The organism is Chromobacterium sp. HL1 (assembly GCF_057418835.1).
In genome coordinates, this window is sequence record NZ_CP162399.1 from 4,796,673 (window position 1) to 4,909,021 (window position 112,349).

Annotated in this window: 104 protein-coding genes and 1 riboswitch (2 of these 105 cut by a window edge); of the genes, 51 read left to right on the plus strand and 53 right to left on the minus strand. The window is 64.5% G+C overall.

The genetic code is table 11. The features are described 5' to 3' along the window. Both gap and tkt read right to left on the minus strand, forming a co-directional pair. On the minus strand, positions 1 to 808 hold the 5' portion of the coding sequence (gene gap / locus AB1Z25_RS22015; RefSeq protein ID WP_048408492.1) for a type I glyceraldehyde-3-phosphate dehydrogenase. It extends 203 nt beyond the left edge of the window; only the first 808 of its 1,011 coding nucleotides appear in the window; the start codon lies at positions 806 to 808; its stop codon lies off the left edge, out of view. A gap of 130 nt (positions 809 to 938) precedes the next feature. Next, positions 939 to 2,924, minus strand: a complete 1,986-nt coding sequence (tkt, locus tag AB1Z25_RS22020; protein WP_486636171.1) for a transketolase — start codon at positions 2,922 to 2,924, stop codon at positions 939 to 941. A 429-nt stretch (positions 2,925 to 3,353) separates the two neighbouring features. Here tkt and AB1Z25_RS22025 point away from each other — a divergent pair, with 429 nt between their 5' ends. Next, a complete protein-coding gene (locus tag AB1Z25_RS22025; RefSeq protein ID WP_107801297.1) occupies positions 3,354 to 4,109 on the plus strand; it encodes a BPSS1780 family membrane protein in 756 nt (251 codons plus the stop codon). Between the two features lie 61 nt (positions 4,110 to 4,170). On the opposite strand, the gene hutH is transcribed toward AB1Z25_RS22025, so the two are convergent. The 6 genes from hutH to hutC all read right to left on the minus strand — a co-directional run bounded on the left by hutH (position 4,171) and on the right by hutC (position 12,655). Beyond that, positions 4,171 to 5,700, minus strand: a complete 1,530-nt coding sequence (hutH, locus tag AB1Z25_RS22030; protein ID WP_107801298.1) for a histidine ammonia-lyase — start codon at positions 5,698 to 5,700, stop codon at positions 4,171 to 4,173. A 141-nt stretch (positions 5,701 to 5,841) separates the two neighbouring features. Beyond that, positions 5,842 to 7,227: an amino acid permease gene (locus AB1Z25_RS22035; RefSeq protein WP_107801299.1), complete on the minus strand. Its 1,386-nt coding sequence runs from the start codon at positions 7,225 to 7,227 to the stop codon at positions 5,842 to 5,844. A gap of 521 nt (positions 7,228 to 7,748) precedes the next feature. Continuing rightward, positions 7,749 to 9,422, minus strand: coding sequence for a urocanate hydratase (gene hutU, locus AB1Z25_RS22040; protein WP_107801300.1), 1,674 nt, complete (start codon positions 9,420 to 9,422; stop codon positions 7,749 to 7,751). A gap of 75 nt (positions 9,423 to 9,497) precedes the next feature. Beyond that, the gene (gene hutG, locus AB1Z25_RS22045; protein WP_227105852.1) at positions 9,498 to 10,421 is read right to left on the minus strand and encodes a formimidoylglutamase; all 924 of its coding nucleotides are present in this window, start codon (positions 10,419 to 10,421) and stop codon (positions 9,498 to 9,500) included. A gap of 15 nt (positions 10,422 to 10,436) precedes the next feature. Further along, complete coding sequence (gene hutI, locus AB1Z25_RS22050) at positions 10,437 to 11,684, minus strand: imidazolonepropionase (RefSeq protein WP_253314740.1); 1,248 nt, start codon at positions 11,682 to 11,684, stop codon at positions 10,437 to 10,439. A 254-nt stretch (positions 11,685 to 11,938) separates the two neighbouring features. After that, positions 11,939 to 12,655: a histidine utilization transcriptional repressor HutC gene (hutC, locus tag AB1Z25_RS22055; RefSeq protein WP_199225959.1), complete on the minus strand. Its 717-nt coding sequence runs from the start codon at positions 12,653 to 12,655 to the stop codon at positions 11,939 to 11,941. A 155-nt stretch (positions 12,656 to 12,810) separates the two neighbouring features. Here hutC and AB1Z25_RS22060 point away from each other — a divergent pair, with 155 nt between their 5' ends. The 3 genes from AB1Z25_RS22060 (at position 12,811) to AB1Z25_RS22070 (ending at position 14,760) form a co-directional block, all read left to right on the plus strand. Then, positions 12,811 to 13,227 (plus strand): Mpo1 family 2-hydroxy fatty acid dioxygenase, encoded by a 417-nt coding sequence (locus tag AB1Z25_RS22060; protein WP_107801302.1) that lies wholly within the window; start codon positions 12,811 to 12,813, stop codon positions 13,225 to 13,227. 35 nt (positions 13,228 to 13,262) lie between these two features. Next, entirely contained in the window at positions 13,263 to 14,132 is an 870-nt protein-coding gene (locus AB1Z25_RS22065) for a D-hexose-6-phosphate mutarotase (protein WP_486636172.1), read from the plus strand. 67 nt (positions 14,133 to 14,199) lie between these two features. Beyond that, complete coding sequence (locus AB1Z25_RS22070) at positions 14,200 to 14,760, plus strand: hypothetical protein (RefSeq protein WP_227105857.1); 561 nt, start codon at positions 14,200 to 14,202, stop codon at positions 14,758 to 14,760. Positions 14,761 to 14,972: 212 nt separating this feature from the next. Here the strand turns inward: AB1Z25_RS22070 and AB1Z25_RS22075 are convergent, their stop codons facing one another. From AB1Z25_RS22075 to rarD, 5 genes are all read right to left on the minus strand, one after another. Continuing rightward, positions 14,973 to 16,847 carry a M3 family metallopeptidase gene (locus tag AB1Z25_RS22075; RefSeq protein WP_486636173.1) on the minus strand — a complete coding sequence of 625 codons (1,875 nt, stop codon included), beginning with the start codon at positions 16,845 to 16,847 and terminating at the stop codon, positions 14,973 to 14,975. Between the two features lie 123 nt (positions 16,848 to 16,970). Next, positions 16,971 to 17,534: a GNAT family N-acetyltransferase gene (locus AB1Z25_RS22080; protein ID WP_158274391.1), complete on the minus strand. Its 564-nt coding sequence runs from the start codon at positions 17,532 to 17,534 to the stop codon at positions 16,971 to 16,973. Continuing rightward, the gene (locus tag AB1Z25_RS22085) at positions 17,528 to 17,719 is read right to left on the minus strand and encodes a hypothetical protein (protein WP_158274392.1); all 192 of its coding nucleotides are present in this window, start codon (positions 17,717 to 17,719) and stop codon (positions 17,528 to 17,530) included. The genes AB1Z25_RS22080 and AB1Z25_RS22085 overlap by 7 nt, the downstream gene beginning before the upstream one ends. 304 nt (positions 17,720 to 18,023) lie before the next feature. Then, entirely contained in the window at positions 18,024 to 18,299 is a 276-nt protein-coding gene (locus AB1Z25_RS22090) for a hypothetical protein (protein WP_081547485.1), read from the minus strand. A 301-nt stretch (positions 18,300 to 18,600) separates the two neighbouring features. Further along, the gene (gene rarD / locus AB1Z25_RS22095; protein WP_107801307.1) at positions 18,601 to 19,515 is read right to left on the minus strand and encodes an EamA family transporter RarD; all 915 of its coding nucleotides are present in this window, start codon (positions 19,513 to 19,515) and stop codon (positions 18,601 to 18,603) included. Between the two features lie 604 nt (positions 19,516 to 20,119). Between rarD and AB1Z25_RS22100 the strand changes: the two genes are divergently transcribed. The 3 genes from AB1Z25_RS22100 (at position 20,120) to AB1Z25_RS22110 (ending at position 25,110) form a co-directional block, all read left to right on the plus strand. Continuing rightward, positions 20,120 to 23,596, plus strand: a complete 3,477-nt coding sequence (locus AB1Z25_RS22100) for an indolepyruvate ferredoxin oxidoreductase family protein (RefSeq protein ID WP_107801308.1) — start codon at positions 20,120 to 20,122, stop codon at positions 23,594 to 23,596. Between the two features lie 354 nt (positions 23,597 to 23,950). Next, positions 23,951 to 24,502, plus strand: coding sequence for a hypothetical protein (locus tag AB1Z25_RS22105; RefSeq protein WP_486636174.1), 552 nt, complete (start codon positions 23,951 to 23,953; stop codon positions 24,500 to 24,502). 74 nt (positions 24,503 to 24,576) lie between these two features. After that, positions 24,577 to 25,110, plus strand: a complete 534-nt coding sequence (locus AB1Z25_RS22110; protein ID WP_486636175.1) for a DUF2059 domain-containing protein — start codon at positions 24,577 to 24,579, stop codon at positions 25,108 to 25,110. A gap of 64 nt (positions 25,111 to 25,174) precedes the next feature. Here AB1Z25_RS22110 and AB1Z25_RS22115 read toward each other — a convergent pair whose 3' ends face one another. The 5 genes from AB1Z25_RS22115 to AB1Z25_RS22135 form a co-directional block, all read right to left on the minus strand. Then, a complete protein-coding gene (locus AB1Z25_RS22115) occupies positions 25,175 to 25,978 on the minus strand; it encodes a mechanosensitive ion channel family protein (RefSeq protein WP_107801311.1) in 804 nt (267 codons plus the stop codon). A 157-nt stretch (positions 25,979 to 26,135) separates the two neighbouring features. Continuing rightward, positions 26,136 to 26,864: an NAD-dependent protein deacylase gene (locus AB1Z25_RS22120; RefSeq protein WP_486636176.1), complete on the minus strand. Its 729-nt coding sequence runs from the start codon at positions 26,862 to 26,864 to the stop codon at positions 26,136 to 26,138. A 98-nt stretch (positions 26,865 to 26,962) separates the two neighbouring features. Further along, positions 26,963 to 27,301, minus strand: a complete 339-nt coding sequence (locus AB1Z25_RS22125; RefSeq protein ID WP_107801313.1) for a nucleotide pyrophosphohydrolase — start codon at positions 27,299 to 27,301, stop codon at positions 26,963 to 26,965. 187 nt (positions 27,302 to 27,488) lie between these two features. Continuing rightward, positions 27,489 to 29,396 carry a bifunctional 2',3'-cyclic-nucleotide 2'-phosphodiesterase/3'-nucleotidase gene (locus AB1Z25_RS22130; RefSeq protein WP_486636177.1) on the minus strand — a complete coding sequence of 636 codons (1,908 nt, stop codon included), beginning with the start codon at positions 29,394 to 29,396 and terminating at the stop codon, positions 27,489 to 27,491. Positions 29,397 to 29,430: 34 nt separating this feature from the next. Further along, complete coding sequence (locus AB1Z25_RS22135) at positions 29,431 to 29,754, minus strand: winged helix-turn-helix transcriptional regulator (RefSeq protein ID WP_486636178.1); 324 nt, start codon at positions 29,752 to 29,754, stop codon at positions 29,431 to 29,433. Positions 29,755 to 29,857: 103 nt separating this feature from the next. Between AB1Z25_RS22135 and AB1Z25_RS22140 the strand changes: the two genes are divergently transcribed. Next, positions 29,858 to 30,397 carry an NAD(P)H-dependent oxidoreductase gene (locus tag AB1Z25_RS22140; RefSeq protein WP_486636179.1) on the plus strand — a complete coding sequence of 180 codons (540 nt, stop codon included), beginning with the start codon at positions 29,858 to 29,860 and terminating at the stop codon, positions 30,395 to 30,397. 83 nt (positions 30,398 to 30,480) lie between these two features. On the opposite strand, the gene gstA is transcribed toward AB1Z25_RS22140, so the two are convergent. From gstA to AB1Z25_RS22160, 4 genes are all read right to left on the minus strand, one after another. Next, positions 30,481 to 31,092, minus strand: coding sequence for a glutathione transferase GstA (gene gstA / locus AB1Z25_RS22145; protein ID WP_107801317.1), 612 nt, complete (start codon positions 31,090 to 31,092; stop codon positions 30,481 to 30,483). Positions 31,093 to 31,213: 121 nt separating this feature from the next. Then, positions 31,214 to 31,783: a DUF4337 domain-containing protein gene (locus AB1Z25_RS22150; protein ID WP_253314749.1), complete on the minus strand. Its 570-nt coding sequence runs from the start codon at positions 31,781 to 31,783 to the stop codon at positions 31,214 to 31,216. 82 nt (positions 31,784 to 31,865) lie between these two features. Further along, positions 31,866 to 32,150, minus strand: a complete 285-nt coding sequence (locus AB1Z25_RS22155) for a VF530 family protein (protein WP_107801319.1) — start codon at positions 32,148 to 32,150, stop codon at positions 31,866 to 31,868. Between the two features lie 64 nt (positions 32,151 to 32,214). Then, positions 32,215 to 34,485: a TerB family tellurite resistance protein gene (locus AB1Z25_RS22160; protein WP_227105877.1), complete on the minus strand. Its 2,271-nt coding sequence runs from the start codon at positions 34,483 to 34,485 to the stop codon at positions 32,215 to 32,217. A gap of 229 nt (positions 34,486 to 34,714) precedes the next feature. Between AB1Z25_RS22160 and AB1Z25_RS22165 the strand changes: the two genes are divergently transcribed. Further along, on the plus strand, positions 34,715 to 35,194 hold the full coding sequence (locus AB1Z25_RS22165) for a Spy/CpxP family protein refolding chaperone (protein WP_486636180.1): 480 nt from the start codon (positions 34,715 to 34,717) through the stop codon (positions 35,192 to 35,194). 325 nt (positions 35,195 to 35,519) lie between these two features. After that, complete coding sequence (locus AB1Z25_RS22170; protein ID WP_486636181.1) at positions 35,520 to 35,993, plus strand: Spy/CpxP family protein refolding chaperone; 474 nt, start codon at positions 35,520 to 35,522, stop codon at positions 35,991 to 35,993. A 73-nt stretch (positions 35,994 to 36,066) separates the two neighbouring features. Here the strand turns inward: AB1Z25_RS22170 and AB1Z25_RS22175 are convergent, their stop codons facing one another. From AB1Z25_RS22175 to AB1Z25_RS22185, 3 genes are all read right to left on the minus strand, one after another. Further along, on the minus strand, positions 36,067 to 36,534 hold the full coding sequence (locus tag AB1Z25_RS22175) for a DMT family transporter (RefSeq protein WP_107801322.1): 468 nt from the start codon (positions 36,532 to 36,534) through the stop codon (positions 36,067 to 36,069). Between the two features lie 44 nt (positions 36,535 to 36,578). Further along, positions 36,579 to 36,986: a YkgJ family cysteine cluster protein gene (locus AB1Z25_RS22180; protein ID WP_235085579.1), complete on the minus strand. Its 408-nt coding sequence runs from the start codon at positions 36,984 to 36,986 to the stop codon at positions 36,579 to 36,581. Between the two features lie 148 nt (positions 36,987 to 37,134). Beyond that, positions 37,135 to 39,114 (minus strand): peptidase U32 family protein, encoded by a 1,980-nt coding sequence (locus tag AB1Z25_RS22185; RefSeq protein ID WP_486636182.1) that lies wholly within the window; start codon positions 39,112 to 39,114, stop codon positions 37,135 to 37,137. A 225-nt stretch (positions 39,115 to 39,339) separates the two neighbouring features. Here AB1Z25_RS22185 and AB1Z25_RS22190 point away from each other — a divergent pair, with 225 nt between their 5' ends. The 7 genes from AB1Z25_RS22190 to AB1Z25_RS22220 all read left to right on the plus strand — a co-directional run bounded on the left by AB1Z25_RS22190 (position 39,340) and on the right by AB1Z25_RS22220 (position 48,930). Further along, positions 39,340 to 41,037 carry a methyl-accepting chemotaxis protein gene (locus AB1Z25_RS22190; RefSeq protein WP_486636183.1) on the plus strand — a complete coding sequence of 566 codons (1,698 nt, stop codon included), beginning with the start codon at positions 39,340 to 39,342 and terminating at the stop codon, positions 41,035 to 41,037. A gap of 447 nt (positions 41,038 to 41,484) precedes the next feature. Continuing rightward, entirely contained in the window at positions 41,485 to 42,867 is a 1,383-nt protein-coding gene (locus tag AB1Z25_RS22195; RefSeq protein ID WP_107801326.1) for an OprD family outer membrane porin, read from the plus strand. A 191-nt stretch (positions 42,868 to 43,058) separates the two neighbouring features. Next, a complete protein-coding gene (locus tag AB1Z25_RS22200; RefSeq protein WP_227105885.1) occupies positions 43,059 to 44,318 on the plus strand; it encodes an ABC transporter substrate-binding protein in 1,260 nt (419 codons plus the stop codon). Positions 44,319 to 44,567: 249 nt separating this feature from the next. Beyond that, on the plus strand, positions 44,568 to 45,431 hold the full coding sequence (locus AB1Z25_RS22205; RefSeq protein ID WP_107801328.1) for a carbohydrate ABC transporter permease: 864 nt from the start codon (positions 44,568 to 44,570) through the stop codon (positions 45,429 to 45,431). A 9-nt stretch (positions 45,432 to 45,440) separates the two neighbouring features. Then, positions 45,441 to 46,310 (plus strand): carbohydrate ABC transporter permease, encoded by an 870-nt coding sequence (locus AB1Z25_RS22210; protein WP_107801329.1) that lies wholly within the window; start codon positions 45,441 to 45,443, stop codon positions 46,308 to 46,310. Continuing rightward, positions 46,307 to 47,806 carry a beta-N-acetylhexosaminidase gene (nagZ, locus tag AB1Z25_RS22215; RefSeq protein WP_486636184.1) on the plus strand — a complete coding sequence of 500 codons (1,500 nt, stop codon included), beginning with the start codon at positions 46,307 to 46,309 and terminating at the stop codon, positions 47,804 to 47,806. Before AB1Z25_RS22210 ends, nagZ begins: the two co-directional genes overlap by 4 nt. Before the next feature lie 11 nt (positions 47,807 to 47,817). Further along, positions 47,818 to 48,930 (plus strand): ABC transporter ATP-binding protein, encoded by a 1,113-nt coding sequence (locus AB1Z25_RS22220; RefSeq protein WP_253314755.1) that lies wholly within the window; start codon positions 47,818 to 47,820, stop codon positions 48,928 to 48,930. 156 nt (positions 48,931 to 49,086) lie between these two features. Here AB1Z25_RS22220 and AB1Z25_RS22225 read toward each other — a convergent pair whose 3' ends face one another. Further along, the gene (locus AB1Z25_RS22225) at positions 49,087 to 49,764 is read right to left on the minus strand and encodes a B3/B4 domain-containing protein (protein ID WP_486636185.1); all 678 of its coding nucleotides are present in this window, start codon (positions 49,762 to 49,764) and stop codon (positions 49,087 to 49,089) included. A gap of 308 nt (positions 49,765 to 50,072) precedes the next feature. On the opposite strand from AB1Z25_RS22225, the gene AB1Z25_RS22230 reads away from it, so the two are divergent. From AB1Z25_RS22230 to AB1Z25_RS22250, 5 genes are read left to right on the plus strand one after another with little or no spacing between them, the layout of a single operon-like run. Next, complete coding sequence (locus tag AB1Z25_RS22230; protein ID WP_486636186.1) at positions 50,073 to 50,420, plus strand: hypothetical protein; 348 nt, start codon at positions 50,073 to 50,075, stop codon at positions 50,418 to 50,420. Next, positions 50,404 to 51,000: a PAAR domain-containing protein gene (locus tag AB1Z25_RS22235; protein ID WP_486636187.1), complete on the plus strand. Its 597-nt coding sequence runs from the start codon at positions 50,404 to 50,406 to the stop codon at positions 50,998 to 51,000. Before AB1Z25_RS22230 ends, AB1Z25_RS22235 begins: the two co-directional genes overlap by 17 nt. Continuing rightward, positions 50,987 to 51,559: a M15 family metallopeptidase domain-containing protein gene (locus AB1Z25_RS22240; protein WP_486636188.1), complete on the plus strand. Its 573-nt coding sequence runs from the start codon at positions 50,987 to 50,989 to the stop codon at positions 51,557 to 51,559. Before AB1Z25_RS22235 ends, AB1Z25_RS22240 begins: the two co-directional genes overlap by 14 nt. Position 51,560: 1 nt before the next feature. Further along, complete coding sequence (locus AB1Z25_RS22245; RefSeq protein ID WP_486636189.1) at positions 51,561 to 51,851, plus strand: hypothetical protein; 291 nt, start codon at positions 51,561 to 51,563, stop codon at positions 51,849 to 51,851. Between the two features lie 35 nt (positions 51,852 to 51,886). Continuing rightward, entirely contained in the window at positions 51,887 to 52,045 is a 159-nt protein-coding gene (locus AB1Z25_RS22250; protein WP_486636190.1) for a hypothetical protein, read from the plus strand. A gap of 170 nt (positions 52,046 to 52,215) precedes the next feature. On the opposite strand, the gene AB1Z25_RS22255 is transcribed toward AB1Z25_RS22250, so the two are convergent. From AB1Z25_RS22255 to glpK, 5 genes are all read right to left on the minus strand, one after another. Further along, the gene (locus AB1Z25_RS22255; protein WP_486636191.1) at positions 52,216 to 52,734 is read right to left on the minus strand and encodes a hypothetical protein; all 519 of its coding nucleotides are present in this window, start codon (positions 52,732 to 52,734) and stop codon (positions 52,216 to 52,218) included. 252 nt (positions 52,735 to 52,986) lie between these two features. Next, the gene (gene glpD / locus AB1Z25_RS22260) at positions 52,987 to 54,504 is read right to left on the minus strand and encodes a glycerol-3-phosphate dehydrogenase (RefSeq protein WP_235085554.1); all 1,518 of its coding nucleotides are present in this window, start codon (positions 54,502 to 54,504) and stop codon (positions 52,987 to 52,989) included. 389 nt (positions 54,505 to 54,893) lie between these two features. Next, positions 54,894 to 56,240 carry a glycerol-3-phosphate transporter gene (glpT, locus tag AB1Z25_RS22265; protein ID WP_227105909.1) on the minus strand — a complete coding sequence of 449 codons (1,347 nt, stop codon included), beginning with the start codon at positions 56,238 to 56,240 and terminating at the stop codon, positions 54,894 to 54,896. Positions 56,241 to 56,364: 124 nt separating this feature from the next. After that, positions 56,365 to 57,066: an MIP/aquaporin family protein gene (locus AB1Z25_RS22270; RefSeq protein WP_107801339.1), complete on the minus strand. Its 702-nt coding sequence runs from the start codon at positions 57,064 to 57,066 to the stop codon at positions 56,365 to 56,367. Positions 57,067 to 57,152: 86 nt separating this feature from the next. Beyond that, positions 57,153 to 58,658 carry a glycerol kinase GlpK gene (gene glpK / locus AB1Z25_RS22275; protein ID WP_107801340.1) on the minus strand — a complete coding sequence of 502 codons (1,506 nt, stop codon included), beginning with the start codon at positions 58,656 to 58,658 and terminating at the stop codon, positions 57,153 to 57,155. Between the two features lie 729 nt (positions 58,659 to 59,387). Here glpK and pyk point away from each other — a divergent pair. From pyk to AB1Z25_RS22290, 3 genes are all read left to right on the plus strand, one after another. Next, positions 59,388 to 60,794, plus strand: coding sequence for a pyruvate kinase (gene pyk, locus AB1Z25_RS22280; RefSeq protein ID WP_107801341.1), 1,407 nt, complete (start codon positions 59,388 to 59,390; stop codon positions 60,792 to 60,794). Between the two features lie 113 nt (positions 60,795 to 60,907). Further along, a complete protein-coding gene (locus tag AB1Z25_RS22285; protein ID WP_107801342.1) occupies positions 60,908 to 61,684 on the plus strand; it encodes a substrate-binding periplasmic protein in 777 nt (258 codons plus the stop codon). Positions 61,685 to 61,757: 73 nt separating this feature from the next. Continuing rightward, entirely contained in the window at positions 61,758 to 62,969 is a 1,212-nt protein-coding gene (locus AB1Z25_RS22290) for a winged helix-turn-helix domain-containing protein (protein WP_227105911.1), read from the plus strand. Positions 62,970 to 62,981: 12 nt separating this feature from the next. On the opposite strand, the gene AB1Z25_RS22295 is transcribed toward AB1Z25_RS22290, so the two are convergent. After that, positions 62,982 to 63,440 (minus strand): GNAT family N-acetyltransferase, encoded by a 459-nt coding sequence (locus tag AB1Z25_RS22295; protein WP_227105913.1) that lies wholly within the window; start codon positions 63,438 to 63,440, stop codon positions 62,982 to 62,984. 159 nt (positions 63,441 to 63,599) lie between these two features. On the opposite strand from AB1Z25_RS22295, the gene AB1Z25_RS22300 reads away from it, so the two are divergent. Continuing rightward, a complete protein-coding gene (locus AB1Z25_RS22300) occupies positions 63,600 to 63,929 on the plus strand; it encodes a hypothetical protein (RefSeq protein WP_227105915.1) in 330 nt (109 codons plus the stop codon). A 110-nt stretch (positions 63,930 to 64,039) separates the two neighbouring features. Next, positions 64,040 to 64,609 carry a PTS sugar transporter subunit IIA gene (locus AB1Z25_RS22305; RefSeq protein WP_107801347.1) on the plus strand — a complete coding sequence of 190 codons (570 nt, stop codon included), beginning with the start codon at positions 64,040 to 64,042 and terminating at the stop codon, positions 64,607 to 64,609. Here AB1Z25_RS22305 and AB1Z25_RS22310 read toward each other — a convergent pair whose 3' ends face one another. Next, positions 64,610 to 65,374, minus strand: coding sequence for an SDR family oxidoreductase (locus AB1Z25_RS22310; RefSeq protein WP_253314765.1), 765 nt, complete (start codon positions 65,372 to 65,374; stop codon positions 64,610 to 64,612). 172 nt (positions 65,375 to 65,546) lie between these two features. Here AB1Z25_RS22310 and AB1Z25_RS22315 point away from each other — a divergent pair, with 172 nt between their 5' ends. Continuing rightward, the gene (locus tag AB1Z25_RS22315; RefSeq protein ID WP_235085542.1) at positions 65,547 to 66,458 is read left to right on the plus strand and encodes a 5'-methylthioadenosine/S-adenosylhomocysteine nucleosidase; all 912 of its coding nucleotides are present in this window, start codon (positions 65,547 to 65,549) and stop codon (positions 66,456 to 66,458) included. On the opposite strand, the gene AB1Z25_RS22320 is transcribed toward AB1Z25_RS22315, so the two are convergent. Continuing rightward, positions 66,455 to 66,688 (minus strand): DUF2789 domain-containing protein, encoded by a 234-nt coding sequence (locus tag AB1Z25_RS22320; protein WP_107801350.1) that lies wholly within the window; start codon positions 66,686 to 66,688, stop codon positions 66,455 to 66,457. The two genes, AB1Z25_RS22315 and AB1Z25_RS22320, sit on opposite strands and share 4 nt — an antisense overlap. 115 nt (positions 66,689 to 66,803) lie before the next feature. After that, complete coding sequence (thiC, locus tag AB1Z25_RS22325; RefSeq protein WP_486637356.1) at positions 66,804 to 68,684, minus strand: phosphomethylpyrimidine synthase ThiC; 1,881 nt, start codon at positions 68,682 to 68,684, stop codon at positions 66,804 to 66,806. Between the two features lie 118 nt (positions 68,685 to 68,802). Continuing rightward, positions 68,803 to 68,953, minus strand: a riboswitch (TPP riboswitch). A 93-nt stretch (positions 68,954 to 69,046) separates the two neighbouring features. Here thiC and AB1Z25_RS22330 point away from each other — a divergent pair. From AB1Z25_RS22330 to AB1Z25_RS22345, 4 genes are all read left to right on the plus strand, one after another. Next, entirely contained in the window at positions 69,047 to 69,706 is a 660-nt protein-coding gene (locus AB1Z25_RS22330) for a protein-L-isoaspartate O-methyltransferase family protein (RefSeq protein WP_107801352.1), read from the plus strand. Continuing rightward, the gene (locus tag AB1Z25_RS22335) at positions 69,706 to 70,029 is read left to right on the plus strand and encodes a rhodanese-like domain-containing protein (RefSeq protein ID WP_486636192.1); all 324 of its coding nucleotides are present in this window, start codon (positions 69,706 to 69,708) and stop codon (positions 70,027 to 70,029) included. The genes AB1Z25_RS22330 and AB1Z25_RS22335 overlap by 1 nt, the downstream gene beginning before the upstream one ends. A gap of 116 nt (positions 70,030 to 70,145) precedes the next feature. After that, positions 70,146 to 70,868 carry a uracil-DNA glycosylase gene (locus AB1Z25_RS22340; RefSeq protein WP_227105924.1) on the plus strand — a complete coding sequence of 241 codons (723 nt, stop codon included), beginning with the start codon at positions 70,146 to 70,148 and terminating at the stop codon, positions 70,866 to 70,868. Positions 70,869 to 71,010: 142 nt separating this feature from the next. Then, positions 71,011 to 72,330, plus strand: coding sequence for a hemolysin family protein (locus AB1Z25_RS22345; protein WP_107801355.1), 1,320 nt, complete (start codon positions 71,011 to 71,013; stop codon positions 72,328 to 72,330). A gap of 144 nt (positions 72,331 to 72,474) precedes the next feature. Here AB1Z25_RS22345 and AB1Z25_RS22350 read toward each other — a convergent pair whose 3' ends face one another. The 4 genes from AB1Z25_RS22350 to AB1Z25_RS22365 all read right to left on the minus strand — a co-directional run bounded on the left by AB1Z25_RS22350 (position 72,475) and on the right by AB1Z25_RS22365 (position 75,267). Next, positions 72,475 to 72,981: a GNAT family N-acetyltransferase gene (locus AB1Z25_RS22350; protein ID WP_486636193.1), complete on the minus strand. Its 507-nt coding sequence runs from the start codon at positions 72,979 to 72,981 to the stop codon at positions 72,475 to 72,477. Next, the gene (locus tag AB1Z25_RS22355) at positions 72,978 to 73,970 is read right to left on the minus strand and encodes a S66 family peptidase (RefSeq protein ID WP_486636194.1); all 993 of its coding nucleotides are present in this window, start codon (positions 73,968 to 73,970) and stop codon (positions 72,978 to 72,980) included. The genes AB1Z25_RS22350 and AB1Z25_RS22355 overlap by 4 nt, the downstream gene beginning before the upstream one ends. A gap of 25 nt (positions 73,971 to 73,995) precedes the next feature. Then, positions 73,996 to 74,427, minus strand: a complete 432-nt coding sequence (locus AB1Z25_RS22360) for a GNAT family N-acetyltransferase (protein WP_253314769.1) — start codon at positions 74,425 to 74,427, stop codon at positions 73,996 to 73,998. Between the two features lie 84 nt (positions 74,428 to 74,511). After that, positions 74,512 to 75,267, minus strand: a complete 756-nt coding sequence (locus AB1Z25_RS22365) for a glycosyltransferase family 2 protein (RefSeq protein ID WP_486636195.1) — start codon at positions 75,265 to 75,267, stop codon at positions 74,512 to 74,514. 508 nt (positions 75,268 to 75,775) lie between these two features. On the opposite strand from AB1Z25_RS22365, the gene waaC reads away from it, so the two are divergent. From waaC to AB1Z25_RS22385, 4 genes are all read left to right on the plus strand, one after another. Further along, positions 75,776 to 76,738 (plus strand): lipopolysaccharide heptosyltransferase I, encoded by a 963-nt coding sequence (waaC, locus tag AB1Z25_RS22370; RefSeq protein ID WP_319792912.1) that lies wholly within the window; start codon positions 75,776 to 75,778, stop codon positions 76,736 to 76,738. After that, positions 76,735 to 78,009, plus strand: a complete 1,275-nt coding sequence (waaA, locus tag AB1Z25_RS22375) for a lipid IV(A) 3-deoxy-D-manno-octulosonic acid transferase (protein WP_486636196.1) — start codon at positions 76,735 to 76,737, stop codon at positions 78,007 to 78,009. Before waaC ends, waaA begins: the two co-directional genes overlap by 4 nt. Before the next feature lie 257 nt (positions 78,010 to 78,266). After that, positions 78,267 to 78,869, plus strand: a complete 603-nt coding sequence (locus tag AB1Z25_RS22380; RefSeq protein WP_107801360.1) for a CBS domain-containing protein — start codon at positions 78,267 to 78,269, stop codon at positions 78,867 to 78,869. Between the two features lie 89 nt (positions 78,870 to 78,958). Then, entirely contained in the window at positions 78,959 to 79,810 is an 852-nt protein-coding gene (locus tag AB1Z25_RS22385; protein WP_486636197.1) for a methylated-DNA--[protein]-cysteine S-methyltransferase, read from the plus strand. Positions 79,811 to 79,815: 5 nt separating this feature from the next. On the opposite strand, the gene AB1Z25_RS22390 is transcribed toward AB1Z25_RS22385, so the two are convergent. Further along, the gene (locus AB1Z25_RS22390) at positions 79,816 to 80,670 is read right to left on the minus strand and encodes a LysR family transcriptional regulator (protein ID WP_486636198.1); all 855 of its coding nucleotides are present in this window, start codon (positions 80,668 to 80,670) and stop codon (positions 79,816 to 79,818) included. An 82-nt stretch (positions 80,671 to 80,752) separates the two neighbouring features. Here AB1Z25_RS22390 and AB1Z25_RS22395 point away from each other — a divergent pair, with 82 nt between their 5' ends. Then, positions 80,753 to 81,187, plus strand: a complete 435-nt coding sequence (locus AB1Z25_RS22395) for an EamA family transporter (RefSeq protein ID WP_227105935.1) — start codon at positions 80,753 to 80,755, stop codon at positions 81,185 to 81,187. 38 nt (positions 81,188 to 81,225) lie between these two features. Here AB1Z25_RS22395 and AB1Z25_RS22400 read toward each other — a convergent pair whose 3' ends face one another. Then, positions 81,226 to 82,530 (minus strand): ATP-binding protein, encoded by a 1,305-nt coding sequence (locus tag AB1Z25_RS22400; protein WP_486636199.1) that lies wholly within the window; start codon positions 82,528 to 82,530, stop codon positions 81,226 to 81,228. 3 nt (positions 82,531 to 82,533) lie between these two features. Next, positions 82,534 to 83,259: an osmolarity response regulator transcription factor OmpR gene (ompR, locus tag AB1Z25_RS22405; RefSeq protein WP_043636475.1), complete on the minus strand. Its 726-nt coding sequence runs from the start codon at positions 83,257 to 83,259 to the stop codon at positions 82,534 to 82,536. A 298-nt stretch (positions 83,260 to 83,557) separates the two neighbouring features. Between ompR and AB1Z25_RS22410 the strand changes: the two genes are divergently transcribed. Together AB1Z25_RS22410 and AB1Z25_RS22415 are read left to right on the plus strand one after the other, a co-directional pair. Further along, positions 83,558 to 83,899 (plus strand): hypothetical protein, encoded by a 342-nt coding sequence (locus tag AB1Z25_RS22410; protein WP_227105936.1) that lies wholly within the window; start codon positions 83,558 to 83,560, stop codon positions 83,897 to 83,899. Positions 83,900 to 84,225: 326 nt separating this feature from the next. Further along, entirely contained in the window at positions 84,226 to 84,696 is a 471-nt protein-coding gene (locus tag AB1Z25_RS22415) for a hypothetical protein (RefSeq protein WP_146176767.1), read from the plus strand. 6 nt (positions 84,697 to 84,702) lie between these two features. On the opposite strand, the gene AB1Z25_RS22420 is transcribed toward AB1Z25_RS22415, so the two are convergent. Then, complete coding sequence (locus tag AB1Z25_RS22420; protein WP_146176768.1) at positions 84,703 to 85,617, minus strand: type 2 periplasmic-binding domain-containing protein; 915 nt, start codon at positions 85,615 to 85,617, stop codon at positions 84,703 to 84,705. A 237-nt stretch (positions 85,618 to 85,854) separates the two neighbouring features. Between AB1Z25_RS22420 and alr the strand changes: the two genes are divergently transcribed. Beyond that, positions 85,855 to 87,084 (plus strand): alanine racemase, encoded by a 1,230-nt coding sequence (gene alr, locus AB1Z25_RS22425; protein WP_107801368.1) that lies wholly within the window; start codon positions 85,855 to 85,857, stop codon positions 87,082 to 87,084. A gap of 152 nt (positions 87,085 to 87,236) precedes the next feature. After that, positions 87,237 to 87,530, plus strand: a complete 294-nt coding sequence (locus AB1Z25_RS22430) for a hypothetical protein (protein WP_107802085.1) — start codon at positions 87,237 to 87,239, stop codon at positions 87,528 to 87,530. Positions 87,531 to 87,597: 67 nt separating this feature from the next. On the opposite strand, the gene AB1Z25_RS22435 is transcribed toward AB1Z25_RS22430, so the two are convergent. The 5 genes from AB1Z25_RS22435 to parC form a co-directional block, all read right to left on the minus strand. Beyond that, complete coding sequence (locus AB1Z25_RS22435; protein WP_107801369.1) at positions 87,598 to 87,813, minus strand: HP1242/YdcH family protein; 216 nt, start codon at positions 87,811 to 87,813, stop codon at positions 87,598 to 87,600. Between the two features lie 231 nt (positions 87,814 to 88,044). Next, positions 88,045 to 88,842, minus strand: a complete 798-nt coding sequence (locus AB1Z25_RS22440) for a type 2 periplasmic-binding domain-containing protein (RefSeq protein ID WP_227105940.1) — start codon at positions 88,840 to 88,842, stop codon at positions 88,045 to 88,047. A gap of 262 nt (positions 88,843 to 89,104) precedes the next feature. Then, on the minus strand, positions 89,105 to 90,436 hold the full coding sequence (locus AB1Z25_RS22445) for a sigma-54-dependent transcriptional regulator (protein WP_227105942.1): 1,332 nt from the start codon (positions 90,434 to 90,436) through the stop codon (positions 89,105 to 89,107). After that, positions 90,429 to 91,982 carry a sensor histidine kinase gene (locus AB1Z25_RS22450; protein WP_486636200.1) on the minus strand — a complete coding sequence of 518 codons (1,554 nt, stop codon included), beginning with the start codon at positions 91,980 to 91,982 and terminating at the stop codon, positions 90,429 to 90,431. Before AB1Z25_RS22450 ends, AB1Z25_RS22445 begins: the two co-directional genes overlap by 8 nt. Further along, a complete protein-coding gene (parC, locus tag AB1Z25_RS22455; RefSeq protein WP_227108624.1) occupies positions 91,979 to 94,348 on the minus strand; it encodes a DNA topoisomerase IV subunit A in 2,370 nt (789 codons plus the stop codon). The genes AB1Z25_RS22450 and parC overlap by 4 nt, the downstream gene beginning before the upstream one ends. A gap of 167 nt (positions 94,349 to 94,515) precedes the next feature. Here parC and AB1Z25_RS22460 point away from each other — a divergent pair, with 167 nt between their 5' ends. Next, the gene (locus AB1Z25_RS22460; RefSeq protein WP_486636201.1) at positions 94,516 to 94,983 is read left to right on the plus strand and encodes a GNAT family N-acetyltransferase; all 468 of its coding nucleotides are present in this window, start codon (positions 94,516 to 94,518) and stop codon (positions 94,981 to 94,983) included. Between the two features lie 227 nt (positions 94,984 to 95,210). On the opposite strand, the gene AB1Z25_RS22465 is transcribed toward AB1Z25_RS22460, so the two are convergent. The 3 genes from AB1Z25_RS22465 to pdxH all read right to left on the minus strand — a co-directional run bounded on the left by AB1Z25_RS22465 (position 95,211) and on the right by pdxH (position 99,273). Further along, positions 95,211 to 96,464 (minus strand): M28 family metallopeptidase, encoded by a 1,254-nt coding sequence (locus AB1Z25_RS22465; protein WP_107801375.1) that lies wholly within the window; start codon positions 96,462 to 96,464, stop codon positions 95,211 to 95,213. A gap of 95 nt (positions 96,465 to 96,559) precedes the next feature. Beyond that, positions 96,560 to 98,050, minus strand: a complete 1,491-nt coding sequence (locus AB1Z25_RS22470; RefSeq protein ID WP_107801376.1) for a M4 family metallopeptidase — start codon at positions 98,048 to 98,050, stop codon at positions 96,560 to 96,562. A gap of 581 nt (positions 98,051 to 98,631) precedes the next feature. Continuing rightward, a complete protein-coding gene (gene pdxH / locus AB1Z25_RS22475) occupies positions 98,632 to 99,273 on the minus strand; it encodes a pyridoxamine 5'-phosphate oxidase (protein WP_107801377.1) in 642 nt (213 codons plus the stop codon). A 218-nt stretch (positions 99,274 to 99,491) separates the two neighbouring features. Here pdxH and hemA point away from each other — a divergent pair, with 218 nt between their 5' ends. Continuing rightward, positions 99,492 to 100,745 carry a glutamyl-tRNA reductase gene (gene hemA, locus AB1Z25_RS22480; RefSeq protein ID WP_107801378.1) on the plus strand — a complete coding sequence of 418 codons (1,254 nt, stop codon included), beginning with the start codon at positions 99,492 to 99,494 and terminating at the stop codon, positions 100,743 to 100,745. Next, positions 100,745 to 101,821 carry a peptide chain release factor 1 gene (gene prfA / locus AB1Z25_RS22485; protein WP_107801379.1) on the plus strand — a complete coding sequence of 359 codons (1,077 nt, stop codon included), beginning with the start codon at positions 100,745 to 100,747 and terminating at the stop codon, positions 101,819 to 101,821. The genes hemA and prfA overlap by 1 nt, the downstream gene beginning before the upstream one ends. A gap of 339 nt (positions 101,822 to 102,160) precedes the next feature. Here the strand turns inward: prfA and AB1Z25_RS22490 are convergent, their stop codons facing one another. Continuing rightward, the gene (locus AB1Z25_RS22490; RefSeq protein WP_253314777.1) at positions 102,161 to 102,340 is read right to left on the minus strand and encodes a hypothetical protein; all 180 of its coding nucleotides are present in this window, start codon (positions 102,338 to 102,340) and stop codon (positions 102,161 to 102,163) included. Between the two features lie 114 nt (positions 102,341 to 102,454). Here AB1Z25_RS22490 and gcvA point away from each other — a divergent pair, with 114 nt between their 5' ends. From gcvA to AB1Z25_RS22505, 3 genes are all read left to right on the plus strand, one after another. Then, entirely contained in the window at positions 102,455 to 103,375 is a 921-nt protein-coding gene (gcvA, locus tag AB1Z25_RS22495) for a transcriptional regulator GcvA (protein ID WP_019102440.1), read from the plus strand. A 284-nt stretch (positions 103,376 to 103,659) separates the two neighbouring features. Continuing rightward, a complete protein-coding gene (locus tag AB1Z25_RS22500) occupies positions 103,660 to 105,240 on the plus strand; it encodes an MDR family MFS transporter (protein ID WP_486636202.1) in 1,581 nt (526 codons plus the stop codon). Beyond that, positions 105,233 to 105,655, plus strand: a complete 423-nt coding sequence (locus tag AB1Z25_RS22505; protein WP_107801381.1) for a MarR family winged helix-turn-helix transcriptional regulator — start codon at positions 105,233 to 105,235, stop codon at positions 105,653 to 105,655. Before AB1Z25_RS22500 ends, AB1Z25_RS22505 begins: the two co-directional genes overlap by 8 nt. Positions 105,656 to 105,680: 25 nt before the next feature. Here AB1Z25_RS22505 and AB1Z25_RS22510 read toward each other — a convergent pair whose 3' ends face one another. Then, positions 105,681 to 106,448, minus strand: coding sequence for a substrate-binding periplasmic protein (locus AB1Z25_RS22510; RefSeq protein WP_486636203.1), 768 nt, complete (start codon positions 106,446 to 106,448; stop codon positions 105,681 to 105,683). 117 nt (positions 106,449 to 106,565) lie between these two features. Here AB1Z25_RS22510 and metH point away from each other — a divergent pair, with 117 nt between their 5' ends. From metH to AB1Z25_RS22530, 4 genes are all read left to right on the plus strand, one after another. Beyond that, complete coding sequence (gene metH, locus AB1Z25_RS22515) at positions 106,566 to 110,279, plus strand: methionine synthase (protein WP_486636204.1); 3,714 nt, start codon at positions 106,566 to 106,568, stop codon at positions 110,277 to 110,279. Then, positions 110,269 to 110,706, plus strand: coding sequence for a DUF2878 family protein (locus AB1Z25_RS22520; RefSeq protein WP_486636205.1), 438 nt, complete (start codon positions 110,269 to 110,271; stop codon positions 110,704 to 110,706). Before metH ends, AB1Z25_RS22520 begins: the two co-directional genes overlap by 11 nt. Before the next feature lie 449 nt (positions 110,707 to 111,155). Next, complete coding sequence (locus AB1Z25_RS22525; protein WP_486636206.1) at positions 111,156 to 111,905, plus strand: trypsin-like serine protease; 750 nt, start codon at positions 111,156 to 111,158, stop codon at positions 111,903 to 111,905. A gap of 434 nt (positions 111,906 to 112,339) precedes the next feature. Next, on the plus strand, positions 112,340 to 112,349 hold the start of the coding sequence (locus tag AB1Z25_RS22530) for an Lcl C-terminal domain-containing protein (RefSeq protein ID WP_486636207.1). 1,172 nt of this gene lie beyond the right edge of the window; the window shows 10 of its 1,182 coding nt (coding positions 1-10); its start codon is at positions 112,340 to 112,342; its stop codon lies beyond the right edge, outside the window.

The window sequence follows — 112,349 nt, forward strand, 5'->3', positions numbered from 1 at the left end:
CGTTGGACGCTTCCTTCAGGATGTCGTTGACCTCGTCCTTGGTGGTGTCGCGCGCGGCGCTGAACGTCAGGTCCACCAGCGACACGTTGATGGTGGGCACGCGCACCGAGAAACCGTCCAGCTTGCCCTTCAGCTCCGGCAGCACCAGGCCCACAGCCTTGGCCGCGCCGGTCTTGGTCGGAATCATATTGTCGGTGGCGGAGCGGGCGCGGCGCAGGTCCTTGTGCTTGACGTCGGTCAGCACCTGGTCGTTGGTGAAGGCGTGAATGGTGGTCATCAAGCCTTTCTTGATGCCGATGGCCTGGTGCAGCGCCTTGGCCACCGGGGCCAGGCAGTTGGTGGTGCAGCTGGCGTTGGACACCACGGTCATTTCCGGCTTCAGCACGTCGTGATTGACGCCGTAAACGATGGTGGCGTCGACATCGTCGCCGCCCGGCGCGGAAATCAGCACCTTCTTGGCGCCGGCGTCCAGGTGGGCCTGGCATTTTTCCTTGCTGGTGAAGGCGCCGGTGCATTCCAGCACCAGATCCACGTCCAGCGCTTTCCACGGCAGTTCCGCCGGGTTGCGGGTGCTGAAGAACGGGATTTTGTCGCCGTTCAGGATCAGGTGGGCGTCGTCCTGCTCGACCTCGCCGGGGAAACGGCCGTGCACGGTGTCGAACTTGGTCAGGTGGGCATTGATGTTGAGATCGCCGGTGGCGTTGACGGCCACTACTTTGAAATCGTCATGCAGCTGGTTTTCGTAGATGGCGCGCAGTACCTGGCGGCCGATGCGGCCGTAACCATTGATGGCGATGCGGATAGTCATGCTTCTAAATCTCCTGGGGACGATCCGGAGCGCCCGGTTTCCCGGCCGGCGCTCCGCGTGTTGTGTAGTGCGTCCACTACATGAAACGGCGAACAAAAGGCCATTGCTTTCGCAATGGCCTGTCTTTACATCACAGCAGCGCTTTGGTCTTGGCCACTACATTGTCGACGGTGAAGCCGAAGGCCTGGAACAGCTGCGGGGCCGGGGCGGATTCGCCGAAGTGGTCGATGCCGACCACATCGCCGTCCAGGCCCACGTATTTGCGCCAGAAGTCCGGGTGGCCGGCTTCGATCGCCAGCCGCGGCAGGCCCGCCGGCAGCACGCTGTCGCGCCAGGCCTTGTCCTGACGGTCGAACACATTGGTGCACGGCATGGACACCACGCGCACGGCGACGCCTTCCGCCGCCAGCGCCTCCTGCGCCTTCAGCGCCAGTTCCACTTCGGAACCGGTGGCGATCAGCACCGCGCGGGCGCCGGCGGCGTCGCGCAGCACATAGCCGCCCTTCTGGATGGCGGCCAGCTGCGCCGCGTCGCGGGCGACGAAGGGCAGGTTCTGGCGGCTCAGCACCATGCTGCTCGGCGTGGTCTTCTGCTCGACGGCGTGCGCCCAGGCCGCCGCGGTTTCGGCGGTGTCGCACGGACGCCAGGTGTGGTGGTTGGGGATGTAGCGCAGCGTGGCCACTTGCTCCACCGGCTGGTGGGTGGGGCCGTCTTCGCCCAGGCCGATGGAATCGTGGGTGAACACGAAGATCGGGTTGATCTTCATCAGCGAAGCCATGCGCAAGGCGTTGCGCGCGTATTCGCTGAACATCAGGAAGGTGCCGCCGTACGGACGCAGGCCGCCGTGCAGGGTCATGCCGTTCATGATGGCGGCCATGCCGAACTCGCGCACGCCGTAGCTGATGTAGTTGCCCTGGCCGTCGCGGTCAATCCACTTGGAGCCGGACCAGTTGGTCAGGTTGGAGCCGGTCAGGTCGGCGGAACCGCCGACGAATTCCGGCAGCGCCGGCGACAGCGCTTCCAGCGCGATCTGGCTGGCCTTGCGGGTGGCCACGGTCTGGGCGGCGTCGGCGATCTTGGCCAGCGCGGCGGCCTTGGTCTCTTCCCAGCCGGACGGCAGCTCGCCCTGCATGCGGCGGCTGAATTCGGCGGCCAGTTCCGGGAAGGCCGCGCGGTAGGCGTCGAAGCGCTTGTTCCATTCGATCTCGGCCAGCGCGCCCTTGTCGCGCGCGCTCCACTCGGCGTAGATCTCGGCCGGGATCTCGAACGGCGCGTGCGGCCAGTTCAGGCCTTCGCGCGCGGCGGCGATTTCGGCCGCGCCCAGCGGCGCGCCGTGGCAATCGTGGCTGCCTTGCTTGGTGGGCGCGCCAAAACCGATGGTGGTCTTGCAGCAGATCAGCGTCGGACGCGCGCTTTCCTTTTGCGCGGTGGCGATGGCGGTGGCCACTTCCACCGGATCGTGGCCGTTGACGTTCTTGATCACCTGCCAGCCGTAGGCTTCGAAGCGGGCCGGGGTGTCGTCGGTGAACCAGCCTTCCACATGACCGTCGATGGAGATGCCGTTGTCGTCCCAGAAGGCGATCAGCTTGTTGAGCCCCCAGGTGCCGGCCAGCGAGCACGCTTCGTGGCTGATGCCCTCCATCAGGCAACCGTCGCCCAGGAAGGCGTAAGTGTGATGGTCTACGATCTGATGGCCGTCGCGGTTGAACTGCGACGCCAGCATTTTCTCGGCCAGCGCCATGCCCACCGCGTTGGTGATGCCCTGGCCCAGCGGGCCGGTGGTGGTTTCAATGCCGGGAGCGTAGCCGTATTCGGGATGGCCGGGAGTCTTGGAGTGAAGCTGACGGAACTGCTTGAGGTCTTCGATGGAGAGGTCGTAACCGGTGAGGTGCAACAGGCTGTAGATCAACATGGAACCGTGACCGTTGGACAGCACGAAGCGGTCGCGGTCTGGCCAGTTGGGATTGGCCGGGTTGTGTTTCAGGTGATCGCGCCACAATACTTCCGCGATGTCTGCCATCCCCATCGGGGCGCCGGGGTGACCGGATTTGGCTTTTTCAACGGCATCCATGGACAGGAAACGGATGGCGTTGGCAAGCTCGGTACGGGTGACCATTTCGGGAAAACCTCAAGACTTGTGTGGAAACCGGGACGACGGCCGCGCCATCCGAACATGCCTCCGGCATGGACCAACCGTCGCAAAATCATGGAATTATCGCCGATTTTCACCATTGGCGGCAACCGCCCCGCCGCGCGGAATACCGCTGCGGCATGAAGGGGCATGAAAAATAGCCGGATGCGGCCGTTTTGCAAGATAATGCCCAGGCCGGCATAAAATGCATTTTGAATCAAAAGCCTGCGAGCGACTCCGCGCCGGGTTCCGCCGATGACGAATGGGCAGAATGCGCGACGGACGCGCCGGCAGGGAAACCCGCGACGCAAATCGCTGTCAGTCTGGCTCTGTCTTTAGCCGCGAAAAAAAACGAACCGGCCGACGCGGCCAAGCGCCGCCGGCTCGATCGCCACAACCTTTTTGGAGATTTCGATGCAATCATTCGATGCCCTACCCGCTCCGCGCAAAGTCGCTTTCGGACGCGGCTGGCGCTGGATCGTGGAGGCCTTTTACATCGTCCGCCAGCAGCCGCTGACCTGGGTCCTGCTGGCGCTGGCCTATCTGGTGATCAATTTCATCGTCAACATGATCCCCTTGCTGGGCGGCCCGCTGTCCTTCTTCCTGGCGCCGGTGTTCGCCGCCGGCTTCATCCTGGCGGCGAAGAAATGCGAGCAGGGCTCGGAGCTGGAACTGGGCGATCTGTTCGCCGGTTTCAAGACCGCGCTGCGGCCGCTGATCAATGTGGGCATGCTCTACCTGGCCATCCTGATCGTCATCGGCGTGGTGCTGGGCCTGTTGATGGGCGCGATGGGCGTGAGCGTGGCCAAGAGCGATCCCAACGCGATCCCGGTGATCGCCGGCCCCATCGCGCTGTTCGCCTTCATCGGCGGAGTGGCCATCTTCCTGGTCAGCCTGGCTTACTGGTTCGCGCCGGCGCTGGTGACGCTGAACCAGGCCGGCCCGTGGCAAGCGATCCGCACCAGCTTGCAAGCCGGCCTCGCCAACTGGGGCGCGGTGCTGGTCAGCGGCCTGATGCTGGCGGTACTGGCCTTCATCGCGATGATTCCGCTGGGTCTGGGCCTCTTGCTCTGGTTCCCGGTGCTGTACGTGACCGCCTACACCGGCTGGAAGGATATCTTCGGCCAATCCGCGGTGCCGGCGCGTCCGGACGAGCCGGTGGTGTTCTAAAGGCCGTTGAATAAGAAAAGCCCGCCGTCAGGCGGGCTTTTTTTTGCGGCTGCGGCGGCGCTTACAGCGAGGGCAGCAGGCCGGCTTCGACGAAGCGGTTGTAAGAGCCGCTGGCCACCAACGCGGCGGCTTTCTCGATGTCCGGCGCGAAGTAGCGGTCCTTGTCGTAGAAGCTCACCTGTTCGCGCAACTCGGCCTTGGCCGCTTCCAGCTTGGCCGAGGTTTTGTGCGGCGCGCGGAAGTCCACGCCCTGGCAGGCGGCCAGCAATTCCACCGCCAGGATGCCGGCGGTGTTGCCGGCCATGTCGCGCAGACGACGGCCGGCGAAAGTGGCCATGGACACGTGGTCTTCCTGGTTGGCCGAGGTGGGCAGGCTGTCCACCGAGGCCGGGTGCGCCAGCGATTTGTTTTCCGAAGCCAGGGCCGCGCCGGTGACCTGGGCGATCATGAAGCCGGAGTTGACCCCGCCGTTGTTGACCAGGAAGGGCGGCAGCTTGGACAGATTGCTGTCGATCAGCAGCGCCATCCGGCGCTCGGACAGCGAGCCGATTTCGGCCAGGGCCAAGGCCAGGTTGTCGGCGGCGAAGGCCACCGGCTCGGCGTGGAAATTGCCGCCGGACAGGATGTCGTTGTCGGCGGCGAACACCAGCGGGTTGTCGGACACCGAGTTGGCCTCCACCGTCAGCACCGCGGCGGCCTGGCGGATCTGGGTCAGGCAGGCGCCCATCACTTGCGGCTGACAGCGCAGCGAATACGGGTCTTGCACCTTGCCGCAGTTCTCGTGCGAGCCCTCGATCTCGCTATGCTCCAGCAGATCGCGGTAGATGCGGGCGGCGTCGATCTGGCCGGCGTGGCCGCGCACCGCGTGGATGCGCTCGTCGAACGGGGTGCGGCTGCCCAGCGCGGCTTCCACCGACAGCGCGCCGGCCACCGAAGCCGAGGCGTACAGGTCTTCCGCGGCGAACAGGCCTTCCAGCGCGAAGGCGGTGGACGCCTGAGTGCCGTTCAGCAAGGCCAGGCCTTCCTTGGGCGCCAGAGTGATGGGTTCCAGGCCGGCGGAGCGCATCGCCACCGCGCCCGGCACGCGGGTGCCGTTGACGAAGGCTTCGCCCTCGCCGATCAGCACCGCGCTCATATGCGACAGCGGCGCCAGATCGCCGGACGCGCCCACCGAGCCCTTCTGCGGGATCACCGGGTAGATGCGCTGGTTGAACAGGGTGATCAGCGCCTCGATCACCAGCCGGCGGATGCCGGAAAAACCGCGCGCCAGCGAGTTGATCTTCAAGGCCATCACCAGGCGCACCGTGGATTCGTCCATCGGCGCGCCGATGCCGGCGGCGTGCGACAGTACGATGGAGCGCTGCAACAGCTCCAGCTCTTCCGGCGCGATGCGGGTATTGGCCAACAGGCCGAAACCGGTGTTGATGCCGTAGGCGGTGCGGCCTTCGGACAGCACCCGCGCCACGGTGGCGGCGGAGGCGTCGATGCCGGCGTGGCTGGACGGGTCCAGATGCAGTTGCAGATCGGTTTCACGTGAAACGCGGCGCAGCTCGGCCAGGCTGAGCGTGCCGGGAACGATGTTCAATACCATCTTGAGATTCTCCTTCTAAAGCGTTTGCAGCGCCGCTTGCCGCGGTGAGCGCTGGTCTTGTGTTATCGCGCCCTGCCGACAAGCGGCTTGAATGTTCCGGCGAGCCCGCGCCCGCCGGACAGAAAACCTTGCGCCGCGCCTTTAGGCGGCGTCGCGCCGAGCCTCCGCCTCCGCGCCGGGCGCCAGCACCCGGCTCCACAGGAAGTGGCCGGCCACCACCAGCGCCACCCAAGCGGCGCCCACCAGCAGCGCGGAGCGGGTATCCTCGAAGTAACCGAGCACGCCGATCACGAACAGCATGAACCCTATCGCCGCCAGCGGCGCGTACGGCCAGAACGGCACCGGGAATTTCAGCTCCGCCGCCTGCTCCTTGCTCATCTGGCGACGCATCGCCACCTGAGACAGCAGAATCATCAGCCATACCCACACCGTGGCGAAGGTGGCGATGGAGGCGATCAGCAGGAACACGTCCTTGGGCATCAGGTAGTTGAGCACCACGCCGAGCAGCAAGGCGGCGGCCATCACCAGCACCGTCATCCACGGCACGCCGTTGGCCGACAGCTTGGCGAAGCTTTGCGGCGCCTGGCCCTGACGCGCCATGCCGTACAACATGCGGCCGGCGCCGAAGATGTCGCTGTTGATCGCCGAAATCGCCGCCGAGATCACCACCGCGTTCAGAATGTGGGCGGCGGCGGGAATGCCCAGGCTTTCGAAAATCTGCACGAAGGGGCTGCCCTGGCTGCCGATCTTCGGCCACGGGAAGATGGACATCAGCACGGTCAGCGTCAGCACGTAGAACAACAGGATGCGCACCGGCACCGCGTTGATCGCGCGCGGGATGGTGCGCTGCGGGTCCTGCGCCTCGCCGGCGGAAATGCCGATGATCTCGATGCCGCCGAAGGCGAACATCACCACCGCCAGCGAGGCGATCACCCCGCCCCAGCCATTGGGCATGAAGCCTCCGTGCGACCATAAATTATGCAGGCCGCTGGCCTCGGCGCTGCCGAAGCCGAACAGGATGATGGCCACGCCGCCTATGATCATCGCGATAATGGCCCCCACCTTGACGATGGACAGCCAGAACTCCATCTCGCCGAACACCTTGACGCTGCACAGGTTCAAGGCACCGATGAAAAAGATAATGCTCAGCACCCAGACCCAGCGGTCCACTTCCGGAAACCACAAACTCATATAGATGCCGAAGGCGGTCACGTCGGCCAGGCAGACGATGATCATCTCGAAAGCGTAGGTCCAGCCGGTGATCACCCCGGCCAAGGGGCCCAGGTAGCTGGTGGCGTAATGGCCGAAGGAACCGGCCACCGGATTGTGCACCGCCATTTCGCCCAGCGCGCGCATCACCATGTAAACGGCGGCGCCGCCGATCAAATAGGCCAGCAATACCGCCGGACCGGCCATCTGTATCGCCGCCGCCGAACCGTAGAACAAGCCGGTGCCGATGGCCGACCCCAGCGCCATGAAACGGATGTGACGGGCGGACAGGCCGCGCGTCAGTGTTTGTGTTTGCATCTCTCTCCTCCTGGGCATGGCTGCGCTTGCCGACCGAACGCGGATGCGCCCGCTACGCCGCATCCCGCGGCCCGGCATGTTTCGTTGAGCAACCCAGCGCCGGCAAACTGTAGAGCCAGCGTGGGCGGATCACAAGACCAAGACGCGGAAAGAGCGACCGGTCATGACGAAGCAATGCGGACTGCGGGCGCGAACGCGCCGGTGCGTCTCAGTGGACGGGCAAGAACAACATGACCGTTTTTTTCCTTTGCAAGACGATTGCCAGCCCCGCCGCTTATTTGTACAAGCTTGTCGTGCGGGACCGCGGATCCGGGCCCTCCCGGATGCCGCCAGCCGCCGCCGGCGTGAGCGCGGCGGCGTTCCTACATTCAGAACAGGTTTACGATCTTGCGCGCTAGAGCGGGACAAGGCGTTGCGGCTGAAGACACGGAATGGTCATATGGTACATGAGCATTCTGAAACGGCTTTCAACGCCCTTTTCCATCTATCCTGCCGACGCGCAGCTGATCGTAAACAGGTTCTCAGCGCTTCAACATCGGCAGGTCCAGCCCTTGCTCGCGCGCGCAGTGCTCGGCGATCTCGTAGCCGGCGTCGGCGTGACGCATCACCCCGGTGCCCGGATCGTTGCGCAGCACGCGGCCCACGCGCTTGGCCGCGGCGTCGCTGCCGTCGCAGACGATGACCACGCCGGAATGCTGGGAGAAGCCCATGCCCACGCCGCCGCCATGATGCAGCGACACCCAGGTGGCGCCGCCGGCGGTGTTGAGCAAGGCGTTCAGCAGCGGCCAGTCCGACACGGCGTCGGAGCCGTCCTTCATGCTTTCGGTCTCGCGGTTGGGCGAGGCCACCGAGCCGGAATCCAGATGGTCGCGGCCGATCACGATGGGCGCTTTCAATTCGCCGTTCTTGACCATCTCGTTGAAGGCCAGGCCCAGACGGGCGCGGTCTTGCAGGCCGACCCAGCAGATGCGCGCCGGCAAGCCCTGGAAGCTGATGCGCTCCTTGGCCATGTCCAGCCAGTTATGCAGATGCGGATCGTCCGGGATCAGCTCCTTGACCTTCTGGTCGGTCTTGTAGATGTCTTCCGGATCGCCGGACAGCGCTACCCAACGGAAGGGGCCGATGCCCTCGCAGAACAGCGGACGCACATAGGCGGGCACGAAGCCGGGGAAGTCGAAGGCGTTGGCCACGCCCTCTTCCAGCGCCATCTGGCGGATGTTGTTGCCGTAGTCCAGCGTGGCGGCGCCGCGTTCTTGCAAAGTCAGCATCGCGCGCACCTGCGCCGCCATCGATTTCTTGGCGGCGGCGGTGATTTCGGCGCCGGAGGTCTTCTGCTTGGCGCGCCATTGCTCCACGGTCCAGCCCTGCGGCAGATAGCCGTGCACCGGATCGTGGGCCGAGGTCTGGTCGGTGACCACGTCCGGGGTGATGCCGCGCGCCACCAGCTCCGCGAACACGTCGGCGGCGTTGCCCAGCAAGCCCACCGACACCGCCTTGCCGCTGTGCTTGGCCTCGTCGATGATGGCCAGCGCCTCGTCCAGGGTCTTGGCCTTGCGGTCCACATAGCGGGTTTTCAGGCGGAAATCGATGCGGGTCTCGTCGCATTCGACGGCGATCATGCTGAAGCCGGCCATGGTGGCGGCCAGCGGCTGGGCGCCGCCCATGCCGCCCAGACCGCCGGTCAGGATCCAGCGGCCTTGCGGCTTGCCGTCAAAATGCTGATTGGCGACGGCGAAGAAGGTTTCGTAAGTCCCCTGCACAATGCCTTGCGAGCCGATGTAGATCCAGGAGCCGGCCGTCATCTGGCCGTACATCATCAGGCCCTTCTTATCCAGCTCGTTGAAGTGCTCCCAGTTGGCCCAGTGCGGCACCAGATTGGAGTTGGCGATCAAGACGCGCGGCGCGTCGGCGTGGGTCTTGAACACGCCCACCGGCTTGCCGGACTGCACCAGCAGGGTTTCGTCGTCCTCCAGACGCTTGAGCACGTCCAGGATGGTGTCGTAGCACTTCCAATCGCGGGCGGCGCGGCCGATGCCGCCGTACACCACCAGGCTTTGCGGGTGCTCGGCCACTTCCGCGTCCAGATTGTTCTGGATCATGCGGTAGGCGGCCTCGGTCAGCCAGCTCTTGCAAGTCAATTCGCTGCCGCGCGGCGCGCGGATGTGGCGGGTCGGATCAAAACGCGGGTCGGACATCGGTATTCTCCTTTGTAGGCCCGCCGCCGGTTGTGGCCCGGCGGGCGGGGAATGACGCTATCGCTATCAACGGGTTCAGGGCTGTTTCAGATGCCGGCCTATGCTCCACGCCAGCCGGGCGGCGGTTTTGGCGCCGTGGCTGTCGATGTCGAAGGCCGGGTTCAGTTCCACCAGGTCGGCGGCCGCCAATTTGCCGCTTTCGGCCAGACGCCGGACCAGGGCCTCGACCACGGGCAGCGCCACCCCCATGGCGGCGGGGGCGGAAACCGCCGGCATCACGCTGGCGGGCAATACATCCAGATCTATGGTCAGGTAGACGATGTCCACCTGATCGACGAAGGCCATCATCGCGCTGCGCACCGTGGACAAGGTGTCCAGCGTCATATCGCTGTCCAGCGTCCACTTGACGCCGAGCGCGCGGGCGCGGGCGAACAAGGCCTGGGTGTTGGACGGCTCGGCCACGCCCAGGCACAGATAATGGAAGGGCCGGCCGGCCTGCGCGCAGTCGGCGGCGATCTGGGCGAACGGGGTGCCGGAGGTGGCTTCGGCCGCTTCGCGGATGTCGAAATGGGCGTCGAAATTGACGATGCCTATCACCTTGTCCGGATGCGCGGCCGCCAGTCCGCGCCAGGTGCCGTAGGCGGTTTCGTGGCCGCCGCCCAGCACCAGCGGAAAGTGGCCGTCGGCGCGCAGCCGGCGCACCTGTTCGCCCAAGCGCGCCTGCGCGGCGTCCAGGTCGCCGTCGGCGCAGGCCACGTCGCCGGCGTCGCACAAGGGCAAGGCCTGATGCCAGGCCAGATTGGCCAGCGCCTTGCGGATCGCCGTCGGGCCGGCGGCGGCGCCGACGCGGCCCTGATTGCGGCGCACGCCCTCGTCGCAGGAGAAACCGACGATGCCGACGCCCGGCTCCAGCCCGGCGGCGTAGGGACGCGCCAGCTGATGCCAGCGCCGCGCCAGATCGCCCTCGCCGGCGTCGACCCGGCCGCTCCAAACACTCATGTCCACGCTCATGCTTCAACAGCCTTTCATATGCTGCGCCACGCCGCGGAACACGCGCTGACGCAAAGGATTGTCGCCCAGGCCGTAAACGATCTCGGCCGGCGAATCGATGTCCCACACCAGCAAGTCGGCGACATGGCCGGCGGCCAGCCGGCCGTGGCTGGCGCCGCGGCCCAGGGCTTGCGCCGCGTGGCGGGTGACGCCGGCCAACGCTTCTTCCGGCGTCAGGCCGAACAGCACGCAGGCCTGGTTCATCGCCAGCCGGATGGAGGCGAACGGGCTGGTGCCGGGGTTGAGATCGGTGGACACCGCCATCGGCACGCCGGCGGCGCGCAGCAGCTCCACCGGCGGCTTTTGGGTTTCACGCAGGAAGTAGAACGCGCCCGGCAGCAGCACCGCCACGGTGCCGGCGGCCTTCAGCGCGGCCACGCCGGCGGCGTCCAGGTATTCGACGTGATCGGCGGACCAGCCGCCGAACTCGGCCACCAGTTCGGCGCCGTGCAGATTGGACAGCTGCTCGACATGGCCCTTGACCTTGAGGCCGTGCGCGCGCGCCGCTTCGAACACGCGGCGGGTCTGCGCCGGCGAGAAGCCCACGCTCTCGCAGAAAGCGTCCACCGCCTCGGCCAGGCCGGCGCGCGCGGCGGCCGGCAGGATGGCGTCCACGATGTGGTCGATGTAGGCGTCGGGCCGGCCGGCGTACTCCGGCGGCAGCGCGTGGGCGGCCAGCAAGGTGGCGGACACTTCCACCGGCAGCTCGTCCCGCAGGCGCCGCGCCGCGCGCAACTGCTTGAGTTCGTCCTCCAGGCTCAGGCCGTAGCCGGACTTGATCTCCACCGTGGTCACGCCCTCGGCCATCAAGGCGCGCAAGCGCGGCTTGGCGGCGGCGGCCAGGCCGGCTTCGTCCAGCGCCCGGGTGGCGCGCACGGTGGAGACGATGCCGCCGCCCTCGGCGGCGATCTGCTGATAAGGCACGCCGTTGAGGCGCTTTTCCCATTCGGCGGCGCGGTTGCCGCCGTAAACCAGGTGAGTGTGGCAGTCGATGAAGCCGGGCGTGATCCAGGCGCCCTTGGCGTCGATCACCGCGCCGTCGAAGCCGGCGGGGTCCACGTCCGCGGCCGCCGGCAGCGCGACGATGCGGCCGGCTTCCAGCAATAGCGCGTGGCCGTCCAGCGCGCCGTAAGGCGCCGGGCGGCTAGGGTCCATGGTCGCCAGCCTGGCGTTGATCCACAGGCTGCGGCGATCCGTTTCGGCTTGACTCATGGTGGGCTCGCTGCGGGTTATTTGTATATACAATTAATCCTATCCAAACAGCCTGTCAAGTTTGAAGCGGTGATTTTTGTAAACAGGCCGAATTGGCAGATTTTACTTATAGTCCAATCACTTGATGTTGCATGGCAACAAAAAAGCCGCCCGGCGGCGGCTTGAGGCGACTGGAAAATTCAGCCTCTATTTGTATATACAATATTGCGTTCGAACAAGCGCGGCAAGCTGCGGCGCAGCATCCCCGCCGCCGCTCAGCGCTTGACCCGGGTTTGCGAACGCAATTTGTAGCGCGAGCCCGGATGCGTCAGCCGCGCGAAGCTGACCAGCTTCTTGTGCGACCAAGTGCGGCGCAAAACCAACAGGCAGGGCTCCTGCGCCCTCATGTCCAGCATCGCCTGCTCGGCCGCGCTGGGCAGCACCGCCTCCACGCTGTGCTCGATGTCGGTCAGCGGGCAGTTCTTCATCAGGTAGTCGTTGGGCGTGCGGCTGCTGAAGTCCTGCTCCAGATAATCCGGCGCGAAAGCGGGATTGACGTAGCGGTCTTCCAGCTGGATGGCCACATCGTCCTCGCGGTGGACGATGAGCGAGCGGAACACCGTGCTGCCCTCCTTCACGCCCAGGCGCAGCGCCACGTCTTCGGTGGCCTGCACGGCCTTGAGTTCGTAGACGTCGGCGCTGTGGCGATGACCGCGCGCCTCGATTTCTTCGGAGATGTTGTTGATGTCCAGCAGCGGTGACTCCGCCTTGCGCTCCGCCACATACGTGCCGTCGCCGGCGAAGCGCAGCAGGATGCCGGCCTCGGCCAGATCCCGCACCGCCTTGTTGACGGTCATGCGCGATACCTGGAACTGACGCGCCAACTCCAGCTCGGGCGGAATCTTGCCGCCTGGCAGAAACTGGCGGGAACGAATGCCTTCAAGGATGTATTCCTTGATGCGCAGATAACGCGGTTGTGCTGTGGATGACACCTTGGGAACCCAGACATTAACGGTTGGCAAAAGGATTGTAGCCCAAGGCGGCGCGCAAGCCCCTGATCCAGCGCAGACAAAACCGGCCGCGGGCATTGCCGCCGCCGCTGGTCTGCGCCAAGATGGAAGCCCGTCGCCCGTTTGCGAGGCCTGACATGACGCTTGAGCAATGGTTGCAAGAGTATGATCTCAGTCACCGCCATCCCGTCAATATCCGCATTCATAAAATCTGCGTGCCCGCCATCGTGTTCGCGCTCTTGGGCCTGCTCTCCAGCGTGCCCTCGCCGCTGAACCTCGCCTGGCTGGCGGCGGCGGCCGGCCTGGCCTTCTATTGGCGGCTGGGCCGCGCGCCCGCGCTGGCGATGGCGGCGATGTGCCTGCCCATGCTCTTGCTTCTGGAGGCGGCGTCCCGCGCCGGCCTGCCGCTGGCGCTGCTCTCTCTGGGGCTGTTCGTCGTCGCCTGGATCGGCCAGTTCGTCGGCCACGCGATCGAGGGCAAAAAGCCCTCCTTTCTGCGCGACCTGCAATTCCTGCTGATCGGCCCGCTGTGGACGCTGCGCCGCTGGCTGTAGCGCGCTATCATCGGTTTTTTGCCCGGAAGCTCCGTATGTCCGTCGCCCTGCCTCCCGCCGCCGCGCTGTCCAGCCGCGCGCCCGGCGTCGATATCCTCGTCATCTCCGCGGCGGATTTTCACGCGGAAATCTCCTTGCTGGGCGGCCAGTTGCTCAGCTTCCGCGCCGCCGGCCAGCAACCCTTGCTGTATTTGTCGCCGCAGGCGCGCTACCAGCCGGGCAAGGCCATACGCGGCGGCGTGCCGCTGTGCTGGCCCTGGTTCGGCCCGCACCCCGACGACGCGAGCCTGCCGGCCCACGGCGTGGCGCGCACGCAAGCCTGGCGCCTGGACGAGGTCCGCGAGGACGCCGGCGCGTTCCACGTGAAACTCTCCGGCCCGGAATGCGACGGCCTGACGGCGGAAATGGAATACCGGCTGGGCGCGGCGGTGGAAGCGGCGCTGACCACCCGCAACCGCGGCGACCGCCCGCAACGCCTCGGCGCCGCGCTGCACAGTTATCTGGCGGTGGGCGACGCGCGCCAAGCCGCCTTGTCCGGCCTGGACGGCGAGCGCTGTCACGACAAGGTGGCCGGCCGCGAAAGCCGCTGGCCGGACGGCGAATTCCGCTTCCGGGCCGAGGTGGACAGCATTGTTTACAGCGAGCGCCCCGCCTTGCTGCGCGACCCGGTCTGGCGGCGTTGCATTCGCGTCACAGCGGAAGGCGCCGGCAGCGTGGTGGTGTGGAATCCGGCGGCGGAGAAAACCGCCTTGCTGGGCGACTTGCCGGACGCCGCCTGGCTTGATTTCGTCTGCGTGGAAACCGCCAACGCCGGCGACGATGTCCGACTGCTCGCCCCCGGCGCCAGCCACCGCCTGGCCTGCCGCTTGACGCTGGAACCCTTCCACGGCGAGGCCGGGGTATAATGAGGGCCGATGCCGCCGCGGCGCACAGCCCGGCGGACCGCGTTTTTCAGTTCCGGAACCCCTAGCGATGGCCAGACCCGACAAGATTTCCCGTTTCCTGCCGATTTCCTTTGCCAACGGCAACAGCGTGCGCCGCTTCGGCAAACACTGCCCCAGCTGCCGCGCGATGGTGGGCTCGGAGCATATGGAAGGCATCGCCAGCAAACAGCAGGACAAGATCTTCCTCGCGGCCCAGGCGCGCTGCCCGTCCTGCGGCGCCGGTTTCCCGGTGCGTTGCGTGATCACGGACGACAAGCGCGTGCACCGCGTGCTGCTGCCGCATTGGGCCTTCCGCATGTGGCTGCACATGGCCACCCGCAACGATCCGCAGCCGCCCGGCGACGAAAACTGGACGCTGGAGGCAAGCCCGTCGGAAACGCCGCAGCAAGGTTTCGTGCTGCCCGACAACGCCTTCGTCACCCGCTCGGAAGAAGTGCTGGGCCGTTTTCAGGGCGAGCCCATCAACGCCTGGATCGAATATCAGGGCCAGCGCTTCGTGTTCGAACGCGCCGCGCCGCCCAGCGGCGACGCCCGGCTGGATTCAAGCGAGCTGCTGTTTGAAGGCCGGCTGATCTACCGCCAGGCCTGAAGTCTATAGCGCCGCTTCGGCTTCTGAGCGAGGACAAAGAAAACGGCAGCCCTTGGGCTGCCGTTGTCATGCGCGGCCTCAGAACGTGTTTACGATCTCGCGAGCTAAGGCGAGCGTCTGAGAAAGCGGAATGTGCACGTGGTACATGAGCATGTTGAGCTTGTACTCACCGTGTAACACTCCGCGACGCGCAGCAGATTATGAACAGCTTCTCAGTGCGCCGCGGCCGGGTAGCGCTCTCTGACCCAAGTCTCGAAACGGCGGCACATTTCCGCCTCCCCGGCCTCGTTGTCGGCGATCAGCTCGGCGCCGTGCACCAGCCGTATCGTCGCGTCCAGCCGCTGCGGATAATCCTGCGCGTATACGCGCTCCGCCGCCGCCGCGATCTGCCGCTCCGCTTCTTGCCAGGCCTCGGCCGCGCTGCGCTTGCAGGCCTCGGCCAGATAAAGGGCGTTGAAATGCTCGCCGGTCAGGCTCAGCAAGGTGGCGTCGTGGCTGAGGCTGTTGCCCGGCGCCCAGTAATGCTCGGCCAGCAGCGGGCCGATCGCCGGGTTGTCGGTCAGATAGCCGTATTCGCGCAAGAAGTGAGCGCGAGTCTGATACACCGCCATATGCGCCAGCAGATAGCCGTGATAGGACGCCGCCGATTCCTGATTCAGCAAATGCGGAATCGCCAGCAGCGGCCGCGGACCGCATTCCACGCCCAGAATCTCGCGCTCGCAACGACGCGCCAGCGCCAGCACCGTCTCCGGCTTCAGTTCCGCCTCCGGCAAGCGGTACAACTCGCGCTCGAAGTAGGCGACCACGGCGATGGAGCGCTCGGAGAAGGCGAAGAAGGGCTGGACCGCTTCGATGCGCGCGCGGATCAAGGCGTCCGGCATCGCCTCCCCCGCGGCGTTGCGCGCGTAGCGCTTCAGCCAGTCGGCGTCGTTCAGCAGGCTGTCGCAGAACATGCTCTGGGTTTCGGCGTAAGCCATCGAAGTGGGCGCGAACTCCTGGGAGAAGCACGGCGCGTTCTGGATCACATTGGCGAAGTGCGCGGCGTGGCCGCCTTCGTGGAACAGGGTGTTGATCGCGCGCGCGCCGCTGCCCACCTGATCCGGCGTGGCGTCGGCGGTGAAATTGATCCGGCCCGGCACCCAGCGGTCGCCGTCGTAAAAGCTGGGCACCGGCCCGTGGCAGAAACCGTTCTGATACTTGCCCTTGCGCTCCACCAGGTCCAGCTGCATCGTGGCTTGCCGGTATTGCACGCCCAGCCGGCGGAAACTCAGCACCCAGCGCTCCACCGCCTTGGAGAACGGCAGATAGGGGTCCATCTGCCGGGTGACGTCGCCGCTCATGTGAAAACGCAGATTGTGCGGCAGCAGCGCGTCCTCGCCCTTGTCGTCGGCCAGACGCCGCAGCGCTTGCTGATTGGCCTCGCGGGTGCGCGCCTCGAAATCGTCGAGAACGGCGAACAGCGCCTCCGGCGTCATCTGCTCGTTCTTGCGCACCTTGTGCTCGAAATAATCGGCGCTGCCCAGGCTGCGCGCCAGCGCGTTGCGCTGTTTGACGATGTCGAGAAAGCCGTTGTCCAACACCCAGCGCTCGAGATCGAGCAAGGCGTCGTGCGAGCTCTTGCGCGCGGCGGCGTCCGGGTTGGTGGTCATATTGATGCTCAACATGGTCAGCGTCGCCTCTTCGCGCTCGCCGCGCTCGTTGACGTGGCTGAGCGCGAGATCGCGGCGCTTGGCGAACAACGCGGCCTCCATCTCGATCAGCCGGCGCATCTGCTCCTGCGCCGCCTCGCTGTCGACGATATTGCTCTCGAACAAGGCCAACCATCCCCGATAACCGTGCAGCAGGGCGTCGCGCTCCGCGCCGGCCGGCTGCGCCTGCAAGCCCTCCAGCGCCGCGCGCACCGCCGTCAACCGCTCCGGGCTGGAGATGAAGGCCTTGTAGGCCGCTTCCGCGCGGGCGAAACCGTCGTGGTCGTCGGAAACCGCCATATAGGTGTCCCAGAACAGGTCTTCCTTGGTCTTATGCACCGCCAGGTAATCGCGGTTGAGCTGGTCGAAGCCCGCGCGCAGTTCGGCAATCGCTGTCATCTTGCTCACTCTCCTTTGCGCTGTCCGTCGGCCGCTTGTGGCGGGCCGGAACAGTCTGTTTATGAAGTTTGCATTAAGTGTGCGCGAGCGTCCTCCGCCGGTCAAGCGCGGGCCGCGCCCAAGCTAGCCGCGCGCTTCCGCCGCCCATTGCAGGACTTCCCGCCGCGGGCCGGCGAAGGGCGGCGGCACCGCGGACAAGAGCAGGCTCAGCCTCGGCTCAGCGCCCAGCGGCTGCACCACGAAACCCAAACGCCGCGCCAATTGCAGCATGGCGATGTTGCCGGGCGCGCAATCGGCCCAGATCCGGTGCCAGCCCAATTGGCGGTAGCCGAAGTCCAGCATCATCCGCGCCGCCTCCAGCGCGTAGCCCTGGCCCCAGGCCGATTCCGCCAGTTCGATGCCGAAGCCGGCTTCGCCGCCGCGTCCCAGGCCGCGCAGGCCGACCGAACCGAGCAGCGCCTTGTCTTCGACGCGCACGATGGCCAGCTGCCAGCCGCGGCGGGGAGCGTCGCGCTGCTGCTCCAGAAAGCGCAGCAATAACTGCCCGCTGCGCGCAGGCGTGAGTTCTTCCGGCGGGTAATGACGGGCGAACTCGCGGCCGCTGCGCGCCATCGCGTAGGCGGCGTGGTCGTCCGGGCGGAAATCGCGCAGCATCAGACGCCGGCTGTAGAGCAAGGGGCTCAGCATAAGCCGCCCTTCTCCAGCCGCAGCCGGTGAATGCGCTGTTCCAGCTCCTGGCGACGGTGTCGCTCTTGTTGATCCTGGTGTTGAGTCTGGCTTCTCAGCCATGCTTTATCGGTCAACGCCGCGTGGTCGTCGCCGAGAATGTCGCGCAGCAAGTGCCGCGACAGGGGAATAAAGAACAATGCCATGATGGCGTAACCTGTAAAGAACGATAAAGATCATGGACGGCTGGCCCGCGGGGAGCGGGAAGGCGTCCGGCATGCGTCGTCCGGCTTGTGGGGCCGAGCGACGCTGCGCAGTCTGCTACCGGGATGGCATGGCGTCAAGCATAATCTGAGCGAAACATACCTATGGCATGGATGGAGAGAAGCCGTAGCCGCTAAATCCGTTTACGCTCCTCGCGAGCGGGAACGAGACAGGCGAACGCCGCCGAGAAAAGCGTAGGAGCGGTACGAAGGGGCGCGCCGCGCCCGGCGGGCATGGCGCAGGCGCTCAGCGCCACCAGCCGAGATAACGGGCCAGGCTGGTGGAAATGGCCGCGTCGGTCAGGCCCAATTGCAGGCCCACCATCGCCGCGTAGAGCTGCATGCCGTGTTCGTCCGGCATATAGGGCAGCGCCCAATCGCTCAACATCGGATACAGCAAGCACGCCAGCAACAGGCCTGCCGCCAGCGCCGCGCCCACCCAGGCGCGGGAACGCGCGCGCAGGGCCAAGCGGATCAGAAGATCCGAACCGAAGAAAACCACGCTAACCAGATAGAGCGCCATGACGCGCCTCCTTGCAAAATATTGACCATGTCACTCCGCCGCCGGCGGCACGAGGGCGGCTCGGAGCGAATGCTTGTTTTTGGGGCAATCAGGGGCGGCAACGCATTGCAATGATGCATGGGCGGCGCGGTGCAACCGCGCTCGGTGCTTTTGAACGGCTGGCGCGGGCCGGATTCGGCTCGGCAATGGGCCGACGCCGGAAACACTCGGCGACGGCCCATTGAGTGGTTTATAGCAGACTCTCCTAATGAAAACAGCCCGCGTTTCTTGCGAAACGCGGGCTGCTCCAAACGCGGAAAACTCAGGTCGCGGCGGCGCGTCGCCCCTGCCACATCTGCAGCAGACCGGCGGCGGAGTACAGCAGCAGCGCCGCCCAGATCAGGCCGAAACCCAGCGCGCGGCCGCTGTCGAACGCCTCTCCGAACAAGAGCACGCCCAGCGCCAGCTGGATGCTGGGGCCGATGTACTGGATCACTCCCACCGTCGCCAGCTTGAGCCGGCGCGCGCCGGCGGCGAACAGCAGCAAGGGCACCGCGGTCACCACGCCGGCGCCTATCAGCAAACCGGTCTGCGCGGCGGAGCCATGGCCGAAAGCGCCCTGCCCCTGCCATTCGAACCAGACCAGGGCCAGCGCCGCCAGCGGCGTCATCAGGAAGGTTTCCAAAGCCAGGCCCTCCAGCGAGGCCAAGGGCGCCTTCTTGCGCAGCAGGCCGTACAAGCCGAAGGTGGCCGCCAGCGACAGCGCGATCCACGGCAAGGCGCCGGCGCTGTAAGTGATCCAGGCCACGCCGGCCGCCGCCAGCAGCAAGGCGGCGTTCTGCAGCCCGCTCAAGCGCTCGGACAGAAAGATCCGGCCCAACAACACATTGAACAGCGGATTGATGAAATAGCCCAGGCTGCCCTCCACCACGTGGCCGGCGTTCACCGCCCAGATATAGATCAGCCAGTTCAGCGACAGCAGCAGGGAAGACAGGCCGAAGATGCCCAGCTTTCGCGGCTCTCGCACCGCGGCCGGCAGCCAGCCCCAATGATTGCGCGCGGTCAGCACCGCCGCGACGAACACCGCAGACCAGACAATGCGGTGGCACAGAATTTGCAAAGCCGGGACATCGTGCAGCGGCTTCCAGTACAGAGGAAACAGACCCCAACAGATGAAGGCGGCAACGGTGAAAACGACGCCGCGGCCGCTTTCGGGGGTAGAAGAAACTGAACTCATGGGATTTCACACAGCAAGGGAGGGGGTCAGGATGACAGCTTAACCAAATTGCCTCAGCGGAAAAACCGCTATTCAATCAACAGATTGTTCAATATTTAAAACAATGACTTTCCGGATGGCAAACATGCTGCGCTGGCACAATCGCCGCAGTCGCCGTCCAATTCAGTCAATCTCTTTGACGTTGACGTAAACGTAACTTATAGTCCGATCAAATAGAGAAAAGACTCTAGAAACCAGCCCCGGACCAGGGACCGCGCCGACATGCAGAACATGCCGGCGATCAAAAAAACACCGGCTGGAAGATGGAGCTCAACCGCTGACAGCAAAGGAGAAGCCGTCGGCGCCGCACAGACCGCACACATGCGGCGGGCGCAGACACACCGGGCCGCCGCCCTTGCATAGAACCTGTTCAATGTCTGCCGCGCTCAACGCGCGAAACTTGAAACAGGCTCTCATAAGGGCGGTGACACCGGGCCAGCGGGTCTAAAACTTAAGGAGAAGGCCGGCCGAACGCGCCCACAAGGCGCAGGCCGGCCCCATCGCCACAAGCGATGGGACGTCCGCCGCGCGGCGGACGCGCCCGAGAATGACAGGAGGAGAAACCATGTCGATCCGCCACGCAGACCTGGAAGAAAAATACACGGCCCCCACCGGCCAGGTGCTGATGACCGGGATTCAGGCGCTGGTGCGCCTGCCCATGCTGCAACAACAACTGGACCGCGCCGCTGGGCTCAATACCGCCGGCTACGTCACCGGCTACCGCGGCTCTCCGCTGGGCAACGTCGACCAGACCATGCAGAAGGCCGGCAAATACCTGAAGGAACACAATGTGGTGTTCCACCCCGGCCTCAACGAGGACCTGGCCGCCACCGCGGTCTGGGGCACCCAGCAGGTGAATATGTTCGACGGCCCCAAATACGACGGCGTCTACGCGCTGTGGTACGGCAAGGGCCCGGGCGTGGACCGCTCCGGCGACGTGCTCAAGCACGGCAACGCCGCCGGCACCAGCCGCCACGGCGGCGTGCTGCTGGTAGCCGGCGACGACCACGCGGCCAAGTCGTCCACCTTCCCGCATCAATCCGACCACATCCTCGCCGCCAGCATGATTCCGGTGCTCAGCCCGTCCGGGGTGCAGGAAATCCTGGACTACGGCCTGCACGGCTGGGCGATGAGCCGCTATTCCGGCTGTTGGGTATCGATCAAGGCGATCTCCGACACCATTGAAAGCTCCGCCATCGTCGACATCTCCCCGGAACGGCTGCAATTCAAGATTCCGGAAGACTTCCCCTTGCCCGAGGACGGCCTCAACATCCGCTGGCCAGACGCGCCGCTGGCGCAGGAAAAACGCGTGCTGCACCACCGCCTGTACGCGGCGCTGGCCTATGCCCGCGCAAACAAGCTGAACCACATCACGCTGGATTCCCCCAAGCCGCGACTGGGCATCATCACCTGTGGCAAAAGCTATCTGGACGTGATGCAGGCGCTGGACGATCTGGGCATAGACGAGGCGCTGGCCGCCGACATCGGCCTGCGCATCTTCAAGGTGGGCATGGTCTGGCCGCTGGAGCCGGAAGGCGTGCGCCAGTTTGCAGAAGGCCTGGAAGAGATCCTGGTGGTGGAGGAAAAACGCCAGATCATCGAATACCAGTTGAAAGAGCAGCTGTACAACTGGCGCGACGACGTGCGCCCGCGCGTGGTGGGCAAGTTCGCCGAAAAAGGCGAATGGGCGCTGCCGCACGGCGACTGGCTGCTGCCGGCCGCCGGCGAGCTGACCCCGGCGATGATCGCCCGCGCCATCGCCGGCCGGCTGGCGCTGATCTTCGACAGCCCCATCATCCACGACAGGCTGAAGTTCTACGACGACAAGGAAGCCCAGCTGGTCAAACCGCGCGAGTCCATCGCCCGCGTGCCCCACTACTGCTCCGGCTGTCCGCACAACACCAGCACCAAGGTGCCGGAAGGCAGCCGCGCCGTCGCCGGCATCGGCTGCCACTATATGGCGCACTGGATTCAGGCCGACAGCACCAAGACCTTCACCCAGATGGGCGGCGAAGGCATCACCTGGGTGGGCCAGGCGCCGTTCACCCACACCAAGCACATTTTCACCAATCTGGGCGACGGCACCTACTTCCACTCCGGCCTGCTGGCCATCCGCGCCGCCGTGGCCGCCAAGGTCAACATCACCTACAAGATCCTGTACAACGACGCGGTGGCGATGACCGGCGGCCAGCACGTGGACGGCTATCTGGACGTGCCCATGATCACCCGCCAGCTGGCGGCCGAGGGCATCAAGCGCATCGTGATCACCAGCGACGATCCGGACAAATACCAAAACGTCCAGGGCCTGGCGGCCGGCGTGGAAGTCTTCCACCGCCGCGAACTGGACCGGCTGCAAAAAGAGCTGCGCGAAGTCGAAGGCACCACCATTCTGATCCACGATCAGACCTGCGCCGCCGAGAAGCGCCGCCGCCGCAAACGCGGCGACTACCCCGACCCGGCCAAGCGCGCCTTCATCAACCAGCAGGTCTGCGAAGGCTGCGGCGATTGCGGCCAGAAATCCGGCTGTCTGTCGGTGTTGCCGGTGGAAACCCCGCTGGGCCGCAAACGCAAGATCGACCAGTCCAGCTGCAATAAGGACTACTCCTGCGTAGAGGGCTTCTGCCCCAGCTTCGTCACCGTGGAAGGCGGCCAGCTGAAAAAATCCGCCGGCAGCAGCGCCAGCCTGGGCGCGATGCCGGCGCTGCCGGAGCCGACGATTCCGCAACTCCACGAACCGTTCAGCATCATGGTCACCGGCGTCGGCGGCACCGGCGTGGTCACCATAGGCCAGGTGCTGGGCATGGCCGCCTATCTGGACCGCAAGGGCGTCACCGTGCTGGACATGGCCGGTCTGGCGCAGAAAGGCGGTTCGGTGTGGTCGCATGTGCGCATCGCCGATAGCCAGGACAAGCTGCACGCGGTGCGCATCGCCGCCGGCGACGCCAACCTGGTGCTGGGCTGCGATCTGGTGGTCACCGCCGCCGAGGAGGCGCTGGCCAAGATGCGCGACGGCTTCAGCCACGCCATCGTCAACAACTACGAATCGCCGACCAGCGCCTTCCTGAAAAACCCGGACGTGCGCTTCCCCAGCAAGGCGATGAAGGACGCCGTCGTCGAATCGGTGGGCGCCGGCCGCTACAGCGAGGTCAACGCCACCCGGCTGGCCACCTCGCTGCTGGGCGACGCCATCGCCAGCAATATGTTCATGCTGGGCTACGCCTGGCAAAAGGGTTTGGTGCCGGTGACGCTGGAAGCCATCATGGAGGCGGTGCGCCTGAACGGCGCCGCGGTCAAGTTCAATCAGGACGCCTTCAGCTGGGGCCGCCACGCCGCCCATGATCCGGCGCGCATCGAAGCGCTGGTCAGCCCGTCGGCGGTGGTGGCCTTCGTTCCACGTGAAACGCCGGACGCGGTGCTGCACCATCGCGCCAGCGCGCTGACCGCCTACCAGAACGCGGCGCTGGCCGAACGCTACAAGGCGCTGGTCGGCCGCGTGCGCCAGGCCGAGGAAGCGCTGAACCCGGCCAGCAGCGCGCTGACGCTGGCGGTGGCCAAGAACTACTACCATGTGCTGGCCTACAAGGACGAGTTCGAAGTGGCCCGGCTGTACACCGACGGCGGCTTCCAGCGCGAGCTGGCGCAGCAGTTCGACGGCGATTACCAGCTGCGCTTCCACATCGGCGCCGGCTGGATCACCGGCGGCCAGCCGCGCAAAGTGGCTTTCGGCCCCTGGCTGCTGACCGGCATGAAGTGGCTGGCCAAGCTGCGCTTCCTGCGCGGCACCCTGCTGGACCCGTTCGCTTGGCAGGCCGACCGCAAGCTGGAGCGCCGGCTGATCGGCGAGTTCGAGCAACAGGTGGACGCCTTGCTGGGCGGTCTGACGCTGGACGCGCTGCCGCGCGCGGTGGAGCTGGTGAAAACCTGGGAAGGCGTGCGCGGTTTCGGCCACATCAAGGAGCGCAACTACCAGCAGGCCAAGAGCAAACAAACGCAGCTGCTGAGCGAGTTGAAGCCGGGGGGCAAAAACCGCCAGGTGGCCTAAGAACCTGTTTAGGATCTGCTGCGCTTCGTGGAGCGTTGCACGGTGAGTACAAGCTCAAAATGCTCGTGTACCACGTGTACATTCCGCTTTTTCACTCGTTTTCGCCTTGTCTCGCCCTGGCTCGCGAGATCGTAAATAGGTTCTAAGTTGAACAGATTGAAGTTGCTGTAAACGTAGTACCCGAGTGTTCCTACAGCTTGCGGGCGTCGACCAAGGTCGACGCCCTTTTTTTACCCATTCTTTCTGCCAGAGACACCTTCTTTGAATTGAAAATGCCAATATCATTTTCTAGTATTGTAGGTGGCGCATAGCTGCCACCTCAAAACTCAAACAACCCAATAAGGAAACTCGCCCATGCTCCTGACCCCTCGCCACTGGCTGCTCGCCTCCGCCTGCGCGCTGCTATTGGGCTGCGCGTCCACGCCCGGCAGCGACCGCTGCGCCGGCCTGACCCAGCCAGCCCTGCCCGGCATGGCCGCGGTGGACAATCCCGATCTGCTGAACAGCGCATTGGGCCAGCCCGGCAAAGGCGGCCTGTGCGCCGGCCAGGTGCGGCGCCAGGAGCCGGCGGATCAAACCGTGACGGTCTACCGCGTGTACGACAGCGCCAAGGCCAATTCGCGGCTGGGCCGCTGGTGGTCGTTCAGCCAGCCGCAAGGGCCGGTGGCCGCCTACCGCGCCGCCAACGCCATCTGCCCAAGCTGGAGCCAGCTCAACCGCATGGTGCGCTGCCAATTGAAAGTGGGCGCCCAGGTGGCGGTGGGCCCGGGCCAGAGCGCCGATTGCGCGCCGGACGCCAACTATCCGCCCTCGCCGGTCAACCAGGTCTACATCCCCAACGCCAGCCCGGACAGCCTGCTGGTGGAGCGCTGCGAGGACCTGGGAGATTTCCCGCCGGCCTCTTGAGCAAGACCCCACTCAATTGACGCCAACCTTCTAAGCCATCAGCATGGTCGTTTATTCCAACAAGAGAAACGACCATGCGCCTTAGGCCCCTTCTCGCCGCCGGCCTGTGCGCCGCGCTGTTCCACGCCGGCCCGGCGTTCGCCGCCGAAGACAGCGTCGCCGCCGCCAAAGCCCTGCTGCGGGCGATGCGTTACGACGAGATCATCGCGCAAACGATGCAGCAGATGGAAGCCTCCATGCAGCAGCAAATGGAGCAGCAGCTGTGGCAAAACCTGCCAAACTGCGCGGAAACGCCGGACTGCAAAAGCAAGGTCGGCGCTTTTCTGCAGCAGGTGATGAAAACCCAGCAAGCCTATTTCCAATCCCCCGAAACCCGCAAATTGATGAACGAAGTGCAGGTCCAGGCGCTGAGCAAGAATTTCAGCGTCGCCGAGATCCGCGAGATGAGCGCTTTCTATCAGACCCCCACCGGCAGCAAGATGCTGCGGCTGATGCCCAAGATCACGGCGGAAATCGGTCCGGTGCTGATGAAGGACATCGGCCAGCGCTTGATGCCCGAGCTCAAGCAGCAGATGGACGAGTTCGCGCGGCGGAACGACGTCCGCTAAACCGGCCAACACGCAGCAAAACGGGGCCAGCGGCCCCGTTATTGTTGTCCAGCGCCCGCGGCGCTCAGCTCTGACGCACCACCATCGCCTGCTCCGGCGCCGGGAAGCCGCCGGCGGCCAGGGTCTCGCGAATCACGCGGTTGCTGTCGAAATACACCTGCCAGTAATCCTGCGGCTTGCAATAAGGCCGCACCGCCAACACCGGTCCCAAGGGCGTGAACTCCAGCAGGCCGATGTCCGGCGCCGGGCTGGCCAGCACATTGGGCACCTTGGCCACCGTCTCCCGCAGCAAGCTCATCGCCGCGGCGTGATCGGCGCTGGCGGCCAACTGGGCTTTCAAATCCACCCGCCGCTGTTCGTTGACGCTGAAGTTCTGGATGGTGTCGGAGAAGATCTTGTTATTGCCGATCAGGGTCAGCACCCCGTCCGGCGTGTCCACCGCGGTGGCGAACAAGCCGATATGCTTGACCGTGCCGATCACGCCGGCCACGCCCACCAGATCGCCCACTTTGAACGGCCGCAACACCACCAGGAAGATGCCGGCGGCGAAATTGGCCAGCAGTCCGCTCCAGGCCATGCCCACCGCCACGCCGGCGGCGGCGATCACCGCGGCGAAGGTGGTGGTCTGCACCCCGAAGAAACCGAGGATGCCGATCACCAGCACAATGGTCAGCGTCACGTCCAGGAAGGACTTCACGTACTGGCGGATGGTGTGGTCCAGCGACTTGCTGGCCAGCTTGGCGTCCAGCAGCCGGGTGGCGAAATTGATCAGCCAGCGGCCCACCAGCCACAGCAAGATGGCCGACAAGATATTGAGGCCGATCTTCACCGCCAGATCGGTCCAGTGAGTCCAGTTAATGGCATCCATTTGTAAATTCCCCTTTTGAACGGTTTTGCAACATGTTTAAAGATAGGAGTTTGCCACAGAAATACCAAATGAATTTTAAATGCGAAACCGCCTCGTCGTTTTTTAGCGCCGGTTCAAAGTCCCGCGAGCCGACGCGCGGCGGGCCCTGCGCCGCCTCTCAAGCGTCGGACAAGGCGCGGCAGGTCTCCCCGATGCCGCCCAGAATGCGCAGGTCGAAAGCGTGGTCCATGCGCGTGGGCGTGTAATTGATCAAGGCGGTGGCCACGCCGGCCTGCGCCGCCTCCAGCGGGATCAGATTGACCGGCGACACCTCCAACGACGAGCCCATCACCAGCAGCAGGTCCGCCTGCAAGGCGGCGTCGAAGGCCAGCTCGATCAAGGGCACCGCCTCCCCGTACAGCACCACGTCGGGCTTGAGCACGTCGTGACACAGCCGGCAGACCGGCAGCGGGTGATGCAGCACGTAGTCCAGCGCGTGAGTGGTGTCGCAGCTGGGGCAGCTGGCGGTCAGCAAGCTGCCGTGCAATTCCAACACCTGGCCGCTGCCGGCGCGCGCGTGCAGGCCGTCTATGTTCTGAGTCAGCACTGTCACCCGCTTGCCCTGCTGCTCCAATTCCGCCAGAAACTGGTGGCCGGCGTTGGGCCGGTAATCGCCAATCAACTTGATGCGGAAGATCTCGCGAAACGCCTGCCAGAACGCCTCCGGATCGCGACGAAAATAATCGATGGACACCACTTCGGCCAGGCTCATGCTGCGCGACCACAGGCCGTTGGCGGAGCGGAAATCCGGGATGCCGGATTCGGTGCTCATGCCGGCGCCGGTCAGCGCCACAATGGTTTCCGCCTGCTCCAGCATCTGGCGCAGGCGGTGGACTTGCTCGGACATCTATGCATTCCAGCTATTGATTGAATCCACTATAGAAGCTGGCCGCGTCATGCACTCGCGTACCGTGGCCTCAGCTTAGCCGTTTTCATGCCATACGCTCAGCCGGCCGTTGGCACAGGGTATTTGACGGCGTTCTTGGCCATTTTGTCGCGTACCGCCGCGTCCAGGTCCACTCCCGTCACCATCGCCAGCCGCGTCAGGTAGAGCAGCACATCGGCGATTTCCTCCTGCAGATGGGTGAAGCGCGCCGGATCGTCGCGCAGCGCGGCGGCTTCCTCGTCGCTCAGCCATTGGAAGATTTCCGCCAGTTCGCCCACCTCGCCCACCAGCGCCAGCATCAGGCCGCGCGGCGTGTGGTAGCGGTTCCAGTCGCGTTCATCGGCAAAACGCTGCAATGCGGCGGTGAGTTTTTCAGTAGCAATCAGGGCTTCGGTCATCGTTCAATCCGGGTTTCACATGGAACATCAGGCGCTTGCCGCCTCAGAGCCTGTTCAAAAGCTCGCGAGCGAGACAGGGCGTTGCGGCTGAGAAAGCAGAGTGTACATACGGTACATGAGTATTTCGAAGTTGTACTCAACCGTGCCACGTCTCAGCAGACTTTGAACAGGTTCTTAAACCTTTCTCTTATTCCGCCAATTCCAGGCTCACCGAACCGTCGCCATGCTCCGCCGCCAGGCGGAACTGCGGCTGGCGCGCCAGATAGCGCAACGCGCCGGCGCCGGTGTCAAAGCGCATAGCGACGCCGGCCACCGGCAGGATGCGCCAGGCCGGCTTGGCCGCCGGGTCCACCACCTTGCGCTCGGCCAGATAGGCGGCCACTGCCGCGCGGTTTTCGTCCGGAGAATCCACCACCACGCGGCTGGCGTCTATGCCGGGGAAGTGGCCGCCGCCGGAGGCACGGTAGTTGTTGGTAGCCACCAGGAAACCGGCGTTCTCGTCTATCGGCTTGCCCTGATAGCTCAGCTTGACGATGCGATGGCTGTCCGGCGCCGCCAGCTTGCCGTCGGCGTCGTAGCGCGCCGGCCGGCTGACGTCGATCTCATAGCTGACGCCGGCGATGCTGTCGAAGTTGTAAGAGCGGAATTCCGGGTTCAGCAGCGGCTGGGTCTTGGGGCCCTTGGGATCGATGCGCAGGAACTGCCCGGCCGACATCTCCAGCCACTCGCGCACTTCGCGGCCGCTGACCTTCACCGCCTTCAGCGTATTGGGATAGATGTAGAGATCGGCCAGATTGCGGATCGCCAGCGGACCGGCCGGGATTTCGGTGTAGTAATTCCAGCCCTGGCGGCCGCCGGCCTTGAACGGCGCGGCGGCGGACAGCACCGGCAAGCCTTCGTACTCGGTGCCCTTGATCGCGTTCTTCACATACCAGGCCTGGGCCTCGGCCACGATCTGCACCGAGGGGTCGTCCGCCGCCTGGGCGAAGTAGCTGTAAATCGGCGCGCGGGTTTCCGCCACCTTGCCGCGCACATAGTCCAGCGTCCGGCGGTGTTCGGCGGCGATCAGCTCGGCCACCTTAGGCTCGGCGGCCGCCAGCGATCGCTTGGCCTGCTTGTCGTAGACGGCGCGCAGGCCGGCCTGTTTGCCGCTGACTTTCCAGCCGCCGTCGCCCCGCTCCAGCACCAGGTCCACCACGCCGATATGATCGCCCCAGCGTCCCGGCATCACCGCCGGCACGCCGTTGATGGTGCCGGCGGCCAGGTCCACCTTGGGATAGCCGGCGAAGGCGGAAGACGGGAATTCCGCGTGGGCGTGGCCAAACAAGATGGCGTCGATGCCGGCCACCTCGGCCAGGCCGGCCACCGAGTTCTCGGCGAAGCGCGCGCTCTCGCCTTTTTCGAAACCGGAATGCGGCACCGCAATCACGATGTCGGCGCCCTTCTGCTTGAGTTCGGGCAGATAAAGGCGCGCGGTGTCGACGATGTCCCTCACCTCCACCTTGCCCTGCAGATTGGCCTTGTCCCACTGCATGATCTGCGGCGGCACAAAGCCGATCACGCCGATGTTCAGCGTCTGCGGCTGGCCGTCCTCGTCCTTGAACTCCCGCTTGAGCAACACATAGGGCTGGAAATACGGCCGGCCGGTCTTGGCGTCCACCACATTGGCGTTGACATAGGGAAAGGCCGCCGTCTTCAGTGCCTGACCCAGAAAGGGCAAGCCGTAATTGAACTCGTGGTTGCCGATATTGCCGGCGTCGTAACCCAGCCAGTTGAGCACTTTGTAGGCGGGATGAACCTCGCCGGCGCGCAGCGGCTGAACCTTGGCCACCAGATCGCCCAGCGGATTGCCTTGCAACAGATCGCCGTTGTCTATCAGCAGGCTGTTGCGCGCCTCTTGCCGCGCCGCGCGGATCAGCGTCGCCGCGCGCGCCAGGCCGAAGTCCTGCGTCGGCTTGTCCTGGTAGTAATCGTAATCCAGCAGGTTCATGTGCACGTCGGAGGTTTCCAGCACCCGCAGCTTCAGCGGGGCGGCCCAAGCGTTCACGGCCATCGCGGCCAACAGGGAGGTGAGGAGGAGAGGCGCAAGTTTCACGGGACAGCCTTTTTCTGGTTTTATCGCGCCCGCATTATACGCCCGCCGTCGGCCGCTCCAGATAGAAAGCGCCCCAGGCGCACATCGCGTCTATCACCGGCCGCAGCGTGCCGCCCAGCTCGGTCAGCCGGTAATCCACCCGCGGCGGCACTTCAGCGTAAACCGTGCGCGCGATCAGGCCGTCGCGCTCCAGTTCGCGCAGTTGCTCGGTCAACACTTTCTGCGACACCCCGCCCAGCAAGCGGCGCAGTTCGCCGGTGCGCCGGCTGTCCTCGGACAAATGGCAGAGGATCGCGCATTTCCATTTGCCGCCCACCAGCCGCACGGTGGCGTCGATGGGGAAATTCAGTTCGCTCATGCGGGCACAGTTACCTCTTGGTGCTTATGAAACAAAAAAGTGCATACTTATCAACAACTTGATCCGTTGTTAGCATGCCCTCTCCCATTTTACAGGAAGCGCCATGAAAACCCTGATCATCGTTGCCCACCCCGATCTGGAACAATCCCGAATCAACCGCCGCTGGATGGCCGCGTTATGCCGGCACCCGGAGCGCTACACCGTGCACTCGCTCTATCAGGCCTACCCGGACGGCAAGATCGACGTGGCGCGCGAACAGGCGCTGCTGAACCGCCACCAACGCATCGTGCTGCAATTCCCGCTGTACTGGTTCAGTTCGCCGCCTCTGTTGAAAACCTGGCAGGACCAGGTGCTGGACGAGGGCTTCGCCATCGGCGCATGGCCGGAAGACTGGCGCATGCGGGACAAGCGCATCAGCGTGGCGGTGTCCACCGGCATACGCGAGCGGGACTTCGCGCCCGACGGCCGCTATCTGTACCGGATGGAGGAAGTGCTGCGGCCGTTCGAGCTGACCTGCCGCTACCTCCGCGCCGAATGGCTGCCCGGCTTCACGCTGCACGGCGCCGAGCACGATCTGAGCGACGCCGAGATCGAGGCCAGCGCGGACGCGTATCTGCGGCACCTGCAGGCCGAGGCGGTATAAATCCACTCGCCATGAAAAATGCCCGGCCGAAGCCGGGCATGATCTTGTCTGGAACGGAGAACGTATTCCTGTTCCAGTTGGAATTATTCCAGCAAGCCTTCCGCCTTCAAGGCCTGCTGCACAAAGGGCAGCGCCGCCACGCGTTTCTGGAAATCGATCAGCGCCGGGAAATCGCCCAGCGAGCGCTGGACGAACTGCGCCCAGTTCAGGCAGGTGAACAGATAGGCGTCGGCCACGCTGAAACGTTCGCCCAGCAGATAGGGCGTTTTCGCCAGCTGCTGTTCCGCCAGTCCCAGGCGGCGGGTCAGCTTGTCCCAGGCCTGCTGCTTGAGTTCGTCGCTATTGGGATAGAACAGCGGCGAGAAGCCCTTGTGCACCTCGGTGGAGATATAGTTCAGCCACTCTTGCAGCCGGTAGCGCTCCAGCGTGCCGTTGGCCGGCGCCAACTGCTTGGCCGGCACCTGATCCGCCAGGTATTGCACGATGGCCACGCCCTCGGCCAGCAGTTCGCCGTTGTCCAGCTGCAAGGCCGGCACATAGCCGCGCGGATTGATGGTGGAGAAGTCCACCCCGCCCTCGGTCAAATGCGGCTGAACCTTGAGATTGACCTTCTCGGTGTCGAAGGGCAGGCCGCTGGCGAACAACACGATATGCGGGGACAGCGAGCAGGCGCCGGGGGAAAAATACAGTTTCATCGCTTTTCTCCAGTTCAGAATGTCTCGGGACAAAACGCAGGATTGCGGAAAACCCGGACAGCCTGAGCCAAATCGATGACAGTTGCAACCCTGCCGCCGATAGGGCCGCAGCCTCGGCGGCTCAGCCCAGCAAGGAAACGATCCAGCCTGGATGGATGTTCCAGCCGGCAAAGCCCGCCAGCCAGAAAAACACGCCCAGCGCGCCAAAAGCCCAGGCGCACAAGAGCGGGATGAAATTGGCGGCCAGCGCCGCCACCGCGGCGCAGGCGACGGCGATGGACAGGCCGGCGTCGCTGACGTCGAACAGCTCATGGCGAGCGTTCAACTCCTCGAAGCCCCGCTCCTTGGCCTTGGCTTTCTGCTGCAAAGCCTGCGCCTCCGCCGCATAGCGGGCGATATCGCCTTGAATCGCCGCTTGCTCCGGCCGCAAGGCCGCCGCCGCCGCCGGATTGGCCAGCGCCAGCAAACGCGCCTGGCGCAGGCTGCTTTCCGCCAGATGCTGTTTGATCTTCTTGGATTGGTATTCGGACCAGCCGTCCACGGCGTCCGCCTTCAAGAGCTGGCGCGCCTGCACGATATTGTCGTCCTTCAGCTTGCCCAGTCCCATGAACACCGACAGCAGCACCACGGTCAGCGCCACCAGGCTGTTCAAGTACTTCTTCTCCGCTTCCACGCTGATTTCCAGTTCCATCTCACGCTCCCGGCTGACGATAGGGGGTTCCCATCGCCATAACGCAATACAGCGTCAAACCGTGGACAGGGACAATGGATCGTCAGGACGATTTTTTGGAAAACAGCCGCGGACGGGAGTCCGTTCCGGAACCGGCGGCCGCCTGCGGCCGGGTCTTCAGCGCCACGAACAAGTCTTCCACCTGCTGGCGCGCCCACGGGGTGCGGCGCAAGAAGGCCAGGCTGGATTTGACGCTGGGATCGTGATTGAAGCAGCGGATCTGGATGCGCCGGCCCAGCTCCGGCCAGCCGTAGTGGCCGACCAGCTGGTTCAGCATCTGTTCCAGCGTGACGCCGTGGGTGGGGTTCTTGGCTTGCGATGCGTTCATGATCATGTTTTCTGGCTTGGGCGGCCGCAGTGTACCTTGCGCCCGCCGCGCCGCAAAGCCACCCTCACGCGGCCGGCTTGGGCTTGCGTTGCCGCGGCGCGCGCTGGGGCGCGGGCTTGACGGGCGCTGGGGCCGCGGCGGGAGCGGCGTGCCGCTGCGCCAAGCCCATCGCCAGCGCCAGCCGGCCCAGCCGCTGTTGTTTTTCGCCGCTGATGGGCCCGGCCGCCTGCAACAACAGGATGGCCAATTCCAACGAGAACTGGCGCTGCTCCTCAGTGGGCAGCAAATGCTCCAGCGTCGCCAGCGCGCGTTTCTCGTCGTTGCGCACCAGCCAGGTTTGCCGCCGCACCGCCTGCTTGAACTGCTCCAGCGTCAAATCCTCGCCCAGCGCGGTTTCCTGCATCACCCGGCGGATGGCGTTGAACGGCCTCACGTCCACCACGCCGTTGCCGATGGCGACATAGATCAGCAGCCGCAAAAAGCCGTCCACCGGCCCGCCCTCGGCGTAATGGGCCTCCAACTCCTGGCGCTTGAGCCGCAGCATCTCGCTGCGCTCCCAGCTGCCGTCCGCCTTGCGCACTCCGTATTCGCGCTGCGGCTTCAAGCCGGTCAGCGCCGCGCTCCACGGCGATTCGAACAGGCTACGGAAACTCAGTTCCTGCCAGGCGTCGCGGCCGTCGCGCCAGCCGTCCAGCGCGGTCTCCATCAAGCGCGCGTAGCTTTGCTGCCATTGCCAGAAGGGATTGTCCTCCGCCGCCGGCCGCCGCTCGTCGCGCACTTGCTCCGCCCATTGCCTCAGCCCGGCCAGCCAGGGGTTGCGGCTGGAGAACCAGCGCCGCTCCAGGCGCGACGGATGCATTTCGCGCCACCAGCGCGCGGTGTGCTCATTGCCGTACAAACGCAGCCAGGGCGAGACGAAGGTGTCGTACAACTGCTGGTTGACCTCGCCCACCCGACGCACCACTTCGAAGGCGGCCTCGCCCTGGCGGCCGTCGCCCAAGGCCAGGATGTCGTCGATGTCGCGCGGCTCGAAGCGGATCACATAGCGCCCTTGCAGATATTCCAGCCCGGCCATTTCCGGGTGGGTATCGGTGATGATGGCCTCGTACAGGCCGGGCGGCAGCACGTCGATCAGGTCCAGCGCGCTGGCCAGTTCGCTGTGCTCCTTGTTGGCCACGCCGGCGGACACGAAAATGCCCAGATGGCCCACCTGCTCGTGCAGGCAATAGACGATGGTCTGCTCATTGACGCGGATGTCCTCCACGCTGTGGTACAGATCCGCGATCCAGAACAAGGCCTGTTGCGGCGGCGTGATATTGTCGCCCCAGGAGGCGAACACCACGATGGGCGAACGGATATTGCGCAAATCCACCGCCTGCCGCCCCTGCTCCAGCGTCACCTCGCCGTGGCTCAGCCGGTTGCCGACGAACAGGTTCTGCACAATCCACTCCATTTCCGCCTTGTTCAGCAGATAGTGGCCGCCCCACCAGCGTTCAAACTCCAGAAAGCGTTCGCGCTCGCTGTCCACCTTGGCGTACAGGGTGTAAGGTTTTTTCCAGTAGGTGTTGGCCGGGTCCAGCTGCTCGAAATTGCTGACCAGGTGGGCGCCGTCGAACTGGCCGTGGCCCAGGTCTCCGGCCAGGGAGGCCATCCAGGTGCCGCCGTAGAGGCCGCCGGAATAACGCATCGGATTCTTGCCGGCCACGCCGGCCCAGTAGGACAAGGGCGAACCGGCCAGCAGAATGGGGCCCACCAGTTCCGGCGCGGTGGCCGCCAGCATCGCCAAGGCCCAGCCGCCCTGGCAATTGCCGATGACGAAGGGCTTGCCGGAACTGTGCGGATGCAGTTGATTGACCTTTTGCAGAAAGATCTTCTCAGCCCGCCACACGCATTCAATCGTCTGCTTGGGCTCCGGCACCGGGAAGAACATCACGAAATAACAAGGATGGCCTTGGCGCAGCGCGATGCCGATCTCGCTGTCCATCTTGAAACCGCCTATGCCGGGCCCGTGGCCGGCGCGCGGGTCTATCACCACGAAGGGCCGTTTGGCCGGGTCCGGTTTCGGGCAGCCGTCCGGCGGACGGATGGCCGACAAGGCGTAATTGACCGGCTGTTCCAGTTCGCGGCCGTCGACGATGATGTCGTAGTCGAACACCAGCACCGGCGGGTGGCCGGAGGCGGCGTGCTCCAGATAGGTGTCGCCGCGCTGGCGCAAAATATCGCAATACAGCACGGAACGCTGCCAGGCATCGATCCAATATTCCACCAAGGCGCCGTTCAAACCGCCCGCGCCCAGCGCGGAGAACCAAGGAAATGAAGAGTCAGGCAGGCTCATGCGAAAACGCTCCGGCGACGATAAGGGAATGCCGCAATTCACTCTAGTTCAAATCCCCGCGCCGGTCGGGAAAAAGCCCGTAGGCAAAACGCTTGCGGACGGGCTTTACATTTGGTAACAATTGACCCCGGCCAACTCATACTTAATTGACAGTCGCCATCCAGAATAATGGAGTGATCCTGCCGATGCCGTCCGCCCGCGTCGCAGCCATCAATGGAATGGCCCGCCTATGAAACCGCAGATACCCTTTATACTCGCCAGCCTCGTCGCCGGCGCCGCTCTGGCCGCGCCGCCGGAGCCCGCATGCCCGCCGATGGGCAACTTCGCCGGCCGGTCGTGGAAGATAGACCCGGCCAAGCGCGACGCCTTCATCGCCCAGCACCAGAAAGCGCTGCACGACAAGCTCAAGATACAGCCGGCGCAGGAAGCCGCCTGGCTGGCCTTCGCCAACGCCACCCGCCCCGGCCCGCCGCCGCCTTGCGAAAACGCGTCCACCGCGCCCGAGCGCATGGAGCAGCGCGTGCTGATGGCGCAGCGCCACCTGCTGAACCTGCAAAAGCGGCTGGAAGCGCTCAAATCCTTCTACGGCCAGCTCACGCCCGAGCAGCAAAAAATCATGGACCAGGACAGCCCGCCGCTGATGGGCGGCCGAGGCCAGGGGCCGATGCGCAAACTGCAGGCCGGCCAAGGCAATGAGCCCCACAACTAAGAAGCGGTTCAAAGCCTCGCGAGCAAGATCGGGGCAAGACCTTGCGGCTGAGAAAGCGGAAGGCGCCCACGGCAGATGGGCCGGTCGCGTCTCACCAAGCGCAGCAGACTTTGAACAGACTCTAAGCATCGCTTAATCGCCTCGCCGGCAGGACAGAACCTTAAGCAGCCGGCCCCCGACGACATCTCTCCGCGCATTGTTGCAAACTGCTAAGCCGGCCGGCCCGGTTAACACTCGATAACAAGCCCCGCCCTAGCCGCAACACTTGCCAGACATCCGTGGTCAATACTGGCGGCATGATCAACCTCGGTAGGAGTCTTCAATCATGACCAAGCTGTTCAAGCCCATGCTGATCGCCACGCTACTGGCCGCCGGCGTTGCCGGTTCCGCGCTGGCCGCCGGCGAGGCCCCGACGCAAAGCCCGATGCCGATGATGGAAAAAGGCCGCCACATGGACCCGGCCCAGCGCGAAGCCATGGCCGCGCGCCATCTGCAAGGGCTGCACGATCAACTGAAGCTGCAGGCGAACCAGGAAGCCGCCTGGAAAACCTTCGCCGCCTCGATGAAGCCGGGCGAACGGACGATGCCGCCCAAGCCCCAGACCGGCGACACCGCGCCGCAGCGCATGGAGCGCATGCTGGACATGATGAAACAACATCAGGACGCGATGCAGAAGCGCCTGGACGCGCTGAAAACCTTCTACGCCCAACTGACGCCGGAGCAACAGAAGGTGATGGACCAATGGCACGGCCAGATGGGCCGCCGCATGAGTCCGATGGCCAAGCCGCAACCCAAGTAAGCGCCGCGCGCCGGCCCAAAAAAACGGCAGCCTCAGGCTGCCGTTTTTAGCGTGTTGACTCCGCGCCCATCATTCAAGCGCGTCCAAACCACTTGTCGCCGAAGTTGACCAACAACACCCCGCCCACCACCAGCGCCGCGCCCAGCAGCCGAGGCGCGTTCACCTCGCGCAGCGGCATCGCCAGCCAGCCGAAACGGTCGAACATCAGGGATACGCACACCTGGCCGGCGATCACCAGGGACAGCATGGCCGCCACGCCCAGCCGCGGCGCCAGCAAGGTGGTGCCGAACACGAACATCGCCCCCATCGCGCCGCCCAGCAACATCCACCACTCTACCCGGCCCAACTGCGCCAGATCCTGCCATTTCTGACCGGTGGCGACGGCCAGGCCGGCCAGACACAGGCTGCCCACGGAGAACGACACCAGCGCCGCCAGCAGCGTGCTATTGCCCAGCACGCCCTTGAGCTGGTTGTTGATGGCGGCCTGCAGCGGCACCACGACGCCGATGAGGAAAGCGAATAAAGGATAAATGGGGTTCATGACGATCCAGTCGAATCAACGGAGAGTTTCACGTGAAACAGCGTTCACGCCGCGGTGTTGCGATGGAAGGCGATCTTCTGCGGATTGCGGGTATACGCGCAAAAGCCCGGCTTGGGGCCCACCTTGGGATGGTTGCGGCAAGTATTGGGCCGCCGCTCGTAGATAGTGCACAAACGGGTCTTCTGATCCAGGTGCATGCAATCGCCGTTGGCGCGCCGCGCCAGCGTGAACAGCTCGCGCTTGAAATTGAAATGCTGGATCAGCCGCTGCTTTTCCAGGCGCTTGGCGATGTTCTTGATCGGCTCTTCCAACTCGAACTCGTCCACCACGCCCATGCGCACCAGATCGGGCAGCCGCACTTCCACCGGCATGGAACAGCAGCTGCCCATGCAGTCCTCGCATAAACCGTTCTTGTATTTGACCCAGGTGTCCAGGCGCTCGATGTCGGCCACGTTTGATTCCCCGTGCTGCCGGCGTGGCCGGCGATCGTTTATTAAAGGATTGTTCCAAATAGGAAAAAAGGAAAGAGGCGCATTTTACGCGCCTCCCCGCCGCCGCCGCAATCGGCTCGCCGGCCGTTTCAGGCCGGCAATCCAGCGCTCAAGACTGCGGACGCTGCTTGAAGAAGGTCAGGGGCGCGGTGTAGGGCACCTCGCTCGGCGGCGGCGCCTTCAGGATGTGCTTTTTCATCTTGCCCATCACATGCATCTCGCAGGGCCGGCATTCGAACTTCAGCGTATAGGTCTCGTTGCCGGACTTCAGCGTCATCGGATCGGCGCGCACCTGGCCCATCACGCCCTTCACGCCCTTGGCCTGCTTCGGACACAGATTGAAGGAGAAGCGCAGACAGTGCTTGGTGATCATCAGGCTGACCTCGCCCTCTTCCTCGTGCGCTTCGTAGGCGGCGTCGATGAGCTCCACCCCGTGCTTGCGGTAGAACTGCCAGGCCAGGTTGTTGTAGACATTGGCCAGATAGCTCAGCGTCTTTTCCGGATACGGCGCCGGCGGCTCCAGCGCCGCCTTGCGCGGCTGGCGCGGCCAGGCCTGCAAGCGCGCGGCCTCCAGCCGGGCGATGGCGTCGCGGCGCAGCGCGTTGATCGCCGAAGCCGGCGCGAACCACGACTGAGAGAGTTGCAGCGTTACATCGTGGGCAACGAACATGGTGTTGCCCAGCTTGCCCAGATTGTCGCGCAGGCCGGCCAGCGCCTTGTCGGCGTCCTTGGCCGGCTCCAGCGCCAGCGGGCTACAGGCGGAGGCGCTGACGCCGTCCTCGTCGGTAACGCTCAGTTCCAGGCCTTCGGCGTTTTCGCTCAGCGTCATCCACACGCCCACCTTGCGTTCGGCGGACTTCTTCAGCAGCGCCAGTTCCCAGGCGTGGTCGCGGTTGCGGCTGATGTCCACGCCCGGCTTGAGACCGGCCAGCACCGAAACGTCGTTGGGAAACACCCGCCACAACAGCTCGCCGTCCGCGGTCTTGCCCACTTGCTGCACGGTATTGGCCTGCACGCCCACCACTTCGCGCTTCTTCATGAAGTTGATGCCGTCGCCGTTGCTCATGGTTTCGCCGGTGGCGATCTCCAGCCAGTCCGGGCCCACCTTGCTGACCACGCCCAGGCCGACGCCGACGAATTTGGGCGAATCGAAGGCGCCGATGTCGATCTTGCGGCCGGTGGCGAAGTAATCGGTGCCGCCGCGGTGGAAGGTCTTGTCCGGGTCCGGCGCGAAGAAGATCTCGCTGTCGCCGCTGGAGGCGCGCGCCAGCTCCGGCCGCCGCTCGATGATCTCGTCCAGCAGCAGCCGGTAATGGGCGGTGATGTTCTTCACATAGGACACGTCCTTGTAGCGGCCCTCGATCTTCAAGGAACGCACACCGGCGTCCAGCAAGGCCTCCAGGTTGGCGCTCTGGTTGTTGTCCTTCATCGACAGCAAATGCTTGTCGAAAGCCACCACGCCGCCGTCCTTGTCGGTCAGCGTGTACGGCAGCCTACAGGCTTGCGAACAGTCGCCGCGGTTGGCGCTGCGGCCGTTGTCGGCGTGGCTGATATAGCACTGGCCGGAGAAGGCCACGCAAAGCGCGCCGTGGATGAAGTATTCGATGGTGGCGTCTTCGCCCACCGCGTCCGCCGCCTTGCGGATTTGCGGAATGGTCAGCTCGCGGGCCAGCACCACTTGGGAGAAGCCGGCGTCGGACAGGAAACGCGCTTTTTCCGGCGTGCGGATGTCGCATTGGGTGGACGCGTGCAGCTGGATAGGCGGCAGGTCCAGTTCCAGGATGCCCATATCCTGGATGATCAGCGCGTCCACGCCGGCGTCGTACAACTGCCAGATCAGCTTGCGCGCCGGCTCCAGCTCGGCGTCGTGCAAGATGGTGTTGAGCGTGGCGAAGATGCGCGCGTGGTAGCGGTGGGCGAACGCGGTCAGGCCGGCGATGTCCTCCACGCTATTACAGGCGTTGTGGCGCGCGCCGAAGCTGGGCCCGCCGATGTACACCGCATCGGCGCCGTGCAAGATGGCCTCGCGGCCGATTTCGGCGGTCTTGGCGGGCGATAGCAACTCGATCTGGTGCGACAACAGGCTCATGGCGTTTCCTGACATTTAGTATAGGTGGCCGCGTCGGGCGATGGCGGCCGCAAAGGGGCGGAATTATAACGGAATCATGGAGTTATAGGTAGAATTTTGCAGCAGCGGCTTTTAAGTTAAACCCCCAGGTTCACGGCCTTGCCATGCCGCCGTCACATGCCGCGACTACACCTCCAAATAGTCAAAATCGGTTTTATGCATGTAAAAACCAATTCGGAGAGCGTCATGTTCAACCGCCTGACCATCGCCCAGCGCCTAAGCGCGCTCGTCGCGGCCCTGCTGGCCATCACCATCCTGATCAGCCTGTTTGGCCAACATGCGCAAAAAGGCATACTCGACGACTTCGCCACCACCTACAACGACCGGGTGGTCTGCCTGAAGCAGCTGAAAACCGTGGCCGACAGCTACGCGGTGGGCATTGTGGACGGCGCGCACAAGCTGCATGCCGGCGCCATCGACGCCGCCGGTTTTCTAGGCGGCATCGACGCCGCGCAGGCGGCGCTGAAAAAACAATGGGGCGATTACCGCGCCACCTATCTGACCGCCGAGGAAAAAACCCTGGCCGACCAGGCCGAGGCGGCGATGCGCCAGGCCGACGCCAGCGTGGCGCGGCTCAAAAGCCTGGCCCAGTCCGGGGACCGCGCCGCGATGCAGCTCTTCCTGGACAAGGAAATGTACCCGGCCATCGATCCCATCGCCAACCGCATCGCCGCGCTGATCGACTTGCAGCTGCGGGTGGCGGCGGAAGAGTTCGCCAAGGCGCAGGAACGCGCCGCCGCCAGCCGCGCCGTCGCCATCGCGCTCTTGATCTGCGGCGTGGCGCTGGGCGCCGTGCTGTCGCTGATCATCATCCGCTCGCTGATGGCCGAGCTGGGCGGCGAGCCGCGCGACGTGGTGGCGCTGACCGAACGCATCGCCAACGGCGACCTCAGCCAAAGACTGCAGGTCAAGGCGGGCGATCAGCACAGCGTGATCGCCTCCATGGCGCGGATGCAGAGCGGGCTGATCCGCATGGTGCGCTCCATGCAGCAGATCATCAGCCAGCTGAGCGCCAACGCCACCGAGCTGGCGGCGGCGGCGGAGCAGGTGGCCGCCAGCGCGGAGGAACAGACTCGCGCCGCCTCGTCGATGTCGGCGTCGGTGGAACAGTTGTCGGTCAGCATCTGCTCGGTGGACGACAACACCACGGACGTGGCCACCGAATCCGTCTCCACCGGCGAACTGGCCACCCGCGGCGAATCCATCATCGACCAGACCCTGCACACCATAGAATCGGTGGCCGACATGGCGCGCGCCTCGCAAGACCAGGCCGACCTGATGAGCAGCCGCTCGCAGCAGATCGCCAACGTGATCCAGGTGATACGCGACGTGGCGGACCAGACCAATCTGCTGGCGCTGAACGCCGCCATCGAGGCCGCGCGCGCCGGCGAACAGGGCCGCGGCTTCGCCGTGGTGGCCGACGAAGTGCGCAAACTGTCCGAGCGCACCGCCCAATCCACCTCCGAAATCGGCGCCAGCATCCGCGAAATGCTGGATAGCAGCGCCCACGTGGTGCAGAACATCCACCACACCGTGGACCATATGGAAGTGGGGCTGCAACAGGCCAGCGACGCGCGCGCCGCCATCACCGGCATCAACGACAAGGTGGCCAGGGTCAAGCAATCGCTGAGCGCGATCTCGGTGTCCCTGCACGAGCAGCAGGCCGCCGGCACCGGCATCGCCGCCAATGTGGAGAAAGTGGCGCAGATGTCCGAGGAAACCAGCGCCGCCGCCAGCCAGACCGCGGACTCCGCCAGCCAGATGGAACAGATGTCGCACGAGCTGCAATCCAGCATCAACTACTTCACCCTGCCTCAGGCCGGTCAAAGCCAGGGCGGCGAAACGCCGCTGCAGACCGGCCATTCGCTGGCGGCCGCCGGCTGAAGCGCCGCTTACCTCCTCTCCGCACTTGGCCTGGCGCTTGCCAGGCTTTTTTTTAGTCTGGCAATGGCCGGTGGCCTATGGATCAGCCGGAGCCGGACTTGGCCTCAAGGTCATGCTGCATAGCAGCAATGTCGACAAGCGAACATTCTCCGCGCCCACACACGCTATCGCGACTGAAAACGCATAGCCTCCACAGGCAATCATTCGTTGGCGCTCCAAATTTCGTTCGTAAAAACAAAAAGCAGATGCCTTTCATTCGCATTCAGCGTCCATCTGACGTCAAAGAACGGCTACTTCCAGCAAACCAATGTGCATGGCAGCATTGCAACAATATGACGAATTATTTTGCAATACCAATGAGATACCAATTGAGAACCAGTAAAAGACCAGATAGTTTTAGCGCAGGACATCCGCCAGAGGTGTCGCCACGTGATTGGAGTGACTGAAATGCCTAAGCCGACCAAGCTTGCCCTACTGCTGTTGACCGCCCTGCCCTGTGTCGTCATGGCGGCGGAAGACTCGATTCCGACCAACGACACCTCGCCCACCCAGGGCGCGCCGTCCACCTTCGAACCGGTGGACGTCTACGACTTGATCACCAAGTCCGAAACCACCGTCAGCGCCATCTATTACGGCCGCAACCGCCAGGCGGACTGGCCGGCCCCGCCCAATGGCAAGAACCGCGACGACATCACCGTCAACGCGCTCAACCTGGGCCTGAACTTCCGCTCCGGCTACGCCTGGAACAAGCTGGGCTTCGACGCCGCCGCTCACGCCGCCATCCGCCTGGACAGCGGCAAGGGCTGGTCGGAAGTGCTGAATCACGACGTCAACGACAGCTCCCAGCCCGGCGGCGTGGACAAGAGCGCCGCGGTCTTGAGCCAGGCGGCGCTGAAATTCCGCCAGCACGAGGACGGCCAGGGCTTCTCCGCCCGCGCCGGCTACACCCCGATAGGCATCGGCACCCTGGGCACCTCCGGCGGCCTGCAATCCCACGCCTACCGCGGCGTGGAAATGAAATACAAGTTCGGCGACTTCGAAGTGGGCTACGGCTGGGCCGACCAGTTCCGCAACGAATGGGACACCCGCTTCCGCGACATGAGCAACTCCTGGGAACAGGGCCGCAGCAACGGCAGCGCCGCCAAGCGCGTCGACTACGTCAACAGCCTGGGCTTCCGCTACGCGCCCAAGAACGGCTTCGTCGACGTCGGCGTAGGCGAAGGCAAGGACTACCGCCGCAACGCCCAGATCGCCGGCTCCTACTCCTGGCAGCTCAACGGCGACGACAAGCTGACCGCCACCGGCTACTACTTCACCGGCAAGTACCAGACCCAGCTCTCCGGCATCCAGAACCCCAAGAACGAATACCACGCCAGCGGCAGCGTCAGCTACGCCACCAACGGCTGGACGCTGATGGGCGGCCTGGGCTACACCAAGGCCCCGGACTCCGGCGAACTGAACTTCCGCATGACGCCGTGGGGCAATAGCGACAACCGCAACTTCATCCAGACCTGGGGCCAGCTGGACGACTTCGTCTGGGACGGCACCACCGTCTACAAGCTGGGCGTCAACTACGACCTGGCCAAGGTGGGCGTGCCCGGCCTGACCGTGGGCCTGTCCGGCAACTACGCCACCGGAATGAAAAACCCGGGCAAGGCCGACACCAAGGCGCACGAGGTGGACTTCAGCATCGGCTACAGCGTGCAAAGCGGCATGTTCAAGGGCGCCAGCATCGGCGTCTACCCGGCCTGGCTGCGCACCGACGGCTTCTACGGCAAATCCGACCGCAACGACGTCAAGGTGATCGCTTCCTACAGCAAGACCTTCTGATCCGCGCGGCCGGCCGGGGCCCTTCCTCCCCCGTCCGGCCGCCGGCTCACTGGCATTGAACTGGTCTCGCTTTCATTGACACCACTTCAATGCCACAATGCGGAAAAACGCCAATCAAATGGCATAACAACACAGCAAGTCCGCCGTCAGACTGGCCGCCCGCCAGCGCCGGCCCCCAAGGAGAAACCATCATGAAACTCAACGCCTTCGCTCGCGCCGCCCTGCTCATCGCCGGCTGCGCCGTCGCCCTGCCGGCGCTGGCCGCCGACAAACCGGTGCTGGAAGTGTGGACCATGAGCCTGTCGCCCAAATTCGACGGCTACTTCAAGGATCTGGTCGGCAAATACAACGCCCAGAACCCCAATGTCGAAATCAAATGGACCGATTACCCCTGGGACGTGATCCAGTCCAAGTTCACCGCCGCCGTCGGCGCCGGCAAACCGCCGGCCCTGGTCAACCTGAACGTGCCCTGGGCTTACGACTACAAGCAAAGCGGCCTGCTGCAGCCGCTGGACGGCGTAATCAACAAGGGCCAGTACGTGGACGGCGCGATCAAGGACGTGACCTTCGACGGCAAGGTCTACGCCTTCCCGCACTACAACGGCGCCAACGTCATCGCCTACAACGCCGAACTGTTCAAGAAAGCCGGCCTCAACCCGGCCAAGCCGCCCAAATCGCTGGACGAGCAGCTGGCTTACGCCAAAACCATCAAGGCCAAGACCGGCGTCGCCGGCTTCGCGCCGGCGCTGGGCCCCACCAAGATCGAAGGCTTTCTGATCCAGAACGGCCTGCCCCTGCTCAAGGACGGCAAACCGGTGTTCAACAGCCCGGCCCACGTGGCCATGCTGAAAAAACTGGGCGACGCCTACAAGTCCGGCGCGCTGCTGAAGGACAATCTGTTCGCCCAGGACAACTTCCAGGTGTCCATCGCCGCCTACAACAGCGGCCGCATGGCCATGCTGGTCACCACCCCGGCCTCGCTGACCCGGGTGCGCGACGAAGCGCCCAAGCTCTACCAGTCCACCCAGGTGGCTCCGGCGCCCATCGGCCCCACCGGCATCGCCGCCGGCGGCTGGATGTTCAACTTCGGCGTGGCGCGCAACGTCAACAAGGCGCTGCTGCCGGAAATAGGCAAGTTCGGCAACTACCTGACCAACGCCGACAACCAGCTCGCCTTCGCCAAACTGGCCGGCACCCTGCCCACCGCGCGCAAGGCGGCGCAGGACCCCTACTTCCAGAAAGTGGCCAATGACGCCGGCGCGGCGGAAAAAGCCGTAGGCGTGGCCGCCGCCAGTCTGGACAAGACCCGCACCATCTACCTGGCCGGCGTCAAGGATCCGGACGTGCTGTCCGCCCGCCTGGCCGCCGCGGTGGAAAAAGCCGTCACCGGCCGCCAGGACCCCAAGGCCGCGCTGGACGAGGCGGCGGCGTTCTGGAGCGGCAAGCTCTGAGAACGTGTTTACGATCTCGCGAGCGAAGACGAGACAAGGCGTTGCGGCTGAGAAAGCGGAATGTACAAGTGCTACATCAGCATTTCGAAGCGGTACTCACCGTGTGACGTCTCACGACGCGCAGCAGATCGTAAACAGGTTCTGATACGCGCTTGAACGCGGCGGCGTCCCAGACCCCGCCGCCCCGCAACCCGCAGGCCGACGCCGCATCCCGGCGCCGGCCTGCCGCTACGTCACAAGGTTCTGCCCATGCGCACCAAGACCACGCTGCAAGCCTATCTGTTCCTGGCCCCGGCGCTGCTGCTGATGCTGGCTTTCTCCTTCTGGCCGGTGGGCTTCGGCAGCTTCATCGCCTTCACCCAGTACAATCTGATCGACAGTCCGCGCTGGGTGGGCCTGGACAATTTCCGCGATTTGTTCGGAGACGAACTGTTCCTGGCCTCGCTGAAAAACTCCGCCGTCTACCTGCTGGTGGTGCCGGTGATCCAGATCGTCGCCATGCTGCTGGCGGTGCTGGTCAACAACCAGCTGCCGGCGATCAAGTGGTTCCGCGCCGCCTACTACCTGCCCGTGGTCACCTCGGTATCGGTGATCGGCATCATCTGGAACTTCATGTACACCGAGGACGGCGTGCTCAACGCCGCGCTGCACTGGCTGCGGGTGATCAACGAACCGGTGGGCTGGCTCAACGACGACCGCATCGCGCTGTTCGCGGTGATGTTCATCACCGTCTGGCGCGGCCTGGGCTGGTATATGGTGCTCTACCTGGCCGGCCTGCAAGCGGTGCCGGCCGACATCTACGAAGCCGCGCAGCTGGACGGCGCCAACGCCTGGCAGCGCTTCTGGCGCATCACCGTGCCCCTGCTGGCGCCCACCATCCTGCTGTGCTCGGTGATGTCGGTGCTGGCCGCGGTCAAGGCCTTCGAAGAAGTGCAGATCATGACCAAGGGCGGACCGATGCAATCCACCTACACCGCGCTGTTCTACGCCTACGAGTTCGGCATCAAATCGCTGAACTTCGGCCGCGCGCTGGCCGCCAGCCTGGTGATGTCGGTGTTCTGCGTGGCGCTGGCCTGGTTGAACTTCCGCTATCTGCAGCCGCGCGACGCTTAAGGAAACGCCATGCACAACACCGCCACCCTCGCCGCGCCCGCCGCCCGCCGCCACAGCGCCCGGCTGAGCAAGCTGGCCGGCCGCGGCCTGCACTATCTGGTGCTGAGCCTGATCGCCGTCGTCACCGTCTATCCGTTCTGGTGGACGCTGGTCACCGCGCTGTCCACCGAGGGCGACGTGTTCGCCTTCCCGCCGCCCTTGCTGCCCAGCGCCCCCGGCCTGGACAACTTCAAGGAGGCGGTGTCCAGCATCGATCTGCTGGCCTTCTACAAGAACTCCGTCGTCATCGCGCTGGCCACCGTGGCCGGCACCCTGCTGGTCAGCGCGCTGGCCGCCTACCCGCTGGCGCGGATGCGTTTTCCCGGCCGCAAGCTGGTGTTCGGCGCCATCCTCGCCACCATGATCCTGCCCAGCGAAGTCAATTTCCTGGTCAACTTCATCACCGTATCCAAGCTGCAGCTCACCGACAGCTACAGCGGCGTGGTGCTGCCCACGCTGGCGGGCGCGGTGGGCATCTTCCTGATGAAGCAGGCCTTCGAAGCCGTGCCGCAGGATCTGATCGACGCCGCCCGCGTCGACGGCGCCGGCGACTGGCAAATCTTCTGGAAAATCATGCTGCCGCTGTCGCGCCCGGCCTTGGCGGCGCTGACCATACTCACCATGGTGTCGGCGTGGAACCAATACATCTGGCCGTCCATCGTGATGTCCAGCCCGGACAAATTCCCGCTGTCGGTGGGCGTGCTCTACCTGTCCGGCGCCTTCAGCTTCAAGACCCGAGTGGTGGCCGCCGGCGCGGTGCTGACCGTGCTGCCCATCCTGCTGGTCTTCCTGTTCACCCAGCGCTATTTCCTGCGCGGATTCGATGGAGCCGTCAAATGAGCGATACCCTGCAACAACTGGCCGGCCAGGCGCTGATGGTGGACGTGGCCGGCCCGCGCCTGGGCGATGAGGAAGCCGCCTTCCTGCAACAGCTGGGCGCGCGCGCCATCTGCCTGTTCCGCCGCAATGTGCCGGACGAGGCCAGCATCCGCCGGCTGATCGCCGATCTGCAATGCGCGCTGGGCGAGGACATCCTGATCGGCATGGATCAGGAAGGCGGCGCGGTGATGCGCACCCTGTTCCTGCCGGCGGCGCCGTCGGCGATGGCGCTGGGCGCGGTGGACGACGCCGAACTGGCCGAGAAAGTGGGCGCCGCGGTGGCGCGCGGCCTGGCCAGCCTGGGCGTGAACTGGAACTTCGCCCCGGTGCTGGACCTCAACAACAACCCGGCCAATCCGGTGATCTCGGAACGCTCCTTCGGCGAGGACCCGCTCAAGGCGACGCGGCTGGCGCGCGCCTGGATCAACGGCCATCTGTCCGAAGGCGTGGCCTGCTGCGTCAAGCACTTCCCCGGCCACGGCGACACCCATACCGACTCCCACCTGGACCTGCCGGTGGTGGACAAGCCCAAGGCCGAGCTGCGCGATTACGAACTGTCGCCGTTCGCCGCGCTGGCCGACCTCGCCCCCGGCATGATGAGCGCCCACATCCGCTTTCCCACGCTGGACGCGGACTGGCCGGCCACGCTGTCGCCGGCCATCTTGCAGCAACTGCTGCGCGAGCAGCTGGGCTACCAGGGCGTGGTGATCACCGACGGCATGAATATGAAGGCCATCCGCGAACGCTGGGGCCAGGCCCAGGGCAGCGCGCAGGCGCTGGCCGCCGGCGCCGACCTCAGCCTGGTGCTGCAATTCCCGGACGAAATGGAGGAGAGCAAGCAGGCCTTGATAGCCGCCGTCGCCGCCGGCCGGCTGAGCGAGGCGCGGCTGCAAGAAGCGGCCGCGCGCGTGGACGCGCTGATCCGGCGCTACCCCAGCCGTCAGCGCGATTACGACGCGGCGCAGCGCGCCGCCGACGCCGACTTGTTCGCCGACGCCTGGCGCCGCGCGTTGACCGCCCACGGCCAGCCGCAACGGCCGCCGGCCGGCGCCACGCTGCGCCTGGTGGTGCAGGACCAGGCGCCGTCCGACGGCGTGTCCGAGGCCGGCCTGTCCGCCGACGCGCTGATCGCTCGGCTGATCGCCCAGCTGTCGCGCCGCTTCAGCCTGGAAGTGATCCGCTACCAGCGGCGCGAGGAACTGGACTGGCGCCGGCTGCCTCAGGACGGCCGCTACACCGTGGTCGCCTCCACCACCCGCGAACGCTACGGCGCGCGCGAGCGCGCCGAATGGCGGCCGGACCTGCACCTGGCCTTGTGGAACCCCTACGCCGCCGCCGATCTCGACGCGCCGGCGCTGATCAGCTACGGTTTCGCCGACGCGGCGCTGGACGCCGTCGCCCAATGGCTGGCCGGCGAGATAGACGCCGCGGGCGCGCTGCCGGCGCGCCTGCACTAAAAGGATTCGATATGGCCCACCTCAAGCTCAGCAATATTAAAAAAGTCTACGACGACGGCAACGCGGTCATCCACGGCGTCGACCTCGCCGTCCGCGACGGCGAATTCATGGTCTTCGTCGGCCCGTCCGGCTGCGGCAAATCCACGATGATGCGCATGATCGCCGGCCTGGAAGACATCAGCGCCGGCGAACTGTGGATAGGCGGCCAGCTCGCCAACGACATCCAGCCGTCCAAGCGCGGCGTGGCCATGGTGTTCCAGAGCTACGCGCTCTATCCGCACATGACGGTGCGGGAAAACATGGCCTTCGGCCTCAAGCTGGCCGGCAAAAGCAAGCAGGAAATCGCCGCCGCCGTGCACCGCGCGGCGCTGACCCTGCAGATCGAACACCTGCTGGACCGCAAACCCAAGGCGCTGTCCGGCGGCCAGCGCCAGCGCGTGGCCATAGGCCGCGCCATCGTGCGCAAGCCGGAGGTGTTCCTGTTCGACGAGCCGCTGTCCAATCTGGACGCCGCGCTCAGGGTGCAGATGCGCATCGAACTGGCGCGTCTGCACAAGGAACTGGGCAGCACCATGATTTACGTCACCCACGACCAGGTGGAAGCGATGACCATGGGCGACCGCATCGCCGTGTTCAACGCCGGCCGCATCGAACAGGTGGGCACGCCGCTGGAGCTCTACCAGCGCCCGGCCAACCGCTTCGTCGCCGGCTTCATCGGCTCGCCCAAGATGAACTTCCTGCCGGCGGCCATCGCCGCGGACGGCCCGGCCGGCCTGGCGCTGGAACTGCCCGGCGGCCACCGGCTGAGCCTGCCCTTCCAGGGCCGCGCCGGCGACGCCGCCACCCTGGGCGTACGCGCCGAACACCTGCGCTTCGCCGACGCCGGCGTGCCGGCGACGGTGCAGTTGGTCGAACACCTGGGCGATGTGCAGATCGTCTACGTCCAGGCCGACGGCGTGGCCGAGCCCATCGCGGTCAAGCTGGGCGGCCAGGACGCCGCCCCGCCGGCCGGCAGCGCCTGCCGCCTGGCGCTGGACGCCGAGCACTGTCATCTGTTCGACGCTCGGGACCAGGCCTTGTCCAGGCTGGCGGCGCAAGCGCAGGCCCAGACCGAGACGGTCTGAACAACGGCAGCGCATACGCAAAAAGGACGCGATCGCGTCCTTTTTCATTTATCCACAGAAAACCTTATCCTGCCGTTTTATCCACAAGCCGCCATCGCCGCGCGACGATGCTCGGCTAAAAGCAGGCCTGCGCCACTTACCCACAAGCCGGCGTCTTCACGCCGCTTTATCCACAGCGGCCAGTTCAAAGCTCGCCCGCGCCGCGTCCAGTTCGAAACGCAGCAGCCTTCCGGCATGCGGCCGCAGTTGCTCGGCCAGCCAGTCCATGCCCGCCGCGCCGGAAGGAAACCCCTGATCCGGGCGCTCGCTGACGAAGACCACGTCGCGGCTGCCGGCGTCCAGCTTGAACAGGTCCGACTCCAACCAGTTCAGACAGCGGCACACCACCCGCCGCTCGCCATTCAGCCACACCGCCTCGCCCGGCTGCGGCGTTTCCGCCTGATCCCGTCCCAGCGGCAGGAAGGACTCGTCGCCCGCCGCCAGATCCAATTGCAATACGCCGCCCAGCTTGGCGATGTCCTCGCCGCCAAACGGGCTCAGGCTCGACAAGGACGCCTGATTGTACAAGTCCACCAGCGGCAGAATGCTGCGCAGCTTGTCCTTTTGCGCCGCCTTGACCAGGTATTCCAGCGAACAGCGCGCCTTCTTGTCGCCGGGCAAGTCCTTGTACAACTGCTTCCAGGCTTGCAGCAACGCATCCAGATCGCGCTCCGGCTCCGGCAGCGTCGGCAAGCGCGCGGGCAAGGCGGCGGCGTCTATCTCCAGCGCGATCAGGCCGCTGACCTGGATCTGCGGCAGACGGGACAATAAGGTGGGGCTCAGGGCAATCTGCATCTCGGACTTTCCACGGTTGAATCCGCCTCAGCATAGGCCTGCCGCGGACAAAGGGGAAACGCGTTTTTTTGCTGGGGTATTAGGGAAACTGAATCCATTATGATTTCTGGCTGCCCATTCAATAAAAACCATTACTGCCAACAAATAACCCATCATTAAAAACAAGCCAAGCATCAATCATTTTTAATGTATTTATTTTTTTATATAAACGCAATGGAATGCAAATAGAAATACTAGTCTTTAAGCCAGTTGCCGGCACCTACCATTAAATAAATCATCATTATTTTTAAATAATCAGGGGTGCAATCATGGGAACTTGGCATCAAGTTGCACTGGATGGGAGTGTGAGCCAAAAAGGCGGAGTATTGAAAGCCACCAGCAAAATCGCCTGCGACAATATAAAAGTGGGTCAGACCGGCGATATTGTCGAATATCCGGACGGCAGCACCGCCATCGTCAGCGCTGGCTGCGGCCACGCTTTCTACAACAGGGAAACCGGTAAGTCGCTGGCGCTGATAGGCAGCCCGCTCAGCAACGGCGACAAGATCCGTTCGGGCCCGCCCAATGGCTTGCGCTTCCTTGATGAATACGAAGGGAAACCCATCCCCGGCTTCTTGGATCCTGACTGGAGCCCGGACCTTGTCAAAGAGATATAACTGCTGCCTTGGGGCAAGCACCACCGCCGGCGGCGTCATCGTAGCCGCCAGCGGGCAAGGACGCATCGAGGGCAGGGAACTGGCCGTTGAAGGCGACCCCATTCATTGTCCGGCCTGCAACCGCCTAGGCCGCATCCTCTGCGTGCCGCCGCGGACATCGGAAATCTGGCATGGCAAACAAGCCGCGCTGGAGGGCGATCTGTGCATCTGCCAGTGCGAACCGCCCCCCAAACTGATCGCCAATCAAAAGCTGAAAAGCAATTCGACCGATGAAGGCGAACCTCCGCCTCCGCCGCCTGGACATGCGGCAACACAGGACTATGTCTCGCCCTACCGCTTCGAAATCCAGTACCAACTGGTCAGCGAGACAACAGGCAAACCGCATGTGGGCATGCCTTACCGCATAGACCTGCAAGACAAGACCTTCAGAACCGGACTGACGGATTCGCTGGGCATGACCCAACTCATCGTCAGCACCCAGTGCATGAACTCAACCTTGACGGCCCCCTACCATGACGACAATACACAGACCTTTGATGGCGAGATCGGAAGCGACGCCTGTTGTAGTGACGATCCCTGAACCCGAACTCAGCGGCATGGCCTGGGTGGAGCGCTATCCAGGCAGCAACAGCCTCTCGGAGCTGGAACCAGCCTTCCAAGCCAATGTTCGGGCTTTTATTGATGCGATGAAGACTGCAGGAGCAAGAATCAGAGTTGCATCAACCTACCGGCCAGAGAAAAGAGCATATCTTATGCATTGGAGCTATAAGATAGCCAAGAAAAAAGTCAAACCAAACAAAGCTGATTTTAGAGCTGATGTGCCTATCATATGGGACCATGGTGATGAGGATAGATCCATTAATGCTGCCATAGCTATGGCCAATTACTTTCAAACTCTTCACTTAGGAAAACCACCAGCGTTGCGGTCTCGTCATACAGCTAGGCTAGCGATCGATATGAATATTACATGGGCTGGCAATTTAATAATTTCAAATAAAAATGGAGAGCAATTAACAATTGAAAGTATCCCTCGCATGGGAATGAACAAAGAATTACATACAATAGGAGCCAGTTATGGGGTAATCAAATTTAAAGGTGGCGCATGGGATAAACCTCATTGGTCCTCTGATGGAAGATAAAATGAAAAATATATTTATATTATTAATAATTATAACTAACAATACTTACGCCGAAAATATAACAAAAAAAGATGTTAAACTTTTTCTTGAAAACGCCGAAATTTGCCAACACTTATTAGGTGAGGTTAGCGGAGAAGGTGATGCAGAACAAGCTCTTGTTATCAGAAATGCCAATCAAGTATGCGAACAAGCCAAAAAACAGAGAAAGCACTTATTATTAAAATATAAGCACGATGAAAGTGTAATCAAAGCCATTAAAGAATTTGACGAAACTTTTGCCGATGAACAATAAAATCTAATCCTCACTTACTAGGAGAGATAACAGGCATGGGTGACGCGAGACAACGCGAAGTCACCAAGGGGGTGAATAAGTATTGTGGGCGTGCTAAACGACAACAAAAACGCCTGCTGATAAAATACAAAGCAAACCCTGAAGTCGTAGCTGAATTGAAGAAATGGAATGAAGTATTCGGTATTGTGGAATGAACCGAGTGGTCGATGCCCACCGCTAGACATGCGGGCTTGGACGCTGTGGATAAGAACAGCCCGCAGCTAAGCGGCGTCAGCTTCTAAAGCAGCATGCTGCAAACCAAGCAAGCCGGGCACAAATAGCAAGCCCGGCGCCATGGCCGGGCAGAAACCGCATTGGCGAGAGCTCAGTGGATAGAGCCGCCCGTCTTGCCATCCGCGTCCAGGAGTTCAACCGCGTTGAGCACCGCCTCTTCTATCAGCGAAAAAAAGCCGGCCCAATATTCGCCTTCCAGCCCTTCCGCGGTGAAATCGGCGTGCTCCGCCATGCGCGCCAACAGCGAATCTTCCGCATGGCAGGGGTGCTCCGCCACGTAGGCCATGTAATGGCCGGCAAACGCGCGGCCCATCCGGTAAGCCTCTTGATTGCTTGCCGTGGCTGGCACCAACTGGCAGTACAAACGCAAACGCGCCGGCAGACACACGGCGAAAGAGGGCTCCTGCAAGGACTCCGTCTGGGCGACGGAATGCTCATCATGACGAAATGGACGTTTTACGGACATAAAGCCTCCCATTGGTCGTAGAACCTGTTCAATGCCTGCGCTGCGCGAAGCTTTTCGCGGCGAACGCCGCTTCAGAACGCCCACTACCGTATTCTTCAGCCGCGGCGCCTTGCCTCGCTCAAATTGATCAGGCTCCCACTGCATGCCTGGCTTCAGGCTAGGAAAGCAAAGAGTAGCAGCTTTGGCGCGCCAAGGCCCGCGCATGCCGTCCCGGCCCCGCCGAGGGCGGGCGGCGAGCGATCAAGCCGGCCGCTCGCCTGCGCTGTGGATGAATCCGGGTTTCAGGCTTGCCTGTGGATACATCCGCTAAAGTCCGCATCGCGCCGCCCGCCAAAGAACCGGCAAAGAAAAAGCCCGGCGCAAGGCCGGGCTGTTCTGGCTTGAAACCGCCTTGAATCAGGCGGTCAGCCGCTGCTCGCGCGCGGCGGCCTGGCCCAATAACCAGGCATCGATCACCTGGGCGGCGTGCGCCGGCAGGTGCAGCTTGAGCTTGGAACGGCGCCACAGAATGTCCTCGCTGCGCGTCGCCCATTCCTCGTTCACCAGATAACGCAACTCGGCTTCGTACAAGCCGGGCAGGAGTTCCGCGCCCAATTGCTCCAGGCCGGCGGCCTCGCCTATCAATCTAGCTACGCGGGTGCCGTAGGCGCGCGCCCAGCGTCGCGCCAACGCTTCCGGCAGCCACGGATATTGCTGGCGCAGGCTTTGCAGGAAGCGCTCGAAATCCGCGCCCGGCATATCGCCGCCCGGCAGCGGCGCGTCGGCGGTCCAGGTGGTCTTGTTGTTGCCCAGCAACGGCGCCAGCTTGTCCACCGCCTCTTCCGCCAGTTTGCGGAAGGTGGTGATCTTGCCGCCGAACACCGACAGCAGCGGCGCGCCGTCCAGATCCATTTCCAGCGAGTAATCGCGGGTGACGCTGGCGGCATTGCTGGCTTCGTCGTCCAGCAGCGGACGCACGCCGGAGTAAGTGGACAGCACGTCGGCCGGGCTGATCTGGGTCTGGAAGTAGCGGTTGCTCATCTGACACAGATACGCCACTTCCTGATCGTCTATCGCCACCTTGGCCGGATCGCCGCGGTATTCCACGTCGGTGGTGCCGATCAGGGTGAAATCCTGCTCGTAGGGAATCGCGAAAATGATGCGCTTGTCCGGGTTCTGGAAGATGTAGGCGTAAGGGTGGTCGAACAGCTTCTTGACCACGATGTGGCTGCCCTTGACCAGACGGATGGACTTGCCGGACGGCAAGGCCAGCGTGTCCTTGATCAGGCTTTCCACCCACGGGCCGGCGGCGTTGACCAGCGCGCGGGCGCGCGCCTGGCTGCGGCTGCCGTCTTCGGCCTGCAGTTCGCACAGCCAGTGTTCGCCGTCGCGGCGGGCGCCGACGCAGGCGGTGCGGGTCTGCACGCGCGCGCCGCGCTCGGCGGCGTCCTTGGCGTTGAGCACCACCAGGCGCGCGTCCTGCACCCAGCCGTCGGAGTAGACGAAGCCGCGCTTGAACGCCGGCTTGATCGGCTGGCCGGCCGGGTGGCTGGCGAAACTGACGGTTTCGGAGCCGGGCAGCACTTCGCGGCGCGCCAGGTGATCGTAGAGGAACAGGCCGCAGCGTATCATCCATTCCGGACGCTGGTTCTTGTCGTGCGGCATCACGAAGCGCAGCGGCCAGATGATGTGCGGCGCGGCCTTGAGCAGCACTTCGCGCTCTTGCAGCGCTTTGCGCACCAGGCCGAATTCATAGTATTCGAGATAGCGCAGGCCGCCGTGAATCAGCTTGGTGCTGGCGGAGGAGGTGTGCGCGGCCAGATCGTCCTTTTCGCACAGCATCACCGACAAGCCGCGTCCGGCCGCGTCGCGCGCGATGCCGGCGCCGTTGATGCCGCCGCCGATCACCATCAGGTCGTAAATCTCCACTGCCATCTTCCCTACCTCTTTCTTTCCAGGGGCCTGCTTAGAGGCTGTTCAAAGTCTGCTGCGCGTCGTGGAGCGTCACACGGCGAGTACAGCTTGTACCACGTGTGCATTCCGCTTTCTCAGCCGCAAGGCCTTGTCTCGCTCTTGCTCGCGAGACTTTGAACAGCTTCTTAGCGCCGTTATTCCCTCGCCGGCGCGCGTCAACGCCCCAGCAATGCCATCCTACCCAGAATAATTATAAACGAACAAAAATACAACATTTTGCTTTCGTTTATACGTTGTTAGCACGCGGTTTTGTCTTTTTAACCGGCTAAACGCGGAAATACGCAAAAAAACAGGCGGCAACCTGAGTCGCCGCCTCGTAAAGCGCCCGGCAGCGCCGGGCCCTGCGGGATCTACACCCGGTTCAAGGCGGCGTCCTGATCGCGCCCATGCCAGGTGGTCAAAGCCAGCAGCACGATGGCGGCGACGCAAGAGCCCACCATCAGCATGAAGCCGCCGTCCCAGCCGAAGTGATCGACGGTGTAGCCGACCACCGCGTTGGCGGCCACCGAGCCGCCCAGATAGCCGAACAGGCCGGTGAAGCCGGCGGCGGTGCCGGCGGCTTTCTTCGGCGCCAACTCCAGCGCGTGCAGGCCCACCAGCATCACCGGGCCGTAAATCAGGAAGCCGATGGCGATCAGCGCCAGCATGTCCACGGTGGGATTGCCAGCCGGGTTCAGCCAGTACACCACGGTGGCCACGGTCACCAGGGCCATGAACAGCATGCCGGTGGCGCCGCGGTTGCCCTTGAACAGCTTGTCGGACATCCAGCCGCACAGCAGGGTGCCGGGAATGCCGGCCCATTCGTACAGGAAGTAGGCCCACGACGATTTGTCCACCGAGAAGTGCTTGACCTCTTTCAGATAGGTGGGCGCCCAGTCCAGCACGCCGTAGCGCAGCAGGTAGATGAACACGTTGGCGAAGGCGATGTACCACAACAATTTGTTGGGCAGGATGTATTTCTTGAAGATGTCGCGCGCGCTCAGCTCTTGCTCGTGGCTGGCGTCGTAGTCTTCCGGGTAGTCGTTCTTATAGGCTTCCACCGGCGGCAGGCCGCAAGACTGCGGGGTGTCGCGCATGGTCAGATAGGCGAAGATGGCCACGCCGATGGCGGCGGCGGCCGGCACGTAGAAGGCAGCGCGCCAGTCGTTGAACCAGCCCATGCCCAGGATGAACAGCGGGCCGATCAGGCCGCCGCCCACGTTATGCGCGCAGTTCCAGATCGACACGATGCCGCCGCGCTCCTTCTGCGACCACCAGTGCACCATGGTGCGGCCGCTGGCCGGCCAACCCATGCCCTGGAACCAGCCGTTGAGGAAGAGCAGCACGAACATGATGCCCACGCTGGACGTGGCCCAGGGGGCGAAGCCCATCAGCAGGAAGATCGCGGCGGACAAAATCAGGCCAACGCTGAGGAAGACGCGGGGGTTGGAGCGGTCGGACACCGCGCCCATCAGGAATTTGGAAATGCCGTAGGCGATGGCGACGCCGGACATGGCGAAGCCCAGGTCGCCGCGCGAATAGCCTTGCTCCACCAGGTAGGGCATGGCCAGGGAGAAATTCTTGCGCACCAGGTAATAACCGGCGTAGCCGATGAAGATGCCAAGGAAGATCTGCCAGCGCAGTCTCCGGTACAAGCTGTCTTGCTCAGAGGAGGGCAATAGCGGCTGATGCGCCGCCGGACGGAACATGCTGATCATGGGAACACCTCATTTTTTAGTGTGGCAACTACGGTCCGATCTGCGCCGGCTCCGGATTACAAGCGCGGCGGCTAAAACGCCGCCGCGCGAAAACTGCGGCCGGTTCCAAGGAACCGGCCAGGCATCACAGGGTATAGGCCAAGGCCGCCAGCGCGCCGCCGATCAGGGAGCCGACCACCGGCACCCAGGCATAGCCCCAGTCGCTGTCGCGCTTGCCGGGAATCGGCAGGATGGCATGCATGATGCGCGGCGCCAGATCGCGGGCCGGGCTCATCGCATAGCCGGTGGTGCCGCCCAGCGACACCCCGATGCCCAACACCAGCAGCGCCACCGGCAGCGCGTCGATGGCGCCCAGCGACATCTTGGGCGCCACCATGCTGAGGATGGCGAACACCAGCACAAAGGTGGCGACGATTTCGGACACCAGATTGCCCGGCAGGCTGCGGATGGCCGGGCCGGTGCAGAAGGTGGCCAGCTTGGTGTCGGCGCAATCGGTGCTGTCAAAATGCTTGCGGTAGATCAGCCACATCAGGCCGGCGCCGCTCATGCCGCCCAGCATCTGCGCCAGCACGTAGCCGGGCACCTTGGCCCAGGCAAACTTGCCGGCCACCGCCAGCGCCACGGACACCGCCGGGTTCAGGTGGGCGCCGCTGATCGCCGCCACGCTGAACACGCCGACGAAGACCGCCATCGCCCAGCCAAAGGCGATGACGATGAGGCCGCTATTGTGGCCCTTGGTGTTTTTCAACAGCACATTGGCCACCACGCCGTTGCCCAGCAACACCAGCAAGGCGGTGCCGATGAATTCGCCCATTAAAGGATTCATGATTGTTTCTTCCGAATAAGGAGTGCGTCCGCCGCGCCCGGGCGGCGGAACCTATCAGTCGTCGCGTCCGAGACAGGCCGCGTTCATCAAGCCTGTTCGTCGTCGGCCCAGACCTTGGCGGCGTTCACCGCGCGCCGCCAGCCCTTGACCTTGCCGGCCACGTGCGCGGCTTCCAGCCGCGGCTTGAAGCGATGGTCCAGCTGCCACTGGCCCTGGACGTCGTCGACGTTCTTCCAGTAGCCGACGGCGAGGCCGGCCAGATAGGCGGCGCCCAGCGCGGTGGTTTCGGTGATCTTGGGGCGCACCACGTCCACGCTCAGGATGTCGGACTGGAACTGCATCAGCAGTTCGTTGACGGTGGCGCCGCCGTCCACGCGCAATTCGGCGATGTCGAAGCCGGCGTCGGCCTCCATCGCCTTGAGCACGTCCATGGTCTGATAGGCGATGCTGTCCAGCGCCGCGCGGGCGATGTGGGCGGCCTTGGTGCCCAGGGTGGCGCCGACGATGGTGCCACGCGCGTTCGGATTCCAATGCGGCGCGCCCAGGCCGGCGAAGGCCGGCACCAGGTAGACGCCGTCGCTGTCGGCCACTTCCTGGGCCAGCGGGCCCACGTCGGCGGAATGGCGGATGATGCCCAGGCCGTCGCGCAGCCACTTGACCACCGCGCCGCCGATGAAGATGGAGCCTTCCAGCGCGTACTGCACCTTGCCGTCCACCTTCCAGGCGATGGTGGTCAGCAGATTATTCTTGGATTCGATCGGCGCGTCGCCGGTGTTCAGCATCATGAAGCAGCCGGTGCCGTAGGTGTTCTTCACCATGCCGGGACGGGTGCATTGCTGGCCGAACAGCGCCGCCTGCTGGTCGCCGGCCACGCCGGCGATGGGGATGGCCACGCCAAGATGGGCGGCGTGAGTGTGGCCGTAGACTTCGCTGGAGCTTTTCACCTCCGGCAGCATGCTGGCCGGAATGCCCATGATGTCCAGCAGCTCGGCGTCCCATTCCAGGGTATGGATGTTGTACAACATGGTGCGCGAGGCGTTGGACACATCGGTGACGTGCACCTTGCCGTGGGTGAAATTCCAGATCAGCCAGCTGTCCACGGTGCCGAAGGCCAGCTTGCCGTCGCGGGCGCGTTCGCGCGCGCCCGGCACATTGTCCAGAATCCACTTGATCTTGCTGCCGGAGAAATAGGCGTCCACCAGCAGGCCGGTCTTGGAGCGGATCAACTCGCCCAGGCCGCGCCCCTTCAGCTCATCGCAGAATTCCGCGGTGCGGCGGTCCTGCCATACGATGGCGTTGTACACCGGGTGGCCGGTTTCGCGGTCCCATACAATCGTGGTTTCACGCTGATTGGTGATGCCGATGGCGGCGATGCTGCGGCCGTCGATGCCGGCCTTGGCCACGGCCTCGGCCGCCACGCCCACCTGGCCGCCCCAGATTTCCTGCGGATCGTGCTCCACCCAGCCCGGCTGCGGGTAGATCTGACGGAATTCCTTTTGCGCCAGCGACACGATGTCGCCGCTGCGATTAAACAAAATGGCGCGAGAACTGGTGGTGCCTTGATCCAAGGCCAACACGAATTGATCCTGCATAGGGTTTCTCCTGTTCAGCCGGTGGGCGGCCTGGTGTCTGTTCGTTCGTTGCATGCGGCGGCGGATGCCGGTTGCGGACCGTGCTCCATCGCTCAAGTTATTGATAATGTTTCTTTTTGTACTTATGACGTTCGTTTTATTTTCGAGCCATTCTAGGCCCCGGCCAAAGCTTGTCAATCGTTCTTCGTAAAAAAATCTTAATATCGCGACTTTCCGCGCCGCTCCAATTCATGCTGCAAAGCAATAACAGCAAGGGTTTGCTCCCTGTAGCGCTCCACTACAAAGGGTGCCGTTTCAGCAAGTTATCGAGTAAAAGCCCTATGTTGCAGCGCATTGGCCGCCATGATTCTCCACTGACTCTGTGTTGCAACAAAGTTTTTGTCTTTATCTGGAGATAAAATAACCCTGCTCTGGTCCCAAGATCCCCCTAGGGCCAGCTTTTCGGCGGCTTCTCTCGCTTGCCGCTGAAAAGGGTAAAACGCGCAAAAAACGAACATTCACCCTGATCCAGTGGCGGGATTCGCACACAGGCCGCGCGTTTTCCGGCCTTAAACGCCGCCGGCCTTACGTAGTCAAGCCGCTACAGTCCGACTGTGGCAGCATGACAGACAGTTCCATCAAACGCGGCGCAGCCTAGATGGAAAGACGCACGGATGTGATTGGCAAAACAACACCGCCCACGCCAGGCCGCGCAACGCCTCGCGGCCGGACCGGGCATAAAGGACTGTCATGCTTCGCAATACCAAAATCCTAGCCACGCTGGGCCCGGCTTCCAGCACGCCCGAAATCATCCTGGAACTGGCGCGCTCCGGCGTGAACGTGTTCCGCCTCAATATGAGCCACGGCAGCCATGACGATCATCGCGCGCGCCTGGCGTCCATCCGCGCCGCCGAAGCCGCGCTCGGCCGCCCGCTGGGCGTGCTGGTGGACCTGCAAGGCCCCAAGCTGCGCATCGGCCAGTTCGCCGTGCCGACGATGGTGAACACCGGCGACGCCTTCGACTTCGTGCTGGACGAGGTGGACGGCGACGCGCAACGCGCCAGCCTGCCGCATCCGGAAGCCTTCGCCGCGCTCAAGCCCGGCCATCGCATCCTGGTCAACGACGGCAAGCTGGCGTTTCACGTGGAACAAGTGGAAGCGCGCCGCATCGCCACCCGGGTGGAGGTGGGCGGGGAGTTGTCCAGCCGCAAAGGCTTCAATCTGCCGCAAACCATCCTGCCCCTGTCCGCCATCACCGACAAAGACCGGCTGGACGCCGAATTCGCGCTGAAGGAAGGCGCGGACTGGCTGGCGCTGTCCTTCGTGCAAACTGCCAACGACGTGCGCGAGCTGCGCGAACTGGTGGGACAGAAGCTGGGCATCATGGTCAAGATCGAAAAACCGTCGGCGGTGGACGAGCTGGACGCCATCACCGAACTGGCCGACGCGGTGATGGTGGCGCGCGGCGATCTGGGCGTGGAGCTGCCGCCGGAGGACGTGCCGGTGGTGCAACGCCGCATCGTCCATCAGTGCCGTCATCTGGGCCGCCCTGTCATCGTCGCCACCCAGATGCTGGAATCGATGATCACCGCGCCCACGCCCACCCGCGCCGAGGCCAACGACGTGGCCACCGCGGTTTACGAAGGCGCCGACGCGGTGATGCTGTCGGCGGAAACCGCCGCCGGCCAATTCCCGCTGGAAGCGGTGCGCATCATGGACCGGGTGATCCGCCGCGTGGAAAGCGCGCCGGACTACCGCCGGGTGATGGCGCTGGATTACAGCGCCGCCGACGCGCCGGACCGCGCCGACGCCATCGCCGCCTGTGTGCGCAAAGTGGGTTCGCTGCTGCCGGTCACCGTGTCCGCCGCCTTCACCACCAGCGGCTCCACCTGCCTGCGGCTCGCGCGCGAGCGCCCGCACACCCCCATACTCGGCATCTCGCCGCGGCTGAACACCGCGCGCCGGCTGACCCTGGTCTGGGGCGTGGTGGCCTATAACGGCCCGGACGCGGAAAACCTGGAAGACATGGTGGTGAAAACCACCTTCGCCGCCACCAAGCTGGGCCTGGCGGAACAAGGCAAGCCCATGGTGATCATCGCCGGGGTGCCCTTCGGCACGCCGGGCACCACCAATTTGCTGCGCATCGTCTACCCTTGAACGCCGGCTGAGCGTCACAGCAAACGGAACCTTAGGGTTCCGTTTTCGTTTGCCCGTCGTCGGCCGCGGCAGCGGCTATGCTTAGCTGATCAGCACGTTCCGGATTCCTCTCGATGATCGCTAGCATCCGCCGCCTCGGCCTGACCCTGCTGCTGCTCGGCGCCTGCCTGACCGCGCCCTGCCGCGGGCAAGACGCGGACATCCTGACCGTGGCGGTGGACGCCAACGCGCCGCCCTTCATGTACGAGGAGAACGAACGGGTCGGCGGCCTCTACCCGCGCCTGGTCAGCGCCGTCTGCGATAAAGCCGGCATTCCCCATGCGTTTCGGGCCCTGACGTGGCGCCGCGCGATCTTCGAACTGGACCGCAGCGCCATGGCGGCGGCCGGCATCTACAAAACCGTCAACCGCGAACAGCGTTACGACTTCAGCCTGCCGCTGTATCAGGAACGCATCGTGGTGGTCTACCTCCGCCAACGCCCCATCGATTTTCGCAGCCTGGCGGATCTGGACAATAAGCGCGTCGGCGTGATGGCGGGCTGGAGCTACGGCGACGAATTCGACCGCGCCCGCGCCGACAAGCGTTTCAGCGCCTACGACGGCGACTCCGACCGCCAGAACCTGCAACTCCTGCAGCGCGGCAATCTGGACGCGGTGCTGGCGATACAGGAAGCGATGGACGCCAGAATGCAAAACGGCGCCTACGCCAATCTCGCGGTGGCGCCGGCCATCCTGGCCAGCAAAGCCACTTATCTGGCCATCAACAAAACCTCGCCGCAGCTGCCGCTGTTGCAGCGCTTCAACCAGGCGCTGGAGAAAATGCGCCAGGACGGCAGTTATCAACAATTGGTGAAGCAGTTCTTCTCCGGTCGCCCCCCCTCCAAACCCTAGGCCGGACTTAGCGTCCCCCTGAGCAAAACGGTTTTTGCTATAGTCACCCACTTGTCCTACCGATGACCATGCCATGTCCATTTTGCACCTGTCGCCGCAGCAAGCCCGCCATCTGCAACTGGCCGCCCAGGGCCTGCTGAGCCCGCCGCGCCGCAAAGCCGGCAAGGCCGACGTGCTGGCCGCCATCCGCCGCATGGCCTTATTGCAGATCGACACCATACACGTGGTGGCGCGCAGCCCCTATCTGGTGCTGCACAGCCGGCTGGGATCCTACGATCCGGCCTGGCTGGACCAATTGCTGGCCGAAGGCCGGCTGTTCGAATACTGGGCGCACGAAGCCTGTTTCGTTCCCGCCGAGGACTACGGCCTGCTGCGCCACCGCATGCTCAAACCCGAGGCGATGGGCTGGAAATTCTCGCTGCGCTGGCTGGAGCAGCACCGCGCCGACATCGATGCGCTGATAGACGGCATCCGCGTCAACGGCCCGGCGCGTTCGGCGGACTTCGAACGCAAGGACGGCAAGGGCAACGGCTGGTGGGACTGGAAGCCGGAGAAACGACATCTGGAAGTGTTGTTCACGCTGGGCCGGCTGATGGTCAGGGAAAGACGCAATTTCCAGCGCGTCTACGATCTGGCGGAACGGGTGAAGCCCGGCTGGGACGACGCGCGCGACCTGCCCACCGAAGAACAGGCGCAATGGCGGATGCTGCGCAACAGCTGCCGCGCGCTGGGCGTGGTCAAGGCCGGCTGGGTGGCCGATTACTACCGGCTCAAGCGCGGCCGCTACGACGCCATGCTGCACCAGATGGCCGATGCCGGCGAACTGATTCCGGCCCGCATCGACGGCTGGCAGCACGACGTCTTCGTCGACGCGGATCTGGCGGAACGCCTGCCCCAAGCCGTCTCCGGCGAGCTCAAGGCCACCGCCACCGCCATCCTGTCGCCGTTCGACCCGCTGGTCTGGGACCGCAAGCGCGCATCGGAGCTGTTCGACTTCGACTACCGCATCGAATGCTATACCCCGGCGCCCAAACGCCAGTACGGCTATTTCGTGCTGCCCATACTCAACCGCGGCAAGCTGGTGGGCCGGCTGGACGCCAAGGCCCATCGCGCCCAAGGCGTGTTCGAGGTCAAGGCGCTCTACCTGGAGCCCGGCGTTCGCCACAGCGCGCGGCTGAGCGCCGATCTCAAGACCGCGCTGCAAAAGCTGGCCGACTGGCACGGCGCGCCGCGGCTGCACGTGGAGCGCGCGCCGGGGACGCTGGCGGCCGCTCTGAACGCCTGAACGGAGGCGCTCCTAAAGAGGCGTCAATTGCTTGCGGTACTGGATATAGCCCAGGTTCTCCGCCAATTGATCGTAAAGCCGCCGCGCGGTGGCGTTGGTCTCATGGGTCAGCCAATACACCCGCGAACACTCGCGCTCGCGCGCCCACCGGTACACCCATTCGATCAGTTGCCGCCCGGCGCCCAGGCCGCGGCAATCCTCGGCCACGAACAAATCCTGCAAATAGCAGTAATCGCCCAAGGTCCAGCTGCTGGGGTGCAATACGATGTGCACCAGCCCCACCGCCCGCTCGCCGTCCCAGGCCAGCCAGCCGCGCATCGCGTGATCCGGCAGCAGATAGCGCCGCCAGGTCCCCATGACCGTGGCCTCGTCCATCGTCACTTGGTAAAAACGCTGATAGCCGCGCCATAGCGGCAACCAGGCCTCGTAGTCTTCGGCCCGCAACGGGCGGATGGAAAGCGTATCGCTCATGCCGATCTCCAGTGGCGGCGCAAACGCGCCCAATCCGCGCATTGTGGCCCAAGCAAGACGGAGTCATAAGAACCACTTGGCCTTGCAGCCAGGAGCCACCCCGGAACTTCGGCCTTCGCCGGCGCTCAATACAGCATTTTCCCCAACGAGGACGTTTACATGCGCGCCACGCTTTTGATCGCCGCCGCTTCCGCCCTGGCTCTGGCCGCTTGCAGCGAGAAGCAAACCAACCAATTGCAAGAATCCGCCTCCAGCGCCATCGGCACGGTACACAACACGCTGCAGGACAGCAGCGCGCCGCTGGGCCAGCTCAAGGAACAGGCCAGCGCCGCCATCGGCGTCGCCAAACAGGCAGGCGCCGCGGCCGCCGCGCTGAGCCCGGAACTGAAAGAGCAGGTGAACAAGCTGAAAGAACAGGCTTCCGCCGTGAAGGGCGCGCTGCAGGCCCAGGAGAAAAAGGCCGAGCAGCCGCAATCCGAGCAAAAATAAGCCCGGCCGCGTTGGCGGCATTTTTATGCCGCCGCGCGTTTTCTTTAGCGGATCTTTAGCCCCTGCTGACTAGGATGAGGTCGCACCCCTAGCCAAAGGAGAAATCCGCCATGCTGACCCTGCCCGACCTCTGCGGCCCGCAAGACATCCTGCTCAATCAAACCCTGGCCGACAAGGCCGCGCTGCTGGAACACGCCGCCTCCCAGCTGGCCCAGCGCCACGCCCTGCACCGCCCGACGCTGGCCGCCGCGCTGCATGAGCGCGAACAGGCCGGCAGCACCGCGCTCGGCCACGGCCTCGCGCTGCCGCACGCCCGCATCGAGGGCCTGACGGAAGCCCGCGCGCTGCTGCTGCGGCTGCAAACCCCCATCGCCTTCGACGCCCCGGACCAACAAGCGGTGCATACCGCGCTGGTGCTGCTCCTGCCGCGGCAAAGCCGCGAGGCCCATCTGCATATTTTGGCCAGCTGCGCGCGCATGTTCGCGGAACGGCCGTTCCGTCAGGCGCTGGAACGCTGCCACAGCGCGCAGGCGCTCTATCACCTGCTATGCGACTGGGCCGATCCGGAAGAGCTGAACGACCCGCACTTCCTGCTGGACAGCAACCGTTACTTCATGGACAGCGAAGCCAGCCTGCGGCCGGATTACACGGTGAAGCGCAAGATGGTGGCCCGCTTCTGATCACAGCTTGCCGATGGACACGCCGCCGTCGACGAACAAGGTGGTCCCGGTGACGAAGCTGGACGCGTCCGACGCCAGGAACAAGGCCGCGCGCGCGATCTCCTCCGGCGCGGCCATGCGCTTGAGCGCGTGCAGGCCGGCCACCGCCTCGCGCTGCTCCGGCGTCGCCGCCGCGGCGCGGCCCATCTCGGTGTCGGTGCCGCCCGGCAACAAGGCGTTGACGCGCAGGCCCCGGGCGCCGTATTCCGCCGCCAGCGTGCGCGCCAGCCCCACCAGCCCCGCCTTGCTGGCCGCGTAAGCGGCCATGCCGGGAAAGCCGATGGCGTGGCCGACAAAGGACGAGGTGAAGATCATCGATCCGCCGCCGCTGCGCAACAAGGCCGGCAGTTGGTGCTTGGCGCACAGAAAGGCGCTGCTCAGATTGCTGTCCAGCGTCTCGCGCCAGCCGTCCAGCGACACCTGGTCCAGGCTGCCCAGCGCGCCCAGGCTGCCGGCGTTGTTGAAGGCGACGTCCAGGCCGCCGAATCTATCCAGCGCCAGCTCCACCGCCTCCCGCGCGCAATCCTCCGAGGTCAGATCGCCGGCCAGAGCCGCCGCCTGACCGCCGCCGGCCACGATTTCCGACACCAGCCGATCCAGCTTGGCCGCGCGCCGCGCCACCAGCACCACGCGCGCGCCTTCGCTCGCGAACAGCCTGGCCGCCGCCATGCCGATGCCGGAACTGGCGCCGGTGACGATGGCGGTTTTATTGATCAATGCGCCCATTGAGTTTCCTCCTGAAAGTGAATGAGGCCCGCGCCGGTCTTCGGCGCGGCGACAGCTTCAGTTTCAGGCCGATCAACCCGTTTGGCATTCCGATTCTTGCTGACTTGATCCGCGGTTTCGACGCGAAAACCGTTTATCATGGCGCGATTCCATTTCCATCCGGATTTTCATCATGAAAGCATTCAAGGTTCAGTTAGTTGGCGCGCTGCTGGCGCTGAGCGCCGCCGTCCACGCCGCCCCCGTTCTGGACGCGGCGCCGCGCACCGCCGTGGTTTCGGCTTTCGGTCCGGAGGAAACCCTGCTGCTGAACCAGGCCGTCGATAAACGCGAATACCGCGTCAACGGCGTGCGTTTCACCACCGCGCAACTGGAAGGCCGGCCGGTGCTGCTGTTCATGAGCGGAGTCAGCATGAGCAATGCGGCGATGAACGCCCAGCTGGCGCTGGACCGCTTCAATGTGAGCCGCATCGTGTTCAGCGGCATCGCCGGCGGCGTGGACGACCGCTTGCGCATCGGCGACGTGGCGGTGCCGCGGCGCTGGGGCAATTACGCCGAAGCCATCTACGCGCGAGAAACCGCGCCCGGCCGCTACGCGCCGCCGCCGTACGCGGACCCGGCCGCGCGCGCCCACTACGGCATGATCCACCCGCGCGACGTCAAGCTGGCCACCGCCGACGGCGGCAGCGAAACCCGCTTTTGGTTCGAGGTGGACCCGGAACTGCTGCGGCTGGCCAAGAACTTGCCGGCGGACACCCTGCGCGGCTGCGACGCCGCCCAGCGCTGCCTGTCCGCGCCGCCGCGCATCGTCGCCGGCGGCAACGGCCTGTCCGGCCCCATCTTCATGGACAACGCCGGCTACCGCGATTACCTGGCCAAGACTTATCAGGCCCAGGTGGTGGATATGGAAACCGCGGCGGTGGCCCAGGTGGCGCACGCCAACCGCGTGCCCTTCATCGCCTTCCGCAGCCTGTCCGATCTGGCCGGCGGCAGCGAACACGCCAATGAAATGGACACCTTCATGCAGATCGCCGCCGACAATGCCGCCAATACGGTGCGGGGGCTGCTGCGCGCGTTGAAACCCTAGCCCAGCTGCAACAACACCGCCAGCTCATCCACCTCCTCGCTCCAGTCCGCGTCCTCGGCCAAGGCCTGGCGCAGAAAATCCGCCTGCGCCGGCGTCCAGAACGGCGCGTCGGCCAGCACCGCGTTCCGCGGCAAGGGATGGCTGGCGATGAAGGCGCGGATGGCGGCGGGCTCGTCCGCCAGGCCCAACTGGCGGAACAGCCCGGACAGGGAATGCTCGCTGGTGTCCATGACGCTTCTCCTATGAGGGGATGTCTGATGATAGACCCGAATCGCCGCCGCCGCCGCCGGCCCTTGCGCCATGAAAAACGGCGGCCGCGGCCGCCGTTTTCTCCTGACTCCGGGCTCACACCTTGTCGTAAAGCTTGGAGCCGCCCTTCAGAAACTCCACCGACTTGACCTCCATCCCCCGCGCCAGCGCGTCCTGATCGCTGATGCCCTGCTTGGCCGCGTATTCGCGCACGTCCTGGGTGATCTTCATGCTGCAGAAGTGCGGGCCGCACATACTGCAGAAATGCGCGACCTTGGCGCTGTCCTTGGGCAGGGTCTCGTCGTGGAAGGCGCGCGCCTTGTCCGGATCCAGGCCCAGGTTGAACTGGTCTTCCCAGCGGAATTCGAAACGCGCCTTGGACAGCGCGTTGTCGCGGATCTGCGCGCCGGGGTGGCCCTTGGCCAGGTCGGCCGCGTGCGCGGCCAGCTTGTAGGTGATGATGCCTTCCTTGACGTCGTTCTTGTCCGGCAGGCCCAGGTGTTCCTTCTGGGTGACGTAGCACAGCATCGCGGTGCCGTACCAGCCTATCTGCGCCGCGCCTATCGCCGAGGTGATGTGGTCGTAGCCGGGCGCGATGTCGGTGGTCAGCGGCCCCAGGGTGTAGAACGGCGCCTCGTGACACCACTCCAGCTCCTTGTCCATATTCTCCTTGATCAGCTGCATGGGCACGTGGCCGGGGCCCTCTATCATCACCTGCACATCTTGTTTCCAGGCGATGGCGGTCAGCTCGCCCAGCGTCTTCAATTCCGACAGCTGCGCCTCGTCGTTGGCGTCCCAGACGCTGCCCGGCCGCAGGCCGTCGCCCAGGCTGAAGGCCACGTCGTAGGCCTTCATGATTTCGCAGATGTCCTCGAAATGGGTGTAGAGGAAGTTTTCGCGGTGATGGGCCAGACACCATTTGGCCATGATGGAGCCGCCGCGCGACACGATGCCGGTCATGCGGCCGGCGGTCATCGGCACATAGCGCAGCAATACGCCGGCGTGGATGGTGAAGTAATCGACGCCCTGCTCGGCCTGTTCGATCAGCGTATCGCGGAAGATTTCCCAGTTCAGGTCCTCGGCCTTGCCGCCCACTTTTTCCAGCGCCTGATAAATGGGCACGGTGCCGATGGGCACCGGCGAATTGCGGATGATCCATTCGCGGGTTTCATGGATGTTCTTGCCGGTGGACAAGTCCATGATGGTGTCCGCGCCCCAGCGTATGCCCCAAGTCATCTTGTCGACTTCTTCGCTGATCGAAGACGTTACCGCGCTATTGCCGATATTGCCGTTGATTTTGACCAGGAAATTGCGGCCAATAATCATGGGCTCGGATTCGGGGTGATTGATGTTGGCCGGCAGGATGGCGCGGCCGGCGGCGATCTCGGCGCGCACGAATTCCGGCGTGATCTCCTCCGGCAGCGCCGCGCCGTAAGCCTGGCCGGGATGCTGGCGCGTCATCAGTTCCGCCAGCCGGCTGTTCTTGCCGCCGGCTGCGCGCAGCGCGTCCAGGTATTCGCGGCGACGCAGGTTCTCGCGGATGGCGACGAACTCCATTTCCGGCGTGACGACGCCGCGGCGCGCGTAATGCATCTGGCTGACATTGCGGCCCGGCAGCGCCCGCCGCGGCTGGCGCGTCAGGTTGAAACGCAGCTCGGCCAGCTTGGGGTCGGCCTCGCGGGCGCGGCCGTATTCGCTGGACAGGCCGGCCAGCTGCTCACAGTCGCCGCGCTCGGCGATCCAGCCGGCGCGCAGCGGCGGCAGGCCGCTCTGGATGTCGATGCGGGCGTCCGGGTCGGTATACGGGCCGCTGGTGTCGTAGACGGTGATGGGCGGGTTGGCTTCGCCGCCGAACTGGGTGGGCGTGTCGCTTTGGCTGATCTCGCGCATGGGCACGCGGATGTCCGGCCGGCTGCCGGCGACGTGGATCTTGCGGGAATTGGGCAAGGGCTGAATGGCGGCGGTGTCCACCACCATGGCTTGATTGGGTGTTGCGGGCGCGTTCATCGGGCGATTCTCCTGGTCGATGAATGGCGCAAGGAGCGGACCGCCGCTTGGGCGGGCTGCGGGCCGGTCCGACAAGACAATGCCGGGCCGAAGGCAGCTGACGCTTCCCTACGCCGGTATTATCCGGGTCAGGTTCCAAGGGTGTTTCTCACCCGCGCAACAATCTTTAACGATTATCCTATCCTTTCAAGGATATGGATCATCTTGCCGACCGTCGCGCAGGACCCCTAGCGATGCTGTGAAGGTACGGCAAATGTGGGATAATCGCAAGTTATCGTCATGACACGCCGCCGCTTTTTTCACTCGGCGGCAAGCCCCTCCGGAGTGAGCTGATGGATTTTGAGAATGCCCGTTTCAACATGGTCGAGCAGCAGATTCGTCCGTGGGACGTACTTGACACGAACGTGCTGGACCTGCTGTTTCACGTGAAACGCGAGCAGTTCGTCGCCGCCGACAAACGCAGCCTGGCCTTTGTCGACACCGAACTGCCGCTGCCCAACGGCAGCTTCATGCTGCAGCCCAAAATGGAAGCGCGCCTGGTTCAGGACGCCGCCATCCAAGCCAAGGACAAGATCCTGGAAATCGGCACCGGCAGCGGCTACCTGACCGCGCTGCTGGCCAAGCAGGGCCAACATGTCTACAGCGTGGAAATCGACCCCGCCCAGCGCGAAGCCGCGGCCGCCAACCTGAAACAGGCCGGCATCGCCAACGTGACCCTGGTGGAAGGCGACGGCGTGCTGGGCCTGCCGCAACAAGCGCCCTTCGACGTGATCGTGGTCGGCGGCTCGCTGCCGGTGGTGCCGCAGGAACTGAAAGACCAGCTGGCCGTGGGCGGCCGTCTGATCATGGTGGCGGGCGATCTGCCGGTGATGACCTGCAAGCTGATCAAGCGCGAAACCGAAGCCAGCTTCAGCGAAACCGGCCTGTTCGAAACCTGTATCGCCCGCCTGGCCAAGGCGGAAGCGGTAGAGCCGGAACGCTTCGCGTTTTGATGGTTCAGGAAATCCGCGCCCGCGATCTGGCGGCGGCGCTGGCCGACACCACCGCGGAGCCGCCGGTGCTGCTGGACGTGCGCGAAGCGTGGGAAGTGCAGCTGTGCATGATTCCCGGCTCGCGGCACATCCCGATGAATCTGATTCCGCTGCGCATGAGCGAGCTGCCGGACGCGCCCATCGTGGTGATCTGCCACCACGGCGTGCGCAGCGCGCACGTGGCGCATTTCCTGCTGGACGCCGGCTTCGAACAGGTGCTGAGCCTGGCCGGCGGCGTGGAAGCCTGGGCCGCGGAAGTGGACCCGCAAATGGCGCGCTACTGACTTAGCCGCCGCGCGCCGTCGTCGCCAGCCGTTCCCGTGGGAACGGCTTTTTCATGGAACGAAACCGGTCTGCCGGATTCCAATCCCCCACACGATAGCAAGAGCCGTAATTTTCCATGCAAGCATTGTCTTACCTGTCTCCCGCCCTGGCCCGCGTTCATCCCGACTGGGAGAAAGTGCTGTCAACGCCGGTCATTCAACAGCAATTGGCCGGCATAGACCGGGAACTGCAAACTCAGCAAGCGCAGGGCAAAATCCTCTTTCCCCCCGCGCCGCTGACTTTCAACGCGCTGACCTTCACCGCGCCGGCCGATGTGCGCGTGGTGATCCTGGGGCAAGACCCCTACCACGGCGACGGCGAGGCGATGGGCTTGTCGTTTTCCGTGCCGCCCGGCGTGCGGGTGCCGCCCAGCCTGCGCAATCTGTACAAGGAGCTGGCCGCGGATCTGGGCTGCGGCGTGCCCAATAGCGGCGACCTGACCCACTGGGCGCAACAAGGCGTGCTGCTGCTCAACAGCGTGTTCACCGTGGAGCGGGACAAGGCCGGCAGCCACGCCAAGCTGGGCTGGCAAATGGTCAGCGACGCGCTGATCGACGCCGTCAACGCGCAAAGCGCCGGCTGCGTGTTTCTGCTGTGGGGCAATTGGGCCAAGACCAAGGCCGAACGCATCGACGCCAGCCGCCACCTGGTGCTGGACGCCGCCCATCCCTCGCCGCTGTCCGCCAGCCGCGGCTTCCACGGCTGCCGCCATTTTTCACAGGTCAACGCCTGGCTGCTGTCGCGCGGCCGCGGCGCCGTCCAGTGGGGCGCGCCGGCGCCGCAGAACAGCCTGTTCTGAGCAGGATGGCGGGCAGGCCTCCCCTGCCCGCCCTTCTTGTCTCGCTCTTGCTCGCCAGACTTTGAACTGGCTCTTAGACTCTTTTCCAGCGCGCCGTCATGGCCTAAGCTAGGGCTCCCTCTCCTCAGCCCCAGTCCTCGCCGTGGAAATTCTCGTTCTGCTGTTCCTGATTCTGCTCAATGGCCTGTTCGCCATGGCGGAAATCGCCATCGTCTCTTCCCGCAAGGTCCGCCTGCTGCAACGCGCGGACGACGGCCAACGCGGCGCGCAAGCCGCGCTGAAACTGGCCAACGACCCCAGCCGCTTCCTGTCCACGGTGCAGATAGGCATCACCTCGATCAGCATCCTGTCCGGCGTTTACGGCGAGGCCGCGCTGTCAGAACAACTGCGCCGGGCGATGCAGGACTATCCCTTGCTGGAGCCCTACAGCAAGCCGCTGTCGGTGGCGCTGATGGTGTTCATCATCACCTTGCTGTCGCTGATCTTCGGCGAGCTGGTGCCCAAGCGGCTGGCGTTGCTCAACCCTGAGGCGGTGGCCACCGCGCTGGCGCGGCCTATGCTGCTGCTGTCGCGGCTCAGCGCGCCGCTGGTCCAGGCCCTGAGCCGCTGCACCGACGGCCTGTTGCGGCTCTTGGGCGCCAAGAAGAGCAGCGATCCGTCCATCACCGAGGAGGAAATCCGGGTGCTGATGGAACAAGGCGCGGACGAGGGGGTGTTCGACCGCGCCGAACAGGAGCTGGTGACCAATATCTTCCGGCTGGACAACCGCAAGGTGGCCGCGGCGATGACGCCGCGCAAGGACATCGTGGCGCTGGATCTGGACGACGCGCCCGAACTGAACCACCGCCTACTGCAAAACCACCATTTCAACCATTTCCCGGTCTGCCGCGGCAGCATCGAGCAGATCGTCGGCGTGCTGCACGCCAAACGCGTGCTGGACCGCATGCTGGCCGGCCAACAAGCCGACGTCGCCGCCGAACTGTCCCAGCCGCTCTACGTGCCCGCCAAGATCACCTTGATGCAGCTGCTGGAACAGTTCAAGCAGACCCGCCATCACATGGCGCTGGTGGTGGACGAGTACGGCGAGCTGGAAGGCCTGGTGACGATGAACGACGTGCTGGAAGCCATCGTCGGCGACATGCCCGCCATCAGCGCCGAAAACGACGATATCGCCCAGCGGGAGGACGGCAGCTGGCTGATAGACGGCATGCTGTCGCTGGACCGCTTCAAGGAGTTTTTCGACATAGACGAGGCGCTGCCGGGCGAAGCCGGCGGCAATATCCACACCCTGGGCGGCATGGTGATGTTCCAGCTGGGCCGGGTGCCCAGCGTCACCGACCGTTTCGACTGGAACGGCTTCGGCTTCGAAGTAGTGGACATGGACAAGACCCGGGTAGACAAGATTCTGCTCACCCGACTGCCGACGCCGCCGGCGGCGCTGCCGGCCGACGACGGCATTTAGAACCTGTTTACAATCTCGCGAGCCGGAGCGAGACAAGACGAAAAGCGCTGAGACAGCGGAATGCACAGGTGGTAGGCGAGCATTCTTAAGCGGTTTTCAACGCCTCCTGCTTAAAGTCCCGCCGCAGCGCCGCAGACCAAGCGTTCAGCCCAGCAAGCGCCCGCACACCGTGCTGCGACGGCTGCCGCCGGCGCGGCGTTCCCAATCGTCGAAGCTGGCCAGTTCGACGAAACCCGCCTTGCGCATCATGCCGCCGGACGCGGCGTTTTCCTCGTGGCGGTCCGCCGCCACCCAGCGCGCGCCGCGCGCGGCCAGATCCTCGCAAGCCTGTCGCAACAACAAGCTGCCCAGGCCCTGTCCGGCCTGATCGCGCCGCACCACCGCCTCCATGATGTAGCCGGCGGCGTCCGCCGCCACCTCGGCCGGCCGGTGTTGGGGAAAAGCATCGTGCAGCCGATACAGGATGGCGGCCCCCAGCAGGCCGTCTCGCTCGAACAAGGCCGCCCAGGCTTCGCCGGCAGCCACCTGGCGCAAACTCCGCTCCACCCCGTCCGCCGGCAGCCAGTTCCACGGATTGGGTCCGTGCTCCGTGATCAGCGTCCGCAACGCGTCCACATCCCCCGCCCCGGCCAAACGATATTGCCAACTCATGCGCATCCTTTCGCAAAACGCAGCGTAGCCTGGCCCGCGTCCACTTCCAGTTCGGCCCAGGCGCCGTTCATCAATGTCCATTGCGGCGGCACATGGCCGATATCAGCGTCCACCGCCACCGGATACGGCAGTCCGTCCAAAGCCGTTTCCACGGCCTGGCTGTAGCTCAAGGCGTTCGCGTCCGCGGCGTCCGGCCCGCTGCTGCGGCCCAACACCAGCCCGCTCAAGCCGTCCAGCGCGCCGGACAGGCGCAGGCCCAGCAGCGCGCGCAGCAACTCGCAAGGCCTCAACTCGCAGTTTTCCAGGTAAAGCAGCGCGGGTTCCCGTTTGAACGCGCGCAAATCGAAATAAGGGCTGCCCTGCAGCCGGCTCAGCGTATCCAGGCAGCCGCCTATCAGCCGGCCGGCCATGCGGGCCCTTTGCGCGCCCAACACGCGCAGCGTGGACGGATAAGACTCTCCCGGAGCGTCCCAGCGCCAAAACGCCTTGTAATGGCCTTGCTGAGGCGGCAAACCGTGGCGCAAGGCGTGCAGCAGCGCCGAATTCTCTTCCATCCGCTGCGGATTGCCCAGATCGAAGAGGTTCGGCCCGTGCAAGGTCGCCCACCCCGCCAACAGGGTCAGCGGCGTCAGCACGGTGGAAATATCGGAAAACCCGGCCAGCCATTTGGGCGGCAAACGCGCCAAGGCGGCGAAATCGATGCCGGCCAGCAATTCCATCGCCCTTTCGCCGCCCCAGGGCGGCAGGATGGCGCGAATCTCCGGATCGAAAAGAAAATGGTTGAGCTCCGCCAGACGTTGGGCGGCCGGCGCGCTGGCGTCCTGGGATTCGCCGCGCAGACAAGCGCCCTCCACCACTTGCCAGCCCTGATCGCGCAGACATTGCAGCGCGCGATCCAGTTGCCCGTGCAAGACCGGAGGCACGCCGGAGGAAAAAGAGGTGACGGCGATGCGGTCGCCTGGCTTCAAGGGCGCGGGAAAAGCCGTCATCGGCGATTGCTCCTGTGGATAAACATCAAGGCAGGACGGCTTCCTCGCTCAAATCCCGCGCAAAGCTATGGCTGGTCTTCAGTTGCCGATAACCAAGATGACGATAGAAGGCATGGGCTTCGACGCGATGAACGCTGGAGCGCAGGCGGATGTGCCGATAACCGAGTTGCCGCGCCCAGGCTTCGCAAGCGCTGAGCAAACGCCGTCCCAAACCCTGGCCCTGACAAGCCGGGCTGACCACGATGCCGACAATTTCTATCGCCGACGGCGCTTGCAGCAGGTGCACGCCGCGGCAATGCGCCCAAGCAAGCACGACGCCGTCTCTTTCGGCCACCCAAACCTGGTTGTCCGGCAGTGTCGTCAACCTGGCGAAACGCTCGCTGATGTCCGCTTCCGTCGCTTCATAGCCCAGATCCAGGCATAGCCGCGCCGCGGCGGCGGCGTCCGCCGCCCGCATTGTCCTGATCTCCACCATCTGTCTTCGCCTAGTTGCTCAAGGAAATGACATTGTCGGCATAAGGAGGGATAACCGGCAAGCCGGTTATTTGTTCTTCAGCCGTCGCAGTTCGATCAATTTGGCGTATTTGATGTAGCTGTTGAAGCAACCGATGCTGATGTGGACCAAACCGGGGACGCCGTCGAGAAAACCGCGGCGAAAAAAATAGAACTTCACGAAGCGCAGCAGCGGGCTGAGGATAAGTTTGGCGATACCCACACGTTTTCCCCTTTGCAACAGCTGTTCCGCCTGCAAGCTGGTATAGCGGTTCTGCTTGCTCAGATACAGAGCGATGTCTTCGCCGGATTCGTGCATCAGCTCGTGACGCAGCTTATGCACAGGGCCGTCGGCGATCACATACTCGTGAACCAGATCGTCGGACCAACGCGCGTGAGCGCGATGGAACAAACGCAAGGACCAGTCCGGATAGCCTTCTCCGTGTTTCAGAAAACGACCCATGAAACGGTTGCAACGCGGGAACTGGAAGGCCGTGGCCTGTGGATTGTCCAGCAGTTCTTTGATTTCATTGACTAAATTTTCCGACAACCACTCGTCGGCATCCAGGCACAGCACCCAGTCGTGGCTGGCCACCCTTACCGCCAATTGTTTCTGAGGACCGAATCCCAGCCAGTCTTGGTGGATAACTTTTGCCTTATAGGCGGAAGCTATCGCCAATGTCCTGTCGGCGCTGCCTGAATCCACAAGCACGATTTCATCGGCGAAGCCCACGCTGTCCAGACATTTTTCCAGCGAGGTTTCCGCATTCTTGGTGATTAGCACCACGCTAATTCGCGCACGCATCTTGTTATATGTTTTCCCATATGTAATTTGAAGAAACTGGTAGAAGGCGTCCCATTTCTGTGGATAACCCTGTTTTTTCCATTGTTTTCATCATGTTGTACAAGTTGGAATCTTGTTGTTCACCCTGCGTTTTGCAGACGGAAGACTTGTGGATAAATCTGAGAGAACGGTGAAGTCCCTGCTTGTCCACAGCTCCGATCCCCTTTGTTCCCACCTGCTTGTGCATGGCGTGAATTTGCCTGCCTAGCTGCTACAGCCACCGATAACTCTTTAACGCAATTTTATATTGATGAAACTGATATAGTCGGCCATTGCTGTGGATAAGCGACAAAAACTTCAAAGGGTTCAGTTACTTGTCCTGTTGATGGGCTTTGGATAGTTTAGGTGCGCTGCGGCATTGCAAATTGTGGATAAATTCGCGCTCAGTTGTCCACAGCGCTTTATCCACAATTGAACTGCAGGGATTTTACTTGGTTAACCACAGCCATGCTCGGGTACAATGCGCGCCATGATGAATGTGCTGATTGTGCGCACCTCGTCGATGGGCGACCTTATCCACACCTGGCCCGCCATTTCCGAGTTGAAAGCGCATTACCCGAATTTCCGCATCAGTTGGCTGGCCGAAGAGGCTTTCGCCGACATTGCCCGTTTGCATCCGGCGGTGGACAGGGTGATCGCCTTGAATGGGCGGCGCTGGCGCAAACGCTGGTGGCTGCCCTCCACCTGGCGCGAGATCCGGGCTTTGCGCAAAGAACTGCGCGACACGCCCTGGGAATTGGTGGTGGACAGCCAGGGCCTGTTGAAAAGCGCCTTGCCGGCCCGCTGGGCCAAGGCGCCGCTGACCGGTTACGACTGGGGCAGCGCGCGCGAGTCTCTGGCCAGCTGTTTTTACGATAAGCGCCACAAGGTGGACTGGAGCTTGTCGGCGATAGAACGCAACCGGCTCTTGTTCGCGCGGGTGTTCGGTTATCAGCCGCAGGGCGAGCCCCGTTTCGGGGTGCCGGCCGGCGAACGGCCCGCCTGGGTGCTGTCCGGCCGCTACGCGGTATTGCTGCACGCCACCAGCAAGGCGTCCAAGGAGTGGCCGGAAGGCCATTGGGTGGAACTGGGCAAACGCCTGTCCATGCAGCATGATCTGGTGATGGTGCTGCCCTGGGGCAATGAACGCGAACGCGAGCGCGCCGAAAGGCTGGCCGCGCGGATGCCGGCCGCGGTGGTGGCGCCCAAGATGGGCCTGATCGAGGCCGCCGGTCTGCTGGGCCACGCCAACGCGGTGGTGGGCGTGGATACCGGGCTGACTCATCTGGCCAATGCCTTGAACGTGCCCTTGGCGGCGATTTACACCGATACCGATCCGGCCGCCACCGGCGTGGTGGAAACGCCGTGGGCCACCAATTTGGGCGGCATAGGGCTGTGCCCGTCGGTGGACGAGGCGCTGCAAGCCTTGTTCGCGCGCAAGGACTGGACATGAACTGGCAACGCAGACTGTATTCCTGGGCCTGGCTGCTGGCCACGCCGCTGGTGCGGCACTATCTGAAGAAGCGGGCGCGCAAGGCGCCGGCTTATCTGGAACACTGGGACGAGCGTTTCGGCAGTCAATTGCAGCCGCGCGCAGAGGGCGCGATCTGGATCCACGCGGTGTCGGTGGGCGAAACCCGCGCCGCTCAGCCCTTGGTGGCGGCGCTGCGCGAAGCCTGGCCGGACGCGCCGCTGCTGATGACGCAGATGACGCCCACCGGGCGGGCCACCGCCTTGCAGCTGTATCCCGACGCCGAAGTGCGTTATCTGCCTTACGATTATCCGCAAGCCGCGCACGCTTTTCTCGCCGCCTACCGGCCGCGGCTGGGCGTGTTGATGGAAACCGAGCTGTGGCCCAATCTGATTCACGCCGCGGCCGAGCAGCAGGTGCCCTTGTTCCTGGCCAATGCGCGCTTGTCTGAAAAATCGCTGAACGGCTATCTGAAAATCAGCGGTCTGATTTCGCCCGCGGTGGCGGCTTTGAGGGCCGTTGCCGCGCAAACGCCGGAAGATGGCGAACGTTTGCGTCAATTGGGCGCTAAATCCATCGAAATCTGCGGCAACACCAAGTACGACATTCAGCCGCCTCCGGCGCAGCTGGCGCTGGCGGAAGCATTCAAGTCCAGGATAGGCCGACGCCGGGTCCTGGTCTGCGCCAGCACCCGCGACGGCGAAGAGGCTTTGATTCTGGACGCCTGGCGGGCCGCGGCCCAAGCGCTGGGCGACGCGCTGCTGGTGTTGGTGCCGCGTCATCCGGAACGGTTCGGCGAAGCGGCCGCGCTGGCCGAGAGCCGCGGCATGAAAGTGCAGCGCCGCAGCGACGGCGCGCCGGTGGACGCCGCCACCCAGGTTTGGCTGGGCGACAGCATGGGCGAAGCCTTCGCCTATTTCGCCTGCGGCGACCTGGCCTTCGTCGGCGGCAGCCTGCTGCCCTTGGGCTGTCATAATCTGATCGAACCGGCCAGCGTGGGCGTGCCGGTGCTGTTCGGCCCGTCCATCTTCAATTTCAAGCAGGCGGCGGCGCTGGCGCTGGCCGCCGGCGCGGCGCGCCAGGTGGCTAGTGCGGCGGACTTGATCGGCGCCGTCGTGGAACTGCTGGGCGATGAGCGCTGCCGTCAGGCGATGCGCGAGTCGGCGCTGGCCTTCAGCGGCGCCCATCGCGGCGCCAGCCAGCGCATGAGCGCCCTGTTTCGCCGCAAGCTGAGGGCCGAACGGGACGAATGACGGACCCGCGGCCGCGTTTGCGAAAAAATTAATCATTCGCCGGCTGATCTGCGCCGCGCCTTCTTCTACTCTTCAAACAAGAGCCGCGTCGCCGACGCGGTTCTCCCGAGGCCGCCGGCCCGGGAAGGACGTGCAAAATCCAGTCATGCCCCAGGCCGGTCCACGCCGTCGGAGAACTTCCGAGCGGACAGATCGAATATGACGGGCGCAAAGCGCCGCCGCATCGACTCCGCTGTCTAAGAAGACAAGGAGCTACCATGTTAGCCAACTACAGCGTGTTGCCCACGATGAGCCTGCCGTCCACCACCGACCTGGTGCGCCTGGATCAGCGCCCGCACCCGCCTATCACCCTGAACAGCCCGGCTCTGGACGTGATGACCGATTTGCGGCTGATCAATCCGGTGGGCATTCATCAGAACGCCAGCTTGCGCGAAGCGCACGACCGAATGATCAGCCACGGCATCCGACTGCTGTTCGTCCACGATGGCGACGGACAGTTCGCCGGCCTGATCACCGCCACCGATCTGCTGGGCGAGCGGCCCATCCAGTGCATGAAGGAACACGGCAAGCACTATGCGGACATCGGCGTGGGCGATGTGATGACGCCGCGCAAGCAGCTGGAAGCCTTGAACCTGGGCGATATCGAACACGCCAGCGTGGGCCATATGGTGGCGACGATGAAGCAGATGGGACGCCAGCACGCGCTGGTGGCGGAGTTCAACCCCGGCAGCGGCCATCATGAATTGTGCGGGCTGTTCTCCACCTCCCACATGGCCAGGCTGCTGGGCATGCCGCTTTCCTTCATCCGCGTGCCGCAGGCCCTGTCGGAAATTCAATATTCCTTGCTGCACGCGATATGAGGGGCGCGGCGCGCAAGTGGGCAAGAATCGGGTCGCCGCGGCGGCCCGATCTGCTTATGCTGGGGCTGTGATCGAATGGAGAGCAGACCATGCACGGCGAAATTCTCGAGGAAGACCGCGACTACGGCCGCATTCGCGACGCCATCCGCTATCTGGTGGCCAACGCCGAGCGCCAGCCGGAGCTGGCCGAGCTGGCCGGCGCGCTGCACCTGTCGGAATCGCGCTTGCAGCGCTTGTTCACCCGCTGGGCCGGCGTCAGCCCCAAGCGCTTTTTACAGCATCTGACCTGCGAGGCCGCCAAGGCCAGGCTGGGCGGACAGGCCTTGTTGCCGTTATCGCATGAACTGGGCTTGTCCGGCGGCGGGCGCTTGCACGATCTGTTCGTGACGCTGGAGGCGATGACCCCGGGCGAATACCGCAACGGCGGCGCCGGATTGGCGATCGAATGGAGCGTGGAAGCCAGCCGTTTCGGCCCGGTGCTGGTGGCGCGGACCGCGCGTGGGGTGTGCGCGGCGCAATTCGTCGCGGACGAGAAAGAGGCCGTGGCCTGGCTGAGCCGGCGCTGGCCCAAGGCCGCGTTGAGCCTTGTTCCCGGCGGCGGCGCCGAGGTGGCCGCGGCCATGTTTGAGCCGTTGCGCGCCGAAGGCCAGGCGCCGCTGGCGCTGCGGGTGCAGGGCAGCAATTTCCAGATCCAGGTCTGGCGCGCGCTGCTGTCCATTCCCTACGGCGGCTTCGCCAGTTACGGCCAGATCGCCGCCGCGGTGGGGCGGCCGCGCGCCGCGCGGGCGGTGGGCAGCGCGGTGGGCGCCAATCCGGTGGCCTGGCTGATTCCCTGCCACCGGGTGATACGCGCCGAGGGCGCTTTGGGCGAATACCGCTGGGGCGCGGAACGCAAGGTGGAGTTGATAGGCTGGGAAGGCGCGGTGATGGCGGGTTTGTAGCCGGCCTAGACCGCGAACTGGCCCAGCGCGCGGAAGAACAGCCGGGACAGCAATTCCAGCCCGTCGTCGTCGCGCAGGCGGTAGAGCGCCAGCGGCACCGCCGGCAGCGGCGGCAGGCTGTGTTCCGGCAAGGGCCGCAGCTGCGCGGAGACGGCGTCGGGAAACAGGACGCCCACGCCCAGGCCCGCTTCCAAGGCCGCTTGCACCGCCAGCTGACTGGTGCTTTCGAAGACGATGCGATAAGGCTGGTCAAGCTGGTGCAAGGCGCGCAGCATCGCGTCGCGCCAGCTGCAGGGCGCGGAGAACATCACCAAGGGCAGGACCTCCGCTTCCGGTTTCACGCCGTCGCGCGCCAACCATTGCAATGGGTATTCCAGCACCCAGCTCGGCGTCCGCTCCAGCCCGCACTGACGCGGGTTGGCGATCAACAGATCCAGTTCTCCCTGGCGAAAAGCCGGGCTGAGTTCCCGTTCCAGGGCCACCCTCACTTCGAGCTGCCACTGCGGCTGGGTGGCGGCGAAGTCGGCCAGCACCTGCGGCAGATGACGGCTGATCACATCCTCGATCAGGCCCACCCGGCAACGCCGGGCGGCGGCGGGCGCGGCCGTCGGCTGCATCTGTTCGGTCAGGCTGACGATGCGTTCGGCGTAGGGCAGCAATTGCAGCCCCGCCGCGGTGAGGCTGACGCCGCGCGGAGAGCGTCGCAACAGGGTCTGGCCGCAGTGCTGTTCCAGTTTGCGCAGTTGCAGGCTCAAGGCCGGCTGCGTGCGCCCCAAGTCCGCCGCCGCGCGGTTGATGCTGCCGTGGCGCGCCACCATGATGAGTGCGCGCAGCAAGCCGGTGTCCAAATCTCCAGTCATGATTTTTTCTTATAACAATGCCCTGATTTTTCAGTCTACCTATAAGCGGCGAGAAAGTTTAGCCTAGGGACGGATATTTCTCATGAGGCGTTCAAACATGTTCATCGCGGCTTTATTGCTGGCGGTCGCCGGCTCCGTCGTCTATCACCTGTCGATCAAGCAGGTGCCGGAGGCGGCGAATCCTTTCTTTTCATTGGCGGTCAGTTACGGCGTGGCCATGCTGGTGTGCGTGCTGGGGATGTGGTGGCTGCCCGGCGGCGGCCAGCGCGGGCTGGCCGCGCTGAACTGGAGCAGCCTGGGCGTGGCGGCGGGCATTGTCGGCATCGAACTGGGCTTTTTGCTGGCCTATCGCGCCGGCTGGCATGTCGGCTACGCGGCGCTCAGTTCCAATGTGCTGACCGCGCTGGTGTTGCTGCCGCTGGGCTATCTGCTGTTTCGCGAACAGCCGTCGCTGGGCAAGCTGGGCGGCATGGCCTTGAGCATGGGCGGGCTGTGGATGATGCTGCGCTTCCGCTGAGCGCCGCCCGGTAGACGGGCGACGCTCGGACCGCGTTATCAAGCGACGTTCAGCGGCAGATGCACGGCCAGCTTGAAGCCGTCCGCCTGATCGCAGAACTCCAGCCGGCCGCGGTGTTGCTTGACCACGCGGCTGACGATGGCGAGGCCGAGGCCGCTGCCGCCGTCGGTGCCGCGGTGTTCGGCCAGCCGTTCGAACGGCGCCAGCGCGGTTTCGCGCAGCTCGGCCGGAATGCCCTTGCCGTGGTCCAGCACGCTGAGCACGGCGAAGCCGTTGTCTTGTTCGACGCAGACCTCCACCGGCGGCGCGCCGTAGCGGCGCGCGTTTTCCAGCAGATTGGACAATAAGCGCTCCAGCGCCAGCCCGTCGCCTTGCAGCTCCGGCTCGGCCAGCCGCTTCAGGCGCACGTCCATGCCCTCGCGGGCGAAGCGCGACACCACGCTGGCGGCGAGGTCGGCCAGCGCCACCGGCTCCAGCCGGGTGGTTTCCTCGGCGCGGGCGAAGTCGATGAACTGGCGGACGATCTGCGACAGCTCGTCGATGTCGGCCAGCATATCGTGCTGATCCGGGCTGTCCTGCTGCAGTTCCAGCGACAGCTTGAGCCGGGTCAGCGGCGTGCGCAGATCGTGGGACAGGCCGGCCAGCATCAGCCGGCGCTCGCGCGCGGCGCTGTCCAGCGCTTGCGCCATCAGGTTGAAATTATGCGCCAGCACCTTCACCTCGCGCGGGCCGTCCTCCGGCACCGCGGCCGGCATGGTGCCGGCGGCCAGTTCCCGGCTGGCCAGCACCACGCGGCTGATCGGCCGCGTCACCCGCCAGGCGACGACGAAGGCCAGCAGGCTGGCGACGATGGAGGCCAGCAGCGCCGCCTGCATGATGGTGTTGATCGGGCGGTCGCTGTAGCGGCCGAAGGGCAGCACCAGCCAGTAGGCCTGGTCCAGCACGTGCACATTGACCCAGAGCTCGCTGCGATCGTCGATCTGGGCGTGGCGCACTTCTATCGGCTCGTTGAGGCCGTGCGACAGCCGCTGCGCCAGGGTCTCGCCCAGGCGCGGCACGTAGTCGGTGAAATTGACGCCTTGATCGGCGTTGATCGGCAGCAGGCGCGGCAGGCCGGGCCGGTTGTAGCCGGCCAGGAATTCGGCGCGCTCGGTGTTGGTCATCGCCTCCATCGTGCCTTCCAGGAAGGCCAGGGTGTCCACCGTCTGCGAATACAGCTGCTTGTCCAGCAGTTTGTGGCGTTCGCCGGCGGCCATCCACAGGGTGACGAACTGGGTGGTCAGCACCACCAGCACCACCAGCACCGCCAGCCGGAAAAACAGCGAGCCGGTCAGCTTGCGCACCGCTTACTCCCGCGGCGTGCCGTCCGGCACGAACACATAGCCGTAGCCCCATACCGTCTGGATGAAGCGCAGCTGGCTGTCCCCGCTTTCCAGCGCCTTGCGCAACCGGGAGATATGCACGTCTATGCTGCGGTCCAGCGATTCGCCGTTGCCCTTGCCCAGCGCCATTTCCATCAATTGCTCGCGGGTCAGCGGCCGGCGAGGATGGCTGACCAGCACCGACAGCACCGCGAATTCCGCGCTGGTCAGCGTCACCGGCTGGCCGGCCTTGCGCAGTTCCCGCTGGCCCAGATTGAGCACGAATTCGCCGAAGCTCACTTCCTCGTCGGCGTCGTGGCGCGCGCCCAGCGCCGGCGTGGCGTGATGACGGCGCAGCACCGACTGGATGCGGGCGGTGAGCTCGCGCGGATTGAACGGTTTGGGCAGGTAGTCGTCGGCGCCCATTTCCAGGCCGAGGATGCGGTCGATGTCCTCGCCGCGCGCGGTGAGCATGATCACCGGAATGGTTTCGCCCTGGGCGCGCAGCCGGCGCACCACGGCCAGCCCGTCCTCGCCCGGCATCATCACGTCCAGCACCATCAGGTCCGGACGATTGCGCGCCAGCTTGCGGTCCAGGTCCTTGGAGTCCGGCAGGGCCTCCACCGCGTAGCCTTGCTGGCTCAGATAGCGGGTGAGCAGCTCGCGCAGCTTGGCGTCGTCGTCGACGACCAGTATCTTATTGTGTTCCATGCGATTTTTCCTCGGAGCGGTGTGTCAGCTTAGCGGCTGGCCCCGGGCTGCGGCAGCGCGCCTGATGAAGATATGTTAAGCCGGTTCCCGCGATCACACACCTTAACAAATCAGCGATTGTCGCTCATGTCTGCCTCATGCCGCGAGTCTAGGCTGCCTAATGAGGCGTTCCGGCGGTTTGGCCGCGGGGAGATGCCTTTGGCATCGGCGGCGCATGGTGTATGCTGTCCGCCCTCGCCGGCCGGATCTTGGGACCGGAGCCCTTTACCAGCCCCTTCGACAGGATAAAACAGCTTTCATGACGCGGTTGCCGATTCTTCTCATCTTTGCCTTGCTGCAAGCGCTCGCCAGCGCGCCGGCCCTGGCGCGAGGGAAGGAGCGCGGCCCCATGCCGCCGGACCTGGAGCCGGCGCCTAGCCGCCGCTGCCAGGCGCGGCCGGATCCGGACTGCAAGGAATTGCGCCGCCTGCGCAATTTGCGCCTGCGCGAAGCGGTGCAGGACGGCGATTTGCCGCCGGAGCTGATGCATCGCGCGCCGCCGCCGTATTGGCGGATGAACCCGGACGGCGCCGCGCCGCCGCCGCCGGATCGCGTCAAGCCTCATTTCTGGCGCGACCGCCGCAAACGCGGCTCGGAGTGAGTCTCCGACGCGTCAAGCCCGGCTGGCGAAGCGGGATTTCTATTGATAAGCTTTGAATAGAGTACGCCAGCCTTTTCATTCCAATTCCAATTCTCATTGCCGGAACGGTTTGCGGAGCAAAACGATTTCGCCGGCATGAGCCTGGCTGGCCGTCCGCCGCGCCGTTAGCGCGCAGCGTCGTTTTCGCCCAATAAAAGCGGTTCACGCTCTCGCGAGCGACAAGGCGTTGCGGCTGAGAAAGCGAACAGTACACGCGGCGCATCAGCATTTCGACATTGAGCGGATCGTCAACAGCTGTGCTTAGGCGGGCGTGGAGATAAGCGGTCATGCGCAAGGGGCATGCCTTGAAAAACAATAGGGGATACGGCGCGCTGCGGCGCGCCTGGGGATGGGGGCTGGTCTTGTGCTGGCTGGCGGACGCGGCGGCGGCGCAATGGGATTGCAGCCGCGCCACCGCGCCGCAGCGCTGCGAGCTGCACCGTCAGGGCACGATGGCCTGCAATGATTTGCCGGTCAACGGGCGGCACGCCTGCCTGGAATTTTACACGCCGGCCTTGAGCTGCCTGCGCGAGCGCGACGCCAAGCGTTGCGAAGCCTTGCGGGCGGCGCACAGCTCTTGCGACGGGCTGGAAGGCAAGGCGCGCCGCGTCTGCATCAACGAGCGGCTGCCGCCGCCGGATTGCGCGCGTTCGGCCAACCCCGCGCGCTGCCGCGCCCGCGCCGAGGCCGAACTCAAATGCGCCGACCGCGAAATAGCCCAGCGGCTGTGCGTGCGCCAGGCCTTGCAAGCGGAGTGAGCGCGTTTATTTAGCCGTGGTCGGATCGAACCACAGGCCGCGGTCGGCGAAAGGCGTGCTGGGCGGCAGGAAGGGGTTGTCGATGCGGATCAGCCGCCGGTGCTTCAGGTCCAGCCGCTGGATCAGCCCGGCGTGGTATTTCTGGAACAGCCGCTGGTATTCGCCGTTGCGCAGCATCAGCCGCATGCCCTGTTCCACGCGTTGCGCCAGCTTCTGCCCTTCCGCGTCGCGGCCGAACCAGAAATAGGTGGGCAGCGGGTAGTACAGCAATAAAGACCGCTCCAGCGCGATATGCTTGTATTGCGGCTGGTAAACGCGGATCTCCTCCTCCACTTCCGCCACGCCGCGCGAGAACGCGTCGCCCAGACCGCGTTCCAGCATGCGGAACAGGCCTTCGTAATTGGGGTCGGTCACCACGGTCAGGCCGGCTTGCTTGAGGATGGCGTTGTCGCCCCAGCCATCCCCCTGGATGACGCTGAAACGGCGCAAGTCGGCCAGACCCGTCACCGCGTCGAAATCCGCTTGCCGCGCGTCGCGGATCAGCAGCACGCGATAGCCGAGCAGGCCGCGGTCTATCGGAATCCGCACCGGCAGATAGCGGCGTTCGTAGTCGCGGTTGGTTTCGCGGATCACCACATTGAGCCGGCCGCGCGGGTGGCCCAGTTCCTGCAGCTGGCGGGCTTCGTTCATCCGCGGCGCGAAGCGCAGGCTGTAATCTCCCCAACGCGGGCGGGTGGCGTCCAGCGCCGCGCGCAGAATCGCCCAGTGATAGTCGTAGCGCTCGTCGGCGGGGGTTTCCGGCGCGTGGCCGACGTAGATCATTCCGGCCGCCTGAACGGACGGGGACATGCCGCCGGCCAAGGCGATGAGGACGGCCAGCCAGCAGCCGGCCAGCCGGCGAAGGAATAGGGATTGCCGCATCGGAATAACCTCGAGATGGCGCGCGGAAGCTGCGCGCCGCCCCTTCATGATGGATAGCCGCGCCGCGCCGCGCAAGGGCCGCTCGCCGTTGCCGGGTTTGCGCGCAGTCAAGCGCTTATGCAAAACCAGGACTAGCAGTGAATATTCATATCGACATGAATATATCTGCCTCCTATCATCTCCCGGATGCCGGAACGGCCTTGTCGGCAAGCGGCATTCACACTCGGGGGACGATTTATGCAATTCAAGAAAACACTGCTGGCCTTGTCGCTGGGCCTGGCCCTGGCGCCCGCGCTGACCATGGCGGCGCCGCCGTTGACCGCGGCCAACAGCGGCTCCACCGCGGAAGCGGCGCGCGGCAACGCCTGGCTGGAAATCGACAAGGCGGCGCTGGATCACAATCTGGCCGAACTCAAGCGCCTGGTGGGCGCCGACACCAAGGTGTGCGCCATTTTGAAGGCGGACGCCTACGGCCACGGCATCGCCAACGTGATGCCGTCCATCATCGCCCAGGGCATTCCCTGCGTGGGCATCGCCAGCAATGAAGAGGCCCGCGTGGCCCGCGCCAGCGGCTATAAGGGTGTGGTGGCGCGCGTGCGCAGCGCCACGCAGGAAGAGATAGCGGACGGCCTGCAATACGATATGCAAGAGCTGGTGGGCAATCTGGAACTGGCGCGTCAGGCGTCCGCGCTGGCCAAGCGCCAGGGCAAGACGCTGCAAATCCATCTGGCCATCAATTCCGCCGGCATCAGCCGCAACGGCGTGGAGCTGGCCAGCAAGCAAGGCCGCCGCGACGCGCTGGCCATGCTCAAGCTGCCCAATCTGCAAGTGGTGGGCATCATGACCCACTTCCCGGTGGAGGATAAGGCCGACGTGGAAAAAGGCCTGGCGGCCTTCAAGCAGGAAAGCGCCTGGCTGATCAAGGCGGGCGGCCTGGACCGCAGCAAGATCACCCTGCACTGCGCCAACAGCTTCGCCACGCTGGAAGTGCCGGAAGCGCGGCTGGACATGGTGCGTCCGGGCGGCGCCATCTTCGGCGACACCGTGCCCAGCCATACCGAATATCTGCGCGTGATGGCCTTCAAATCGCGCGTGGCGGCGGTGAACCGCTATCCGGCCGGCAACACCGTCGGCTACGACCGCACTTACACCCTGAAGCGCGAGTCCTTGCTGGCCAATATCCCGGTCGGCTATTCCGACGGCTATCGCCGCGCCTTCACCAATAAGGCGCATGTGCTGATCAACGGCCAGCGCGCGCCGGTGGTGGGCAAGGTGTCGATGAATACGCTGATGGTGGACGTGACCGAGATTCCGGGCGCCAAGATCGGCGACGAGGTGGTGTTGTTCGGCAAGCAGGGCAAGGGCGAAATCGGCGCCGCCGAGCTGGAGGACATCAACGGCGCCTTGCTGGCCGACCTGTACACGGTGTGGGGCAATTCCAACCCCAAATTGCTGGTGAACCGCTAGCGCCGGTTCAAGGCCGCGCGCGTTTTGAATAGGCGCTGAGCCTGGCCGCGCCGCCGCCGTTCGCGGCGGCGGCGTGTGAGTCTTCACAGTCTGCTGGCGAATTGCCCTGGTTTGGACTTAGATGAATCATGTTCACGCATCAGGAGTGCGCCATGCAGTTCGACGAAGTTCGCCCAGAGCATTTCACCACGCTGTCCCGCAACCCGTTTCCGCATATTCTGATCGACCGGGCCTTGCAGCAGATCGCCGGCGGCAGCGCCGATGGCTCGCAGTTCCGCAAGGACGTGCTGGCCGCGGCGGGCTGGAGCCATGGCGGGCTGACGCCGTTCGGCAAGTATCCGGCCGACGCCTGCGTGGCGTTCAACCGCATCCGCAAGGTTCTGGAAGTGACCCAGGAGCCTGGCGCGATTCTGGCGGAGCTGGAGAAGGACGCGCCCACGGTCTGAAGCCCGGCGCGCATCATGCAAAAGCCCGCCTGTCGGCGGGCTTTGTTCTTGCGCGCAGATGCCGGATTTAGCCGGCGGCCTTTCTCAGGATGATGTACAACTCATCCTTCAGCCGCAGTTTTTCCTTTTTCAGGGTTTCGATTTCGAAGTCGACGGAAGGCTCGATGCGCGCTTCCATATTCTTGATCTTCTGGTCCAGGTCGTTGTGTTTGTTGAACAGGCGGGTGAAGTGCTCGTCTTCGGTTTTCAGCTTGCTGATCAGTTCGCGGTATTCGGGAAACATGGGCGACTCCTTGGGCGGGTGGATACATGGAGCGGCTGACGACGTGGACCCGGGCGAAGCCTAAGGGCAAAGATAGCGGCCGTCAGCGATCAGATACTGCCAAACCATGCTAACACCGCGCGGCGGCGAAGGTTATTGATCCAGAGCAGACACCCACCCTTAGGCCAGCCGGGCGCGGCAAGGCGCGCTCAGAGTCTGTTCAACGCCGTATCGCCGAAGCGCGGCAGGTTCTCAGGGCTTGAACCAGGGGCGTCCGCGCTGGGTGGGCAGCTGGTAGCGTTCCGCCAGTTTCTCGTAGCCGCCGGCGGCGGCGAAGCGGCGCAGGCCCTGGTTGAAGCGGTCGCGGTCGCGGACGTCGCGGAAGGTCAGCCGGTAATGGGTGGGGGTGAACAGCGCGTACGGGCAGAGCTTGGCGCCGACGTCGATTTCCCGGCGCAGCTCGTGGCTCAACTGCTGGAAGATGTTGACGTCGGAAATCGCCACGTCGGCGCGCTCGCTGTACAGCAGGCGGTTGAGGGTGACCTGCGGCGATTCTTCCCGGTAGGACGTAATCTGCGGCGCCAGCGCGGCGAAGTCGGGGCCCAGGTAGAGGTGGGCGCCCTGGAAGGCGGCCACCCGGAAACGGGCCAGGTCGTCCAGCCGGCGCAGGCGGATGCGGCGTTTGCACAGCGTGATCGCCATGTTCTGGTAGACGATGTAGGGCTCGGAAACATGGCCGCCGCTATTGGCGATGGCGGCGTCCACCTGGCCGTTGGCCAGCCAGTTGTGCGCGCGCAGATTGGGGCCGAAGCGGATCTGGGGCTGATAGCCGGCCTGGATCAGGGCCTGGCGGACGATATCGTATTCCACGCCTTTGGCGCGCTCTGCGTCGATATAGGGCTGCTTGGTTTCGCCCAGCGCCACCCGGATCGACGGCAGCGCGGCTATCGGGGCGCTGAGCGCGCCGAACAGCAGGGCCGGCAAGGCGCGGCGGGCGAGGTGGAGCGGCGAGAAAGCCATGGGGCGGTAGCGGATATCGATGTCTTGCAATGGCGCGCGCGCTTGGGCGGGGCCGCCGAATAGATTATTTATAGCCGCTGGACCGGGTCCGGTCTTGTCTGATGCGCGGACGCGGGCCGCGGCTGCCGCATTGTAGCGATTGCGCGGCCGGGCTTCCCGGCTTTCCGGCAAGGGGCCGGCAAAAAGCGAGAATATGGCTTATCCACAGGATTTGGTGCAATGCCGTGCTTATCCACAGCGTGCTTAGCGCAGAGCCTGCTGCGCTTCGGCGATGCCGTGTTGAAAACTCTTCTTATTTGATGCCCAGCCTTTCCATCCGATAACGCATGGAGCGGAAGGTCACGCCCAGCTGCTTGGCGGCCTGGGTGCGGTTGAAGCGGGTGCTTTCCAGCGCCTTGAGTATCGCCTCGCGCTCCACCCGGTCCAGAAAGTCCTGCAGCGCCTCGCCGTCGGCGCATGTCGGCGCTTCGCCGTCGCCGTGGCCGCCGTGATCGCCAGGCAGCAGTTGCAGGTCCGGCAATTCGATGCGGGCGTCGTTGGCCAGCGCCACCGCGCGCTCCAGGATGTTTTCCAGTTCGCGGAAATTGCCCGGGTAATTGTATTCCAGCAAGGCCTTGAGCGCCGCCGGCGCCAGCCGCGGTTTTTCATCGGGGGAAAAGCGTTCCAGCAGGCCGGCGATGTAGCGCGGCAGATCCTCGCGCAGTTCGCGCAGCGGCGGCATGCGCAGCGGCAGCACGTTCAGCCGGTAATACAGGTCTTGGCGGAAGCTGCCGGCGTCCACCCGCGCCGCCAGGTCTTTGTGGGTGGCGCAGATGATGCGCACGTCCACCGCTTCTTCCTGGGCGTTGCCGAGGCGGCGCACTTTCTTTTCCTGAATCGCGCGCAGCAGCTTGACCTGCATCGCCAGCGGCAGATCGGCCACTTCGTCCAGAAACAGCGTGCCGCCGTTGGCTTGCTGAAAGAAGCCGTCGCGGTCGTTGTCGGCGCCGGTGAACGCGCCTTTGCGGTAGCCGAAGAATTCGCTTTCCATCAGCGTTTCCGGGATGGCGCCGCAGTTGACCGGAATGAACGGCCGTTCGGCGCGCGCGCTGTGCTCGTGTATCATCCGCGCCGCCTGTTCCTTGCCGGTGCCGGACTCGCCGCTGAGGTAGACCGCGGCCTGGCTGCGCGCCAGCTTGCCGACCAGGCGCAAGGCTTCCTGGATCGCCGGGGATTCGCCGTCCAGCCGCACCGCGGCGCCGGGCTTGCCGTTGTCCACGCGCAGCACGGACTTCACCAGGCTGCGCAATTGCGCCAGGCTGACCGGTTTTTGCAGGTAGTCGAAGGCGCCCGCCTTCATCGCCAGCACCGCGTTGTCGGTGTTGCCGTAGGCGGTGATCACCGCGATGGGCACGTCCAGCCCCTGCTCGGCGATATGGCGCACCACCTCGATGCCCTCGCCGTCCGGCAGGCGCATATCGGTCAGCGCCAGGTCGAAGGGCTGGCTGTTCAGGCTGAGTTTGGCGGCGCCGACGCTGGCGGCGGTGGCCACGTCCAGCCCCATCTTGATCAGGGTCAGTTCCAGCAGTTCGCGGATGTCCGGTTCGTCGTCGATCACCAGCACGCGCAGGGAGGATTTAGCCATAAGCCTTGTGACAGATCAGACGGAACACGCCGCCGGGCGGGCAGTAGTCCAGCCGCGCGTCGTTGGCTTCCGCCAGCTCGCGCGCAATGTACAGGCCCAGTCCGGTGCCGGCGCTTTCCGTGGTGAAAAAGGGTTCGAACAAGCGGGCCTGGGCATCTTCGCTCATGCCCGGCCCATCGTCCATGACCTTGATGGTCAGGTGGTTTTCCACTTCGCCCACTTCGATGCGCACCGCGCCCGGCTGTTTGCTGGAGTAGCGCCAGGCGTTGGCCAGCAGATTATTGAGAATCTGGCCGAAATGGCCGCGGTCGAACTGGACCGCGGCGGTCTGCGCCTGGTAGACGCAGCAGATCGCGCCGGCGGCGGCGGCCTCCACCACGCCGAAGTGGTCCAGCAGTTCGTCCAGAAAAGGCTGCAGCCGGATGGGCTCGGGCTTGATCCGGTCGCGGCGGTTCAAGGCCAGCACTTCCTGCACCATGTGGTTGATGCGCTTGCTATTGCCTTGCACGATGCGGATCAGCCGCTGGCGCGCGGGATCGGTTTCGTCTTCGGCCAGCAGATCCGCCGCGTGGTTGATCGCCGACAGCGGGTTGCGGATTTCATGGGCGATATTGGCGGTGAGCCGTCCCAGCGCCGCCAGCTTCACGCGTTTGCCCTCTTCCGCCATGTCGGCCATATCGCGCATGAACAGCAAGAGCGCGTGGTCGTCGCCCATCAGCACCGGCACCATGCGGCCCACCAATTGGCGGCCGCGGATATTGCGGTCAATGAAGCTGGGATTGGGCGGGCAGCCGTTGTGCCGCCAGCGCTCCACCAGCGGCAGCAGTTCCGGGACGACGTGGCCACGGCGCATGGCGCCGAAGTAGCGCGCCGCCTGGTTGTTGAACTGGCGCAGCAGGCCGGACGGGTCCAGCACCACCACCGCGTCGCGCTGGCTTTGCAGCACCAGTTCGTTCAGGCGGTTGAGGTTGGCGATTTCGCCGCCGCGGCGGGTGGCCAAGGCCTCGGAGTCGCGCGCCACCCGGCCCAGCTTCCAGGTGACGATGGAGGTGATGAAGCCGGCGGTGGCCAGCAGCGCGGAGTAGTAGAAGTCGGAACCGCGGCCTATGCCCAGGTATTGCTCGACGCCGACGAAGGACAGCAGGATCAGCGTGGCGATGGAGGCGTAGAACAGCGCGTAGCGGCCGGAGGACAGCAGGCCGGCCACCGCCAGATAGGGCAGGAGCAGGATGCCGTAGCCGCTGCGCACGCCGTCGTTGATGCCCATCAGCAGCACGATCATCGCGATGTCGGCGGCGATGGCCAGGGTCAGTTGCAGGGTGTGGGCCAGCCGGCCGTTGCGCAGCAGAAACCAGGCGCCGATCAGCGCGGCGTAGACGCCGCTCCACAGATAGAAGGCCTTGCCGCCGGCCACCAGCGATTCGCCTTCGCGGTTGGCGAACAGCGACATCGCCAGCAGCACCAGCAGCAGCGCCGCCCGGAAGCTGTTGATGAAGACCAGCCCGCTGCGCGGGGTCAACGGCGTGGGCGGGCGGTCCCGGTTCATGTCGTCGGCAGCTCGCTGATGGCGCCGACGCTCCATTTCTTGGGCATCAGCTTGCCCTTCTTGCCGCGCTTGCCGGCAAACTCCGCCAGCGCCAGTTTTTCATCGGAGGCCTTGCCGCGCACCGACAGCGTGGACAGCAGCGCCTTGTCGCCGTTGACGAGGCCGACGGCGGTGAGGGCTTCGCCGTTGTCCAGCGCCATCAGCATCAGGCCGCGGCCCTTGGCCAGCTCCTTGAGCTCGGCGGCCGGGAAGGCCAGCAGCCGGCCGTTGTCGGCGGCGGCCACCAACTGGGTGGCTTCGACTATGCCGGCCGCCGGCAGCGGCGCCGGGGTCAGCACGCTTTCTTCCGGGTTCAGCGTCAGGAAGGCCTTGCCGGCCTTGACCCGGCCGGCCATGTCGCCCAGCTTGGCGATGAAGCCGTAACCGCCGGAACCGGCGACGACGAAGCGGGTCTCGTCCTTGCCGGACAGCATCTGCGCCGGCTTGGCGCCGTCCTGCAGGTCCACCAGCGAGGCCACCGGCACGCCGTCGCCGCGGCCGGTGGGCACGTCGGCCGGATCCACGGTGTAGGCGCGGCCCTTGGAGTCCAGCACGATCACCGACCACACGGTGCGGGTTTCCACCACGGTGTGCAGCGCGTCGCCGTCCTTGAAGGCCAGCGCGGCGAGGTCGACGTTGTGGCCGACGCGGGCGCGGATCCAGCCCTTTTGCGACAGGATGATGGTGACCGGCTCGTCGGCTATGGTCTGGGTCAGCACCGCGCGCTCGGCGGTCTTGATCTCGCTGCGGCGCTTGTCGCCGTATTTGGCGGCATCGGCCTGGATTTCCTCGCGCATCATGGTGCGCAGCGCGTCCGGGGTGTCCAGCACGTGGCGCAGGCCTTCGCGCTCCTCGCGCAGGTCGGACAGCTCTTTCTCCAGCTTGAAGCCTTCCAGCCGCGCCAGTTGGCGCAGGCGGATTTCCAGGATGTCCTCTGCCTGGATCTCGGTCAGGCCGAAGGCCTTGATCAGGTCCGGCTTGGGCTCGTCGGATTCGCGGATCACGCGTATCACTTCATCGATGTGGATGAAGGCGATCATCCGCCCTTCCAGGATGTGGATGCGCTTTTCCACCTGGGCCAGCCGGTGCTGCAGGCGGCGGGTGACGGTGGTGCGGCGGAAGTCCAGCCATTCGCTGAGGATGGGCTTGAGGCCTTTCTGACCCGGCCGGCCGTCCAGGCCTATCATCACCAGGTTCATCGAGGCGTTGCCTTCCAGGCTGGTCTGCGCCAGCAAGGTGTTGATGAACTCGTCCGGGTCCTGGCGGCTGGATTTGGGTTCGAACACCAGGCGCACCGGGCACTCGCTGTCGGATTCGTCGCGCACGCGGTCCAGCAGCGACAACATCAGGCTCTTCAGGTTTTGCTGGTCCTGGGTCAGCGCCTTCTTGCCGGTCTTGACCTTGGGATTGGTGGCTTCTTCGATCTCCGCCAGCACTTTCTGCGCGCTGGAGCCGGGCGGCAGTTCGGACACGATCACGCGCCACTGGCCGCGCGCCAGTTTTTCCACTTCCCACTTGGCGCGCACGCGCACGCTGCCGCGGCCGCTTTCATAGGCGGCGAGGATGTCTTCGGCCGGGGTGATGATCTGGCCGCCGCCGGGGAAGTCCGGGCCGGGCACGTATTGCATCAGCGCCGCGGTGTCCAGTTCCGGATCGTCCAGCAGCGCGACGCAGGCTTGGGCCACTTCGGTCAGATTGTGCGGCGGGATTTCGGTGGCGAGCCCCACGGCGATGCCGGAGGCGCCGTTGAGCAGCACCATGGGCAGGCGCGCCGGCAGCAAGCGCGGCTCTTCGAAGGCGCCGTCGTAATTGGGCACGAAGTCCACGGTGCCCATGTCGATTTCCGACAGCAGCAGATCGGCGATCGGCGTCAGCCGCGCCTCGGTGTAACGCATCGCCGCCGCGCCGTCGCCGTCGCGGCTGCCGAAGTTGCCCTGGCCGTCGATCAAGGGGTAGCGCAGCGTAAAGTCCTGCGCCATGCGCACCAGCGCCTCGTAGGCGGAGCTGTCGCCGTGAGGATGGTATTTACCCAGGATCTCGCCGACCACGCGCGCGGATTTCACCGGCTTGGCGCCGTGGGCCAGGCCCATGTCGCGCATCGCGTACAGGATGCGGCGCTGCACGGGTTTCTGGCCGTCGGCCACTTCCGGCAGCGCGCGGCCCTTGACCACGCTCATCGCGTATTCCAGGTAGGCGCGCTCGGCGTAAAGGTCCAGCGGAATCCACTCGCCGTCGTCGGCGTCTGCCGCGGGCGGAGTGGGCGGCGGCGGGGTCAGGGCGGCGGCGCCGTCCGGCGTAATCTCGGCAAACAGATCGTTATCGTTCATATGGGCAAGGCAGGAGTTGAATCGGTTAGCGTTCATCGGCCGGCGTTTGCGCCACGGCAAAGCCTGTCCTCACGGTTATAGCTGGCAAACACGCCTTGTCGTAAGCTTGGCCCGGGCGCGTCGCTAAGCCGGCCGATGATAATGAATCAGTTCAGGGGAATTCTACTATGGCAAACCGAGTTGCGTGGCACTGCCACCGTTTCGATGGTTTTACGCCGCTGGCGCTGTATCGGGCCTTGCAGTTGCGCGACCGGGTGTTCGTGGTGGAGCAGCAGTCGATTTACGGCGACGTGGACGGCGTGGACCTGCACTGTCTGCACCTGTCCGGCCACGACGACGGCGGCCGGCTGCTGGCTTACGCGCGCCTGATCGCGCCGGGGGAGAAATACCCGGACGCGGCGGCGATAGGCCGGGTGGTGGTGGCGCCGGAGGCGCGCGGCCAGGGTCTGGGCAAGGCTTTGCTGGCGCAGGCGGTGGCGCAGTGCCGCGCGCATTTCCCGCAGGCGGCCGTCATGTTGTCGGCGCAGACCGACGCGCAGGCCTTGTACGAAAGTTTCGGCTTCTGCGTGGTATCCGAGGCTTACGACGACGGCGGCATTCCGCATGTGGACATGCGGCGCGAGGCCGGCGTCTGAGAACCTGTTTACGATCTGCTGCGCGTCGGCGGAATAGTTAGACAAGGGCGTTGAAAACGCTTTCAGAATGCTCATGTACCACCTGTACATTCCGCTTCTTCAACCGTTTTCGCCTTGTCTCGCCTTAGCTCGCGAGATCGTAAACACGTTCTGAGCGCTCGCGGCATGGCCCACAATGAAAAACCCACCCCCGGGAGGGGGTGGGCGCATCGGACGGGGCGTTGGGCTCAGCGCTTGACCGCCGGGCCGTCGCTGCCCAATTCCACCGCGTAGGCCAGCGCCAGTTGCGAGAACTTCAGCGCGTGGCGAGCCTGGTTGCCGGCGCTGGCGAGGGTGTCGCGCACGGTGTGGATATTGGGGTTGGACTGGTTGAAGGCGGACTCGAACGGGAAGGACGCCGGGTAGCCGTTCTTGTGCCAGGAGGCGTGGTCCGAGCACGCGTAGCCGCACGAGCTGTAGCCCACTTTCAGATTGGGCAGATAGACCTTGGCCAGGTTGGCGAGGAAGGTGTTCTGCGACGCGTTGGTGTAGTCGGTGAACAGGAAGATGTCCTCCGCGCTGCCCTGGTAGTTGGTCATGTCCAGCTGCAAGGCGCCCACCACGTTGACCTTCTGCTGCTTGTAGCGGTTGGCGATGTCGGAGGAGCCGCGCAGGCCCACTTCTTCCGCCGCGTAGGCCATGAACTTGATGGTGCGGCGCGGCTGGTAGTTGTTGGCCATCAGCACGCGGATCACCTCGGTCAGGCTGGCGATGCCGGAGGCGTCGTCGTCGGCGCCCGGCGCGCGGCTGGTTTCGCCGGTGCCGTTGCCCACGGTGGAGTCCAGATGCCCGCCCAGCACCAGGGTTTCGGCGGCGTTGTCCTTGCCCTTGATGGTGAGGATCACCGATTTCTGCGGCCAGGCGCTGTGGGCGAACTGCTCCACGCTCACGTCGCCGCGGCCGGCGGCCAGCTGCCGCCATTGGCTGGCGATCCAGTTGGAGGCGTTGACGCCGTGGCTGGTGGTGTAGAAGCGGTTCTGGTAGTTGGACAGGGACTGGATGGTGCCGAGGATGTTGCTGTCCTGCAGCTGCGGCAACAGCTTGTTGACGGCGGCCTGGTCGTTGATCTGGTAGCTGGGCAGCAGCGCGCTGGCCACCGGGGCTTTCAGCGCGGTGCGCGCGTCCTGCAGATCCTTGTGCACGATGAAGCCGCCGCAATGGCGCAGGCTGTGGTGGATGGCGTCCGACAATTGCGGCAGCACGCTGTCGTCCACTTGCACCAGGTGGACCTTCTCGGTGGCCACGCCCTTGGCGGACACGCCGGCCGGCAGCGCGCTCACCGCCAGCTGGCGGCTTTCCTGACTGCGGCTTTTCGGGCTGACCTGTTGCAATAGCTGGTAGGCGTCGTCGCCGATGGAAATCCACACCGGGGCGGCCTGGGCGGCGCCGGCCAGGCTGGTGGCGGCCAAGAGCGCGACGAGACTCGGTTTGAGAGTGAGCATTCCGGAATTCCTGAGCGATGCCGGCCATGGACGGGCCATGGCCGGCGGATGGGAGAAACGGCGCGGGCCGTCATGGCCGCGCCGTCAGGCGGTCATCAGCTGCCGCAAGCCACGCCCACGGCGGTGAAGGCCTTGGTCACGTCGGCCTTGCTGTAGCCGCGCGCTTCGGCCGCTTTTTCAACGCCGCAAGCGGCGCTGTTGTAAGTGGCGTTGGAGGTCCAGTACAGGCGGTTGGCGTCCACGAACACTTCAAAGGCCTTGCGGGTGTTCCAGCCGGCGCTGGTGGCGATCAGGTAGAAGGCCTTGTTGTACACGCCGCTGGAGTAGTGCACGTCCAGGCCGCTGGTGTAGTCCTTGGCGTGGCCGATGGAGCGGCCGTCCTTGGTCGGATCGGCGAAGTAGCGCAGCGCGCCGGTCTGCTTGAAGATTTCCGCGCCCACCAGGAAGTCGTTCTTGCCCTTCATGTAGTACTCGGCGGCTTCGCCGGCCATGTCGGAGAACGCTTCGTTGATGCCGCCGGACTGGCCGCTGTAGACCAGGCCGGAGTTTTGCTCGGTGAAGCCGTGGCTGACTTCGTGAGCGGACACGTCCAGCGACACCAGCGGATAGAAGCGGGTGGCGCCATCGCCGAAGGTCATCGCGCTGCCGTCCCAGAACGCGTTTTCATAGTTGCGGCTGTAATGCACCTTCATCAGCAGTTTCTGGTTGATCGGACGCAGGTTGAACCAGTCCTTGTACAGATTGAACACCACGTTGCCGAAGTAGTGGGCGTCGTTCAGCGGCGAGTAGGCGCCGTTGATCTGCTTGTAGGTGTTGGTGGGGCAAGCGAACTTGTACGGGGTGGTGCCGCTGGTGCCGCCGTTCAGGTTGATGGTGGCCACGTTGCCGCTGTCCATCTTGCAATCGCTGGTGACGATCAGCGGGCCGTAGTTGGTGCCGTACAGGTATTTGCCGGTCTTGGCGTTGCCGCCGGGGCCGTTGGCTTCGGCGTGGTTCAGGCCTTCCCACTGCTTCAGCACCTGGCCGCTGTTGGCGTCGATGATGAGGTGCGGGCGGCTGGGCTCCTTGCCGCCTTCCACCAGGAAGGACACCAGGTAAACCAGCTGGGCGGTGTTGTTGTCCAGACGGACCACCAGTTCCGTCTTCTCATTGCGGGTTTCGTAGCCGTTGGCCTTCAGCGCCTTGGCGCTGGCCAGCACCTGGGAGGCGCTGAGCGCCGGCTTGACCGAAGCCAGGTCGGAGCCGATGCCGCGCACATAGTAGCCGGACAGCTTGCTGGCCGCGGCGGTGGACGAGCCTTTGGCGAACTGTTTTTCCTCCACCACGGCCTCGCCCCACACCGGCACGCCCTGATAGAACTGCTGGTAGCGGGTGACGACTTTGCCGTTGGGGAACTGGGCGCTGCGCTGCGCTTTCAGTTCGCCCTGGTTGATGCCGGCGGCGCTGAACACGCTGGCGCCGTCGACGAGTTTGCTGGATTTGGCCAGCGCTTCCAGGTTGACGCGCTCGGCGGCGTGGGCGGAACCGTAAGCCAGGGCGAGAGCGGACAGCACCAGTACGCGAACCATCGCAGTTTGGGTTTTCATCACGACTTTTTCTCCAATGTAGATCAGCAGGACACGGTAATGCCCCGCGTCAAGCCGGCGGGTCTTGCATAAAGGCCGCCGGCGCCAGACAGGCTTGCGCCTGCCCTTTCGGACGCTTGGAAACCGTTCCCTCAAGATGGCTGCCGCCATCGGGCGGGGAGGTTTTCGCCGCGTCCCTTATGCATTCCCGACATGGGACGTCGCTCTGAGCATGGGAAAGGAATTGCTGAAACCAGAGGACGTTGGCTTGGTTTGTTCTGACGACCACTTGCCAAATGCATAAATTATGTATTGGTTTTTCCGACTTGATATGCATCTGTTCTAAGTGCCAGTTGCCTGGGCATGGCCGGCGGCGGGCATGACCGAAATCAAAGCGGGGCGTCGAATCCTTGGTAGACAAGGAGAAGAGAGGGAAACATCAAGAAAATGAAAAGCCGCATCATCCCGATGCGGCTTGTTGTGATGCGGCAACATCCAAATCGCTATAAAAGCGGACAAACTGTCTAATTTGAGATGGTTGCAGTTTTTTGAATATGCGTAAAACTCATTATTTCAATGAGTTGTCCTCACCGGAGACCGGTTCACGGCGCCAGCCGCGCGATCTTCCAGCCGCCGTCTTCCCGCAAGGCGTACTGCACCCGGTCATGCAGCCGGCTGGGTCGGCCCTGCCAGAATTCCAGCCGGTCCGGCGTCACCGCGTAGCCGCCCCAATGCGGCGGCCGCGGCACGTTCAGCGGGTGTTTGACCCCGAACATCGCCGCGCGCGACACCAGCACGCCCTTGGAGCCGATCTCGCTGCTCTGCTCGCTGGCCCAGGCGCCTACGCGGCTGGTGTAGGGCCGGCTGGCGAAATAGGCGTCGGATATTTCCGGCGCCACCTGGGCGGCGCGGCCCTCGATGCGGATCTGCCGTTCCAGCTCCGGCCAGAAGAAGGTCAGCGCCACATAGGGGTTGTCGCTCAGCTGGCGGCCCTTGCGGCTCAGATAATTGGTGTAGAACAGCAGCTGGCCGTCTTCCACGCCCTTGAGCAACACGATGCGCGATGTGGGGCGTCCGTCCGCGCCGGCCGTGGCCAGGTTCATCGCCGTGGGTTCCGGCATCTGCGCGGCGATGGCCTGGTCCAGCCAGCTCTCCAGCTGGGCCAGCGGGTCCGGCAGGCACTCCTCCGGCGACAATTCTTTCTTGGAAAAATCCTTGCGGATGTCTGCGAGGTTCAGCGACATTTCGTCCTCCTTGATGGGGCTTATCTTATGCCAGCTTCGCTTGGCCCATATAGGGGTTTGCGCAAGAAGAACGCGTTATTTGGGACGCGCGCGGCGCCGGATTCTGCTATGTCGTATAAGGCGCCGGCGACGGGCCGGCGCGGCTTGCCGCCGCGGCGCAGGACTTGCGGTTCAAGTTAGGCTAAAATACCCCATTTCTTTCCGCGGCTTATCCGCCCATGCATCTGTTCGCCCTTGGTTTGAACCACCATACCGCACCGCTCTCCATCCGGGAAAAGCTGGCTTTTCCTGCGGAGGTGTTGCCCAAGGCGCTGGACAGCCTGGTCAGCTCGCATGCGGCGCGCGAGGCGGCCATCGTCTCCACCTGTAATCGCACCGAAATCTATTGCACCGGCGGCGATCCGCAGGCGGCGCTTAGCTGGCTGGCGCAATATCACGGCCTGGCGCTGGCGGAAATGCAGCCCTATCTGTATCAGCTGGACGAGGCCAACGCCGCGCGCCACGCTTTTCGCGTCGCCTCCGGCCTGGACTCCATGGTGCTGGGCGAAACCCAGATCCTGGGCCAGCTGAAGGACGCGGTGCGCAGCGCCGAACACGCCGGCACCATGGGCACCCTGCTCAACGGCCTGTTCCAGCGCACCTTCGCCGTGGCCAAGGAGGTGCGTTCCAACACCGCGGTGGGCGCCAGTTCGGTGTCGATGTCGGCGGCGGCGGTCAAGCTGGCCGAGCAGATCTTCCCCACCATTGGCGAACTGAACATTCTGTTTGTCGGCGCCGGGGAAATGATAGAGCTGGTGGCCACTCACTTCGCCGCGCGCAATCCCTCCTGTATCACCGTGGCCAACCGCACGCTGGAGCGCGGCCAGCGGCTGGCGGAGCAGTTCGGCGGCAACGCCGTCACCCTCGCCGAGCTGCCGGACATCCTGCCGCGCTACGATGTGCTGGTCACCTCCACCGCCAGCCAGCTGCCCATCATAGGCAAGGGCATGGTGGAGCGCGCGATCAAGGCGCGCCGTCACCGCCCCATCTTCATGCTGGACCTGGCGGTGCCGCGCGACATCGAAGTGGAAGTGGGCAAGCTGGCCGATGTGTTCCTGTACAGCGTGGACGACATCGCCAGCGTGGTGGAAGTGGGCAAGGAAGCGCGTCAGAGCGCGGCCGCGGAAGCCGAAACCATCATTCAGGCCCGGGTTTGCGAGTTCAGCGACTGGCTGAAGAAGCGCGAAACCGTGCCCTTGATCCGCGCGCTGCGCGACGACGCGGACCGGCTGCGCCGCGCCGCGCTGGACGCCGCGCTCAAGCAGCTGGCGCGCGGCGAAGCGCCGGAGCGGGTGTTGGAAACCCTGTCGGTGCAACTGACCAATAAATTGATGCATCCCCCCACCCGGGCCTTGTCGTCCGGGCGCGGCGCGGAGCACGACGCGCAGGTGGAAGCCGTGGCGCGTCTTTATCGTTTACACCCGGAGTCGTAATGAAAGCGTCAATTGCGGCCAAACTGGCGCAACTGGCCGATCGTCTGGAAGAGGTGACCCACCTCCTGGCCAGCGAGGCGGCCACTCAAAATATGGATGCGTTCCGCAAGCTCACCCGCGAGCACGCCGAACTCAGCCCGGTGGTGGAAACCTACCAAGGCTACCGCCAGTGCGAAAGCGACATCGCCGCGGCGGAAGACATGTTGTCGGACCCGGAAATGAAGGAGTTCGCCCAGGCGGAAATCGCCGAGGGCAAGGATAAGCTGGCGGTCTTGGAGCTGGAGTTGCAGAAGTTGCTGCTGCCCAAGGACCCCAACGACGAGAAAAACATCTTCCTGGAAATCCGCGCCGGCACCGGCGGCGACGAGGCCGCGCTGTTCGCCGGCGACCTCCTGCGCATGTATACCCGCTACGCCGAACGCAATCGCTGGCAGGCGGAGATCGTCTCCGCCAGCGAATCCGACCTGGGTGGTTATAAAGAAGTCATCGTGCGCCTGATCGGCTTCGGCGCCTATTCCCGGCTCAAGTTCGAATCCGGCGGCCACCGCGTGCAGCGGGTGCCGGTGACCGAGACCCAGGGCCGCATCCACACCTCGGCCTGCACCGTGGCGGTGATGGCCGAGGCCGACGAACTGGCCGACGTGGTGCTGAACCCGTCTGATCTGCGCATCGACACCTTCAGGGCCAGCGGCGCCGGCGGCCAGCACATCAACAAGACGGATTCCGCGGTGCGCATCACCCATATTCCGACGGGGATTGTGGCGGAGTGTCAGGACGGCCGTTCCCAGCACGCCAACAAGGCCAGCGCCATGCAAGTGCTGGCGGCGCGCATCATGGACATCCAGCGCCGAGAACAGCAGCAGAAGGAAGCGGCCGAGCGCAAGAGCCTGATCGGCTCCGGCGACCGTTCCGAGCGCATCCGCACCTATAACTTCCCGCAGGGCCGCATCACCGACCACAGGATCAATCTGACGCTGTACAAGCTGGATTACGTGATGGACGGCGATCTGAGCGAACTGACCGGCGCCTTGATCGCCGAGCAGCAGGCGGAACTGCTGGCGGAATTGGGCGAGTGAAAGCCGGGCGGTACTAGCCAGGATTATTGCGTTGCCGCTGTCGGCGCAACGCGCTACACTCGCAAACTCAAGAACGGGCGGTTCGCCGCCCGCGCCCAAGCGACGTTCGCGCCGCCTGGGCTTATTCTCCGAACTTTGGGCCACTCGCGTGGCCTTTTTTCTTGTCCGCTCGCCGGAGCGCGGGCAAAAAAAAAGCCGGGCCCTGTCTGAACCCGGCAATGCCCAACGTGGATTGGCAGTTAATCTGGCGACGCCGCCGCAGTTTCGGCGACACGCGATAAGCGGTGGAAAATTCTCCGTTGCAAGCGGATGTCATCCTGTAATATTTATAATCCGTTACTATTTCAGTACGGATAAAGCCTTAGGCTCGGGAATGACGGTTCCGTTTCCGGGAAAGCCAAGGCCGGGCTTGGTTTTGGCTGCGGGCGCCGCGCTGGAAATCGGGGAGCGCGGCAGGGACGGTTCGATCAACGCGGAGCGGCGGTCTTCATGCCATTGACGCATGGCGGCGGCTTGCATGCCGCGGTCCGCCGTTCCAAGCCCAGCCGTGCCCGGCATGCCTAGCATACGATGTTGCGCCTGGCATGACAAAGCAGTTAATTTCATGATAACCATGATAAAAAGGCATGTAAGATGAAGCTGCCACCGCTGAATGCATTACGCGTATTTGTCGTCGCCGCCGAGCATTTGTCCTTCACCCGCGCCGCCGCCGCGCTCAGTCTGACCCAAGGGGCGGTCAGCCGCCACGTGCAAACGCTGGAGGAATACTACGGCGCCACTCTGTTCACCCGGCAGGCGCGCGGCCTGTCGCTGACCGCCGAGGGCGAGGCGCTGATCAAGCCGGCGCGAGAGGCCTTCCAATTGCTGAACGAGGCCAGCGAAGCGCTGCGGCTGCGGCAGAGCGATCTGCGCGTGCGCATGCCGCCCACCCCGGCGATGCGCTGGGTGCTGCCCAATCTGCCGGACTTCCAGACCCGCTATCCGGAATACACGCTGCACCTGGTGACCCAGCTGATTCACGACAAGCCGTTCAACCGCGCGGAGTACGATCTGGCGGTGGTGGGCATGGCGCGCGCCGAAGTGGCGCCGGACCTGCGCACCGAATGCATCTGCCGCGAAAAACTGATCCCGGTCTGCTCCCCGGCCCTGCTCAACGGCAAGCACCCGCTGAACACCCCGGACGATTTGCGCCATCACACCCTGCTCCACCCCTGGCGCGATCAGGACACCTGGAAGCGCTGGCTGAAACTGGCCGGCGTCAACGGCGTGAATCCGGAAAGCGGCGTCACCTTCGACGCCTCCGAATACGCGCTGCACGCCGCCGTCGCCGGCATGGGCGTGACCCTGGCCCAGGTGTCCATGGTGACCCAGGACCTGGATTCCGGCCGGCTGGTGATGCCTTTCGACACCGTGCTGGAGACCGAGTGGAGCTACTACCTGGTTTATCCGCACGAGCTGGCGGAACTGCCCAAGGTCAAAGTGTTCCGGGACTGGCTGGTGGCCATTCTGGCCAAGAGCGAGGCCAGCAGCTGGCTGGCCCGGCGCGGTTACTGAAGCGCGCGGCGGCGCGTCCGCGCCGCCGCCTAAGAACCCGTTCTAAGTGTGCGGCGCTTTGGCCGGATAGTTTAGACAAGGGCGTTAAGAACGCTTTCAGAATGCACAGGTACCCGCGGTACATTCCGCTTCTTCAATCGTTTTCTCCTTGCCCCGCTCTTGCTCGCGCGCCTTAAACAGGCTCTAAGAGCCCCTGCTTTGTAAATCTTTGTGTCCGCCACTGGATTCCTGGCCCTTCTCGGCGCAAAATAGTTGACTAGTCAATTATTGATGGATCAACAAAAATGAACACCTTAGCCGCAACCGCTGGAGCGGCCGGCGCGCTGGATTTCCGCCAGAAAGTGCTGGCCATGCTCGGCCTGTGCTTCGTGCTGCTGATGGTGGCGCTGGACCAGACCGTGGTCGGCACCGCCATGCCCACCGTGGTGGCGGAGCTGCACGGTTTCGACCTGTACGCCTGGGTGGGCACCGCCTACCTGCTCACCTCGGTCATCACCGTGCCCATCTTCGGCAAGCTGGGCGACGATCACGGCCGCAAGCCCTTCGTGCTGACCGCCATCATCCTGTTCACCGTCGCCTCCATGCTGTGCGGCCTGGCCCAGAACATGCTGGAACTGGTGCTGGCGCGCGCGCTGCAAGGCGTGGGCGGCGGCATGCTGGTGGCCACCACCTTCGCCTGCGTGCCGGACATGTTTCCGGAAACCGCGCAGCGTCTGCGCTGGCAAGTGATGCTGACCGCGGCCTTCGGCCTGGCCAACGCGGTGGGCCCGACCCTGGGCGGCTTTCTCACCGAATACCTGGGCTGGCGCTGGGTCTTCTTCGTCAATCTGCCGGTGGGTCTGGCCAGCCTGTGGTTCGTCTGGCGCTATCTGCCGGCGATGCGCCGCGCCGGCGCCGCGTCCAAGCTGGACTGGCAGGGCGGACTGCTGATCGCCGCGCTGCTGGGTTCGATGCAATTGCTGGTGGAATGGCTGCCGCTGCACAAGCCGCTGTGGCTGATGGCCGGCCTGGGCCTGAGCGGCCTGGCCGCGCTGGCCGGCCTGCTGTGGTGGGAGCGGCGCTGCCCCAACCCGCTGCTGCCCTTGGACATGCTGAGCCACCGCAGCCTGGCACCCTTGTTCGGCCTGTCGCTGTTGCTGGGCGGCGGCATGTTCGCGGTGATGTACTACGCGCCGCTGATGTTCCAGGGCGGCTTCGGCCTGTCGCCCAACCAGGCCGGCCTGCTGGTGACGCCGCTGGTGGTGTGCATCACCCTGGGCAGCATCCTGAACGGCCGCATCGTCACCCGGCTGCGCCGCCCCACCTTGCTGCTGGGCCTGGGCTTGCTGCTGTTCGCCTTCACCGCCGGCGCGCTGGCCTGGGTGGACGCCGGCACCGCGCACTGGCTGGTGGCCGCGCTGATGGCGGTGGGCGGCTTGGGCCTGGGCCTGTTGCTGCCCAATCTGACCATCTTCGTGCAGCAGAGCGCGCCGCGAGAGCAACTGGGCGTGGCCACCGCCATGATTCAGTCCACGCGGATGATAGGCGGCATGTTGGGCACCGCGCTGGTGGGCGTCTTCGTCACCCACCGCTACGTCGCCGGCGTCGACGCCCTGCCGGCCGCGCCGCAGTGGCAGGCCTGGCTGCGCGATCCGCAAATCCTGCTCAGCCCGGACACCGCCGCCCGTTTCGAACAACTGACGACGGCGGCCCGGATCAACGGTGGCGCCTTGCTGGACGCCTCGCGGCTGGCGCTGGTGGACGCCATTCACCTCAGCCAGTGGCTGGTGGCGGCGCTGGCGGTGCTTGGCTTATTGCTTGTGCGGCGAGTCCCGCATGTAGAATTGCGCGATGTCAAAACCAAGACGGCGGTAATCCATGACTGAACGCGCTCCCAATCTGCTGCAGCAAATCGGCCGCACCGGCCGCGCCATGTACGCGGCGTTTGAACAGCAGGTGGGCTATCCCTTGCCGCGCTGGCGCATACTCGCCGCGCTGACCGATCTGGAGCAGGCGACGCAGAAACAGCTGGCCACCCGGCTGATGATGGATCCGGGCGCGCTGACGCGGCAGTTGAAGGGCATGGAGGAGGAGGCTCTGGTGCGGCGCATCACCGATCCGGCCGACAACCGCCAGACCCTGGTGACGCTGGCGCCGGCCGGACAGGCGCTCATAGAGGAGGTGCAGCCCAAGCGCGAGGCGTTTTTCCGGCATGCGCTGGCGGATATTCCCGCCGAACAGATGGAAACCGCGCTGGAGGTGATGCACCGGCTGGAGCAGCGCTTCCGCGGCCAGGATTAGAGCCGGCGCCGCCGGCCGGCGGCGCTCATTCCTGCGGCTGCCACTGATAGGTTTTCAACACCGCCTTGATGCGGCCGCTTTTCTGCAGACGGTCTATCGCCTGGTTCAGCTGCGCCACCTTGATGTCGGAATGCGGCGCCACCGCGCACATGGTGGGCATGAAGGTGACCACCAGCGGGTGCAGCTTGAACTGCGCCGCGTCCTGCGGCCAGTTGCGCGCCCAGGCGGCGAACTCCAGTTCCGACACGATGGCGGCGTCGCTCAGCCGCTTTTGCACCGATTTGATCAGCAGCTCCATCCGCGCCTCTTCGTTGTGGGAGGCCGGGTTGCCGCGCCAGAAACGCTCCAGCGTCGGGTAGTTGTAGCCGCGTATGGTGACGATGCGCTTGCCGGCGAGGTCGTTCACCTGGCGCACCTCGGTGGCTTGCTTGAGCGTCAGCGGACGCTCCAGCTGCGGATAGATCTCATGGGTCCAGCCCAGCCGCGCGGCGTTGCCGAACCAGTCCGGATTGGCGTTGCAGACGATGTCCACCCGGCCCGATTCGATGGAGGCCTCCACCCGCTTGCGGGCGATCAGAATGAATTCCGGACGCAGGCTCATCTCGGCCGCCAGCATCTCGCCGATATCCTTGGACAGGCCGCCGCGCAGGTGCTCGCCGTCCGGCGACAGCATCACCACCGGCGCCGCGTCGGTATCCGCCACGCCTATCCGTAAACTGCCCGCCGCCCACGTCTCCCCGCACCATGCCGCCGCCAGCCCCGCGAGCAGCCACAGCTTATTCGTAATGGCCATATGGATGTTCTCTCTTTATTCTTAAGCAAGCGCCCGGACAGTTGATTGCGAGTGTTAAGATGAGCTTTTGAGTCCGTTGCGCTTGTTATCGTTGTAGACAAAAAAAGTTCAGCCGCCATGACAAAAACATCCTCGCATCCCCTCCGGCAACACCTATCCCAACGCATTCTGATCCTGGACGGCGGCATGGGCACCATGATCCAGCGCCATCAGTTGGAGGAGGCCGATTATCGGGGCGAGCGCTTTGCCGACTGGCCCAGCGACGTCAAGGGCAACAACGATTTGCTGGCGCTGACGCGGCCGGACGTGATCGGCGGCATTCACCAGGCCTATCTGGACGCCGGCGCGGACATCATCGAAACCAACACCTTCAACGCCACCTCCATCGCCATGGCGGATTACGCGATGGAAAGCCTGGTGTGGGAAATCAATCATGCCGCGGCCAGGCTGGTCAAGGAACTGTGCGAAAAGGCCAGCGCCGCCAATCCGGCCAAGCCGCGCTATTGCGCCGGCGTGCTCGGTCCCACCAACCGCACCTGTAGCATCAGTCCGGACGTCAACGACCCGGGCTACCGCAACGTCAGCTTCGACGAACTGGTGAGGTCCTACACCGAGGCGATAGACGGCCTGGTGCAAGGCGGCGCGGACCTGCTGCTGGTGGAAACCATCTTCGACACCCTGAACGCCAAGGCGGCGGTGTTCGCCATTCACAAATACTTCGACGAGCGGCCGGACACGCCGCGGCTGCCCATCATGATCTCGGGCACCATCACCGACCAATCCGGCCGCACCCTGACCGGTCAGACCACCGAGGCCTTCTACAACTCGCTGTCCCACGCCGACGCCGTCAGCTACGGTCTCAACTGCGCGCTGGGCCCGGACCTGCTGCGGCCCTATGTCGAGGAGATGGCGCGGGTGTCCGCCGGCTATGTGTCGGTGCACGCCAACGCCGGCCTGCCCAACGCCTTCGGCGGCTACGATCTGGAGCCGGAGGCGATGGGCGTGTACGTCCGAGAATGGGCGGAGTCCGGCCTGATCAATATCGTGGGCGGCTGTTGCGGCACCACGCCGGAACACATCGCCGCCATCGCCCGCGCGGTGGACGGCGTCGCGCCGCGTCCGCTGCCGGCGATAGAGGCCAAGTGCCGGCTGTCCGGCCTGGAGCCGTTCAACATCGGCGACGGGGATCTGTTCGTCAACGTCGGCGAGCGCACCAACGTCACCGGCAGCCGCGCCTTCGCCAAGCTCATCCTCAACGGCGACTACGCCACCGCGCTGGACGTGGCGCGCCAGCAAGTGGAGAACGGCGCCCAGGTCATCGACATCAATATGGACGAGGGCATGCTGGACGCCCACGCCGCCATGGTGCGCTTCCTCAACCTGATCGCTTCCGAGCCGGACATCGCCCGCGTGCCCATCATGATCGACTCCTCCAAGTGGGACGTGATCGAGGCCGGCCTCAAGTGCATACAGGGCAAGGGCATCGTCAACTCGATCTCCATGAAGGAAGGCCGGGACAAGTTTGTCGAACAGGCGCGCTTGATCCGCCGCTACGGCGCCGCGGTGATCGTCATGGCCTTCGACGAGGCCGGCCAGGCCGACACCTACGCCCGCAAGATAGAAATCTGCGAGAACAGCTACCGCATCCTGGTGGACGAAGTGGGCTTCCCGCCGGAAGACATCATTTTCGACCCCAATATCTTCGCCGTGGCCACCGGCATCGAGGAGCACGCGCGCTACGGCCTGGACTTTATCGAAGCCACCGGCTGGATCAAGCAACAGCTGCCGCACGCCAAGATTTCCGGCGGCGTGTCCAACGTCTCCTTTTCCTTCCGCGGCAACAACAAAGTGCGCGAGGCCATCCACGCCGTCTTCCTCTACCACGCCATCCAGCGCGGCATGACCATGGGCATCGTCAACGCCGGCGCGCTGGAAGTCTACGACGAGGTGGACCCGGAACTGCGCGAACGGATCGAGGACGTGGTGCTGATGCGCGCGCCCAAGGACGGCGGCGACGCCACCGAACACCTGATCGCGCTGGCGGAAAAATACAAGGGCGAAGCCGCCGGCGAGAAAAAGGGCGAAGACCTGGCCTGGCGCGCGCTGCCGGTGGAAAAGCGGCTGGAGCACGCGCTGGTCAAGGGCATCACCACCTTCATCGTCGAAGACACCGAGGAAGTGCGGCAGAAAGCCGCGCGCCCCATTCATGTGATCGAAGGTCCGCTGATGGACGGCATGAACGTGGTGGGCGATCTGTTTGGCGCCGGCAAGATGTTCCTGCCGCAGGTGGTCAAATCCGCGCGGGTGATGAAGGCCGCCGTCGCCCACCTGGAGCCCTTCATCGAAGAGGAAAAGATCCGTCTGGGCCTGGCCGACGCGCCGGCCAAGGGCGTGATCATCATGGCCACGGTCAAGGGCGACGTCCACGACATCGGCAAGAATATCGTCGGCGTGGTGCTGCGCTGCAATAACTACCAGGTGATCGATCTGGGCGTGATGGTGCCCTGCCAGAAAATCCTGGACGCCGCCATCGAACACAAGGCCGACATCATCGGCCTGTCCGGCCTGATCACCCCCAGCCTGGAAGAAATGAGCCATGTGGCCAAGGAAATGCAGCGCCAGGGCTTCAGCGTCCCGCTGCTGATCGGCGGCGCGACCACATCCAAGGTCCACACCGCGGTCAAGATCGCCCCGCACTACCAGCACCCGGTGATCTACGTGCCGGACGCCAGCCGCGCCGTCGGCGTGTGCTCCAACCTGCTGTCCGACACCCTGCGCGACGGCTTCGTCGCGGAAAACCAGGCCGAGCAGGACCGCGCGCGCGAAGGCCACGCCAATAAGGCGAGCCGCAAGGTGGTGAGCCTGGAACAGGCGCGCGCCAACAAGGAGGCGATAGACTGGGCCGCCTACCAGCCGCCCACGCCGCAATGGCTGGGCGTGCGCCGTTTCGAGCGCTACCCGCTGGCCGAGATCGCCGCCTACATCGACTGGACGCCGTTCTTCCAGAGCTGGGAGCTGGCCGGCCGCTTCCCGCGCATCCTGAACGACGAGATCGTCGGCGAATCCGCGCGCGCCTTGTACGAGGACGCGCAAGTGATGCTCAAGCAGATCATTGCCGAGAACTGGCTGGGGGCTAACGCGGTGATCGGCCTGTTCCCGGCCGCCAGCGTCAACCACGACGATATTGAAATCCGAGATCCGGACAAGCGCGCCAGCCTGATGAGCTGGGTGGGCCTGCGCCAGCAACTGCCCAAGATGGACGGTAAGGCCAACTGGGCGCTGGCCGACTACATCGCGCCGCGGGACAGCGGCGTGCAGGACTATATCGGCGCCTTCGCCGTCACCGCCGGCATCGGCATCGAGCCGCACGTCAAACGCTTCGAGGACGCCGGCGACGACTACTCCTCCATCCTGCTCAAGGCGCTGGCGGACCGGCTGGCCGAAGCCTTCGCCGAACTGATGCACGCCCGCGTGCGCCGCGAGTTCTGGGGCTATGCCGCCGCCGAGCAGCTGGACAATGAAGCGCTGATCGACGAAAAGTACCAGGGCATCCGCCCCGCGCCCGGCTACCCGGCCTGCCCGGACCACACCGTCAAGACCGCGCTGTTCGAGCTCTTGGACGCGCCGGCCATCGGCATGACGCTGACCGAAGGCTATGCGATGCTGCCCACCGCCGCCGTGTCCGGCTTCTACCTCAGCCATCCGGCCTCGCGCTATTTCGGCGTCGGCAAGATCGAGCGCGACCAAGTGGCCAGCTACGCCCAACGCCGCGGCGTCAGCGTGGAACAGGCGGAACGCGACCTCGCCCCCAATCTGGGCTATGACGCCTGAGGCGGGCAAGCCCTGGCCCAGGCTGCTGCTGGGCAGCCTGATCTTCGGCGTCGGCGCCTGGCTGCTGTTCAGCTTCCGCGACCGCTACGTGGTGCTGTTGCTGGCCGGCGCGCTGATGGCCTGGCAAGCGTTGCCGGCCGGCGTTAAAACCCGCGCGCTGCTGTTGAGCGCGGCCGCCTGTCTGCTGGACTTCGCCGTTTCCGGGCTGGGTCTGTACCGCCTCGTCGGCGTCGGCGGCCTGCCCTTGTGGCGGGTCGTCTTGTGGCTGAGCTTCAGCTGCTGGTGGTTGCGGTTGCTGGCGGTCTGGCGGCCGTCGCCGCGTCTGCTGGCGCTGGTCGGCGCGTTTGCTGCCGATGGACCAAGGATCGGCGGCGCAGGCGTGACTGTGGATAAGAAGGCGGTTCTTGCCGACCTGTGGATAAACTAACGCGTTGTCGCGTTCATGCCTTGAGCGCATTTGGCGTCCCCCTGAATAAAAACCGCATCGTTTACGATGCGGTTTTTATTTGTTTAATCCGAAAAATCATAATTCAATACAAAATTAATTAAATATGGATTATTAAAACTGTTGGAAAAGCGGTGAAAATTAACAAAGCGGCTATTTCAGTTTCAGCACAATCGTATCGCGGCGCGCCACAGGCGGATTAGCCGCGTGCGCAGTAAGAAGTTTTAATAAAAACTTATGACTTTGTTATTTTAACGGCGGCCGGGCATGGAAAATTCACACATGAAAATCATTTCGAAAATCACATAATCATTGCAACCGGACGGCAGGCTCGCAACGAGGAATTGGCAGATTCCGAGCGAATCAAGGCGGCCTCGTCCGGTATTTTTGGATGATGAAAACTGCAATAACGATTTTGAAAAGGATATTCCGTGAATAAACTCATTGTCGCCGCATGCCTGTTGGCCAGCGCGCAATTGACCGCCGCCGCGCCGTTCTCTCCCACCGAAACCCATTACGTCAAATTGGATTTCCGCGGCTCGTCCGGCGGCAATATCTGCGGCGGCTCGCTGGTGGGGCCGGACCTGGTGCTGACCGCCTCGCACTGCATTCTGGACAACTGGAACAGCATGACCGCTCATTACGGCCGTCACTTCGCCCAGCGCGTGGAAACCGCGCGCAACAACGCCAAGCCCAACTGGATCAAGTTCGACCACAACGGCGTAGCGGTGGACCTGGCCCTGCTGAAACTATCCCGCCCCATCGCCGGTCTTGACGGCGCCAGAACGGTGCCGGTGGTGGCGCAGGAGGATTGCAACGGCGCGATAGGCGCGATGCAAGCCAATCTGCGCATGGCGGAGACCGGCGGCCAGCTGGCGGCCAGTCTGATGGACGTCCGCGTCGCCAATATCCAGCGGCTGGGGCCGTCGCCCTTGGCCAACGGCGTGTCCCTGCTGGCCAACGGCACGGTGGGCCGCGGCGGGGACTCCGGCAGCCCGTTGCTGTCGCCCAAGGGCGTGCAAGTGGGCGTATACAACGGCAACGCCGGCAATGTCTCCGCCTACGCCGCATTGTGCAAATACGCGGGCAGCATCAAGGCCTGGTCCGATGTGCTGAGCCCGTCCGGCAGCCAGACCCCGCCGCCCGGCGACTGGGTGTGGCCGGACGCCGCGCGACGCTGAAACCGAGCGTCCAATACGAAAGCAGCCCTTGGGCTGCTTTTTTTTAGTTTCAGTCATTGCGCCTCTGCTCTTCGTGTCTGTTCACGGTTTCGCGAGGCAGGGCGGAAGCGGCTGAGGAAGCGGAGTGTAAAGTGGTAGCTTTGCGTTTCGACAACAGTTTTAACGCTCTTGTCTAACTACCCCGCCAACACGCAGCGGATTGCAAACAGGTTCTAACGGCCGGGCAGGCATTGAACAATTTGGGGAGGTCTGCGGCCACTGGTCCGCACGTCTTGGCGCTGCGCATCGTCCAGTTAGCGAGATGTCTGCATTGACATGCGGCATGCCAAAAGCCTAATAGCGACCTTGGATTGCTTGTTTTCGACATTTTCCTTGTGCGGATAAGTCTACAAACGCATAATCGCTCGTCCTAAAAATGATTGTTTGTTGTAAGAATGAACCGGC

Bases quoted from the DNA above. Each gene is read 5' to 3' on its own strand.
- tkt (WP_486636171.1), bottom strand. From the start codon at position 2,924: ATGGTCACCCGTACCGAGCTTGCCAACGCCATCCGTTTCCTGTCCATG.
- AB1Z25_RS22025 (WP_107801297.1), top strand. From the start codon at position 3,354: ATGCAATCATTCGATGCCCTACCCGCTCCGCGCAAAGTCGCTTTCGGA.
- hutH (WP_107801298.1), bottom strand. From the start codon at position 5,700: ATGGTATTGAACATCGTTCCCGGCACGCTCAGCCTGGCCGAGCTGCGC.
- AB1Z25_RS22035 (WP_107801299.1), bottom strand. From the start codon at position 7,227: ATGCAAACACAAACACTGACGCGCGGCCTGTCCGCCCGTCACATCCGT.
- hutU (WP_107801300.1), bottom strand. From the start codon at position 9,422: ATGTCCGACCCGCGTTTTGATCCGACCCGCCACATCCGCGCGCCGCGC.
- hutG (WP_227105852.1), bottom strand. From the start codon at position 10,421: ATGAGTGTTTGGAGCGGCCGGGTCGACGCCGGCGAGGGCGATCTGGCG.
- hutI (WP_253314740.1), bottom strand. From the start codon at position 11,684: ATGAGTCAAGCCGAAACGGATCGCCGCAGCCTGTGGATCAACGCCAGG.
- AB1Z25_RS22060 (WP_107801302.1), top strand. From the start codon at position 12,811: ATGACGCTTGAGCAATGGTTGCAAGAGTATGATCTCAGTCACCGCCAT.
- AB1Z25_RS22065 (WP_486636172.1), top strand. From the start codon at position 13,263: ATGTCCGTCGCCCTGCCTCCCGCCGCCGCGCTGTCCAGCCGCGCGCCC.
- AB1Z25_RS22070 (WP_227105857.1), top strand. From the start codon at position 14,200: ATGGCCAGACCCGACAAGATTTCCCGTTTCCTGCCGATTTCCTTTGCC.
- AB1Z25_RS22075 (WP_486636173.1), bottom strand. From the start codon at position 16,847: ATGACAGCGATTGCCGAACTGCGCGCGGGCTTCGACCAGCTCAACCGC.
- AB1Z25_RS22080 (WP_158274391.1), bottom strand. From the start codon at position 17,534: ATGCTGAGCCCCTTGCTCTACAGCCGGCGTCTGATGCTGCGCGATTTC.
- AB1Z25_RS22085 (WP_158274392.1), bottom strand. From the start codon at position 17,719: ATGGCATTGTTCTTTATTCCCCTGTCGCGGCACTTGCTGCGCGACATT.
- AB1Z25_RS22090 (WP_081547485.1), bottom strand. From the start codon at position 18,299: ATGGCGCTCTATCTGGTTAGCGTGGTTTTCTTCGGTTCGGATCTTCTG.
- rarD (WP_107801307.1), bottom strand. From the start codon at position 19,515: ATGAGTTCAGTTTCTTCTACCCCCGAAAGCGGCCGCGGCGTCGTTTTC.
- AB1Z25_RS22100 (WP_107801308.1), top strand. From the start codon at position 20,120: ATGTCGATCCGCCACGCAGACCTGGAAGAAAAATACACGGCCCCCACC.
- AB1Z25_RS22105 (WP_486636174.1), top strand. From the start codon at position 23,951: ATGCTCCTGACCCCTCGCCACTGGCTGCTCGCCTCCGCCTGCGCGCTG.
- AB1Z25_RS22110 (WP_486636175.1), top strand. From the start codon at position 24,577: ATGCGCCTTAGGCCCCTTCTCGCCGCCGGCCTGTGCGCCGCGCTGTTC.
- AB1Z25_RS22115 (WP_107801311.1), bottom strand. From the start codon at position 25,978: ATGGATGCCATTAACTGGACTCACTGGACCGATCTGGCGGTGAAGATC.
- AB1Z25_RS22120 (WP_486636176.1), bottom strand. From the start codon at position 26,864: ATGTCCGAGCAAGTCCACCGCCTGCGCCAGATGCTGGAGCAGGCGGAA.
- AB1Z25_RS22125 (WP_107801313.1), bottom strand. From the start codon at position 27,301: ATGACCGAAGCCCTGATTGCTACTGAAAAACTCACCGCCGCATTGCAG.
- AB1Z25_RS22135 (WP_486636178.1), bottom strand. From the start codon at position 29,754: ATGAGCGAACTGAATTTCCCCATCGACGCCACCGTGCGGCTGGTGGGC.
- AB1Z25_RS22140 (WP_486636179.1), top strand. From the start codon at position 29,858: ATGAAAACCCTGATCATCGTTGCCCACCCCGATCTGGAACAATCCCGA.
- gstA (WP_107801317.1), bottom strand. From the start codon at position 31,092: ATGAAACTGTATTTTTCCCCCGGCGCCTGCTCGCTGTCCCCGCATATC.
- AB1Z25_RS22150 (WP_253314749.1), bottom strand. From the start codon at position 31,783: ATGGAACTGGAAATCAGCGTGGAAGCGGAGAAGAAGTACTTGAACAGC.
- AB1Z25_RS22155 (WP_107801319.1), bottom strand. From the start codon at position 32,150: ATGAACGCATCGCAAGCCAAGAACCCCACCCACGGCGTCACGCTGGAA.
- AB1Z25_RS22160 (WP_227105877.1), bottom strand. From the start codon at position 34,485: ATGAGCCTGCCTGACTCTTCATTTCCTTGGTTCTCCGCGCTGGGCGCG.
- AB1Z25_RS22165 (WP_486636180.1), top strand. From the start codon at position 34,715: ATGAAACCGCAGATACCCTTTATACTCGCCAGCCTCGTCGCCGGCGCC.
- AB1Z25_RS22170 (WP_486636181.1), top strand. From the start codon at position 35,520: ATGACCAAGCTGTTCAAGCCCATGCTGATCGCCACGCTACTGGCCGCC.
- AB1Z25_RS22175 (WP_107801322.1), bottom strand. From the start codon at position 36,534: ATGAACCCCATTTATCCTTTATTCGCTTTCCTCATCGGCGTCGTGGTG.
- AB1Z25_RS22185 (WP_486636182.1), bottom strand. From the start codon at position 39,114: ATGAGCCTGTTGTCGCACCAGATCGAGTTGCTATCGCCCGCCAAGACC.
- AB1Z25_RS22190 (WP_486636183.1), top strand. From the start codon at position 39,340: ATGTTCAACCGCCTGACCATCGCCCAGCGCCTAAGCGCGCTCGTCGCG.
- AB1Z25_RS22195 (WP_107801326.1), top strand. From the start codon at position 41,485: ATGCCTAAGCCGACCAAGCTTGCCCTACTGCTGTTGACCGCCCTGCCC.
- AB1Z25_RS22200 (WP_227105885.1), top strand. From the start codon at position 43,059: ATGAAACTCAACGCCTTCGCTCGCGCCGCCCTGCTCATCGCCGGCTGC.
- AB1Z25_RS22205 (WP_107801328.1), top strand. From the start codon at position 44,568: ATGCGCACCAAGACCACGCTGCAAGCCTATCTGTTCCTGGCCCCGGCG.
- AB1Z25_RS22210 (WP_107801329.1), top strand. From the start codon at position 45,441: ATGCACAACACCGCCACCCTCGCCGCGCCCGCCGCCCGCCGCCACAGC.
- nagZ (WP_486636184.1), top strand. From the start codon at position 46,307: ATGAGCGATACCCTGCAACAACTGGCCGGCCAGGCGCTGATGGTGGAC.
- AB1Z25_RS22220 (WP_253314755.1), top strand. From the start codon at position 47,818: ATGGCCCACCTCAAGCTCAGCAATATTAAAAAAGTCTACGACGACGGC.
- AB1Z25_RS22225 (WP_486636185.1), bottom strand. From the start codon at position 49,764: ATGCAGATTGCCCTGAGCCCCACCTTATTGTCCCGTCTGCCGCAGATC.
- AB1Z25_RS22230 (WP_486636186.1), top strand. From the start codon at position 50,073: ATGGGAACTTGGCATCAAGTTGCACTGGATGGGAGTGTGAGCCAAAAA.
- AB1Z25_RS22245 (WP_486636189.1), top strand. From the start codon at position 51,561: ATGAAAAATATATTTATATTATTAATAATTATAACTAACAATACTTAC.
- AB1Z25_RS22250 (WP_486636190.1), top strand. From the start codon at position 51,887: ATGGGTGACGCGAGACAACGCGAAGTCACCAAGGGGGTGAATAAGTAT.
- AB1Z25_RS22255 (WP_486636191.1), bottom strand. From the start codon at position 52,734: ATGCAGTGGGAGCCTGATCAATTTGAGCGAGGCAAGGCGCCGCGGCTG.
- glpD (WP_235085554.1), bottom strand. From the start codon at position 54,504: ATGGCAGTGGAGATTTACGACCTGATGGTGATCGGCGGCGGCATCAAC.
- glpT (WP_227105909.1), bottom strand. From the start codon at position 56,240: ATGATCAGCATGTTCCGTCCGGCGGCGCATCAGCCGCTATTGCCCTCC.
- AB1Z25_RS22270 (WP_107801339.1), bottom strand. From the start codon at position 57,066: ATGAATCCTTTAATGGGCGAATTCATCGGCACCGCCTTGCTGGTGTTG.
- glpK (WP_107801340.1), bottom strand. From the start codon at position 58,658: ATGCAGGATCAATTCGTGTTGGCCTTGGATCAAGGCACCACCAGTTCT.
- pyk (WP_107801341.1), top strand. From the start codon at position 59,388: ATGCTTCGCAATACCAAAATCCTAGCCACGCTGGGCCCGGCTTCCAGC.
- AB1Z25_RS22285 (WP_107801342.1), top strand. From the start codon at position 60,908: ATGATCGCTAGCATCCGCCGCCTCGGCCTGACCCTGCTGCTGCTCGGC.
- AB1Z25_RS22290 (WP_227105911.1), top strand. From the start codon at position 61,758: ATGTCCATTTTGCACCTGTCGCCGCAGCAAGCCCGCCATCTGCAACTG.
- AB1Z25_RS22295 (WP_227105913.1), bottom strand. From the start codon at position 63,440: ATGAGCGATACGCTTTCCATCCGCCCGTTGCGGGCCGAAGACTACGAG.
- AB1Z25_RS22300 (WP_227105915.1), top strand. From the start codon at position 63,600: ATGCGCGCCACGCTTTTGATCGCCGCCGCTTCCGCCCTGGCTCTGGCC.
- AB1Z25_RS22305 (WP_107801347.1), top strand. From the start codon at position 64,040: ATGCTGACCCTGCCCGACCTCTGCGGCCCGCAAGACATCCTGCTCAAT.
- AB1Z25_RS22310 (WP_253314765.1), bottom strand. From the start codon at position 65,374: ATGGGCGCATTGATCAATAAAACCGCCATCGTCACCGGCGCCAGTTCC.
- AB1Z25_RS22315 (WP_235085542.1), top strand. From the start codon at position 65,547: ATGAAAGCATTCAAGGTTCAGTTAGTTGGCGCGCTGCTGGCGCTGAGC.
- AB1Z25_RS22320 (WP_107801350.1), bottom strand. From the start codon at position 66,688: ATGGACACCAGCGAGCATTCCCTGTCCGGGCTGTTCCGCCAGTTGGGC.
- thiC (WP_486637356.1), bottom strand. From the start codon at position 68,684: ATGGTGGTGGACACCGCCGCCATTCAGCCCTTGCCCAATTCCCGCAAG.
- AB1Z25_RS22330 (WP_107801352.1), top strand. From the start codon at position 69,047: ATGGATTTTGAGAATGCCCGTTTCAACATGGTCGAGCAGCAGATTCGT.
- AB1Z25_RS22335 (WP_486636192.1), top strand. From the start codon at position 69,706: ATGGTTCAGGAAATCCGCGCCCGCGATCTGGCGGCGGCGCTGGCCGAC.
- AB1Z25_RS22340 (WP_227105924.1), top strand. From the start codon at position 70,146: ATGCAAGCATTGTCTTACCTGTCTCCCGCCCTGGCCCGCGTTCATCCC.
- AB1Z25_RS22350 (WP_486636193.1), bottom strand. From the start codon at position 72,981: ATGAGTTGGCAATATCGTTTGGCCGGGGCGGGGGATGTGGACGCGTTG.
- AB1Z25_RS22355 (WP_486636194.1), bottom strand. From the start codon at position 73,970: ATGACGGCTTTTCCCGCGCCCTTGAAGCCAGGCGACCGCATCGCCGTC.
- AB1Z25_RS22360 (WP_253314769.1), bottom strand. From the start codon at position 74,427: ATGCGGGCGGCGGACGCCGCCGCCGCGGCGCGGCTATGCCTGGATCTG.
- AB1Z25_RS22365 (WP_486636195.1), bottom strand. From the start codon at position 75,267: ATGCGTGCGCGAATTAGCGTGGTGCTAATCACCAAGAATGCGGAAACC.
- waaC (WP_319792912.1), top strand. From the start codon at position 75,776: ATGATGAATGTGCTGATTGTGCGCACCTCGTCGATGGGCGACCTTATC.
- waaA (WP_486636196.1), top strand. From the start codon at position 76,735: ATGAACTGGCAACGCAGACTGTATTCCTGGGCCTGGCTGCTGGCCACG.
- AB1Z25_RS22380 (WP_107801360.1), top strand. From the start codon at position 78,267: ATGTTAGCCAACTACAGCGTGTTGCCCACGATGAGCCTGCCGTCCACC.
- AB1Z25_RS22385 (WP_486636197.1), top strand. From the start codon at position 78,959: ATGCACGGCGAAATTCTCGAGGAAGACCGCGACTACGGCCGCATTCGC.
- AB1Z25_RS22390 (WP_486636198.1), bottom strand. From the start codon at position 80,670: ATGACTGGAGATTTGGACACCGGCTTGCTGCGCGCACTCATCATGGTG.
- AB1Z25_RS22395 (WP_227105935.1), top strand. From the start codon at position 80,753: ATGAGGCGTTCAAACATGTTCATCGCGGCTTTATTGCTGGCGGTCGCC.
- ompR (WP_043636475.1), bottom strand. From the start codon at position 83,259: ATGGAACACAATAAGATACTGGTCGTCGACGACGACGCCAAGCTGCGC.
- AB1Z25_RS22410 (WP_227105936.1), top strand. From the start codon at position 83,558: ATGACGCGGTTGCCGATTCTTCTCATCTTTGCCTTGCTGCAAGCGCTC.
- AB1Z25_RS22415 (WP_146176767.1), top strand. From the start codon at position 84,226: ATGCGCAAGGGGCATGCCTTGAAAAACAATAGGGGATACGGCGCGCTG.
- AB1Z25_RS22420 (WP_146176768.1), bottom strand. From the start codon at position 85,617: ATGCGGCAATCCCTATTCCTTCGCCGGCTGGCCGGCTGCTGGCTGGCC.
- alr (WP_107801368.1), top strand. From the start codon at position 85,855: ATGCAATTCAAGAAAACACTGCTGGCCTTGTCGCTGGGCCTGGCCCTG.
- AB1Z25_RS22430 (WP_107802085.1), top strand. From the start codon at position 87,237: ATGCAGTTCGACGAAGTTCGCCCAGAGCATTTCACCACGCTGTCCCGC.
- AB1Z25_RS22435 (WP_107801369.1), bottom strand. From the start codon at position 87,813: ATGTTTCCCGAATACCGCGAACTGATCAGCAAGCTGAAAACCGAAGAC.
- AB1Z25_RS22445 (WP_227105942.1), bottom strand. From the start codon at position 90,436: ATGGCTAAATCCTCCCTGCGCGTGCTGGTGATCGACGACGAACCGGAC.
- AB1Z25_RS22450 (WP_486636200.1), bottom strand. From the start codon at position 91,982: ATGAACCGGGACCGCCCGCCCACGCCGTTGACCCCGCGCAGCGGGCTG.
- parC (WP_227108624.1), bottom strand. From the start codon at position 94,348: ATGAACGATAACGATCTGTTTGCCGAGATTACGCCGGACGGCGCCGCC.
- AB1Z25_RS22460 (WP_486636201.1), top strand. From the start codon at position 94,516: ATGGCAAACCGAGTTGCGTGGCACTGCCACCGTTTCGATGGTTTTACG.
- AB1Z25_RS22465 (WP_107801375.1), bottom strand. From the start codon at position 96,464: ATGCTCACTCTCAAACCGAGTCTCGTCGCGCTCTTGGCCGCCACCAGC.
- AB1Z25_RS22470 (WP_107801376.1), bottom strand. From the start codon at position 98,050: ATGAAAACCCAAACTGCGATGGTTCGCGTACTGGTGCTGTCCGCTCTC.
- pdxH (WP_107801377.1), bottom strand. From the start codon at position 99,273: ATGTCGCTGAACCTCGCAGACATCCGCAAGGATTTTTCCAAGAAAGAA.
- hemA (WP_107801378.1), top strand. From the start codon at position 99,492: ATGCATCTGTTCGCCCTTGGTTTGAACCACCATACCGCACCGCTCTCC.
- prfA (WP_107801379.1), top strand. From the start codon at position 100,745: ATGAAAGCGTCAATTGCGGCCAAACTGGCGCAACTGGCCGATCGTCTG.
- AB1Z25_RS22490 (WP_253314777.1), bottom strand. From the start codon at position 102,340: ATGCAAGCCGCCGCCATGCGTCAATGGCATGAAGACCGCCGCTCCGCG.
- gcvA (WP_019102440.1), top strand. From the start codon at position 102,455: ATGAAGCTGCCACCGCTGAATGCATTACGCGTATTTGTCGTCGCCGCC.
- AB1Z25_RS22500 (WP_486636202.1), top strand. From the start codon at position 103,660: ATGAACACCTTAGCCGCAACCGCTGGAGCGGCCGGCGCGCTGGATTTC.
- AB1Z25_RS22505 (WP_107801381.1), top strand. From the start codon at position 105,233: ATGACTGAACGCGCTCCCAATCTGCTGCAGCAAATCGGCCGCACCGGC.
- AB1Z25_RS22510 (WP_486636203.1), bottom strand. From the start codon at position 106,448: ATGGCCATTACGAATAAGCTGTGGCTGCTCGCGGGGCTGGCGGCGGCA.
- metH (WP_486636204.1), top strand. From the start codon at position 106,566: ATGACAAAAACATCCTCGCATCCCCTCCGGCAACACCTATCCCAACGC.
- AB1Z25_RS22520 (WP_486636205.1), top strand. From the start codon at position 110,269: ATGACGCCTGAGGCGGGCAAGCCCTGGCCCAGGCTGCTGCTGGGCAGC.